This window comes from Streptomyces alanosinicus (genome assembly GCF_014650595.1).
GTDB classification, from domain to species: Bacteria; Actinomycetota; Actinomycetes; order Streptomycetales; family Streptomycetaceae; genus Streptomyces; species Streptomyces alanosinicus.
This window is the reverse complement of sequence record NZ_BMVG01000032.1, coordinates 1-82087: the sequence shown is the minus strand read 5'-3', so window position 1 is coordinate 82087 and position 82087 is coordinate 1. Positions and strand designations below refer to the sequence as shown.

General features: G+C 70.2%; 71 protein-coding genes, 4 pseudogenes and 1 riboswitch. Of the genes and pseudogenes, 34 read left to right on the top strand and 41 right to left on the bottom strand.

All coding sequences use genetic code 11. The features are described 5' to 3' along the window. Positions 1-565: pseudogene (locus IE277_RS36675) on the top strand (2-oxoacid:ferredoxin oxidoreductase subunit beta); the annotation flags it as partial. A gap of 52 nt (positions 566-617) precedes the next feature. Here IE277_RS36675 and IE277_RS36670 read toward each other — a convergent pair. Continuing rightward, positions 618-1031 (bottom strand): winged helix-turn-helix transcriptional regulator, encoded by a 414-nt coding sequence (locus IE277_RS36670; RefSeq protein ID WP_189958078.1) that lies wholly within the window; start codon positions 1029-1031, stop codon positions 618-620. 98 nt (positions 1032-1129) lie between these two features. Here IE277_RS36670 and IE277_RS36665 point away from each other — a divergent pair, with 98 nt between their 5' ends. From IE277_RS36665 to IE277_RS36635, 7 genes are all read left to right on the top strand, one after another. Then, on the top strand, positions 1130-1984 hold the full coding sequence (locus tag IE277_RS36665) for an SDR family oxidoreductase (protein ID WP_189958077.1): 855 nt from the start codon (positions 1130-1132) through the stop codon (positions 1982-1984). Positions 1985-2105: 121 nt separating this feature from the next. Next, positions 2106-3065 carry an EamA family transporter RarD gene (rarD, locus tag IE277_RS36660; RefSeq protein ID WP_189958076.1) on the top strand — a complete coding sequence of 320 codons (960 nt, stop codon included), beginning with the start codon at positions 2106-2108 and terminating at the stop codon, positions 3063-3065. A 123-nt stretch (positions 3066-3188) separates the two neighbouring features. Next, positions 3189-4115 (top strand): adhesin, encoded by a 927-nt coding sequence (locus IE277_RS49000; RefSeq protein ID WP_189958075.1) that lies wholly within the window; start codon positions 3189-3191, stop codon positions 4113-4115. Next, positions 4112-6916, top strand: a complete 2805-nt coding sequence (locus IE277_RS36650; protein ID WP_189958074.1) for a helicase HerA domain-containing protein — start codon at positions 4112-4114, stop codon at positions 6914-6916. Before IE277_RS49000 ends, IE277_RS36650 begins: the two co-directional genes overlap by 4 nt. After that, on the top strand, positions 6913-8244 hold the full coding sequence (locus IE277_RS36645; RefSeq protein ID WP_189958073.1) for a hypothetical protein: 1332 nt from the start codon (positions 6913-6915) through the stop codon (positions 8242-8244). The genes IE277_RS36650 and IE277_RS36645 overlap by 4 nt, the downstream gene beginning before the upstream one ends. A gap of 366 nt (positions 8245-8610) precedes the next feature. Beyond that, positions 8611-9213: a 3'-5' exonuclease family protein gene (locus tag IE277_RS36640; RefSeq protein WP_189958072.1), complete on the top strand. Its 603-nt coding sequence runs from the start codon at positions 8611-8613 to the stop codon at positions 9211-9213. A 69-nt stretch (positions 9214-9282) separates the two neighbouring features. Next, on the top strand, positions 9283-9762 hold the full coding sequence (locus tag IE277_RS36635; protein WP_189958071.1) for a VOC family protein: 480 nt from the start codon (positions 9283-9285) through the stop codon (positions 9760-9762). A gap of 24 nt (positions 9763-9786) precedes the next feature. On the opposite strand, the gene IE277_RS36630 is transcribed toward IE277_RS36635, so the two are convergent. Then, positions 9787-10989, bottom strand: coding sequence for a hypothetical protein (locus IE277_RS36630; RefSeq protein WP_189958070.1), 1203 nt, complete (start codon positions 10987-10989; stop codon positions 9787-9789). A gap of 193 nt (positions 10990-11182) precedes the next feature. Between IE277_RS36630 and IE277_RS36625 the strand changes: the two genes are divergently transcribed. Continuing rightward, positions 11183-11776 carry a flavodoxin family protein gene (locus IE277_RS36625; protein WP_189958069.1) on the top strand — a complete coding sequence of 198 codons (594 nt, stop codon included), beginning with the start codon at positions 11183-11185 and terminating at the stop codon, positions 11774-11776. A gap of 114 nt (positions 11777-11890) precedes the next feature. On the opposite strand, the gene IE277_RS36620 is transcribed toward IE277_RS36625, so the two are convergent. From IE277_RS36620 to IE277_RS36605, 4 genes are all read right to left on the bottom strand, one after another. Then, a complete protein-coding gene (locus IE277_RS36620; RefSeq protein ID WP_189958068.1) occupies positions 11891-12808 on the bottom strand; it encodes an ABC transporter permease in 918 nt (305 codons plus the stop codon). Beyond that, a complete protein-coding gene (locus IE277_RS36615; RefSeq protein ID WP_229882234.1) occupies positions 12795-13826 on the bottom strand; it encodes an ABC transporter ATP-binding protein in 1032 nt (343 codons plus the stop codon). Before IE277_RS36615 ends, IE277_RS36620 begins: the two co-directional genes overlap by 14 nt. Positions 13827-13897: 71 nt before the next feature. Further along, positions 13898-15094 (bottom strand): LolA family protein, encoded by a 1197-nt coding sequence (locus IE277_RS36610; protein ID WP_189958067.1) that lies wholly within the window; start codon positions 15092-15094, stop codon positions 13898-13900. 440 nt (positions 15095-15534) lie between these two features. After that, a complete protein-coding gene (locus IE277_RS36605) occupies positions 15535-16545 on the bottom strand; it encodes a polyprenyl synthetase family protein (RefSeq protein WP_189958066.1) in 1011 nt (336 codons plus the stop codon). 643 nt (positions 16546-17188) lie between these two features. Beyond that, positions 17189-17369: riboswitch (cyclic di-AMP (ydaO/yuaA leader) on the top strand. A gap of 4 nt (positions 17370-17373) precedes the next feature. Between IE277_RS36605 and IE277_RS36600 the strand changes: the two genes are divergently transcribed. Further along, positions 17374-17868, top strand: coding sequence for a transglycosylase SLT domain-containing protein (locus IE277_RS36600; RefSeq protein WP_189958065.1), 495 nt, complete (start codon positions 17374-17376; stop codon positions 17866-17868). Positions 17869-18025: 157 nt separating this feature from the next. On the opposite strand, the gene IE277_RS36595 is transcribed toward IE277_RS36600, so the two are convergent. From IE277_RS36595 to IE277_RS36585, 3 genes are all read right to left on the bottom strand, one after another. Further along, positions 18026-18838, bottom strand: a complete 813-nt coding sequence (locus tag IE277_RS36595) for an HAD family hydrolase (RefSeq protein ID WP_189958064.1) — start codon at positions 18836-18838, stop codon at positions 18026-18028. 159 nt (positions 18839-18997) lie between these two features. After that, positions 18998-20200, bottom strand: a complete 1203-nt coding sequence (locus IE277_RS36590; RefSeq protein WP_189958063.1) for an FAD-dependent oxidoreductase — start codon at positions 20198-20200, stop codon at positions 18998-19000. Between the two features lie 45 nt (positions 20201-20245). Next, on the bottom strand, positions 20246-21490 hold the full coding sequence (locus IE277_RS36585; RefSeq protein ID WP_189958082.1) for a carboxylate--amine ligase: 1245 nt from the start codon (positions 21488-21490) through the stop codon (positions 20246-20248). A gap of 307 nt (positions 21491-21797) precedes the next feature. Between IE277_RS36585 and fahA the strand changes: the two genes are divergently transcribed. The 8 genes and pseudogenes from fahA to IE277_RS36545 all read left to right on the top strand — a co-directional run bounded on the left by fahA (position 21798) and on the right by IE277_RS36545 (position 30250). Further along, positions 21798-23015, top strand: a complete 1218-nt coding sequence (gene fahA, locus IE277_RS36580) for a fumarylacetoacetase (protein ID WP_189958062.1) — start codon at positions 21798-21800, stop codon at positions 23013-23015. Positions 23016-23152: 137 nt separating this feature from the next. Continuing rightward, entirely contained in the window at positions 23153-23962 is an 810-nt protein-coding gene (locus IE277_RS36575; protein ID WP_229882233.1) for a hypothetical protein, read from the top strand. Beyond that, positions 23959-24345: a GntR family transcriptional regulator gene (locus IE277_RS36570; protein ID WP_189958061.1), complete on the top strand. Its 387-nt coding sequence runs from the start codon at positions 23959-23961 to the stop codon at positions 24343-24345. The genes IE277_RS36575 and IE277_RS36570 overlap by 4 nt, the downstream gene beginning before the upstream one ends. Positions 24346-24548: 203 nt before the next feature. Beyond that, complete coding sequence (locus tag IE277_RS36565) at positions 24549-25487, top strand: M56 family metallopeptidase (RefSeq protein ID WP_189958060.1); 939 nt, start codon at positions 24549-24551, stop codon at positions 25485-25487. 133 nt (positions 25488-25620) lie between these two features. Beyond that, complete coding sequence (locus tag IE277_RS36560; protein WP_189958059.1) at positions 25621-26409, top strand: GntR family transcriptional regulator; 789 nt, start codon at positions 25621-25623, stop codon at positions 26407-26409. A 47-nt stretch (positions 26410-26456) separates the two neighbouring features. After that, positions 26457-26684 carry a 4Fe-4S dicluster domain-containing protein gene (locus tag IE277_RS36555; RefSeq protein WP_031166915.1) on the top strand — a complete coding sequence of 76 codons (228 nt, stop codon included), beginning with the start codon at positions 26457-26459 and terminating at the stop codon, positions 26682-26684. A gap of 14 nt (positions 26685-26698) precedes the next feature. Further along, positions 26699-27379, top strand: a pseudogene (locus tag IE277_RS36550) (ABC transporter substrate-binding protein); the annotation flags it as partial. Positions 27380-27696: 317 nt separating this feature from the next. Next, positions 27697-30250, top strand: a pseudogene (locus IE277_RS36545) (FAD-binding protein). Between the two features lie 36 nt (positions 30251-30286). Here IE277_RS36545 and recQ read toward each other — a convergent pair. The 15 genes from recQ to IE277_RS36470 all read right to left on the bottom strand — a co-directional run bounded on the left by recQ (position 30287) and on the right by IE277_RS36470 (position 48388). Continuing rightward, entirely contained in the window at positions 30287-32278 is a 1992-nt protein-coding gene (recQ, locus tag IE277_RS36540) for a DNA helicase RecQ (protein WP_189958058.1), read from the bottom strand. Positions 32279-32499: 221 nt separating this feature from the next. Then, a complete protein-coding gene (nuoN, locus tag IE277_RS36535; protein WP_189958057.1) occupies positions 32500-34149 on the bottom strand; it encodes an NADH-quinone oxidoreductase subunit NuoN in 1650 nt (549 codons plus the stop codon). After that, complete coding sequence (locus IE277_RS36530) at positions 34146-35717, bottom strand: NADH-quinone oxidoreductase subunit M (protein ID WP_189958056.1); 1572 nt, start codon at positions 35715-35717, stop codon at positions 34146-34148. The genes nuoN and IE277_RS36530 overlap by 4 nt, the downstream gene beginning before the upstream one ends. A gap of 5 nt (positions 35718-35722) precedes the next feature. Continuing rightward, entirely contained in the window at positions 35723-37618 is a 1896-nt protein-coding gene (nuoL, locus tag IE277_RS36525; protein WP_189958055.1) for an NADH-quinone oxidoreductase subunit L, read from the bottom strand. Positions 37619-37633: 15 nt separating this feature from the next. Next, the gene (nuoK, locus tag IE277_RS36520) at positions 37634-37933 is read right to left on the bottom strand and encodes an NADH-quinone oxidoreductase subunit NuoK (RefSeq protein ID WP_023547474.1); all 300 of its coding nucleotides are present in this window, start codon (positions 37931-37933) and stop codon (positions 37634-37636) included. After that, positions 37930-38772: an NADH-quinone oxidoreductase subunit J gene (locus tag IE277_RS36515; RefSeq protein WP_189958054.1), complete on the bottom strand. Its 843-nt coding sequence runs from the start codon at positions 38770-38772 to the stop codon at positions 37930-37932. Before IE277_RS36515 ends, nuoK begins: the two co-directional genes overlap by 4 nt. Continuing rightward, positions 38769-39377, bottom strand: a complete 609-nt coding sequence (gene nuoI, locus IE277_RS36510) for an NADH-quinone oxidoreductase subunit NuoI (protein ID WP_189958053.1) — start codon at positions 39375-39377, stop codon at positions 38769-38771. Before nuoI ends, IE277_RS36515 begins: the two co-directional genes overlap by 4 nt. Beyond that, a complete protein-coding gene (nuoH, locus tag IE277_RS36505) occupies positions 39370-40734 on the bottom strand; it encodes an NADH-quinone oxidoreductase subunit NuoH (protein ID WP_189958052.1) in 1365 nt (454 codons plus the stop codon). The genes nuoI and nuoH overlap by 8 nt, the downstream gene beginning before the upstream one ends. Next, complete coding sequence (locus IE277_RS36500; protein ID WP_189958051.1) at positions 40731-43235, bottom strand: NADH-quinone oxidoreductase subunit G; 2505 nt, start codon at positions 43233-43235, stop codon at positions 40731-40733. Before IE277_RS36500 ends, nuoH begins: the two co-directional genes overlap by 4 nt. Continuing rightward, a complete protein-coding gene (gene nuoF, locus IE277_RS36495; protein WP_373310967.1) occupies positions 43232-44578 on the bottom strand; it encodes an NADH-quinone oxidoreductase subunit NuoF in 1347 nt (448 codons plus the stop codon). The genes IE277_RS36500 and nuoF overlap by 4 nt, the downstream gene beginning before the upstream one ends. Continuing rightward, complete coding sequence (gene nuoE, locus IE277_RS36490) at positions 44578-45360, bottom strand: NADH-quinone oxidoreductase subunit NuoE (protein WP_189958049.1); 783 nt, start codon at positions 45358-45360, stop codon at positions 44578-44580. The genes nuoF and nuoE overlap by 1 nt, the downstream gene beginning before the upstream one ends. After that, entirely contained in the window at positions 45357-46697 is a 1341-nt protein-coding gene (locus IE277_RS36485) for an NADH-quinone oxidoreductase subunit D (RefSeq protein ID WP_189958048.1), read from the bottom strand. Before IE277_RS36485 ends, nuoE begins: the two co-directional genes overlap by 4 nt. After that, entirely contained in the window at positions 46694-47464 is a 771-nt protein-coding gene (locus IE277_RS36480; RefSeq protein ID WP_189958047.1) for an NADH-quinone oxidoreductase subunit C, read from the bottom strand. The genes IE277_RS36485 and IE277_RS36480 overlap by 4 nt, the downstream gene beginning before the upstream one ends. Beyond that, positions 47461-48015, bottom strand: coding sequence for a NuoB/complex I 20 kDa subunit family protein (locus tag IE277_RS36475; protein WP_023547484.1), 555 nt, complete (start codon positions 48013-48015; stop codon positions 47461-47463). Before IE277_RS36475 ends, IE277_RS36480 begins: the two co-directional genes overlap by 4 nt. 13 nt (positions 48016-48028) lie before the next feature. Beyond that, positions 48029-48388: an NADH-quinone oxidoreductase subunit A gene (locus IE277_RS36470; RefSeq protein WP_003992243.1), complete on the bottom strand. Its 360-nt coding sequence runs from the start codon at positions 48386-48388 to the stop codon at positions 48029-48031. A 751-nt stretch (positions 48389-49139) separates the two neighbouring features. Between IE277_RS36470 and IE277_RS36465 the strand changes: the two genes are divergently transcribed. Together IE277_RS36465 and def are read left to right on the top strand one after the other, a co-directional pair. Continuing rightward, positions 49140-49952: a C40 family peptidase gene (locus tag IE277_RS36465; RefSeq protein WP_189958046.1), complete on the top strand. Its 813-nt coding sequence runs from the start codon at positions 49140-49142 to the stop codon at positions 49950-49952. Positions 49953-50106: 154 nt separating this feature from the next. Next, the gene (gene def / locus IE277_RS36460; protein WP_189958045.1) at positions 50107-50733 is read left to right on the top strand and encodes a peptide deformylase; all 627 of its coding nucleotides are present in this window, start codon (positions 50107-50109) and stop codon (positions 50731-50733) included. A gap of 40 nt (positions 50734-50773) precedes the next feature. On the opposite strand, the gene IE277_RS36455 is transcribed toward def, so the two are convergent. Next, entirely contained in the window at positions 50774-52066 is a 1293-nt protein-coding gene (locus IE277_RS36455; protein WP_189958044.1) for a geranylgeranyl reductase family protein, read from the bottom strand. Between the two features lie 97 nt (positions 52067-52163). Here IE277_RS36455 and IE277_RS36450 point away from each other — a divergent pair, with 97 nt between their 5' ends. Beyond that, positions 52164-52682 carry a GNAT family N-acetyltransferase gene (locus tag IE277_RS36450; RefSeq protein WP_189958043.1) on the top strand — a complete coding sequence of 173 codons (519 nt, stop codon included), beginning with the start codon at positions 52164-52166 and terminating at the stop codon, positions 52680-52682. A gap of 109 nt (positions 52683-52791) precedes the next feature. Beyond that, a complete protein-coding gene (locus IE277_RS36445; protein WP_189958042.1) occupies positions 52792-53100 on the top strand; it encodes a PASTA domain-containing protein in 309 nt (102 codons plus the stop codon). A gap of 13 nt (positions 53101-53113) precedes the next feature. Here IE277_RS36445 and IE277_RS36440 read toward each other — a convergent pair whose 3' ends face one another. From IE277_RS36440 to IE277_RS36415, 7 genes and pseudogenes are all read right to left on the bottom strand, one after another. Next, positions 53114-53809: a demethylmenaquinone methyltransferase gene (locus IE277_RS36440; RefSeq protein WP_189958041.1), complete on the bottom strand. Its 696-nt coding sequence runs from the start codon at positions 53807-53809 to the stop codon at positions 53114-53116. A gap of 52 nt (positions 53810-53861) precedes the next feature. After that, positions 53862-54134: pseudogene (locus IE277_RS47970) on the bottom strand (bi-functional transferase/deacetylase); the annotation flags it as partial. Then, the gene (locus IE277_RS36435; RefSeq protein WP_189958040.1) at positions 54131-54403 is read right to left on the bottom strand and encodes a hypothetical protein; all 273 of its coding nucleotides are present in this window, start codon (positions 54401-54403) and stop codon (positions 54131-54133) included. The pseudogene IE277_RS47970 and the gene IE277_RS36435, both read right to left, overlap by 4 nt. A 143-nt stretch (positions 54404-54546) precedes the next feature. Next, entirely contained in the window at positions 54547-55152 is a 606-nt protein-coding gene (locus IE277_RS36430; protein ID WP_189958039.1) for an imidazolonepropionase-like domain-containing protein, read from the bottom strand. 7 nt (positions 55153-55159) lie between these two features. Continuing rightward, positions 55160-56359 carry a cyclic dehypoxanthinyl futalosine synthase gene (gene mqnC, locus IE277_RS36425; protein WP_189958038.1) on the bottom strand — a complete coding sequence of 400 codons (1200 nt, stop codon included), beginning with the start codon at positions 56357-56359 and terminating at the stop codon, positions 55160-55162. Between the two features lie 112 nt (positions 56360-56471). After that, positions 56472-57281, bottom strand: a complete 810-nt coding sequence (locus IE277_RS36420; RefSeq protein ID WP_189958037.1) for a prepilin peptidase — start codon at positions 57279-57281, stop codon at positions 56472-56474. Further along, positions 57278-60220 carry a BTAD domain-containing putative transcriptional regulator gene (locus IE277_RS36415; protein WP_189958036.1) on the bottom strand — a complete coding sequence of 981 codons (2943 nt, stop codon included), beginning with the start codon at positions 60218-60220 and terminating at the stop codon, positions 57278-57280. The genes IE277_RS36420 and IE277_RS36415 overlap by 4 nt, the downstream gene beginning before the upstream one ends. 280 nt (positions 60221-60500) lie before the next feature. Between IE277_RS36415 and IE277_RS36410 the strand changes: the two genes are divergently transcribed. After that, positions 60501-61145 carry a hypothetical protein gene (locus IE277_RS36410; RefSeq protein ID WP_189958035.1) on the top strand — a complete coding sequence of 215 codons (645 nt, stop codon included), beginning with the start codon at positions 60501-60503 and terminating at the stop codon, positions 61143-61145. Next, complete coding sequence (locus IE277_RS36405) at positions 61142-62221, top strand: hypothetical protein (RefSeq protein WP_229882231.1); 1080 nt, start codon at positions 61142-61144, stop codon at positions 62219-62221. The genes IE277_RS36410 and IE277_RS36405 overlap by 4 nt, the downstream gene beginning before the upstream one ends. A 27-nt stretch (positions 62222-62248) precedes the next feature. Here the strand turns inward: IE277_RS36405 and IE277_RS36400 are convergent, their stop codons facing one another. From IE277_RS36400 to IE277_RS36360, 9 genes are all read right to left on the bottom strand, one after another. Continuing rightward, complete coding sequence (locus IE277_RS36400) at positions 62249-62710, bottom strand: TadE/TadG family type IV pilus assembly protein (RefSeq protein WP_189958034.1); 462 nt, start codon at positions 62708-62710, stop codon at positions 62249-62251. After that, positions 62707-63198, bottom strand: a complete 492-nt coding sequence (locus IE277_RS36395) for a TadE/TadG family type IV pilus assembly protein (protein ID WP_189958033.1) — start codon at positions 63196-63198, stop codon at positions 62707-62709. The genes IE277_RS36400 and IE277_RS36395 overlap by 4 nt, the downstream gene beginning before the upstream one ends. Next, positions 63198-63659, bottom strand: a complete 462-nt coding sequence (locus IE277_RS36390; RefSeq protein WP_189958032.1) for a TadE family protein — start codon at positions 63657-63659, stop codon at positions 63198-63200. Before IE277_RS36390 ends, IE277_RS36395 begins: the two co-directional genes overlap by 1 nt. A gap of 37 nt (positions 63660-63696) precedes the next feature. Beyond that, the gene (locus tag IE277_RS36385) at positions 63697-63948 is read right to left on the bottom strand and encodes a hypothetical protein (RefSeq protein ID WP_189958031.1); all 252 of its coding nucleotides are present in this window, start codon (positions 63946-63948) and stop codon (positions 63697-63699) included. Positions 63949-64030: 82 nt separating this feature from the next. Beyond that, entirely contained in the window at positions 64031-64957 is a 927-nt protein-coding gene (locus IE277_RS36380; protein WP_189958030.1) for a type II secretion system F family protein, read from the bottom strand. Further along, positions 64954-65898, bottom strand: coding sequence for a type II secretion system F family protein (locus IE277_RS36375; protein WP_189958079.1), 945 nt, complete (start codon positions 65896-65898; stop codon positions 64954-64956). The genes IE277_RS36380 and IE277_RS36375 overlap by 4 nt, the downstream gene beginning before the upstream one ends. Before the next feature lie 2 nt (positions 65899-65900). Then, entirely contained in the window at positions 65901-67208 is a 1308-nt protein-coding gene (locus tag IE277_RS36370) for a TadA family conjugal transfer-associated ATPase (RefSeq protein ID WP_189958029.1), read from the bottom strand. Then, on the bottom strand, positions 67205-68104 hold the full coding sequence (locus IE277_RS36365) for a hypothetical protein (protein ID WP_189958028.1): 900 nt from the start codon (positions 68102-68104) through the stop codon (positions 67205-67207). The genes IE277_RS36370 and IE277_RS36365 overlap by 4 nt, the downstream gene beginning before the upstream one ends. 18 nt (positions 68105-68122) lie before the next feature. Next, positions 68123-68866, bottom strand: coding sequence for a hypothetical protein (locus IE277_RS36360; RefSeq protein ID WP_189958027.1), 744 nt, complete (start codon positions 68864-68866; stop codon positions 68123-68125). 296 nt (positions 68867-69162) lie between these two features. Here IE277_RS36360 and IE277_RS36355 point away from each other — a divergent pair, with 296 nt between their 5' ends. The 10 genes from IE277_RS36355 to IE277_RS36310 all read left to right on the top strand — a co-directional run bounded on the left by IE277_RS36355 (position 69163) and on the right by IE277_RS36310 (position 81949). Further along, positions 69163-70221 (top strand): hypothetical protein, encoded by a 1059-nt coding sequence (locus tag IE277_RS36355; RefSeq protein WP_229882230.1) that lies wholly within the window; start codon positions 69163-69165, stop codon positions 70219-70221. Positions 70222-70257: 36 nt separating this feature from the next. After that, the gene (locus IE277_RS36350; RefSeq protein WP_189958025.1) at positions 70258-70737 is read left to right on the top strand and encodes an RDD family protein; all 480 of its coding nucleotides are present in this window, start codon (positions 70258-70260) and stop codon (positions 70735-70737) included. Positions 70738-70798: 61 nt separating this feature from the next. Continuing rightward, the gene (locus IE277_RS36345) at positions 70799-71638 is read left to right on the top strand and encodes a hypothetical protein (RefSeq protein WP_189958024.1); all 840 of its coding nucleotides are present in this window, start codon (positions 70799-70801) and stop codon (positions 71636-71638) included. 22 nt (positions 71639-71660) lie between these two features. Next, positions 71661-71927 (top strand): hypothetical protein, encoded by a 267-nt coding sequence (locus IE277_RS36340; protein ID WP_189958023.1) that lies wholly within the window; start codon positions 71661-71663, stop codon positions 71925-71927. A gap of 8 nt (positions 71928-71935) precedes the next feature. Further along, positions 71936-72391, top strand: a complete 456-nt coding sequence (locus tag IE277_RS36335; protein ID WP_189958022.1) for a hypothetical protein — start codon at positions 71936-71938, stop codon at positions 72389-72391. Between the two features lie 119 nt (positions 72392-72510). Further along, positions 72511-72789 (top strand): hypothetical protein, encoded by a 279-nt coding sequence (locus IE277_RS36330; protein ID WP_229882229.1) that lies wholly within the window; start codon positions 72511-72513, stop codon positions 72787-72789. A 4-nt stretch (positions 72790-72793) separates the two neighbouring features. Beyond that, complete coding sequence (locus tag IE277_RS36325; RefSeq protein ID WP_189958020.1) at positions 72794-74305, top strand: C2 family cysteine protease; 1512 nt, start codon at positions 72794-72796, stop codon at positions 74303-74305. Continuing rightward, positions 74302-75015, top strand: a complete 714-nt coding sequence (locus IE277_RS36320; protein ID WP_189958019.1) for a hypothetical protein — start codon at positions 74302-74304, stop codon at positions 75013-75015. The genes IE277_RS36325 and IE277_RS36320 overlap by 4 nt, the downstream gene beginning before the upstream one ends. Before the next feature lie 93 nt (positions 75016-75108). Continuing rightward, positions 75109-79551 (top strand): type VII secretion EssC family protein, encoded by a 4443-nt coding sequence (locus tag IE277_RS36315; RefSeq protein WP_189958018.1) that lies wholly within the window; start codon positions 75109-75111, stop codon positions 79549-79551. A gap of 223 nt (positions 79552-79774) precedes the next feature. After that, the gene (locus IE277_RS36310) at positions 79775-81949 is read left to right on the top strand and encodes a serine/threonine-protein kinase (RefSeq protein ID WP_229882228.1); all 2175 of its coding nucleotides are present in this window, start codon (positions 79775-79777) and stop codon (positions 81947-81949) included. Positions 81950-82087 lie beyond the last annotated feature (138 nt).

The following is an 82087-nucleotide window of genomic DNA, read 5'->3' as shown; positions in this document are numbered from 1 at the left end:
CGCCCCGTTCAACCCGGTGTCGCTGGCCATCGGCGCGGAGGCGTCCTTCGTCGCCCGCACGATCGACTCCGACCGCAAACACCTCACCGAGGTCCTGCGCCAGGCCGCCGACCACCCCGGCACGGCCCTGATCGAGATCTACCAGAACTGCAACATCTTCAACGACGGCGCCTTCGACGCCCTGAAGGACAAACAGCAGGCCCAGGAGACACTGATCCGCCTCGAACACGGGCAGCCGATCCGCTTCGGCGCCGACGGCACACGCGGCGTCGTACGCAACCGGACCACCGGCGACCTGGAGGTCGTCACCGTCACCACGCAGAACGAGGCGGACATCCTGGTCCACGACGCCCACGCCGCGTCCCCCACCACCGCCTTCGCCCTCTCCCGCCTCGCCGACCCCGACACCCTCCACCACACCCCCATCGGCGTCCTCCGCGACATCGAACGACCCGTCTACGACACGGCGATGGCCGAGCAGCTCGACACCGCGATCGAGCAGAAGGGCAAGGGCGACCTGGCCGCACTCCTGGCCGGCGGCGACACCTGGACGGTCGTCGGCTGAGACCCCCTTCGCTCTGCCACGAGGCCCGGGACCTGATGTCCCGGGCCTCGTTCTATGTCTGCCGGTTCGCGTCGTAGGCCTGGCGGTTCGCGTCGTAGGCCTGGCGTGCCCGCTCCACCTCGCCCATGCGGTCGTGGGTCCACCGGGCGAGGGAGCGCACCTGTTCCGCCGCCTCGCGGCCGAGGCCGGTGAGGGAGTAGTCGACGCGGGGCGGGATGACCGGCTTGGCGTCCCGGTGGACCAGGCCGTCGCGCTCCAGGGTCTGGAGGGTCTGGGTGAGCATCTTCTCGCTGACGCCACGCCCGCCGAGACCGCTGATCGCCCGGCGCAGCTCGCTGAACCGGTACGACCGCTCCAGCAGCTCGATCAGGACGAGGACACCCCAGCGGCTGGTGAGGTGCTCCAGGACGAGCCGGTGCGGACACATCGCCTCGGCGTCCACCTGCTGCTTGTGACTTACTGCCATACCAGTACCTTACTTCAAAGTGGGTACTTTCATATGGTTAGTGCATCTCCTAGGGTGAGTGACATACCCATCGCACGCCGCACAAGGAGTTCTGAACCATGAGCATCGTCGTCACCGGAGCCACCGGACACCTCGGCCGGCACGTCGTGGAGCAGCTGCTGGAGAAGGTTCCGGCGGAGCAGATCACCGCCGTCGTGCGCGACGAGCAGAAGGCCGCCGACTTCGCGGCCCGCGGAGTGAGGCCGGCCGTCGCCGACTACAACGCGCCCGAGACCTTCGACGGCCTGTTCACCGCCGGTGACAAGGTCCTGCTGATCTCCGGCAACGAGTTCGACAAGGGCCGGGTCGGCCAGCACCGGGTCGTCATCGACGCCGCGAAGGCGGCCGGCGTGGCGCTGCTCGCGTACACCAGCGCGCCGGGCGGCCTCACGGCCGCGCTGGCGGACGACCACCGGGCGACGGAGGAGGTACTGCTCGCCTCCGGCCTGCCGTACGCCCTGCTGCGCAACGGCTGGTACTTCGAGAACTACACCGAGAACCTGGCCCCGGTGCTGGAGCACAGCGCGGTCGTCCAGGCCGCCGGTGACGGCCGGATCTCCGCCGCCTCCCGCGCCGATTACGCCGCCGCCGCGGTCGCGGTGCTGACCGGCGAGGGTCACGAGAACAAGACCTACGAGCTGGGCGGCGACGAGGCGTTCGGCTTCGCCCAGTACGCGGCCGAGCTGAGCCGGCAGACCGGCAAGGAGATCGCCTACACCTCCGTCTCGGCGGAGGCCTACACCGGCATCCTGACCGGCGCCGGGCTGCCCGGGCCGCTGGCCGCGATCCTGGCCGGCGTGGACGCCTCGATCGAGAAGGGTGAGCTGGTGGTCTCCTCCGGCGACCTCTCGCGCCTGGCGGGCCGCCCGACCACGCCGCTGGCGGAGGCGGTCGCGGCCGCGCTCAAGGGCTGACGGCCGATCCGTCCGGCGCCCCCCGAGCTGTCATGACCGTATACCGATACACACATGACAGCCGGGGGCGCTCGACGCTACCTTCGTTCTCGCATGCCGGAATGGGAGAGGGAGGGGTCTGGTGGCCGGAAAGTCCAAGGGGGAGCACCGGATAGGCCTGCTGAACGGCTTCGCCGCGTACGGCATGTGGGGCCTCGTGCCCCTGTTCTGGCCCCTGCTGAAACCCGCGGGGGCGGTGGAGATCCTCGCCCACCGCATGGTGTGGTCCCTGGTCGTCGTCGCCGTCGCCCTGCTCTTCGTACGGCGCTGGGCCTGGGCCGGGGAACTGCTGCGCCAGCCGCGCCGGCTCGGGCTGATCACCGTGGCCGCCACCGTCATCACCGTGAACTGGGGCGTCTACATCTGGGCCGTGAACTCCGGCCATGTGGTCGAGTCCTCGCTCGGGTACTTCATCAACCCGCTGGTCACCATCGCGATGGGCGTGCTGCTGCTGAAGGAGCGGCTGCGGCCCGTGCAGTGGGTGGCGGTCGCGACCGGCCTCGCCGCCGTCATCGTCCTGACCGTGGGCTACGGCCGTCTGCCGTGGATCTCCCTCGTCCTCGCCTTCTCCTTCGCCACCTACGGCCTGGTGAAGAAGAAGGTCGGCCTCGGCGGCGTCGAGTCGCTGGCCGCCGAGACCGCGATCCAGTTCCTGCCCGCGCTCGGCTATCTGCTGTGGCTGGTCGCCCACGGTAAGGCGAGCTTCATGAACGACGGGGCCGGGCATGCCGCCCTGCTCGCCTCCACCGGCCTGGTCACCGCGCTGCCACTGGTCTGCTTCGGCGCGGCCGCGATCCGCGTGCCGCTGTCCACGCTGGGCCTGCTGCAGTACCTGGCGCCCGTCTTCCAGTTCCTGCTCGGCATCCTCTACTTCCACGAGGCCATGCCACCCGAACGCTGGGCCGGTTTCGCACTGGTCTGGCTGGCCCTGATCCTCCTGACGTGGAGCGCGATGCAGTCCGCGAGGCGGGCACGCGGCGCGAGCGGACCGCTTCCGGCACCTCATGAGGAAAGGCCGGATTCGGCCGCGGTGGAGGCCTGACCCGAAAGCGACGCGACTGCGCTGCGTTGTCAGACCCGTGCACTAGTGTGATCAACTGCCGTGGAGGCAAAGGGGCAAGAGAACTACGCAACGGGGAACCGGGGGGCCGTGACGATGGACGCCATGGGCACGGAAGGGACCGCCGTCGGCTGGGCGGCCTCCGGCGCGGTGGGCCCGAACGCGGCGTATCGCAACCAGACACTGCAATACGGCGACGTCGAGCTGGCCTTCGACGAGTCGGTCGACTTCCGCACCATCAAGCGGCTGTGGTTCACGGCCGCCGTCTCCGCGACGCTGGTCTTCGCCGTCGTCGGTGCGCTGCCCGCGCTCTTCGCGGAGGATGTGGACGCCCTCCGGCTCGGTGTGCTCATCTCGTTCGTCGTCTTCTGGCTGACGCTCTTGGCGAGCGGGCAGACCGAACCGATCTCCGAGTGGAAGACGCTCCTGGAGGAGAAGGCCGCTGCCTCCTCCTCCGCATACGCGGCGATCTACGGCGCCCTGAGCCGCCGCCGCATTCCGGTCTCCGCCGTACCCGCCCGCATCCGCAGCGACATCACGCCCGAGGTCGTGCACAACCGGCTGGTGATCAGAAGCGGCCGCTACGTGGCGTACGTGACCGTCTTCGCGTACGGCACCAGCCTCTACGTCGGCTGGACCATGTGGCGCAGCCGCTCCGGTGCCGTCGTCATCGGGCACTTCCTGAAGGACCTCGTCGGCTCGTTCATGAACCGTACGGGCAGCGTCAATCAGATGCTGCGCACCGACCGGCCGCGCGCCATGCGGGAGGCCGTGCACTCGGCCGCGCGTGAGGGCGTGGAGATCGCGATCCAGGGGATCGAGGTGCCGCTGGCCTCGACGTTCGGCCAGGAGGTCCCGATCCAGGACGCCCCGTCCGCACCGACCGCCCCGGTCCCGCCCACCCCACCGTCGCCGCCCGCCCCCGCGCCCTCCCCCGGCCGGATGCCCGGCATGCCCCCTGTGAGCCCGTCCGTTCCACCCATGACACCGCCGCCCCAGGCCCCCTACACGAGCGGCTGGAACGGAAGTTGACCACCGGTGCGGCACCGTCGGGGACCGGAGTGCTGACGGTCCGCGACGGTACGGCCGTGTGGGCCTGGACCGCCGTGCGGATCGACGCGGCCGCCGACCTCACCGAGACCAAGGAGTACGCGGACCTGGCGGAGCCGGAACGCCGGGTCAAGGCGGTCGCCGCCGAGGCGGCCTGGCTGGCCGGGCAGTGGGACACGACCCACGGCGAACGGCTCGAACTGCGCTATCTGACCGACCCGGCCGAGCGCCGCGTCTCGTGTGCGCTGCTGGGCCGCGTCCACGCGCCCACTCCGGCGGGGGCGGAGGCGGCCGCGCTGGCCCTGCGCGCGCGGCTGGCCACGCTGCCCCGCCATGTGAGCGCCGGCCCCGTCGAGGACCCGGCCGAGGTGGCACGCCTGCTCACGCCGTTCACGCCTGAACCGGTCGCCGGCCTGGCCGAGATCCGCAAGCGGTACCGCACGGGCCTGCCCAACCGTCCGGACGCGGGGGTGCGGTACTACCTCTCACCACAGCCGTTCACCGCGTCCGCCCCGACCTGGGACGCGCTGTGGCGGGCGCTGGCCGAGCACCCGTACCCGGTCATGCTCACCATCGGCCTGGAGCCTTACGTCGTACCCCACGACCTGGGGCCTCTGCTGCACCGCATCGCCACGCAGTACGGACGGCTCGGCACCCAGGGGCAGCTGCCGGGCGGCCTGTGGTCGCCGGGCGCACAACTCGCCCCGGACGCCTTCGCCGTCGACGCCTCGCGGGTCTACGCGGACGCCGCCCGCCGTTACACCGACCGCGCCTTCCGGGCCCGGATCGCGCTGGCTTCGCCCGCCCGGCTGCCCGAGTCCCTGGCCGAGCTGGTCGGCGCGACCGTCTCCCCGCAGGAACAGGCACGCGAGGGCGGCGTGCTCACCGAGACGTTCACCGGCCCGGCGCACTGCGTGGTCTGGCCCACGCCGGCCGAGCTGCCTGCGGCATGGCAGGGACTGACCACGCTGGAGCAGCCCCGCTGGGGCGGCGACCACGGCTGGCGGCTGCCCGAACCGCTCGCCCCGCCGCTGCGCCTCCTCGCCGACCTGGTCGACGCCCGGGAAGCGGGCGCCGCGTTCCGGCTGCCGCTGGCCGTGAGCGGCCACATGACCGGCTTTCCGGTACGCCGGCCGGGCTTGGCCACCGAGACGGTGTACCGGGCGGAGGGGCCGTCGATCACCCTGGGCCGCCAGCTCGTCGACGACTCCCCCGCCGGGCCGCTCGGCATCGCCCTGGGCGATCTGTCCCGGCACGCGCTGTTCGTGGGCACGACGGGCTCGGGCAAGACGAACACGACCTTGGCCTTCTGCGAACAGCTCTGGCGTGACCACCGGGTGCCCTTCCTGGTCCTCGAACCGGTCAACTCCGAACTCGACGACTACCGCTGGCTCGCCCATCGGCCCGGCTTCGAGGACCTCCTGGTCCTCACCGTGGGCGACGAGACCACGGCCCCGCTCCGGCTGAACCCCTTCGAGGTCCCGGCCGGGGTCCGGATCAGCACGCACATGGCCGGACTGATGGCCTGCTTCGACGCGGCGTTCGGCCTCTGGGACCCACTGCCGAACATCTACAACCGGGCGCTGCGTGCCACATACGCGCGCAAAGGCATCGTGCCGACGGACCTGGCTGGCCCGACGCACGAGTGGCCCACCCTGCGGGACTTCATCGCCGAGATGCGCCGGCAGTGTGAGGCGCTCGACTACTCCGGCGAGGTGCGGGACAACATCGTCGCCGCGTCCCTGCTGCGGGCCGAGGCACTGACCGAGGGCGCCTGCGGCAGCACACTGGACGTGGCCCGGTCGTATCCCGTGGCCGAGCTGCTCAACCGTCCGACCGTGGTGGAACTGGCGGCAGTCGGCGACAACGAGAAGGAACAGTCGCTCGTCACCGCGCTGATCCTGCAGTCGATGACCGAGTACTACAAGGCGAACCGCTCGGGCGGCTCCCTCGCCCACGTCACCGTCATCGAGGAGGCGCACCGCCTGCTCGGTCGCCCCGACGCGCGATCCGGTGACGCCAAGGAGGGAAACGCCCAGGCACGTGCCGCCCAGGCGTTCGCCAACACCCTCGCGGAGAACCGCAAGTACGGCGAGGGCGTCGTGATCGTCGAACAGGTGCCGGACAAGCTGGTGGAGGACGCTTACAAGAACACCAACCTGAAGGTGATGCACCGCCTGCCGGCCGCAGCCGACCGCGAACTCATCGGCGGCACCATGCGCTTCTCCCCCGACCAGGAGCGCTACGCCGCAACTCTCGAACCCTTCCAGGCCTTCGCCCACCACGACCGCCTGGACCGCCCGGCCCTGATCGCGGTCCCGGACGTACGCGCGGCGGCGGCCCGCGAGGCGGGAGTCCCGCGCGCCCCCCTGGCGACCTCCACCGAACTGGCCTCCCGCTTCCGCGACTTCGCCGACTCACACCCCCCGGTGGCGGACGCACTGGCTCCCTTCCCGGAGTGCGAGGGCTGCCGGCACCGTTGCGCGTTCCGCTCCCGGGCAGGCGCGGTGGTCTGGCCGGAGGACGGCAAGGAACTGCGGGAACGAGTGAAGACCTACCCGAAGACCAAGCCGGAACAGGCGACATGGTGGCAGTCGACGGCGACCTGGATCACCGACATCGCCGACCGCGCCCCACTTCCCGGCGAGGACGTGGCTCCGGCCCCCCTCTCGGACTACCGGGCCTGCGTCTTCACCCACGTGGCCCGCTCGGCCTGGCAACGCAAGACACTGCCGTGGGTGCGCCTCTACCGCACGCATCTGTCCTCTGGAGGTAACGCGTGAACGACCGCCCGGCCGAGCGGCCGACGCGGCCGGAGACTCCGGCTGCGGTGGAGCAGGCAGAGGCGCCGGATCCTGAATCGGCGCAGGCCACCGTCGAGCCGGCGGAGCCGACAGAACCGGCGAACCTCCAGGAGGCACCGGAGCCGGTCGAGGCGCCGGACCCTGAGTCGCTCCAAGTACCAGCCGAGCCGACAGAGCCAGCCGACACCGAAGAGGCACCTGCACCGGTTGAGACGCCCGAGTTTGGTGAGGCGGCAGCGGAACCCGGCGAGACAGCGCCGGAGCCTCTGGATACGTCCTCGCCCTCAGGCTCCCCTGACGATCCCGAGTCCCCGGATACAGCGCCGTCTCCAGACGTGCCAGAACAGCCGAACGCCACGCCTGTTCCTCCAGATGCGGAGTACGGGGATGCGTACACCCCCGTGGATGCGGGTTCGGGCCAGTTACATGAGTCTGTGGTTCCCAAGAACGAGAGCGAAGCGCCGGAACCCCTGGCCGCCTGGGATACGACCGTGTCAGCACCAGTGGGCGAGTACGACGCGCCCGATCCCGTGACTGCGGAAGGGAGCGATGCCGCCCCTGCGCCTCCTGCCGAGACGGAGGCCTTCGAGCCGGGACTGGAGGCTGTTGGGGACTCAGGAGACCCGGCCGGTGACGGCAGTGATGTGGGCGAAGACCCCGCCCGGCGCCTCCAAGAGGCCGAAAAGAGCGGCCGAGAGATCGCAGAGCCGCACGGCATTGCACTGGACTATACGACCGACCCAGTCTCTCCGGAATGCGCCGCCGAATTCAATGAGGCAATGAAGGAACTGTCGGCCGATTACCCAAAAGTCTTCGACGGCATGAATCACGTGCGAACCGAGCAGCCCACAGATCCGAACACCCTGGCGTACGCACTGCCGTACGCTGGACACCCGGATTCTGGGATCTTCGTCAATGCCGACGCATTCTCAGATGCGGAAGCGGCCGTTTCAAGAGGAGCCGAGGAGGAATCGAGCGGATTCACCGTTCCAGGCGGCGGCTCACCGAAGGGTGTATTTTATCACGAATTTGGACATCACTGCGCGCAACAGATTTTCGACTCACCAGTGGCGCGTGAGGAGCTGAATGAGGCAGTATCGCAGTCCATCGGGCGCCCGTACGACTATTCGACTCCGCACGACGGACCGACCGGCGACGCAATCAGCCAGCTACTCTCCGACTACGGGTCGACGACTCCGCACGAGATGATGGCGGAGGCATTCACCGAGCACAAGCTCGCCATCTCTCCCCGCCCCTTCGCTTCGGCGATCGGTGGAGTCATCGATAAGCACCTGAAAAGCAAATAGGAGGAGATGAGTCGTGCGCCGACTCCCCAACATCTGTGACGCATGCACCAGGTTGAAGCAGCGCCAGAACCCCGAAGCGAGGACTTCGATGGACCAGTGGATCCCTTACTGCGACGCCTTCCCCGACGGCATTCCGGACACCATTTACCGAGGCGGTTTCGACCATCGGCTCCCCTACCCGGGAGACCACGGTATTCACTTTGAACTCCGGGATGGAAAAGATCGGGTACTCGCGCTGTACGAGAGGCTGGTCCCAGAAGAACGTCGCAACGCCAGGCCGCCGGAGTCACTAGACGAAGCTACCGAACAGGACTAAGCGTATTACCTCCCAGTCCGCATCGTAGACGTCATAACGAGAAGAGAATAATGGCGAAAGCAGAATTTTACGTCTCCGCCGATATCGAGGCCGACGGCCCTGTTCCCGGTCCATTCTCCATGTCGAGTTTCGGTCTGGCGGTCGCCGGCGTCGACGACGGCGGCGCATTCCGGGCGTTGGACCCCGCTGAGCGCACGTTCTACGCCGAGCTCAAACCGATCAGCGACCGTTACGATCCGGAAGCCCTAGCGATCAGTGGTCTGGATCGCGAACAGTTGGCGCGGGCGGGGCAGGAGCCCGCCCAGGCCATGGACGCCACGGCTACCTGGCTGGCGGCCGTCTCCGAGGAACTCGCCGCCACTCCAGTGTTCGTCGCCTATCCGCTGGGCTATGACTGGATGTGGATGTACTGGTACTTCATGCAGTTCGCCAGTAACGGTTCGCCTTTCGGGCATTCCCGATGCCTGGACATCAAAACTCTTTACGCGACCAAAGCCGCTTCTCCGATCACTGGATCCACAAAGCGCTCGATGCCACAGCAACTGCTCCCCTCGCGACCTCACACGCACAACGCGTTGGACGACGCGATCGAACAGGCCGAGCTGTTCCAGAACCTGATGCGGTGGAACGGAGCCGAGCGACCAGTGACCTAAGCCGAGGAACCACTCTCAAGCAGGGCTGTTCGGGGCCCGGCCGGTCGCCAGCCGCTATACGTTGTCCGGATGTCGACGCAGACGCCCGCCGAGGCGCCCACTCCACTGCATTGGAAGCTCGTCATCGACGCGGCCGACCCGCACGCCCAGGCCGACTTCTGGGCCGCCGCGCTGCACTACACAGCCGAGGACAACAGCTCTCTCGTCGAGCGACTGCTGGCCGCCGGCGCACTGTCCGGCGAGGCCACGGTCGAGTACCACGGCCGTCCTGCCTTCCGTGACCTGATCGCCGTACGGCATCCCGACGACCCGTACGACCCGCAGACCGGCACGGGGATCGGACGGCGGCTGCTGTTCCAGCGTGTCCCGGAGGCGAAGACGGTGAAGAACCGGCTCCACCTGGACCTGCACGCCGGCCTGGACCGGCGCGCGGCCGAACTGGCCCGGCTTGAGGCGCTGGGCGCGCGGGTCGTGCGTGAGGTGAAGGAGCCCGGCGGGGAGTGGGTGGTACTGGCGGACCCGGAGGGCAACGAGTTCTGTCTGCAGTGAGCTTCGTGGAGGTTGTGGTCGCGGTTACGGCTGTGCGGCGCGAGCCGCCCGGTCGGTGAGGCGGACCATGCGGGCGCGGGCGGACTCCAGCGCATGCAGGTCGTCGGCGGCGGGACCCGGTTCGGTGCTGAGGTCCGTCCACAGCTCGATCAGATCGTGGCCCAGCCGCAGCCCCTGCTCAGGGTCACGCACCGCACGCCACGCCGTCGCCGCGCTCTGCACATTGCCGTAGGCCGCGTCCGTGTCCCGCTCCTGCCGGCGCAGCCGGGCGAGGTCCAGGGAAAGCTCGAAGGCGCGGACCGGCTCGCCTCCCAAGTAGGCGATGTAGGCGGACAGTTCGCGTAGGTGCAGCACCTCGGCGTGGCGGGCGCCCAGCACGGCGGCGGCCTCGGTGACCGTACGGTCGGCGAGTTCCGCCGCCGCCTCGATCCGGCCGGCCCGCACCGCCTCGTTGATCCGCCTCATCGGCTCGCCGAGCATCTCGGCCCCCTCCGCGGTCTCGGTCGTGGGCCCGTCCCCGAGTACCTCCTCGGCGACGGCGTCGAAGCCCCGGGCGGGGGTGTGCGTGGGAACGGGCTCGGGGTCGGCAGCCAAGGCCACGGGGTCACGCCGAAGCTCGGGATCCGAGGCGGGGGCCGTGGCCGCCGGAGCGGGAGTCGGGATGGGGACGGGGTCGGAGGGGAATGTGGCGGCCGGGGCAGTCAGGGCGCGAGCGAACGCGGGGGGCAGCGTCGGGGTGTCGGTGGTGGGCGCCGGCGTCTGCCTGGCCGGCATGACCGGTGCGGGGCCGAACTCTCCGGTCGGCGCCTGTACCGTCCCGGCCGGCACCGGCACCGGTTCCGGCACTGGCACTGGCACCGGTTCCGGCTTCTCGGCCGGGGGCACGGCCCGCGCGCCCACGGGCGACGGCGTGCTCGTCGCGCCCCTCGGTGTGGCCACCCGCGCCGGCTCCCCCGTCACCCGGCTGGAGCCGTCCGCCGAGACCTCCAGGGGAACCACGCAGCCCGCGCGGTCGTCGTGGATCGTGGCACGTATCGGGGCGCCCAGGCTGATGGCCAGGCGCTGGAGGTGGTTGAGGACGGCCTGCTGGATCTCCTCGCCCGGTGCGGCCACCACCGGTGTCCCGCCCACCGACGCGCTGCCCGCGCCGAACACCCGGACCGCCAGCACGGCCGGATGCGCCGCGGGCTGCTGCGCCCGCTTCTTCTCGAAGCTGAGTCGAGACATCGGTGTTTCCTCACTCCCCCGGCGCCGCGATCCGGTCGTACGCGTCCTGCCCACCAGTGTGTCGGCTCGCCTCGGTTTCCGCGTCACCGCAGCGTCACAGCCTCGCACCAGCCGCACTCTGGCCAAGACTGCTTGCGTATGCATAAAATGCATACGCCTCTATTCGTCGCACGCAGGTCACTCTGGGGGACCCATGAGCCGTCGTTTCCTGTTCGTCCTGGGCAGCGCCCGCACCGAGGGCAACACCGAGCTGCTGGCCCACGCGGCGGCCGAGCAGCTGCCCGCTGACGTCGAGCAGCGCTGGATCCGCCTGGCGGACCACCCGCTGCCCGACTTCGTGGACCTACGGCACGCCAGCGACCATGTACGACCGCCGGCGGACAGCGCCACCGGCCTGCTACTGGAGGCCACGCTCGCGGCCACGGACATCGTGATCGCCTCGCCGTTGTACTGGTACTCGGTGTCCGGCCTCACCAAGCGCTACCTGGACCACTGGTCCGGCTGGCTGCGCGTCCCCGGCATCGACTTCAGGGCGACCCTGGCCGGCCGCACGCTCTGGGGCATCGCCGCCCTCGCCGACAAGGAGCCCTCGGTCGCCGACCCCTATGCCGGCACGCTCAACAACTCCGCCGCCTACATGGGGATGCGCTTCGGCGGGGTGCTGCTGGGCAACGGCAGCGGTCCGGGCGACGTGCTGAAGGACACCGACGCGCTCACGCGCGCGAAGACGTTCTTCGCTCAGGACGCACCCCTCGCCCGCTTTCCGTACCAGGACCAGGCCGCCTGACACCGTCTCACGAATCAAGCGCCGGATCGGGTGGTCAGCACCTGTCTCAGGTGGTCAGACGCTGTCTCGGGGAGGCAGACGCTGTCTCGGGGAGGCAGGCGCCGTCACGGGGAGTCAGGCGCTGATGTCCTTCGTCGTGAACCGCGCCCAGGCCGCCGAGCCGAACACGGCCGCGTACAGCGCCTGGAGGCCGAGGTTCTTGACCAGGTCGTCCCAGTAGACGGGGTCGCGCATCAGATCGGCGAAGGACAGCCAGTAGTGCGAGAAGAAGTACGGCTGCAACGCGTGCAACTGGGGTATCTGGTCCAGGATCTGCACGGTGATGACCAGGCCGACGGTGGTTGCCATCGCCGCGATACCACTGCCCGTGAGCGTCGACACGAACAGGCCGAGCGCCGCCACGCCGACCAGTGAGGCGGCGACCACCAGGGCGATCAGCAGGGCTCTGACGAGGCCCTCGCCGAAGCCGATCCGGGTGCCGGAGATGGTCATGAGGTCGCCCAGCGGGAAGAGCAGTGCGCCGACGATCAGCGCCGAGAGGGTGACGACCAGGGTGGCCAGCAGGCAGAAGGCCAGCACGGTCGTGTACTTGGTGAGCAGCAGCCGGGTGCGGCCGGCCGGGGCGACCAGCAGATAGCGCAGGGTGCCCGAGCTCGCCTCGCCCGCGATCGCGTCGCCCGCGACGACCCCGACGGCCATCGGCAGGAAGAACGGCAGGGTCGCGGCCAGCGCCGTGAACACCAGGAACAGACCGTTGTTGGTGATCTGCGAGATGAACGCCGGGCCCTGGCCACCGTGGCCCGCGTCCCCGCCGCCCCGTGTCTCGATCTTCACGGCGATCCCGACCAGCACCGGCACCGCGGCGAGCACCCCGAGCAAGGCGAGCGTGCGCCAGCGCCGCACGGTCGTGACGAGTTCGCTGCGCAGCAGCCCGAATGTCCACAGGGGGCTCGGCCGGCGAACGGCGGATCCGGGGAGCGGCTCGGCTCCGGGGACCGGCTCGGACACAGGAGCCGTCTCAGCCCGCGACATCGAAGCCCTCCCCCGTCAGCGCCACGAACGCGTCCTCCAGCGAGGCCCGTTCGACCGTGAAGCCCCGCACCCGCACGCCCGCCGCGACCAGGGCCGCGTTCACCTCGGCGAGGTCCCGCGCGGGCGGTTCGCCGGCAACCCGGTCGCCGTCCGAGGTGACGTCGGCGACGCCCTGCTCCTTCAGCACCCGGGCCGCCTCCGCCGGATCCGGGGTGGTCACCACCAGCCGCCCGCGCGCCCCGGCCGCCAGGTCGGCCACCGCGCCCTGTGCGACGAGCCGGCCTCGCGCCATGACCGCCGCGTGCGTGCACACCTGCTCGATCTCGTCGAGGAGGTGGGAGGAGAGGAAGACAGTGGTGCCGTCGGCGGCCAGCTCCCGGATCAGGGTGCGGATCTCGCGCATGCCCTGCGGGTCGAGGCCGTTGGTGGGCTCGTCGAGGACGAGCAGCCGGCGTGGCTGGAGCAGCGCGGCGGCGAGTCCCAGGCGCTGTTTCATGCCGAGGGAGTACGCCTTCGCCTTCTTGCCCGCTGCCGCGTTCAGACCGACCCGGTCCAGGGCGGCGGCGACGCGGACACGCCGGGTGCGGGGGTCGGCGGTCGGGTCGGCGGTGTCGTAGCGCAGCAGATTGTCCCGGCCGGAGAGGAAGCCGTACAGGGCCGGGCCCTCGATGAGCGCGCCGACCTGCGGGAGGACCGCGCGGGCCGCCCGGGGCATCGGGCGGCCCAGCACACGGGCCGTGCCCGCCGTCGGCTCGATCAGGCCCATGAGCATGCGGATCGTGGTGGTTTTACCCGAGCCGTTCGGGCCGAGGAAACCGAAGACGCTGCGCGCAGGGACGATCAGGTCGAGGCCGTCGACGGCGAGCTGTCCGCCGCGGTAGCGCTTGGTGAGGCCACGGGCCTCGATGACGCTCTCCTGCACATCGGGGCCCGCCTCCGTCCGCCCCGGAGCCGGGGCACGCCGCTCGGCATCCCCCGCCTCCTGCGCGTCCCGCTCCGTGGCGGACGGTCCGTCCATCGGCTCCCCCTCGACTCGTCCTGCCCCGAAGGGTCAACGTACGGGACACGTCCCGGCGTGCCCGGAAGGGATCACTTCCCGGCGTCGGCCGCCTTCACCAGGGCGTCCTTGGTCACCGCGCCGGCGTACACCTTGCCGTCGTCGGTGATCAGGGCGTTGACCAGGCGGGTGGAGAAGACCGTGCCCTTGCCGAACTTGCCGGAGACCTTGTCGCCGAGCGAGCCGAGGAAGCCGCCGACGTCACTGCTCTTGGAGCCGGTCGGCAGGCCGCCCTTGGCGCCGGTGTCGAAGGTCGCGACGGACGTCCAGCCCTTGCCGAGGACCTTGGCGCCGTTCATGCCCTGGGCGAAGCCCTCGCGGGACTCGGTGTGCTTCCGGGCGGCGGAGTCCTGCTTGTCCTCGGTCACCTTCGCGCCCTTGGGCGGCGTGAAGGCGAAGGTGGCGCCGCTCGGCCTGGCGAAGGAGACCTGGGTGAAGCCCACGTCGAGGACGGCGGCGCCGCCGCTCTTCGGCGTCAGCGTGAACTTCAGCGGCATGCCCGTCTTCGCGTCGACGGCGATGCTGATCGCGCCGACCGTGGTGCCGGACTGACGGGGCTTGATCAGCAGTTTGTAGGCGTCGCGGCCGGCGACCTGCTCGGTGCCGTCGACGGTGACGGACGTGGTGTCGTCCACCGACTTCAGCGCCTGGTCGGCGAAGTCCTTCGGCGTGGCGGGCGGCTCGGCCCGGTGGTCCTTGCCGGAGTCGGCCGAGGTGGCGTGGTAGACCTCGTTGCTCTTGCTGTCGTAGCCCCAGACGTCCTTGCCGTTGTGGATCAGGCTGTACTCGGAGCCGCTCTCCAGCAGCGACAGCTTCTGCTTCTGCGGGCCGTCGGCGGCGACGCGCAGCGTGTGCGTGCCGGAGACCAGCGAGGTCAGCTGGGACTTCGGGTCGGCGGAGGAGCCGTCGCCGGAGCCCTTGGCGGCGCCGGAGGCCAGACTGCTCCCCAGGCCGCCGAGGTCGGGCAGGCCCAGGTCGGTGTTGATCTTCACGGTGCCGGACAGCTGCTGCACGTCCGACTTGGCGATCTTCTCGATGAGCTGCTGCGCGGTGATCTTGGGCAGGTCGGGGTCGCCGGAGGCGGCGAGCGCCGGGACCAGGCCGATCGTGGCCGCAGCCACCCCCACCACCGCGACCGGGACCGCGTAGCGGGCGGCCTTGCGGCGTCCGGCGTGCGGGTTCTCGTCCCGCACTGCGCCCACTGCGTCGTCGGATTCGTACGGTGCCATGTGTGCCTTACCTCCGTCGTCGGCGGCGGCTGTCCTCACGCTGGTCCACCTGAGCCGCCATTCTCACCCGAATCGGTGAGGAGTGGTGATTTCCGTGGTTCCCATCTCACCAAATCGGCCACGCGGAAGCGTCAGACCTCGGAGCCAACTACGTGTACGCCTGCGGTATGACACGTAGGGGCAGCGGCTCCCCCGACCCGTAGGGGTCTCACCGGAACGGACGGGGCCGTAAGGGGATGCACGGGGCCGTACGGCTGGTCGTGGCGGGAGACGTGACAACGCGGGCCGACCGGGCATCGGGGGCGGCCGGACGCCGGCCCGCGCCCCTCGGCGGGGGCGGCGAGGCCGGCGGAGGGCAACCTGCGGGGTGATCGAATCGGCGGCTAACAGTCGGCGTTCAGCCGGGGGCAGCCGACGATCAGCCGGCTCTCGGCCGAGGGTCAGCCGGCGCGGTGCACCACCGCGTCGCACAGCTCCATCAGCGCCGCCTTGGCGTCGCAGTCCCCGAGCGGCGCCAGCGCGGCGCGCGCCTCTTCCGCGTACCGGACGGCGTCCCGGCGGGCCTGCTCCAGCGCGGGGTGCGCGCGCAGCGCGGTCAGCGCCTCGGCGTGCCGGGTGTCGTCGCTGAGGTCGGAGTCGAGCAGCCGGCACAGCGTGATGTCCTCGGGCAGCCCCAGCCGGGCCGCCCGCTCGCGCAGCCGCAGCACGGGCAGCGTCGGGACGCCCTCGCGCAGGTCGGTGCCCGGGGTCTTGCCGGACTCGTGCGAGTCGGAGGCGATGTCCAGGACGTCGTCGGCGAGCTGGAAGGCGACGCCGAGCCGCTCGCCGTACTGGGTGAGCACGTCGACGACCGTCTCGTCGGCGCCCGACATCATCGCGCCGAAGCGGCACGAGACCGCCACCAGCGAGCCCGTCTTGCCTCCGAGCACGTCCAGGTAGTGCTCGACCGGGTCGCGGCCGTCCGAAGGGCCCGCGGTCTCCAGGATCTGGCCCGTGACCAGCCGCTCGAACGCGAGGGCCTGCACCCGGACCGCCTCGGGGCCGAGGTCGGCGAGGATCTGGGAGGCGCGGGCGAAGAGGAAGTCGCCGGTGAGGACCGCGACGGAGTTGCCCCAGCGGGTGTTGGCACTGTCCACACCGCGCCGCACGGCCGCCTCGTCCATGACGTCGTCGTGGTACAGCGTGGCCAGGTGGGTCAGCTCCACGACCACGGCGGACGGTACGACACCCGGCGCGTAGGGGTCGCCGAACTGGGCCGCGAGCATCACGAGCAGCGGCCGGAACCGCTTCCCGCCGGCTCGCACGAGGTGCTGCGCGGCCTCCGTGATGAAGGGGACCTCGCTCTTGGTGGCCTCGAGCAAGCCTTCCTCGACAGCCGCCAATCCAGCCTGGACATCGGCTTCCAGAGCCTGGTCCCGCACGCTCAGCCCGAACGGCCCGACGACGGTCACGGGGGGTCTCCTGTCTGCTGGTGTCTGCTCGTGATTACACGGTTTGTCGATAGGTCGCTGCCATCACTCAAGTCAGCGTATCCGGTCCTGTTTCGATCACCGATAGCGCCCACCGGTCCAGCCCGGGCGGTATCGGATCATGACCGGTATTTTTTTGATCAAGCGCTAAGAACGGACATTTATCGACTTAACAGGAACCCATCCACTTTGTCGCGAACCGACAGGCGGGCGGAGTAACGCGCGCGCCTCCACTCCGTGCGCCCTCCCCGCACGCCCCGCCTCCGCCCCCTCCGCGCGATCGCGATCACTACGACAACGACGAGAACAGAGAGAACGGCACCACGGGTTCCACCGCCCATCCGAGCCACCTGAATCCTTTATGTTCGATTTGTGCCACTTTGCTAGTTCGTGAGTTGGGTCACTGACACCCATCGGCACCCTTCGACCCTCGACCCCGCCCGGCCACCCCTCCCTCCCCTGCCCGTGGGCGAGTTGAGGATTGGCAACCGCAAAGGATCAAGCACCCCATAGGGTGCAGATCATGGTCAAACGGCGCGTTGTGTGAATCCAGTACTTGTTCCCGACATGTGCTCTCGCATACGTTCCGGGCCGTCGGGCGGACGCCGAATCCTGCCGCCGCCCGCGTAACCCATCGACGAACTCATTTCGTACGGCAGGAGCGGGGGAACCAGGTAAGTCGCCGGACCGGTCGGCACACGTCGCACCGGAACGGCTAGGGGTGAAGCCGTGCCTTTCCCGAGGCACGGCCGGGCACCTCCCCGCCCGAACCCGACAGCTCACCTCGCAGGCGCCGGAGAGGAATTCCCCATGCCTGCTTCCGCTCAGCACCGCCGTACCCGTGCCAACCGCCTCGTCCGCGCCCTCGCCGTCGTCGGCACCGGCGCCGCCGTCGTCGCCCTGCCGCTCTTCGGCGCCACCGGCGCCTCCGCGGCCACCGGCACGACGACGACCACCACGGCCTCCACCACTTCCGTCAAGTACCCGAACACCCTCGACGGCTGGATCCGCGAGTCCCTCGCGATCATGGCCCAGAAGGGCATCCCGGGCAGCTACAACGGCATTTACCGCAACATCATGCGGGAGTCCTCCGGCAACCCGCTGGCCATCAACAACTGGGACTCCAACGCCGCCGCGGGCACCCCGTCCAAGGGGCTGCTCCAGGTGATCGACCCGACCTTCAACGCCTACCACGTGGCCGGCACGGCGTTCAGCCCGTACGACCCGGTCGCCAACATCACCGCGGCCTGCAACTACGCCGCAGCTCGCTACGGCTCGATCGACAACGTCTACAGCGCGTACTGACCGTCCCCGCCGGCCCGGCGGACCGGAGTGACCCCGGCCGGCCGGCTCGCACCCGCACCTGACGGACGGGGGCGTGCCGGGCGGCCGCCGGGTATCCACCGGGCGGGTCGGGGCGGCCACCGGGCCGGTCACGGACGGCCGCGTACTGATGTGCCGGTCAGTCGGTCGGGAACAGTTTTTCGAGGACGGCGGCGATGCCGTCGTCCTCGTTCGACAGAGTGATCTCATCGGCCACCGCCTTGAGTTCAGGATGCGCGTTGGCCATGGCGACCCCATGTCCGGCCCACTCGAACATCGGGATGTCGTTGGGCATGTCACCGAACGCCAGGGCCTCGCGCGCATCGATGCCGAGCCGCTCGGCGGCCAGCGCGAGACCGGTCGCCTTGGTCACCCCGGACGGCTGGAGCTCCACGGTTCCTGGCCCCGACATGGTGACCGTCGCCAGCGAGCCCACCACCGCGCGCGCGATGGCCGCCAACTCGTCGTCGGACAGGTCGGCATGGCGCAGCAGCACCTTGCTGATAGGCCGGTCCCACAGGTCGTCGCGCCGGCCGACCCGCACCGCAGGCAGGGTCGGGTGCGGCATCAGATAGCCGGGCTCGATGAGCGTGAGCCCGTCCACGCCGTCCTGGTCGACGGCCGCGTAGACCTGCCCCACCTCCGCCTCGATCTTGCCGAGCGCGGTCTCGGCCAGCTCCCGGTCCAGCCGGACCGACCACGACAGGCGCCCGGATCCGGCGTCGTAGACCTGCGCGCCCTGCCCGCACACCGCGAGCCCCGTGCAGCCGAGGTGTGCCAGGAGCGGCCGCACCCGCGGCGCCGGGCGGCCCGTCACCACCAGGTGCCGGGCGCCGGCCCGCGCCACCCGCGCGAGCGCGGCGAGCGACCGTTCGGAGACGGTGTCGTCGCCGCGCAGCAGCGTTCCGTCCAGGTCGGTGGCGATCAGTGCGTACGCGGGGGAAGCTGCCATGATCAGAGAATACGGATACCGCGCCCTGCCGACTCATCTTGTCGTCCTGCGTACTTACGTACTGATCATCCCCAAGTGGCGTACGCAGGCGCCTTGATGACGTCCTCCAACGCTCGCGCCGGCTTTCCCGCGGATCAGCCGCGGGCCGTCGCACGGCCTTCAGGCGTGGGCCGCCGCCAGGTGTTTCGTCAGCCGCGGGGAGGCGAATTCCGTGCCGCAGACAAAGCGCATCACCGGGCCGTACGACGACGCCGCCGGCAGGCCCGTGAAGTACAGGCCGGGCACGGAGGAGACATAGCCGGGGCCGAGCTTGGGCGTGCCACGGCTCACCGCGAGCCGGGTGCGCAGTTCGGGGCCGAGGAAGTCCATCGCCGCGATGTCGACGCGGTAGCCGGTGGCGGCGATGACGTGGTCGGCGGTGAGCCGCTCGGTGTCCCCGCCGTGTGTGCGCACCGTGACGACGGGGCTGCCGTCCGGCGCCTCGGCGGCCACGACCCGCTCGACGTCCCGCACCAGTACGGCGCTCTGGAAGCGCTCGCGCAGCCACCAGGCGCCGAGCGGTCCGAGGACACGACGGACCAGGTAGTGGCGGGTGGCCTCGGGCAGATAGCGGTAGGGATGCGGGTAGTAGCTGAGCGCCCACAGCGACCAGGCGTTGCCGAAGGGGGACTCGGGGCGCAGCTTCGGCTGGTCCCAGGGCGGGGCGCCGAAGGCGACCCGGCCGTGGCCGCGCGCGACCACACGCACGCGTGCCCCCGCTTCGGCCGCGAGCGCCGCCGTCTCCAGCGCGGACTGACCGGCGCCGATCACGATCAGCTCCTTGCCGTCGAACCGGCCCAGATCGTGATGCTGAGAGCTGTGTGAGACCGGGCCCGTGGGCGCCGGTCCGTCGGCCGCGGCTCCCTTGAGCTCCGCCGGCAGGTGTGCGAGGCCCGACAGTCCGGTGGCGACGACGACCGCGCGCGCGGTGAACATCTCGCCCGAGTCCAGCTTCAGCTCGAAGCCGCCGTTCTCGGCGCGGTCCACGGCGACGACCCGCACCCGCTCCAGGCCGGGGACCAGCTTCTGCTGGAACCACTCGCCGTAGGCGATGAACGTCTCCGCCGGGATGATGTCCTCGTCGTTCACCAGGCGGCGGATCCCGGCCGCGTCGCAGTAGTCGGCGAGGGTGTGGCCGGGCTGTGGGCAGTCGAAGTTCGAGGCGGCGGGTGTCGACTTCAGGAGCATGCCCTCGGGCATGTGGTCACGCCAGCTGACCATGGGGTCGCCGAAGACGCGGACGGGGATGCCGCGCGCCCGCAGATGGGCGGCGGTGGACAGGCCGTACGGCCCGGCCCCGATGACTGCAACCGGTCGAGTCACGAAGTCCCTCCCCAGGACACGGTGCGCCACTCTTGGTGGCCTTGCCTACTTCGTGGAGGTGCTGCTGCCGCGGCGGTTGGTCCGCCACAGCTGGTAGAGGTGCTTCGCGCCCGGGCGCACGAAGCGGGCGAGCATCGTGAGGAAGGGCAGCGGGTCGTCACCCGCGAGCCAGGCCAGCTCCGTCCCGCTCGCCCTGGCCGGCGCGTGCGGCGTCGTATAGCCGCTGCGGCGGTAGGCGAGGAGGGCGGGGAGGTCGATGTTCTCCACGATGTAGCGGTGGCCGGCGCGCTGTTCCCCCTCCGGTACGGCGCGGCCGGTCAGATTCAGATGCATCGCGCGGACGACGTCAACACCCGACTCGCTCTCGAAGAGGCGGAACTGGGCGCCCGTGCGCGGGTTGAAATCCAGGAGTTTGTACTGTCCGTCGCGCCGGTCGAAGCGCAGGTCGAGGTCGATGATGCCGCTGTAGCCGATCTGTTTGATGAAACGTGCGGCGAGGTCGGTGAGTTCCGGGTTGTCGACGACGTAGGCGTTCGCCGTCATGCCGGCGTGCGGCGGCCATGAGCGGACCTTGACGCCGGTGAACAGCGCCAGGGGGCTGGAGTCCTGGTCGAAGCAGGCGTGCACGATCCAGTCCTCGGCCTCCTCTCGCGGCAGGTACTCCTGCAGGATCACGCCCGGCCGCGCGCCCCAGTCGCGGGCGAGGGTGAGCAGGCCCTCTCGGGTGGCGATCTTTGTGGTGCCGCCCACGGCGGGTCGTTCCCGCCGGACGAACGCCTCACGGTTCTTGGCCACCACCGGGAAGCGGGCCGTGTCGGCGAAGGCGACGATCTCGTCGTACGACTCCGGGAACGCCGACGTGGGAGTCGCGATGCCGTGCTCCACACACAGTTCGTGCAAGCCCTGTTTGCTGGCGAGCCGGCGCGGCAGCGCGGGATCGACACGCGGGAAGAGAAAAGGTCCGGCCAGATCGTCCTGGTGCTCGGCGATCAGTACGGCGGCCTCCTCGTCGGTTGGGACGAGGACGGTCGGACGGCCGATACGGCGGCCGATACGCAACAGGCCCTCGACCAGGTGGCCGGGGTCCTCCGCACCGGTCGTCGGCCACACGAAGGCCTTCTTCAGATAGCGCGAGGAGGCCGCGGGCGTGTACGCGTCCTCGGTGATGGCGTACATCGGCACGCCGAGCCGGCCCAGGCTGCGGATCGCTCCGACGCCGCCGTGGTGCAGCGGGTAGTCACCGAACTTGACGATCAGTCCGGGCACGTCACGGTCCGCCTCGAACGGCACACCGATGCCACTTTCGGCCACGGGTCCCCCCACGTGTCCCCCCATTGGAACGGACCCACCCCGTCCGTGTCCCCAAAGGACGCTAAGCCGGAATTGCCACCTCCGGCAAGGCCTATTCGGACATTGCGAACTCTTTAGACAGGGTGCGAGCAACCTTTCGAACCTTCTCCTACACACGCCTTTCGGACACCCAGGGAGCCGCCGATCAAGGCACTGCCCAAGACACGCGTCCCGGCCGTAACGTGTGGCGCGACCACATGGAACGCAACGCCGTGCACGGCCCGGATGAGAGTGAGGCAGTAACCCCATGCCCCCCTTCGACGTCCCCGAGGGCGACCCCTTCGGCACGCACAACCTTCCCTATGGCGTGTTCTCGCCCTCCGGAAGCACGGAACGGAGGGTCGGTGTCCGGCTCGGGGACCACGTCCTCGACGCGGCCGCCGCGGCCGCCGCCCTGGGCTCGCCGTACCACTCGCTGCTCACGGGGCCCACCCTCAACCAGTTCCTCGCCGCCGGCCGCGCGACCTGGTCTGACGTACGGCGCGCGATCACGTCCTGGATCACCAACCCCGCGCACCACGAGGCGATCGAGCCGCTCTTCCGCCACCTCTCCGAGGTGACCCTGCACCTGCCCTTCGAGGTCGCGGACTACGTCGACTTCTACGCCTCGGAGAACCACGCCCGAAACGTCGGCCAGATCTTCCGCCCGGACTCCGCGGACCCCCTCACCCCCAACTGGAAGCACCTGCCGATCGGCTACCACGGCCGCTCCGGCACGGTGGTGGTCTCGGGCACGGACGTCGTACGCCCCTCCGGACAGCGCAAAGCGCCCACCGACCCGGCCCCCGTCTTCGGCCCGTCGGTCCGGCTGGACATCGAGGCCGAGGTCGGCTTCGTCGTCGGCGTGCCGTCCCGGCTGGGCAGCCCGGTGGCCCTCGGCGACTTCCGTGAACACGTCTTCGGGCTCTGCCTCCTGAACGACTGGTCCGCGCGGGACATCCAGGCCTGGGAGTACGTCCCTCTCGGCCCCTTCCTCGGCAAGTCCTTCGCCACTTCGGTGTCGGCGTGGATCACCCCGCTCGAAGCGCTGGAGCACGCGCGCGTGGCGCCCCCGGAGCGCACGCACCCGCTGCTGCCGTATCTCGACGACTCGGCACCCGGCATCGAGCCCGGCGGCTACGACCTGCGGATCTCCGTCGCGATCAACGGCCATGTGGTCTCCGAGCCACCGTTTTCGACGATGTACTGGACCGCGGCCCAGCAGCTCGCCCAGATGACGGCGAACGGCGCCTCGCTGCGCACCGGCGACCTGTACGGCTCGGGCACGGTGAGCGGCCCCGAGGAGCGACAGCGCGGCTGCTTGCTGGAGCTGACCTGGAGCGGCCGCGACCCCCTCGAACTTCCCGACGGCAAGCGGGCCTTCCTGGAGGACGGGGACGTGGTGACCCTGTCCGCCTGGGCCCCCGGGGCGGACGGGCGCAGGGTCGGACTGGGTGAGGTCAGCGGCCGGGTCGTGGCGGGGTGAGCGGTACCGGACCCGGCGGCCTCGGAGCGAGCGCCATCTTGTAGCAACGAGTTGACACAAGTTCGCCGGAGAAAGCATCTTGTACTCACCGCTTGATACAAGCGGTGAGTACACGTCGTGCTTCCACGGGGACTTCCATGACCGATCTCGACATGACCGATCTCGCCAGGACCGATCTCGGTCCGACCGCCCCGTCGACCGCCTCCCGGGGGCCGGTCGACCGCCACGCCCGCTGGACGGGGGTCGCCACGGGCGGCCTGACGGCCTGCTGGCTGTCCACGCTCGGCCACGGCAACGGCGTGCTGTACGCCCTCCCGGCGTTCGGCCTGTGCGCGGTCGCCGGCGTCCTGGTCGGCGACGCGCTGACCGCGCCGGCCCGGGGCCCCGTCCGAACCGCCGGGCTCGCACCACGCCGGGTCCGGGACCACGTACCGCCCCGGCTGACCTTGCTGCTGACCGTCCTCGCGATCGCCCTGGTGGCGCTGCTGGCGACGGCGGGCGCGGTGGCCTCGCCGGACGACCTGGGACGCGCGGGCCGCCGAATCACCCTGACCTGCAACGGGATGACCGAGGCCCACAGCCCCTGGCCCGGCCTGTACTACGGCCTGCCCATGCTGGCCTGTCTCGCCGTCGCCACGGGCGCGTGCGGCTGGTCGCTGCGGCGGATCGCCACCCGGCCCGGCGACGAGCAGTCCCGCCGTGACCGCTCGCTGGCGATCGTGGCCGCATGGGGGATCGTCGTCTCCGTCTCGCTGCTGGGCGCGGCCGTGACGGCCTCGGCCTCCCTGCTGAGCCTGAGGTGCGACGGGACCACGGGGACCGTCGCGACCGTGTTCCTGGTGCCGATGGCTCTGGTCTCGCTGGTGACCGCTCCATGGCTGCTGTTCACCATCTGCTCGCCGCGGGCGGGACGGCTCCGCCGGACGGACCGGGGAGTACGCCGGTGAGCGGCGCCGTCGTCCAGGTCGACACGACCAGCCCCGTCCCGCCCTACGAGCAGATCCGCGCCCAGCTCGCCGCCCTGATCGGCAGCGGACGGCTGCCCGAGGGCGAGCGGCTGCCGACGGTACGGCAACTGGCCGCTGACCTCGGCCTGGCGGCGGGCACCGTGGCCCGCGCCTACCGCGAACTGGAGGCGGCCTCCCTGGTCCGGACCCGGCGCGGCGCGGGGACACGCGCGGCTCCCCCGCCACCGGGCGCCGAGCGCCGCGAGAGAGCGGAACTCGCCTCCGGGACCAGGGACTTCGTTGCCTGGGCCATGTCTTTGGGATTCGGCGACGAGGAGGTCCTGAAGGCGGTACGGCAGGCCCTGCGGGAACGGGAGGCGTAGGGCTTCCGCTCGCGGGTGCGGGCACGGCGGACGCGAAGGCGAGCGGTCAGCAGGAAGCACGGAACCGATCGCTGCCGAGACCTGACTCTCGCCGCCCCGCACCGTCATACTGAGCGGACACGCACCACGCGACGTGCCCTCGGCGCATCGCCCGCACCAACCGACTCCCGCACAACTCTCCGATCAGGAACCGGAGCCCCGGCATGACCGTCTGCCTGCTCCTGCTGAGCGTCGTCGCCCTGACGGCCGCGCTGCCGGCACCGCGCGCGCTGACCCGTGCCGCCTGGCCCGAGCGGGACCCCGTGGTCGCGCTGTGGGTGTGGCAGTGCCTGGTCGCCACCGTCCTGCTGTGCTGCCTGGCCGCGCTGATCCTGGGCACGGCGGCCGTCTTCCACGCCGTACGCGAGCGTGTGTTCGCCCCCGCGCCGCCCTCCGTCACCGCCGCCTACGACCTGTCCTCCGCGCCGGCATGGGCCGGGATCCTCACGGTGCTGCTGGCCTGCGGCGCGGCCTGGACGACGGCGATGCTGGCCCGGGAACTCGTCGAGGCCCGCCGCAGCCGCGGCCAGGCCCGTGCGCAGCTACGCGAGCGCGCCCCCGACCTGCCGGCCGGGCTGCCTGCGGCACGCGGCCCCATGCTGGTCCTGGAGGACGAGTACCCGGACGCCTGGTGGATGCCGGGACACCCGCCGCAGCTGGTCGTCACGACCGGGGCACTGCAGCGCCTCACCGACCACCAGCTGGACGCCGTCCTCACCCATGAACGCGGGCACGCGCGTGCCCACCACGACTGGCTGCTGCACCTGTCCACCGCGCTCGCCACTGGCTTCCCGCGCGTGCCCCTGTTCGCGCATTTCTGCGACCAGACGCACCGCCTGGTCGAACTGGCCGCGGACGACACGGCGTCCCGCCGCTGCGGGCACCTCACCACGGCCCTGGCGTTGATCGAACTGAACCAGCACCGAGGCGTGCTCTCCTGCGACTCCAGCCGACGCCTCCTCGGCGAGCGCGTGGACCGCCTGCTGCAGCCGCCACCACGGCTGCTGCGCCGCCACCGGGCCCTGACGACGACGGTGGCCGCCCTGGTGCCGCTGCTGCCGCTGCTGATCACGTTCGCTCCGGGGCTGAGGGCACTGTCCTGACCGGCCGTCCCGGGTGGCAGATCTTCCCGCCCGGAACGGAAAACCCCAGCTCAGCCGCGCATCCAACGGCCCCTCACCTGGCGCAGCACTGCGGCAACACGACTTTCCCTACCGCATCGGTATGGTTCAAGCCATGCCACCCACCGACCGCCTCCGCGACCACGCCGGTCAGGGCGCCGCGACCACCGTCGCCGCCCACCGCACACGTCGCCGGCTGCGCGCGGACCGGGCCAGGCAGCTCGCCGACCTGCTGCGCCACCAGATCCTCACCGGCGCCTTCCAGGACGGCCCTCTCCCCCACGAGTCGACCCTCGCCACCGACTACCGCACCTCCCGCAACACCGTCCGCCAGGCCTTGGAGCTGCTCCGGGCCGAGGGCCTGGTGGAGCGGCTGCCCGGCGTCGGCACCGTCGTCGTCGCCCGGAAGTACCCGCACGGGCTCGACCGTCTGATGGGCCTCGCGGAAACCCTCCGCGAACACGGCCGCGTCACCAACGAGGTCCGGACCATGGGCCCCGCCCCCGCACCCGCCCCGGTCGCCGACCGCCTCCGCGTCCCCGCCGGCGCCGACGTCCTCTACATCGAACGCCTGCGCCGCCTCAACGGCCTGCCTCTGTCCCTCGACCTCACCTACATCCCGCTCGACATCGGCACCGCCCTGCTCGGCGCCGACCTGGAGAACACCGATGTCTTCCGCCTCCTGGAAGGCATCACCGGCCAGCGCCTCGGCCACGCCGAGATCACCCTGGAGGCGGTGAACGCGGACACCCACTCCGCCGCCGTGCTCCAGGCCCCGCACGGCGCCGCCGTACTGATGCTGGAACGCCTCACCCACCTCGCCGACGGCCGCCCCGTCGACCTGGAGTTCATCCGCTTCCGCGGCGACCGGATCACCATGAGCGGCCTGCTCCACCGGTCGTAGCCACCCGCCGGCACCCCTTCCTGCCTGCGCTTCTCCTGGAGACCGTCATGCCCTTGGCGCCCCAGCGGGCCGACGTGCCCGTGACCATCGACGAGTCGAAGTGCATCGACGGCTGCACGCTCTGTGTGGACATGTGCCCGCTGGACTCCCTCGCCATCGACGAGACCAACGGCAAGGCGTACATGCACGTCGACGAGTGCTGGTACTGCGGCCCCTGCGCGGCCCGCTGCCCCACCGGGGCCGTCACGGTCAACATGCCCTACCTGCTGCGGTGAGAGGGACAACCATCATGAAACGAACAGCACTCACCGCATCCGCAGCCGTTCTCCTCCTCCCCCTGTCCGCCTGCGGCAGCAGCGCCGAAGCGGGCAGCGGCTCCACGATCACCGTGACCGTCGGCTACCAGTCCAAGACCATCAACACCGTCACCGCGGGCACCCTGCTCCGCTCCCTCGGCTCCTTCGAGAAGCAGCTCGACTCCCTGCACGACGGCCACACCTACAAGGTCGACTGGCAGGACTACGCCACCGGCGCCCCGATCACCGCGCAAATGACAGCCGGCAAGATCGACATCGGTTCGATGGGCGACTTCCCGCTGCTGCTCAACGCCGCCCGCGGCAAGCAGCTCGGCCGCTCCACGCGCCTGGTCTCGGTGACCGGCTACAACCTGCGCGGCGGCCTCAACACCGTCGTCACCGCCCCGGATTCGAAACTCAGCACCCTGAGGGACCTGAAGGGCAAGAAGGTCTCCACGAGCATCGGCTCCGCCGCCGACGGCACCCTCGTACGGGCCCTGCAGCGCGCCGGCATCGACCCGGACAAGGACATCTCCAAACTCAACCAGCAGCCCGCCGTGGGCGCCTCGGCGCTCACCTCCGGCAGCGTGGACGCCCTGTCGCAGTTCGTCGCCTGGCCGGGCCTGCTCGCCTACCAAGGCAAGGCGAAAGCCCTGTACGACGGTGCCCAGTTGGCCCGCGCGCTGGCCGACAGCCCGCGCGCCGTCCTCATGGACGAACCCTTCGGCGCCCTCGACGCCCAGACCCGCTCCGGCATGCAGGACCTGCTGGTGGAGGTGCTCCGCGGCACGGGCGCGACCGTCGTCTTCGTCACGCATGACGTGGACGAGGCCCTCTTCCTCGGCGACCGTGTGGCCCTGCTCGGCTCCGGCCGGGTGGCCGCCGTACGCGACGTACCCGGCCCCCGCGACCGTGGGGCCGTCGACGACCCCGCGCGCGTGGCCCTGCGCCGCGACGTCCTCACCTCGCTCGGCTCCTGAAAGGCAACCCGGTGACCATCCCCACCACCCCCGTGGACATCCCCGCCGTCGCCGACGCCGAGGAGCTGACCTGCGACGTCCTCGTGATCGGCGGCGGCACCGCCGGCACCATGGCCGCCCTCACCGCCGCCGAGCGCGGCGCGAGCGTGCTGCTGCTGGAGAAGGCCCATGTCCGCCACTCCGGCGCGCTCGCCATGGGCATGGACGGCGTCAACAACGCGGTCGTCCCCGGCCGCGCCGAACCCGACGACTACGTCGCCGAGATCACCCGCGCCAACGACGGCATCGTCGATCAGTCCACCGTCCGCCAGACCGCGACCCGCGGTTTCGCGATGGTACAGCGGCTGGAGTCGTACGGGGTCAAGTTCGAGAACGACGAGCACGGTGAGTACGCGGTCCGCCAGGTCCACCGCTCCGGCTCGTACGTACTGCCGATGCCAGAGGGCAAGGACGTCAAAAAGGTCCTGTACCGGCAGCTGCGGCGGCGCGAGATGCGGGAGCGGATCCGGATCGAGAACCGGGTGATGCCGGTCCGGGTGCTGACCGCCGGGGGGCGGGCCGTGGGTGCCGCCGGCTTTCACACCCGTACCGGCGCGTTCGTCACCGTCCGCGCGGGCGCGGTGATCCTCGCGACGGGCGCCTGCGGCCGGCTCGGCCTGCCCGCCTCCGGCTACCTCTACGGCACCTACGAGAATCCCACCAACGCCGGCGACGGGTACGCCATGGCCTACCACGCGGGCGCCGAGCTGACCGGCATCGAGTGTTTCCAGATCAATCCGCTGATCAAGGACTACAACGGGCCGGCCTGTGCCTACGTCGCCAACCCCTTCGGCGGCTACCAGGTCAACCGGCACGGCGAGCGATTCGTCGACTCCGACTACTGGTCGGGGCAGATGATGGCCGAGGTCGCCGGTGACCGCGGCCCTGTCTACCTCAAGCTCAGTCATCTCCCCGAGGAGTCGGTCTCCGCGCTGGAGTCGATCCTGCACTCCACCGAGCGGCCCACCCGGGGTACCTTCCACGCCGGGCGCGGACGCCGCCCAGTACACGGCTTACGAGGGCGAACTTCCCGCGGACCAGGTCCGCGAGGCGCGTGAGTTGATCTACCGCCCGCTGCGCCACCCGGACGGCCCGCCGCAAGCCCAGGTCGAGTACAAGCTGCGCCGTTTCGTGAACGACTATGTCGCACCGCCGAAGTCCGGTGCGCGGCTCTCCCTCGCCCTGGAGGCCTTCGAGCGGATGCGCGCCGACATCGCCGCCATGGGCGCCCGCACCCCGCACGAGCTCATGCGCTGCGCCGAGGTCACCTTCATCCGGGACTGCGCCGAGATGGCCGCCCGCGCCTCTCTCGCCCGCACCGAGTCCCGCTGGGGCCTCTACCACGACCGTCTCGACCACCCCGGCCGCGACGACGTCTCCTGGTTCCACCATCTCGATCTGCACAAGTCCCCCTCTGGTGCGATGGAGTTCACGGCCCGGCCCGTGGCTCCTTATCTGGTCCCGGTCGAGGAGTTCACGCCGGTCGGCGGTCCCTCCCGGCGGATCGGCGAGGTCCGTGCCGAGCACGTGGCCACGGCCGGGCCGCGCGAGGTGGCACCGGTCACCGCAGGACCGACGGCCGCGCGTGCCACTGCCCTCGCCGACCGGACCGGCGCGCCGGGCACCGCCTCGTCCCGGCTGCTGGAACTGCTGGCGCTCGCCGAGACGGAACCCGAACTCGGCCTGGTCGAGCCCTACTTGACCGACCCCGACCCCGCCGTCCGCCGTACGGCCGTCTCGGTCCTCACCGAGACCGTGCCACCCGGCACCGGGCGAGCCCTGGCCGGAGCCCTGGCCGATCCCGACGCCGGTGTCCGCGCGAGCGCCGCGGCCTCACTGCGCGAGCTGGTCGAGACCCTGCCGCCCGAACCGGCCCTGGGCCGCGCCCTCACCGGCGCCCTCACCGCGGACGACCCCGTGGTCCGTGCCGCGGCCCTCGATGTGCTGCGTGCGCTGCGGCTCGGCGAGGCCGGGGTGTTCGCGGCGGCCCTGGGCGACCCCGACATCGCCGTCCGTACCGAGGCCGTGCGGGCGCTCGTGTCGGTCGACGCGGTCCGGTCGCTGGCGGGTGCCGCGGACGATCCCTCCCGGGAGGTCCGGGTCGCCGTGGCCAAGGCGCTGGCCTCCGTCGGCTCGGCGCCCCCGGCCGAGGCCGATCGCGAGGTGGTCACGGCCGCGCTGGACCGGCTCAGCGGGGACACCGATCCGCTGGTGCGCGGTGCCGCGCTCGCCTCGCTGGCCGGCACCGGCTGCCCGGCACCGCTCGCCGCCCGTGCCGTAACCGCGCTGTCCGATCCGTCCTGGCAGGTCCGCTCGGGCGCCGCCACCGCGCTGTCGGCCGCGGCCGCCGAGACCGCCGTACCCGCCCTGGCCAAGGCCCTGGCCGACCCCAACGCGGACGTGCGCAAGGCGGCCGTACTGGCCCTGGCCCGGCACCAGGACACGGCGGAGGCCCGCGCGGCCCTCGCCACGGCGACGGCCGACTCGGACGCGGACGTCAGGGCCTACGCGACGCGGGGTCTGTGACGATCCCCCGTCGCCTTGGACGGCCCGCTCACCCCGCTACATCCAGTCGTCGGGCTCCGGCTCCTCGTCCGGCTCCGGCCAGTCGGCGTCCGCTGCGTCGCCGACAGCCGGGGCGGCCGCGGCCGGGGCGGCCAGGGAGGCCAGCACCGCCAGCACCCCCTCTCCGTATGTGGCCAGCTTCTTCTCACCGACGCCGCTCACCGTGCCCAGCTCGCGCACCGAGGTGGGTCTCAGGGTGACGATCCCGCGCAGGGTGGCGTCGTTGAAGACGATGTACGGCGGGACGCCCTGCTCGCGGGCCTGCTCGGTGCGCCAGGCGCGCAGCGCCTCGAAGGCGGGCAGCAGCTCGTCGGGCAGCTCGGCCGCGACGGCCTTGGCCTTGCTGCCGCCGCCGGACCCGCTGGTCGACCGCGACCGGGCCACGGCCGGCTTCTTCGGCTCCTTGCGCAGCGGCACCTCCCGATCGCTGCGCAGCACGGAGCCGCTCGTCTCGGTGAGCACCAGGGTGCCGTACTCCCCCTCCACCGCGAGCAGCCCCTGCGCCAGCAGCTGCCGAATGACGCCCCGCCACTCGATCTCGGTGAGGTCCGTGCCGATCCCGAAGACGGACAGCTGGTCGTGGTCGAACTGGATGACCTTGCCGGTCCGCTTGCCGAGCAGGATGTCGACGATCTGCACGGCGCCGAACTTCTGCCCGCGCTCCCGCTGCAGCCGCACCACCGTCGACAGCACCTTCTGCGCGGCGACCGTGCCGTCCCAGGTCTCCGGCGGGGTGAGGCACGTGTCACAGTTGCCGCAGCCCGCCGCATCGGGGTCCTGGCCGAAGTAGGCGAGCAGCTGTCCACGGCGGCACCGGGCCGTCTCGCACAGCGCGAGCATGGCGTCGAGGTGAGCGGCGGACCGGCGGCGGAACGCCTCGTCGCCCTCGCCGGACTGGATCAGCTTGCGCTGCTGTATGACGTCGTTCAGGCCGTACGCCATCCAGCCCGTGGCGGGGAGGCCGTCGCGGCCGGCGCGGCCGGTCTCCTGGTAGTAGCCCTCGATCGACTTGGGCAGGTCCAGGTGGGCGACGAAGCGTACGTCCGGCTTGTCGATGCCCATGCCGAAGGCGATGGTCGCCACGACGACCAGGCCGTCCTCACGCAGGAACCGGGACTGGTGCGCCGCGCGGGTGCCCGCGTCCAGACCCGCGTGGTACGGCACCGCCTCGATGCCGTTGGCGGTGAGGAATTCCGCTGTACGCTCCACCGAGTTGCGTGACAGGCAGTACACGATGCCGGCGTCGCCGGTGTGTTCCTCCCTGAGGAAGGCGAGCAGCTGCTTCTTGGGGTCGGCCTTGGGCACGATCCGGTACTGGATGTTGGGCCGGTCGAAGCTGGCGACGAAATGGCGGGCCGTCGGCAGGTTCAGCCGCTGGGTGATCTCCTCGTGCGTGGCGCGGGTGGCCGTGGCGGTCAGGGCGATCCGCGGGACGTCCGGCCAGCGCTCGCCGAGGAGGGACAGCGCGAGGTAGTCGGGGCGGAAGTCGTGGCCCCACTGGGAGACGCAGTGCGCCTCGTCGATCGCGAAGACGGAGATCTTGCCGCGCGAGAGCAGGTCGAGCGTGGTGTCCAGGCGCAGCCGCTCGGGTGCCAGGTACAGCAGGTCCAGCTCGCCGGCCTGGAATTCGGCCTCGACCAGGCGCCGCTCGTCGAAGTCCTGGGTGGAATTGATGAAGCCGGCTCGCACACCGAGGGCGCGCAGGGCGTCCACCTGGTCCTGCATCAGGGCGATCAGCGGGGAGATCACCACGCCTGTACCGGCTCTGACCAGGGCCGGGATCTGATAGCACAGCGACTTTCCGCCGCCGGTCGGCATGAGGACGAGGGCGTCCTTGCCCGCCACCACATGCTCGATGATCTCTGCCTGCTCGCCCCGGAAGGCCTCGTATCCGAAGACCCGGTGCAGCGTGGCCAGCGCCTCGCTGTCGGCCGCGCCCGGCCCCTCGGTCACCTGTGGCATCTCGCTGATCCCGCCCGTCGCGCCCATCGTCCTGTCCCCCGTCGGTCCCCCGTGTGTCGTCTCTCGACCGCTGCCTCCACGATAGGGGTCCGGACCGACAGCCTCAGAGTTATCCACAGGCCCGACCTGTTCTCGTGTGCCATCGGACGCGCCATCGGATGTGCCATCGGACACTGCCCCGATCCGATCACGCCGCTGCCCGGCACCCCTGAGCGAGGTGCCGGGCAGCGGCGTGGACGACGGGTGCGTCAGCGCACGAACACTCCCGCCTGGCTCGCCAGGTCCAGGAAGTACTGCGGGGCCACACCGAGGACCAGGGTCACGGCCACGCCCACGGCGATCGCGGCCATGGTCAGCGGGGACGGTACGGCCACGGTCGGCCCCTCGGGCTTCGGCTCGCTGAAGAACATCAGCACGATCACGCGGATGTAGAAGAACGCGGCGATCGCCGAGGAGATCACACCGACCACGACCAGCGGGGCCGCGCCGCCGTCCGCCGCCGCCTTGAACACGGCGAACTTCCCCGCGAAGCCGGAGGTCAGCGGGATACCGGCGAAGGCCAGCAGGAAGACGGCGAAGACCGCCGCCACCAGGGGGGAGCGGCGGCCGAGCCCCGCCCACTTCGACAGGTGCGTCGCCTCGCCGCCCGCGTCGCGCACCAGCGTGACCACCGCGAAGGCGCCGATCGTCACGAAGGAGTAGCCGGCCAGGTAGAAGAGGACCGACGAGACGCCGTCCTTCGACGTGGCGATGACACCCGCGAGGATGAATCCGGCGTGCGCGATGGACGAGTAGGCCAGCAGACGCTTGATGTCGGTCTGTGTGATCGCGACGATCGCACCGCCGAGCATGGTGATGATCGCCACCGCCCACATCACCGGCCGCCAGTCCCAGCGCATCCCGGGCAGGACGACGTACAGCAGACGCAGCAGCGCGCCGAACGCGGCCACTTTCGTGGCCGCCGCCATGAAGCCGGTCACGGGCGTCGGCGCGCCCTGGTAGACGTCGGGCGTCCACATGTGGAACGGCACCGCGCCCACCTTGAACAGCAGGCCCATCACGATCAGGGCGCTGCCGAGCAGCAGCAGCGCGTCGTTGCCCATGGTGTTGGCCAATGCCGGGTCGATGTTGGTGATCGTGCCGTCGACGACCTGGGCGATGCGCGCGTACGACACCGAGCCCGCGTAGCCGTACAGCAGGGCGATGCCGAACAGTGTGAAGGCCGAGGCGAAGGCGCCGAGCAGGAAGTACTTGACCGCGGCTTCCTGCGACATCAGCCGCTTGCGACGGGCCAGCGCGCACATCAGGTACAGCGGCAGGGAGAAGACCTCCAGGGCCACGAACAGTGTCAGCAGGTCGTTGGCCGAGGGGAACACCAGCATGCCTGCGATCGCGAAGAGGAGGAGCGGGAAGACCTCGGTGGTGGTGAAGCCGGCCTTGACCGCCGCCTTCTCGCTGTCGCTGCCCGGTACGGAGGCGGCCTGCGCCGCGAAGGAGTCGACGCGGTTGCCGTGCGCGGCCGGGTCCAGGCGTCGCTCGGCGAAGGTGAAGAGGCCGACCAGACCGGCCAGCAGGATCGTTCCCTGCAGGAACAGGGACGGTCCGTCGACGGCGATGGCGCCCATGGCCGCGATGTGTGCCTTCGTGGTGCCGTAGCCGTCGGACGCGAGCCCGACCACCGCGGCGAACGCGGCGCACAGGGCGACGACGGAGACGAACACCTGCGCGTAGTAGCGGGACTTGCGCGGGAGGAACGCCTCGATCAGCACCCCGACCAGCGCGGCGCCGAGGACGATCAGCGTCGGCGACAATTGTCCGTATTCGATCTTCGGCGCCGGGATCTTCGTGATCGGGTCGGCCGCGGTTGTCCACAGGCTGTGGACGGCTGCTGTGCTCACTTGGCCGCCTCCACCGAGGGCTTGGGGTCGGTCTTGTGTACGTCGGACATGGTCTGCTTGACCGCCGGGTTGACGATGTCCGTGACGGGCTTCGGGTAGACGCCGAGGAAGATCAACAGCACGATCAGCGGGGCGACGACCACGAGTTCACGCGCGCGGAGGTCAGGCATCGCGGACACCTCGGGCTTCACCGGGCCCGTCATCGTCCGCTGGTACAGGACGAGGGTGTAGAGCGCGGCGAGGACGATGCCGAAGGTGGCGATGACGCCGATCGCCGGATAGCGCGCGAACGTGCCGACCAGGACCAGGAACTCGCTCACGAACGGGGCGAGTCCGGGCAGGGAGAGAGTGGCGAGACCGCCGATCAGGAAGGTGCCGGCGAGGACCGGGGCGGCCTTCTGCACGCCTCCGTAGTCGGCGATGAGCCGGGAGCCGCGCCGGGAGATCAGGAAGCCGGCGACCAGCATCAGCGCGGCCGTGGAGATGCCGTGGTTGACCATGTAGAGCGTGGCCCCGGACTGGCCCTGGCTGGTCATCGCGAAGATGCCCATGATGATGAAGCCGAAGTGGGAGATCGACGCGTACGCCACCAGGCGCTTGATGTCCCGCTGGCCGACGGCGAGCAGCGCGCCGTAGACGATGCTGATCAGGGACAGGACGAGGATGGCGGGCGTCGCCCACTTGCTGGCCTCCGGGAACAGCTGGAGGCAGAAGCGGAGCATCGCGAACGTGCCCACCTTGTCCACGACCGCGGTGATCAGGACGGCGACCGGGGCGGTGGCCTCCTGCATGGCGTTGGGCAGCCAGGTGTGCAGCGGCCACAGCGGCGCCTTGACCGCGAAGGCGAAGAAGAAGCCGAGGAACAGCCAGCGTTCGGTGTTCGTCGCCATGTGCAGCGAACCGCTCGCGCGGGCCTGGGCGATCTCCTGGAGGCTGAAGTTTCCGGCGACCACGTAGAGGCCGATCACCGCGGCCAGCATGATCAGGCCGCCGACCAGGTTGTAGAGAAGGAACTTCACGGCCGCGTAGGACCGTTGCGTCGAGGCCGCCGCCTCGCCGTGTTCGTGGGCGCGGTCTCCGAAGCCGCCGATGAGGAAGTACATCGGGATGAGCATGGCTTCGAAGAAGATGTAGAAGACGAAGACGTCGGTGGCCTCGAAGGAGATGAGCACCATCGCCTCGACGGCGAGGATCAGCGCGAAGAAGCCCTGGGTGGGCCGCCAGCGCCGACTGCCGGTCTCCAGCGGGTCGGCGTCGTTCCAGCCGGCGAGGATGATGAACGGGATCAGCAGGGCGGTCAGCGCGATCAGTGCCACCGCGATGCCGTCGACGCCCAGTTCGTACCGCACCCCGAAGTCCTTGATCCAGGCGTGGGATTCGGTGAGCTGGTAGCGGGCGCCGTCCGGGTCGAAGCGGACCAGGACGGTGACCGCCAGGGCGAGGGTGGCGAGCGAGACGAGCAGCGCCAGCCACTTGGCCGCGGTGCGCCGCGCGGCCGGTACGGCGGCCGTGATGACGGCCCCTACGGCCGGGAGCGCCGCCGTCGCTGTCAGCAGAGGAAAGGACATCGGTATCAGACCGCCCTCATCAGCAGGGTCGCGGCGACCAGGAGTGCCGCGCCGCCGAACATCGAGACCGCGTAGGAGCGGGCGAAGCCGTTCTGGAGCCGGCGGAGCCGTCCGGACAGGCCGCCGAAGCCGGCCGCCGTGCCGTTGACGACACCGTCGACCAGGGTGTGGTCGACGTAGACCAGGGAGCGCGTCAGGTGTTCGCCGCCGCGCACCAGGACCACGTGGTTGAAGTCGTCCTGGAGCAGGTCGCGGCGGGCCGCGCGGGTGAGCAGCGAGCCGCGCGGGGCGACGGCGGGTACGGGCTTGCGGCCGTACTGGGCCCAGGCGATGCCCACGCCGACGAGCAGGCACACCATGGTCGCGCCGGTGACCGTCCAGGCGCTGACCGGGGAGTGGCCCTCGCTGTGTCCGGTGACCGGCTCCAGCCAGTGCAGGAAGCGGTCGCCGATGCTGAAGAGGCCACCGGCGAAGACCGATCCGACGGCCAGCACGATCATCGGGATCCTCATGACCCTCGGGGACTCGTGCGGGTGCGGCTCGTTGCCGTTCTCGTCCGGCTGCCAGCGCTTCTCGCCGAAGAACGTCATCAGCATCACGCGCGTCATGTAGAAGGCGGTGATGGCCGCGCCGAGCAGGGCCGCGCCGCCGAGGATCCAGCCCTCGGTGCCGCCCTTCGCGAAGGCCGCCTCGATGATCTTGTCCTTGGAGAAGAAGCCGGACAGGCCCGGGAAGCCGATGATGGCGAGGTAACCGAGGCCGAAGGTGATGAACGTGACCGGCATGTACGTCCGCAGGCCACCGTACTTGCGCATGTCGACCTCGTCGTTCATGCCGTGCATCACGGAGCCGGCGCCGAGGAACAGCCCGGCCTTGAAGAAGCCGTGTGTCACCAGGTGCATGATCGCGAAGACGTAGCCGATGGGGCCGAGGCCCGCCGCCAGCACCATGTAGCCGATCTGCGACATCGTCGAGCCGGCCAGCGCCTTCTTGATGTCGTCCTTGGCGCAACCGACGATCGCACCGAAGAGGAGCGTGACCGCGCCGACGACGGTGACGGCGAGCTGTGCGTCCGGGGCGGCATTGAAGACGGCTCCGGAGCGGACGATGAGGTACACGCCCGCGGTCACCATCGTCGCCGCGTGGATCAGGGCCGAGACCGGGGTCGGGCCCTCCATGGCGTCACCGAGCCAGGACTGCAGCGGCACCTGGGCGGACTTGCCGCAGGCGGCGAGCAGCAGCATGAGGCCGATGGCGGTGAGCTTGCCCTCGGAGGCCTGGGTCGCGTGGCTGAGGACCGGGCCGAAGGCGAAGCTGCCGAACGTCGTGAACATCAGCATGATCGCGATGGACAGGCCCATGTCGCCGACCCGGTTGACCAGGAAGGCCTTCTTCGCGGCCGTCGCGGCGCTGGGCTTGTGCTGCCAGAAGCCGATCAGCAGGTACGAGGCGAGGCCCACGCCCTCCCAGCCGACGTACAGCAGCAGGTAGTTGTCAGCGAGGACGAGCAGCAGCATCGCCGCGAGGAACAGGTTCAGATAGCCGAAGAAGCGGCGGCGCCGCTCGTCGTGCTCCATGTACCCGACCGAGTACAGGTGGATCAGTGAGCCGACGCCCGTGATGAGCAGGACGAACGTCATCGACAACTGGTCCAGGCGGAAGGTGGCGTCCGCCTGGAAGCCGGCCACCGGCACCCAGCTGAACAAGTGCTTGATCAGCGTGCGGTGTTCGGCGTTCTTGCCGAGCAGGTCGACGAAAAGGATCAGGCCGAACACGAAGGAGGCGGCCGACAGGAGCGTGCCGATCCAGTGGCCGACGCGGTCCAGGCGCCGACCGCCGGTGAGCAGGACGGCCGCTCCGAGCAGGGGCGCCGCGATGAGCAGCGCGATCAGGTTCTCCACGATTCTTCCGACCCCTTACAGCTTCATCAGGCTGGCGTCGTCGACCGAGGCCGAGTGGCGGGTGCGGAACAGCGACACGATGATCGCGAGGCCCACCACGACCTCCGCGGCGGCGACGACCATCGTGAAGAAGGCGATGATCTGGCCGTCGAGGTTGCCGTGCATCCGGGAGAAGGTGACGAACGCGAGATTGCAGGCGTTCAGCATCAGCTCGATGCACATGAAGACCACGATGGCGTTGCGCCGGATCAGGACGCCGGTCGCACCGATCGTGAACAACAGGGCGGCGAGGTAGAGGTAGTTGACCGGGTTCACTTCGACGCCTCCTCGGGCCGCTTGAACGTCGCCGGTTCGATCTCCGTACGCTCCAGGCGTTCCTCCGCTCGCTGCTCCAGCGCCCGCAGGTCGCCCAGTGCCTCCGCGGACACGTCACGGATCTGGCCGCGCTCACGCAGCGTCTTGTTGACGGTCAGCTCGGACGGGGTGCCGTCGGGGAGCAGGCCCGCGATGTCCACGGCGTTGTGCCGGGCGTAGACGCCGGGGGCGGGCAGCGGCGGGAGGTGCTTGCCTTCGCGGACGCGCTGTTCGGCCAGCTCGCGCTGGGTCTTGGCGCGCTCGGTGCGCTCGCGGTGGGTGAGCACCATGGCGCCGACGGCGGCCGTGATCAGCAGAGCGCCGGTGATTTCGAAGGCGAAGACGTACTTGGTGAAGATGAGGGAGGCGAGGCCTTCCACATTGCCGTTCGCGTTCGCCTGGCCGATGCCGTCGAACTCCTTGAGGGAGGCGTTCCCGATGCCCGCGAACAGCAGGACACCGAAGCCGGCCCCACACAGAAGGGCCAGCCAGCGCTGACCCTTGATGGTCTCCTTCAGGGAGTCTGCGGCCGTGACGCCGACGAGCATCACCACGAACAGGAACAGCATCATGATCGCGCCGGTGTAGACGACGATCTGCACGACGCCCAGGAAGTAGGCGCCGTTCGCGAGGTAGAAGACCGCCAAGATGATCATGGTGCCGGCGAGGCAGAGCGCGCTGTGCACGGCCTTCTTCATCAGGACGGTGCACAGGGCGCCGATCACCGCGACGGTGCCGAGCACCCAGAACTGGAAGGCCTCACCGGTGGAGGTGGTGTAGGCGGCGAGCTGCGGGCTCATGCGTCCACCTCCCGGTCCTCGGCCTCGGGGGTCTCCCCCTTGGAGACGGCGACCTGGCGGACCGTGCCGGGTGCGGCCTGGGTCACCAGGCCCCGGTAGTAGTCCTGCTCGTCCGCCCCGGGGAAGATCGCGTGGGGCGTCTCGACCATGCCGTCCTCAAGGCCGGCCAGAAGCTGTTCCTTGGTGTAGATGAGGTTGGCGCGGCTGGAGTCGGCCAGTTCGAACTCGTTGGTCATCGTCAGCGCGCGCGTGGGGCACGCCTCGATGCACAGTCCGCACAGGATGCAGCGGGCGTAGTTGATCTGGTAGACGCGGCCGTACCGCTCGCCCGGCGAGTAGCGTTCCTCGTCGGTGTTGTCGGCGCCCTCCACGTAGATGGCGTCGGCGGGGCAGGCCCAGGCGCACAGCTCGCAGCCGACGCACTTCTCCAGGCCGTCCGGATGGCGGTTGAGCTGGTGCCGTCCGTGGAACCGCGGAGCCGTGGTCTTCTTCTGCTCCGGGTACTGCTCGGTCAGCCGCTTCTTGAACATGGCCTTGAAGGTCACGCCGAAGCCGGCGACGGGGTTCTGGAAACCGGGCTTGGTCTCCTTGGGCTCCTCAGCCATCGGACGCCTCCTTTCCATCCGAAGATCCGTCACTGACAGTGTCCGCCCCGCCACTGACAATCAGCTCCCGCTCGCGGCGGGGGCGGCGCCTCGGCACCGGCAGCGGCTCCTGTCCCGGCAGCGGCGGTACCGGGAACCCGCCGGCCATCGGGTCGAATCCGGCCTGCTCGGCGGCGGACTGCTCGGCCGTCCTGGCCTTCTCCCGGAACATGTCGGCGATGAAGGAGATCAGCAGCAGGGCCAGGACTCCGCCGCCCACGTAGAGAGCGATGTCGGCGAAGTCGTAGTGCTCGTTGCGCAGGGCCCGTACGGTCGCCACCAGCATCAGCCAGGTCACGGAGACCGGGATGAGGACCTTCCAGCCGAGCTTCATCAGCTGGTCGTAGCGGACCCGCGGGAGCGTGCCGCGCAGCCAGATGAAGAAGAACAGCAGCAACTGGACCTTGATCACGAACCAGAGCAGTGGCCACCAGCCGTGGTTCGCACCCTCCCAGAAGGTGCTGATCGGCCAGGGGGCGCGCCAGCCGCCGAGGAACAGGGTGGTCGACACGGCCGAGACCGTCACCATGTTCACGTACTCGGCGAGCATGAACATCGCGAACTTGATGGACGAGTACTCGGTGTTGAAGCCGCCGACCAGGTCGCCCTCGGACTCCGGCATGTCGAAGGGGGCGCGGTTGGTCTCACCGACCATCGTGACGATGTAGAGGATGAAGGAGACCGGCAGCAGCAGGATGTACCAGCGGTCGTGCTGCTGCGCCACGATCGTGGACGTCGACATCGACCCCGAGTACAGGAACACGGAGGCGAACGCCGCGCCCATGGCGATCTCGTAGGAGATCATCTGCGCACAGGAGCGCAAGCCGCCGAGGAGCGGGTAGGTGGATCCGGAACTCCAGCCCGCGAGGACGATGCCGTAGATGCCGACGGAGGCGACCGCGAGGATGTAGAGCATTGCGATCGGCAGGTCGGTGAGCTGCATCGTGGTGCGGTGGCCGAAGATCGAGATCTCGTTGTCGGCCGGGCCGAAGGGGATCACCGCGATCGCCATGAAGGCCGGGATGGCCGCGACGATCGGCGCGAGGACGTAGACGGCCTTGTCCGCGCGCTTGACGATCAGGTCTTCCTTGAGCATCAGCTTCACGCCGTCGGCGAGCGACTGGAGCATGCCCCAGGGGCCGTGCCGGTTGGGGCCGATGCGCAACTGCATCCAGGCGACGACCTTGCGCTCCCAGACGATGGAGAACAGCACGGTCACCATCAGGAAGGCGAAGCAGAACACGGCCTTGATGACGACCAGCCACCAGGGGTCGCGGCCGAACATCGAGAGGTCTTCAGCTGCGAGGTACGGGCTCATGCCTCCACCTCCTTGGGGGCCACTTCGGCGGGTGCCGCCGGGCCGATACGGACGAGAGAGCCGGGCCGGGCGCCGGTGTCGGAGGCGACGCCCGCGCCGACGGAGTTCAGCGGAAGCCAGACCACCCGGTCGGGCATCTCGGTGATCCGGAGCGGGAGTTCGACGGTGCCGGCGGGGCCGCTGACGGTGAGGACGTCGCCGTCCTTGACGCCCGCCTCGGCGGCCGTCGCGGCGGACACGCGCGCGTGAGCGGCGTGCCGGGTGCCGGCGAGCGCCTCGTCGCCCTGCTGCAGGACACCCTGGTCGAGCAGCAGCCGGTGTCCGGCGAGTACGGCCTCGCCCGCGGCCGGGCGGGGCAGGACGCCCGGGGACTCCTGGGGTTCGGTGGCGCGCGGACCCTCCCAGGAACCGAGCCGGTCGATCTCCGCGCGCGTGGTGCGCAGATCCGGCAGGCCCAAGTGGACGTCCATGGCGTCGGCGAGCATCTCCAGCACGCGCGCGTCGGTGGGGGCCAGCCGGCGGGTCATCTGGTCGGGCTTGAGCGCGGCGTCGAAGAAACGCACCCTGCCTTCCCAGTTGAGGAAGGTGCCCGCCTTCTCGGCGACCGCGGCGACCGGCAGGACGACGTCGGCGTGTTCGGTGACCTCGCTGGGCCGCAGTTCCAGCGACACCAGGAAGCCGACGCTGTCGAGCGCTTCACGCGCGCGTGCCGGGTCCGGCAGGTCGGCGACCTCGACTCCGGCGACGACCAGTGCCGACAGTTCGCCGGTGGCGGCGGCCTCGACGATGTGGTGGGTGTCGCGGCCGTAGCGCAGCGGGAGTTCGGCGAGCCCCCAGGCGGCGGCGACCTCCTCCCGCGCGCGCGGGTCGGTCGCCGGGCGGCCGCCCGGCAGCAGCGACGGCAGCGCGCCGACCTCGACGGCGCCGCGTTCGCCGGCCCGGCGTGGGATCCACACCAGGTGGGCGCCGGTCGCGGTGGCGGCGCGTACGGCGGCGGTGAGGCCGCCGGCGATCGAGGCGAGCCGTTCGCCGACGACGATGACAGCGCCCTCGGCGCGCAGCGCCTGGGCTGCGCGTGCGCCGAGTTCCTCCAGGTCGGCGCCGCTCGCGAGGGCGTCGAGCCACTCGGTCTCGGTGCCCGGCGCGGCCGGCAGCAGGGTGCCGCCCGTCTTCTGCAGGCCCCGGCTGGCGTGCGTGGCCAGCCCGAACACCTGCTGCTTGTGCTTGCGCCAGGCCTTGCGCAGCCGCAGGAAGACGCCGGGTGCCTCCTCCTCCGACTCGATGCCGGCGAGCAGGACGGCGGGCGCCTTCTCCAGGGAGGTGTACGTGACGCCCGTACCGTCGAGGTCACGGCCGCGGCCGGCCACCTGGGACGCCAGGAAGTCGGCTTCCTCGCCGCTGTGCACGCGCGCGCGGAAGTCGATGTCGTTCGTGTCGAGCGCCACGCGCGCGAACTTGCTGTACGCGTACGCGTCCTCGACGGTCAGCCGGCCGCCGATCAGGACACCGGCCCGGGAGCGTGCCGCGTTCAGTCCGCGCGCGGCCGCCTCCAGGGCCTCCGGCCAGGAGGCGGGCTCCAGGACGCCGTCGGCGTTGCGGACCAGCGGGGTGTCGAGGCGGTCCTTGAGCTGCGCGTAGCGGAACGCGAAGCGGCCCTTGTCGCAGATCCACTCCTCGTTGACCTCGGGGTCGTTGGCGGCGAGCCGCCGCATGACCTTGCCGCGCCGGTGGTCGGTGCGGGTGGCGCAGCCGCCGGAGCAGTGCTCGCAGACCGAGGGCGAGGAGACCAGGTCGAAGGGCCGGGAGCGGAACCGGTAGGCCGCCGAGGTCAGCGCGCCGACCGGGCAGATCTGGATGGTGTTCCCGGAGAAGTACGACTCGAACGGGTCGCCCTCGCCGGTGCCGACCTGCTGGAGCGCGCCGCGCTCGATCAGCTCGATCATCGGGTCGCCCGCGATCTGGTTGGAGAAGCGGGTGCAGCGGGCGCACAGCACGCACCGCTCGCGGTCGAGCAGTACCTGGGCGGAGATCGGTACGGGCTTTTCGTAGGTGCGCTTCTTGCCGTCGAAGCGGGAGTCGGCGTTGCCGTGCGACATGGCCTGGTTCTGCAGCGGGCACTCGCCGCCCTTGTCGCAGACCGGGCAGTCCAGCGGGTGGTTGATGAGCAGCAGCTCCATCACGCCGTGCTGGGCCTTCTCGGCGACCGGCGAGGTGAGCTGGGTCTTCACCACCATGCCGTCGGTGCAGGTGATGGTGCAGGACGCCATGGGCTTGCGCTGGCCCTCGACCTCGACGATGCACTGCCGGCAGGCGCCGGCCGGGTCGAGCAGGGGGTGGTCGCAGAACCGGGGGACCTCGATGCCGAGCTGCTCGGCGGCCCGGATGACCAGGGTGCCCTTGGGCACGCTGATCTCCACGCCGTCGATCGTCAGCGAGACGAGGTCCTCCGGCGGGACCGCCGCCTCTCCCCCGCCCGAGGGAGCACTGGTGGTCACGGTCATGCGTTCACCTCCGGGCGGTCCGCCCAGGCCGTCGACTTGGCCGGGTCGAAGGGGCAGCCCCGGCCCGTGATGTGCTGCTCGTACTCCCCGCGGAAGTACTTCAGCGAGGAGAAGATCGGGGACGCGGCGCCGTCGCCGAGGGCGCAGAAGGACTTGCCGTTGATGTTGTCGGCGATGTCCGCGAGCTTGTCGAGGTCGGACATGGTGCCCTTGCCGGCCTCGATGTCCCGCAGCAACTGCACGAGCCAGTACGTTCCTTCGCGGCAGGGCGTGCACTTGCCGCAGGACTCATGGGCGTAGAACTCGGTCCAGCGGGTCACCGCCCGCACCACGCAGGTCGTCTCGTCGAAGCACTGCAGGGCCTTCGTGCCGAGCATCGAACCCGCGGCGCCCACGCCTTCGTAATCCAGCGGGACGTCGAGGTGCTCATCGGTGAACATCGGCGTCGAGGAGCCGCCGGGCGTCCAGAACTTCAGCCGGTGGCCGGAGCGCATCCCGCCGCTCATGTCGAGGAGCTGGCGCAGCGTGATGCCGAGCGGGGCCTCGTACTGGCCGGGGGTCGCCACGTGGCCACTGAGCGAGTAGAGCGTGAAGCCCGGGGACTTCTCGCTGCCCATCGACCTGAACCAGTCTTTCCCGTTTTTCAGGATGGCGGGAACCGACGCGATCGACTCGACGTTGTTCACAACAGTCGGGCAGGCATAGAGCCCTTCGACGGCAGGGAAAGGGGGACGCAGCCGCGGTTGACCACGGCGGCCTTCGAGCGAGTCGAGCAGTGCGGTCTCCTCACCGCAGATGTACGCGCCGGCGCCCGCGTGCACGGTGAGGTGGAGGTTGAGCCCGCTGCCCAGGATGTTCTCGCCGAGGTAGCCCGCCGCATAGGCCTCGCGCACGGCCTCGTGCAACCGCCGCAGAACGGGGACGACTTCACCACGCAGATAGATGAAGGCATGCGACGACCTGATGGCATAGCACGCGATCACCATGCCCTCGATGAGGCTATGCGGGTTCGCGAAGAGGAGCGGGATGTCCTTGCAGGTCCCGGGCTCCGATTCGTCGGCGTTGACAACTAGATAGTGCGGTTTTCCATCTCCCTGCGGAATGAACTGCCATTTCATTCCGGTCGGGAATCCCGCCCCGCCGCGGCCGCGCAGCCCGGAGTCCTTGACGTACGCGATCACGTCGTCGGGCGACATGGCGAGCGCCTTGCGGAGCCCCTCGTACCCCTCGTGCCTCCGGTAGACGTCCATGGACCAGGACCGGTCCTCGTCCCAGAAGGCCGACAGCACGGGTGCGAGCAGCTTCTCGGGACTGGTGTCCTTGAGTTCCGGCGTCACGGTCATCACTCCCCCTCCTCTTCGGCCTGGCCCGCGGAGGGCGTGTCCTGGGGTTCCTGCGCACGCGGATGGACCACGCGCGCGGGTGCGGCCTCTCCCCTTGCCAGGCGAAGGCCCACCAGCGACGCCGGTCCCGCACTGCCGCCCTCCTCGACGGCCCCGGGCCGCTCGTCGGGGAAGCCGGCCAGCATCCGCGCGGTCTCCTTGAATGTGCACAGCCGCGCCCCGCGCGTGGGCTGTACGGGCCGCCCCGCGCGCAGATCGTCGACCAGGTGCTTGGCGCTGCCCGGCGTCTGGTTGTCGAAGAACTCCCAGTTGACCATCACGACCGGCGCGAAGTCGCAGGCCGCGTTGCACTCGATGTGCTCCAGGGTGACCTTGCCGTCGTCGGTGGTCTCCCCATTGCCGACGCCGAGGTGCTCCTGGAGCGTCTCGAAGATCGCGTCTCCGCCCATCACCGCGCACAGGGTGTTGGTGCACACGCCGACCTGGTAGTCACCGGACGGCCGGCGCCGGTACATGGTGTAGAAGGTGGCGACGGCGGTGACCTCGGCCGTGGTCAGGTCCAGCATGTCCGCACAGAACCGCATTCCGGTGCGCGTGACATGGCCCTCCTCCGACTGCACGAGGTGGAGCAGCGGGAGCAGGGCGGACCGGGAGTCCGGGTAGCGCGCGATGACGTCGCGCGCGTCCGCCTCCAGCCGGGCCCGGACGTCGTCCGGGTATGCGGGCGCGGGCAGTTCGGGCATGCCCAGGCTGACGCCCCGCTCCGAAGAAGAGGTGGTCACCGGTCGACGCCTCCCATCACGGGGTCGATGGACGCGACGGCGACGATGACGTCGGCGACCTGGCCGCCTTCGCACATCGCCGCCATGGCCTGCAGGTTGGTGAAGGACGGGTCGCGGAAGTGGACCCGGTAGGGGCGGGTGCCGCCGTCGGAGACGGCGTGCACGCCGAGTTCGCCCTTCGGGGACTCGACGGCCGCGTACGCCTGTCCCGGCGGGACGCGGAAGCCCTCGGTGACGAGTTTGAAGTGGTGGATCAGGGCCTCCATGGAGGTGCCCATGATCTTCTTGATGTGGTCGAGGGAGTTGCCGAGTCCGTCCGGTCCCAGGGCGAGCTGGGCGGGCCAGGCGATCTTCTTGTCGGCGACCATCACCGGGCCGGGCTGGAGCCGGTCCAGGCACTGCTCGACGATCCTGAGCGACTGGCGCATCTCCTCCAGGCGGACGAGGAACCGGCCGTATGCGTCGCAGGTGTCGGCGGTCGGGATGTCGAAGTCGTACGTCTCGTAGTCGCAGTACGGCTGGGCCTTGCGCAGGTCGTGCGGGAGGCCGGTGGAGCGCAGGATCGGGCCGGTGGCGCCGAGGGCCATGCAGCCGGCCAGGTCGAGGTAGCCGATGTCCTGCATGCGGGCCTTGAAGATGGGGTTCCCGGTGGCGAGCTTGTCGTACTCCGGGAGGTTCTTCTTCATCTTCTTCACGAACTCGCGGATCTGGTCGACCGCGCCGGGCGGCAGATCCTGGGCGAGTCCGCCGGGGCGGATGTACGCGTGGTTCATCCTCAGGCCCGTGATGAGCTCATAGAGGTCGAGAATCATTTCACGATCACGGAATCCGTAGATCATGATCGTGGTGGCGCCCAGTTCCATGCCGCCGGTGGCGATGCACACCAGGTGGGAGGACATCCGGTTCAGCTCCATCAGGAGCACCCGGATGATCTTGGCGCGTTCGGTGATCTCGTCCTCGATGCCGAGGAGCTTCTCGACGGCGAGGCAGTAGGCGGTCTCGTTGAAGAAGGACGTCAGGTAGTCCATGCGCGTGACGAAGGTGGTGCCCTGCGTCCACGTGCGGAACTCGAGGTTCTTCTCGATGCCGGTGTGCAGATAGCCGATGCCGCAGCGGGCCTCGGTGACCGTCTCGCCCTCGATCTCCAGGATCAGGCGGAGCACTCCGTGGGTGGACGGGTGCTGGGGACCCATGTTGACGACGATGCGTTCGTCGTCGGCGCGGGTCGCGGACTGGACGACCTCGTCCCAGTCGCCGCCGGTGACCGTATATACGGTGCCCTCGGTGGTCTCGCGCGCCGAGGCGGCGTCGGCCGCGGATGCTGACTGCGTGCTCACGAGTACGACCTCCGCTGGTCCGGAGCCGGGATCTGGGCGCCCTTGTACTCGACGGGGATGCCGCCGAGGGGGTAGTCCTTGCGCTGCGGGTGGCCCTGCCAGTCGTCCGGCATCATGATCCGCGTCAGGGCCGGGTGATCGTCGAAGACGATCCCGAAGAAGTCGTAGGTCTCGCGCTCGTGCCAGTCGTTGGTCGGATAGACCGGGACCAGGGACGGGATGTGCGGGTCGGCGTCCGGGGCGCTGACTTCGAGGCGGATCAGCCGGTTGTGGGTGATCGAGCGCAGGTGGTAGACGGCGTGCAGCTCACGGCCCTTGTCGTGCAGGTAGTGGACGCCGCTGACGCCGGTGCACAGCTCGAAGCGCAGGGCCGGGTCGTCGCGCAGGGTGCGGGCGACGCGGAGCAGATGCTCGCGCTCGATGTGGAAGGTCAGCTCGCCGCGGTCGACGACCGTCTTCTCGATGGCGTTGTCGGGGAGGAGTCCCTGTTCCTCCAGGGCGCCTTCCAGCTCGTCGGCGACCTCGTCGAACCAGCCGCCGTAGGGCCTGCTCGCCGGCCCCGGAAGCCGGACCGAGCGGACCAGGCCGCCGTAGCCGGAGGTGTCGCCGCCATTGGCGGCACCGAACATGCCGCGCTGGACGCGGATCTCCTCGCCGCCCTGGCCGCGCTGGCCGGGGAGATTGGAGGCGGAGAGGTCCTTCTCGGGGTTCACCCCGTTCGCGGACCCGTTCGCTCCGCCCGTGCCGTTGCCGTTCGCGTCGCTCACCGCAGCAGCCCCTTCATCTCGATCGTGGGCAGTGCCTTGAGCGCCGCCTCCTCGGCCTCGCGGGCGGCTTCCTCGGCGTTGACGCCGAGTTTGGAGGTCTGGATCTTGTGGTGGAGCTTGAGGATCGCGTCCATCAGCATCTCGGGGCGCGGCGGGCAGCCCGGGAGGTAGATGTCGACCGGGACGATGTGGTCGACGCCCTGGACGATCGCGTAGTTGTTGAACATGCCGCCCGAGGAGGCGCAGACGCCCATGGAGATCACCCACTTCGGGTTGGGCATCTGGTCGTAGACCTGCCTCAGCACCGGAGCCATCTTCTGGCTGACCCGGCCGGCCACGATCATCAGGTCCGCCTGGCGCGGCGAGCCGCGGAAGACCTCCATGCCGAAGCGCGCCAGGTCGTAACGGCCGGCGCCGGTGGTCATCATCTCGATGGCGCAGCAGGCGAGGCCGAAGGTGGCGGGGAAGACGGACGCCTTGCGCACCCAGCCCGCGGCCTGCTCGACGGTGGTCAGCAGGAAGCCGCTCGGCAGCTTTTCTTCGAGTCCCATGTCCAAAGGCTCCTCAGTCCCATTCCAGGCCGCCGCGCCGCCATACGTACGCGTACGCCACGAAGACGGTGAGCACGAAGAGCAGCATCTCCACGAGCCCGAAGATCCCCAGGGCGTCAAAGGTGACGGCCCAGGGGTAGAGGAAGACGATCTCGATGTCGAAGACGATGAAGAGCATCGCCGTCAGGTAGTACTTGATGGGGAAGCGCCCGCCGCCGGCCGGCGTGGGGGTCGGCTCGATGCCGCACTCGTAGGCCTCGAGCTTGGCGCGGTTGTAGCGCTTCGGACCGATCAGCGTGGCCATGACCACGGAGAAGATCGCAAAGCCTGCCCCGAGGGCTCCCAGTACGAGGATGGGCGCATAGGCGTTCACCGCTCCTCGCTCCTCTCAGTCGGCGCTGACTGCTGGCGGTTGCACTGGTGCACCGGGCTCACATCCGCCTCACCGGTTCCACGAGCCCCGCTCGTCCCGGCGAAGATCGAGAACATGTGAAGCAGGTCACAAGCCCAGTTGCCACGCATCTTATGCCCGCCGCTCTGTGATCTGCGACACGGCGTATTCCACAAGCTTTGTGATCTCCACCACCTGACGAAGGATCATGAAGTCGGATGATGGGTGATCTTCATACGCGAAGCGTTCAGTTGATCACCAGAAGTGACATTCTCACTCGTCACCGCAGGCCACGGGGGGCGTCTCAATATCAAGAGACTTCCACTGCATGCAAATTGGTGCTGAACACTGCTGCCTGATAGAGAGCCCCGTTCACACATCAGGGGGAGGTGCGCGGTGCGGTGTGGACGTGATGCGGACGCGTGCACGCGTTCACGAGCTCCGCGCACGCGGGACGCGATGATTCCGGTGACCGTTCCGTGACCTCCGCCACATCGATGAGAGATCTCTGAGAACCGGGCTTGGCCAACCATCTCAACCAGTGGTAGGCGGGGGGCAATTCGGGCGTAATGATCAAAGGGCGTGATCAGCGGCTTGATCATCGACGTCCGCTATGTCCGTTACGGCGTCAATAAAGAGCGACACACCCGGGATTCATGGTCTCGATTGAGCAACTGTGGCGCAGCACACGTTTCTTGTAGATATGAAGGAGCCCCTGGTACCGGTTATTCCCATGTCCCACACCGCTCACATACGCAGCCACCGGAAGCCCCGCCGCAGCGCGTCGACCCTCGCGATGCGGGCCGGAGTTGCCGGTGGCGTCCTCAGCACCCTGGCAGTCGCCGGGGCGTCCGGCTCGGCGAACGCGGCCGAGCCGGTGACGCAGACCCTCGAACTGCCCACCCTCACGGCCGACCTGGCCGCTCAGGCCGCCCAGTCCGCGGACGCCACGCAGCAGGCCGCCGCGAACTACCAGCTGCAGGCCGAGCGCGACACGGCCGCCGCAAACGCCGCGAAGCAGGCCAAGGCGGACCTCGCGGACGCCAAGCAGAAGGCCGCCGAGGCCAAGAAGAAGGCCGAGGAGGCCGCCCGCAAGGCGGCCGCCGCCCGCGCCTCGCGCAGCACGGCGCGCACGACCCTCTCCACCTCGTCGGACTCCGGCAGCACCTCCACGAGCACGTCCACGGCGACCGGTTCGGTCGCGTCCGTCATCTCCTTCGTGAAGGCGCAGATCGGCAAGTCCTACGTCCTGGGCGCCTCCGGCCCGAGCGCCTACGACTGCTCCGGCCTGGTGCAGTCCGCCTTCAAGCAGATCGGCGTCAGCCTGCCGCGCGTCTCCCAGGACCAGTCGACCGCCGGCACGCAGGTCTCGCTGAGCAACCTGCAGCCGGGCGACGTCCTCTACTGGGGCAGCGCGGGCAGCGCGTATCACGTGGCGGTGTACGTCGGCGACGGTATGTTCGTCGGCGCGCAGAACCCGTCGACCGGCATCGTCGAGAAGCCGCTGTCGTACGACCCGCCGACCGGCGCCGTGCGAGTGCTCTGAGCACTCCGCACGCCGTACAACGCGCGTAAGGGCCGCAGCCGCTCGGGGGCAGCGGCCCTTACGTCGTCCCCCGCACACCGTGGCGCTCTCCCCCTGGCAGGATCTGCACGGGCCGCCGCTCGGCGGTCCGTCCACGAGCGAAGGAGACCGCGCGATGCCACGCGTGTTCGTGCAGGGAAAGCCCGCCGACCACTACCCCCGCCACGCCCCCGAGGCCCGACGTGGTGCGGTGCGCCGCGTCACCCAGGTCGGCGAGGAGGTCCTGCACAGGCCGTGCCGGGACGTCACGGAGTTCGGACCCGACCTCGCCGCGCTCATCGACGACATGTTCCGCACGCTGTATGTCGCCGAAGGGGCGGGACTGGCGGCGAATCAGGTCGGGGTCGATCTGCGACTGTTCGTGTATGACTGCCCCGATGACGAGGGTGTCCGACATGTCGGACACATTGCCAATCCGGTACTCGAAACGCCCGCACGCGGGCGGCGGTTGCTGGACGAGGGCGAGGGCTGTCTGTCGGTGCCGGGTGCCGTCATGGCCGTACCGCGGCCGGACCGGGCCGTCGTGCGCGGGCAGGACAGGGACGGCCGGCCGGTCGTCATCGAGGGCACGGGGTACTTCGCGCGCTGCCTCGCGCACGAGACCGATCACACCAATGGGCACATCTACCTGGATCGGCTCTCCAAGCGGGAGAAAAAGGACGCGCTGCGGCAGATGGCGGCCCGGCAGGACGAGGTGTTCGCCCGCCGGGCCGCCAGGGCCGAGGAGCCGAGCCAGGGCTAGAAGAGGCCTGGAAGGGGCCTGGAAGGGGCCTGGAAGGGGCTCACGCCTTCGGGGCCACCTTGCTCAGGCCGTTGATGATGCGGTCCATCGCGTCGCCGCCCGTGGGGTCGGTGAGGTTCGCGAGGAGCTTGAGGGTGAACTTCATCAGCAGCGGGTGGGTGAGGCCGCGCTGGGCGGCGATCTGCATGACCTTCGGGTTGCCGATGAGCTTCACGAAGGCGCGGCCGAGGGTGTAGTAGCCGCCGTAGGTGTCCTTCAGGACGCGCGGGTAGCGTTGCAGGGCGATCTCACGCTGGGCGGGCGTGGCCCGCGCGTGGGCCTGGACGATGACGTCGGCGGCGATCTGGCCGGACTCCATGGCGTAGGCGATGCCCTCGCCGTTGAAGGGGTTCACCAGGCCGCCGGCGTCGCCGACGAGCAGCAGTCCGCGCGTGTAGTGCGGCTGGCGGTTGAAGGCCATGGGCAGGGCGGCGCCGCGGATCGGACCGGTCATGTTCTCGGGGGTGTAGCCCCAGTCCTCGGGCATGGAGGCGCACCAGGCCTTCAGCACCTCCCGCCAGTCCAGTTCTTTGAAGGACTCGGAGGTGTTCAGCACGCCCAGGCCGACATTGCTCGTGCCGTCGCCCATGCCGAAGATCCAGCCGTAGCCGGGCAGCAGACGGTCCTGGGCGCCGCGCCGGTCCCACAGTTCCAGCCAGGACTCCAGGTAGTCGTCGTCATGGCGGGGCGAGGTGAAGTACGTGCGCACCGCGACGCCCATCGGGCGGTCCTCGCGGCGGTGCAGGCCCATCGCGAGGGACAGGCGGGTGGAGTTGCCGTCGGCGGCGACGACGAGCGGCGCGCGGAAGGTGACCTCGCGCTTCTCCTCGCCGAGCTTGGCGGTGACGCCGGTGATGCGACCGGTGCGGTCGTCGATGACGGGCCCGGAGACATTGCAGCGCTCATAGAGGCGGGCGCCGGCCTTCTGGGCGTTGCGGGCGAGCTGCTCGTCGAAGTCGTCGCGCTTGCGGACGAGGCCGTAGTTCGGGTAGGCGGCGAGATCCGGCCAGTCCAGCTGGAGGCGGGAGCCGCCGCCGATGATGCGCAGGCCCTTGTTGCGCAGCCAGCCGGCCTCTTCGGAGATGTCGATGCCCATGGCCACGAGCTGCTTCACCGCGCGCGGGGTGAGGCCGTCACCGCAGACCTTCTCGCGCGGGAACTCGGTCTTCTCCAGAAGCAGGACGTCGAGACCGGCCTTTGCGAGGTGGTAGGCGGTCGTGGAGCCGGCCGGCCCCGCGCCGACGACGATCACGTCGGCGGTGTTCTCGGAGAGGGGCTCCTTCACGACGGTCACGGCGGGATCTCCCCAAGTTCGAAATCTGCGTGCCGACCGGCACTGGACATGGGCAGTCTATTCAGCAGAATTGATCACCCGGCTGAAGGGCTGCCCTGTGAACCGACCCCTCCCCTCGGTACGGCTGCGCGTCCCCACCCATGAGGACGCGATCGCCTGGCACCGGGTCTTCGACGACCCCGAGGTCATGGAGTTCTACGGCGGCAGGCCGGCCGCCCTGTCGGTCTACGAGGAACTCACCGCGCGGCAGCGGCGGCACGACGCGGAGCTCGGCTTCTGTCTGTGGACCATGCTGGACGAGTCCGGCGAGGTGATCGGTTTCACCGGGGCTCAGCCCTGGCGGCCCGGCTGGGGTCCGGTCGGCGAGACAGAGATCGGCTGGCGGCTCGGTCGGGCGCACTGGGGCCAGGGCTATGTCACCGCGGCCGCGCGCGAGACGCTCCAGCGGGTGCGGGCGGCCGGGGTGCGACAGGTGGTGGCGGTGGTCCGGCCGGGCAACGAGCGATCGATCGCGGTGACCCGGCGGCTCGGCATGGAGCCCGCGGAGAGCTATCCGCATCCGACGCTGGACGAGCCGACCCTCAGTTTTCGACTCACCCTCAGTAACGGACAGTAGTCGTCTGTCACAGAAAGACACCAGCGCCTTCCGACGGGCACGCGAGGGAGTTACCCTTCCAGTACCGCTGGGGGTGACATCTGTGCGCATAACACCCAAAACACCCGAAGTGCGCGTGCCGCGGCTGGTAGGGCTGATGGCCGTGGACGCGCGCGAAACGGCCCGGTCACAGGGGCTGTTCCTCAACGCGCCCGACCGCCCGGACTTCCACCTCGCGGTCGTCGACTACGTCGTACGCCAGTACCCGCAGCCCGGCGCCGAGGTGCCACGGGAGTCGATGGTGTACGTGTGGTTCGACTTCGGCGAGGGAGAGGGCGGCGGAGGCGTCCGTGAGCCACGCATCCCGCGGCCGCCGACGGGCGGGCTGCAACGCGAACTCGGAGAGCCGGGGGACGCCTTCGAGATGATCAACCGCTAGGCCCGGTAAGGGCTCAGCTCTCCTTGAAACCCCGGTGCAGGGCGACCACGCCGCCGGTGAGATTGCGCCAGGCCACCTTCGACCAGCCCGCCTTGCGCAGCCGCTGAGCGAGAGCGGGCTGGTCGGGCCAGGCGCGGATGGACTCGGCGAGATAGACGTAGGCGTCCGGGTTCGAGGACACCGCGCGGGCGACCGGGGGCAGCGCCCGCATCAGGTACTCGGTGTAGACCGTACGGAACGGCGCCCAGGTCGGGGTCGAGAACTCGCAGATCACCACACGGCCGCCGGGGCGGGTCACCCGGTACATCTCCCGCAGGGCCGTGTCGATGTCCTGGACGTTGCGCAGCCCGAAGGAGATCGTCACGGCGTCGAAGGTGTCGTCCTTGAACGGCAGCTTCGTCGCGTCCCCGGCCGTCAACGGCAGCCAGGCGTGCTTCTTCTTGCCGACCTGGAGCATCCCGACCGAGAAGTCGCAGGGGACGACGTACGCGCCCGTGCGCGCGAAGGGCAGCGAGGAGGTCGCCGTACCGGCGGCCAGGTCGAGGATCTTCTGCGCGGGGCGCGCGTCGACCGCCTTCGCCACCTCCTTGCGCCAGCGCCGGTCCTGGCCGAGCGACAGGACGTCGTTCGTCAGGTCGTACCGTTCCGCCACGTCGTCGAACATCGAGGCGACTTCGTGCGGCTGCTTGTTCAGGGAAGCGCGGGTCACCCGCCCATTCTTGCAGCACGGTCTCACGGCAGGAGCCTCGGCTTCCTGTGTGCCGCGACGTCCTCCACCCAGCCGCACGACCGCCGTTCAGGATCTCGTCGGAGACCTCGCTGGAGGTGGCGCCGGTCCGTACGCGCTGGTCGACGCCGACCTCGGCGCGCAGACAGCCGGCGAGCAGCATCACGCAGGTCAGGGGCAGCAGGAGCAGCAGAAGCAGGAGGGCGAGGAGGACACGGGGCCGCTGGAGGGCCGCGGCCCGGCCTGCGGCGCGTTCGATGCGGGTGGGGGCACGTCTGCGGCCGCGCGGGGGCGTCGGAGTGGTCAGGGGGCGGGAGTGGTGGCCGAGCGCCGTGGTGACGGGGTGCCGTGGGGCAGGTCCGGCCGGCGGCCGATGCCGCCCTGAGGGCGGGTGCCGCCGGGGCCGTGGCCGCCGTCGGCGCTGTCGGAGGGAAGCAGGGAGGACGGGCCCAGGGAGGTGCCCCAGCCCATGAAGGCGGCGGCGAGCACGCCGGCGTAGGTGAGGCAGACGGCGCCGACGAGCAGACCGACGCGGCGCAGCACCTTCGAACGGCGTCCGGTGGTGTCAACGAACACGGGCCCGTCGACGAGCCCTTGCCATGTTTGCTGCGGCGACCGTGCCGTGCGGCGCGACTTTCGATGACGGGCGGGGTGGAGCAGGCGGACGGGGCGTTGGCAGGGCGCTCGCCGGGTGAGGGCGCGGCAGTTCGCCCGGGGAGTCAGCGGCGGCGGAACACCAGGCGGCCCGCCACCACCGTAGCCACGCAGGTGCCCGCTCCCCGCTCGGCCAGTTCGCTCTCGTCGCGGACGTCGAAGACCGTGAAACAGGCCTCGGAGCCGGGTGCGCGCGGGGATGCGAACACCGGCGGAACGCCGGAGGCGAGCGGGTCGAGGCAGGGGACACCGCCGGGGTGGCCCTCGCGGGCCACGATCGCGAGACCGGTGCGCCGTACGGCGTCACGGACCGCGCGGTTGCCGAGCGTCGCGCAGGCCGCGGCGACCGTGCCGTGCGCCAGCATCCGCTGCACTCCGCGCCGGGCGCTCGCGCCCCAGCGGCCGTCGTCCAGGGCCAGTGCGATCAGCGCGTCGCCGGTCAGCGGCTCACTGCCCAGTGTGTCGGCCTCCCGGGGATCCGGGTGATAGGCCTGCTCCAGCAGTTCCGTGCCGTGCGGGTTGACCAAGCCGGGGGTGAGGACGCCGGGCCAGGTGCGCAGGCGCGCCCGCGGGTACGCGACGACCAGTTCCGCCAGGGACCCGGTGGCCGCGATCCGCTCGCCCTGGACGACGAGGGCGTGTTCCCGGGAGTCCGCGTGGATCGTCAGCACGGCGGGGTCAGTTGGAGGTGAGCAGCTTCAGCTCCGGGTGGGCCGTGCCGCCCTCGATGGCCGTGGAGGAGATGTGGGAGGCCACGCGGTCGTCGACGGGGTCGTTCGCCGGGTCGTCGTGGACCAGCAGGTGCTCGTACGTCGTCGCGCGCTGGGCCGGGACCCGGCCCGCCTTGCGGATCAGGTCGATGATCTCCAGCCGGTTGGAACGGTGCCTGGCACCGGCCGAGGAGACCACGTTCTCCTCCAGCATGATCGAGCCGAGGTCGTCCGCGCCGTAGTGCAGGGACAGCTGGCCGACCTCCTTGCCGGTGGTCAGCCACGAACCCTGGATGTGCTGGATGTTGTCCATGAACAGGCGGGCGATCGCGATCATCCGCAGGTACTCGAAGAGCGTGGCCTGGGTGCGGCCCTTCAGGTGGTTGTTCTCCGGCTGGTAGGTGTACGGGATGAAGGCGCGGAAGCCGCCCGTGCGGTCCTGGACGTCCCGGATCATCCGCAGGTGTTCGATGCGCTCGGCGTTGGTCTCGCCGGTGCCCATCAGCATCGTGGAGGTGGACTCCACGCCCAGCTTGTGCGCGGTCTCCATGATCTCCAGCCAGCGCTCGCCGGACTCCTTCAGCGGCGCGATGGCCTTGCGGGGGCGCTCGGGGAGGAGCTCCGCGCCGGCGCCGGCGAAGGAGTCGAGGCCCGCCTCGTGGATCCGGGTGATGGCCTCCTCGACGGACACGCCGGAGATCCGGGCCATGTGCTCGACCTCGGAGGCGCCCAGGGAGTGGATCACCAGCTGCGGGAACGCGTCCTTGATCGCCTTGAAGTGCTTCTCGTAGTACTCGACGCCGTAGTCCGGGTGGTGGCCGCCCTGGAACATGATCTGGGTGCCGCCCAGCTCGACGGTCTCCGCGCAGCGGCGCAGGATGTCGTCGAGGTCACGGGTCCAGCCCTTGTCCTTGTCCTTGGGGGCCGCGTAGAAGGCGCAGAACTTGCACGCGGTGACGCACACGTTGGTGTAGTTGATGTTGCGCTCGATGATGTACGTCGCGATGTGCTCGATACCCGCGTACCTGCGGCGGCGTACGGCGTCGGCGGCGGCGCCCAGTGCGTGCAACGGGGCGTCGCGGTAGAGGTCGAGGGCCTCTTCCGGGGTGATCCGCCCACCGGCAGCGGCACGGTCGAGAACAGACTGGAGGTCGGCCTTCTCGGTCACCGGGGCGTCCCTTTCGTCAACGGCGTGGACGGACCGAACCAGCCTACGCCAGCCGCTACGGCAGGTCGGCGCCGGTGCGCCCGAGGACGATCCGGTCGAGGAGAGCGCCGCCCTACGCGCCGTACGCCCCCGCCAGAAGCCCCAGGAACGCGCCCGCGATCAGGAACGGCCCGAACGCGATCGCCGTCTTGCGCCCGGCCCGCCGTACGACGACGAGCGCGCCGCCGTACAGCGCGCCCAGCAGGAAGCCGGCGAAGGTGCCGAGGAGCAGGGTGGGCCAGCCGTACCAGCCGAGTACGGCGCCCATGCCGACGGCCAGCTTCACATCGCCGAAGCCCATGCCGGCGGGGTTGATGAGAAACAGCACGAGATAGCTGGCGCCCAGGGCGAGGGCGCCGTACACCGCGGTGAGCCAGTGGCCGGCGTGCTCGGGCAGCAGCGCGGCGAGGCCCAGCAGGGCGAGGGCGGTCGCGGCCAGCGGCAGGGTCAGCGGGTCGGGCAGCCGCCGCACCTGGAGGTCGATCACGGCCAGCAGCACCCCGACGGGCGCGAGCAGCAGCCAGACCACCAGCTCCGGCCGGGCGCCGGTGGCCGCGGCGAGCACGCCGCACAGGAGGGCGGTGGTGGTGGCGAGGAGCACGGCGGAGGGAGGCTGTGGCGAGATGAGGGCGGGGGTGGAGGCAGGGGCGGGGGTGAGGGCAGCTGGAGGCGCCTGCGGCGGCTCGGGGAGAGGTGCGCCGGCGCGGGCGCACTCGCCGCAGCGCGCCGGTCCCAGCCAGCCCTGCAGCGCATGTCCCCGCGGGCACCGGTCCCGCCAGGGCTCCCCCGCCGGGACGGTGAAGCGGTACGCGGCCCTCGGGAGCATCCCGCCGGCCGCCGCGCCCCACAGCGCGGCGACGGCCCACAGCAGTGCGCCGCTCATCCGGCCGCGGCGACGGCCTCGCGCCAGGTCGGCAGGAGTTCGTCGAGCAGAGCCTCGGTGCGCGGCGGCAGGCCGCGGGCGCCGCTGCGGGACAAGAAGTCGGCGGCGCGGGCGCGCAGGCGGTCCGGGTCGCCGGTGGCGTGGACGGCACGCAGCAGCTCATTCCACAGGCGCTCGTCCGAATCGGCCGTCTTCAGGGCCGCTTCAAGTGCCTCGATCGCCTTCTGCGCCCGGTCCTTCTCCAAGTGGAACGCCGAGAGCGCGAGACCGATGTCCGCGACCAGCAGCGGAAGCTGGGCGTCGACGATCTCGTGGCCGAGCCAGCCGTACCGGCCCTCGGGGCGGTCTTCGAGGAGCGGGCCGCGCACGAGCCCCAGCGCGTCGGTGAGCAGACGTCCGCGCACCGCGCGACTGCCGGCACCCTTGCCCTGGGTGGCCTCGTGGTAGAGGGAGCGCAGTACGTCCAGGTCGGAGACGACGGACTCGGCGAGGATGAGCCGGCCTGTCGCGTCGGCCCGCATCCGTGAGCTGCCGTCGGGATCGGTGCCCAGCCAGTCGCGCAGCCGCTCCACGAGGGCGTCACGGACGTCCTCCGTCACACCGCGCGGCCACAGCGCGGCCGCGAGCACACGCGGGTGGACGCCCTCCCGGTGCAGGAGCAGCAGCGCCAGCGCCTCCTGGAGCAGGGTGCTGCGCTCGTCCTCCGGGGTGTCGAGGCCGATGATCTCGTACGGACCGACGAGGCGGGCGTACACCGCGGGCCGGCCCTGTTCGGTGATGTCGACGAGGAAGGGCGGGGTGGTGGCCGGGCCGTCCGGGTCGCGCTCGGGGTCGGCCTGGGCGAACAGCTCCACGACCGCGCGCTGCAGCGCGGCCGGCAGCAACTGGGCTTCCAGTTGCAGCCCGAGGAGCGGTGCGAGCAGCTTGCCTTCGCGCGTGATCTCCATCTCCCAGGCGGCGCCGGGCAGATCGCCGGTCTCGGCGCCGACGACGTAGCCGATGCCGAGACGGCTGGCGTCGGCGGCGAGTTCGGCGAGCTTGAGCGCGTCCTCGGCGGACGGCTGAGCGGCCAGCAGCACCAGGTGAGGGGCCCAACGGGTGTGCTGGGCGGGGCCGGTGCGTCCGGTGAGGACGGAGTCGTGGCCGGCGGCGCCGAGCGCGCCGCGCCGCTGCCGGGTCTCGGCCTCCATGGTCTCGATCAGCGCCTCGACGCCGTCGAGGTGGCGCAGGCGGTTGGGGGCGAGCGCGGTGAGGTCCGTGCCGAAGCCGACCAGGGTGATGGTCATGCGGTCCGACCAGCCGTTGGTGGCGAGTTCGGCGGCGACCGAGGCGAACACGGCGGCTCGGTCGGACTCGCTGCCGCTCAGCGAGACGATGCCCGGCACCGCTTCGAGGTTCAGCAGCAGCCGGGAGTCGTCCATGGTGCCGAGGCTGACCAGACCGGGGTAGGGGGCGGCGGTGTCGGTGTCGTCGTAGCGCTCGGCGTCCGCGCGGGACAGCATCCAGAAGGTCTGCTCCTGTCCCGGCCGCCAGGGCGCCGGCGGCTTTCCGGCGGGCTGGGCGAGCTGCAGGTGCAGGGCGCCGCTGCTGAGCCAGACGGCGTAGACGACGGGAAGCGGGCGGGACTCGGCGGCGAGGGCGGCGGCGAGCCCGCGCAGGGACCGGTCAAGCAGCCGTACGCCGTCGGGGTCGGCGCCGACGAGCAGCGCGTCCTGGGCGTTCTGGGCGTCGCCGGTCGGTGTGGGCGGCTCCATGCCGCGTCGGCCGCCGACGGCGTCGAGCGCGGACTGCCACAGCGCCTGCCGGCGTCGGCGGCCGAGGGCGGCGAGCAGACCGGCGGCGAGCAGCGGGGCGCCGACAAGGGCTTCGGGCAGGCCGGAGGAGTCGCCGTGCGAGGCGGTGGCGTGCTGCTGGGCGTGCTGTCCGGCACCGTCACCATCCGTGGCCGTGCCGGTGGCCGGCTGCCGCTGTGCGGGCACGGACGCGTGGTCACCGTTCTCGGCGTGCTGTCCTTGCTGATGGAAGTGGTGGCCGGACCTGTCGTACCGCTGGATCTGCTTCTGCGCGGCCGGGGAGATGTGCGTGTCGGGCATCTCGACAAGTTCGCCGCCGTGGGCGTCGCCGGGCATCTCCATGATCCAACCGGGACGGATCAGGCTGGCCTCGGTGAGGCGGGAACCGTCGGCCTGGAGACGGTCCTTGTTGAGTTCGTAGATCTCCTTGTACCGGCGGCCGTCGCCGAGGTGGCGTTGGGCTATCTCCCACAGGGAGTCGTGGTGGCGGCCCTCGGGAGGCTGGATCCGGTAGAACTTGGTGGCTCCGTGCTTGCCCCCGTCGGACCGGGCCTGCGCCGCGACATGGTCCGCCTGTTCGGCCACGTTCGCCGCGGTGGCCTTGGCCTGTTGCGGGGAGAGCAGCCCGGGGGTCTGCTGTGCGGCGGCGACGGTGCCCTTGTGGTTGCCTTCCAGGCCGGAGTTGTGCCCGAGCTGGGAGAGGCCGGGCGTGAGGCTGGCGGCGGTGGCGCCGACGAGGAGCAGCGCAGTGACGAGCTGGCGCGCGAGCAGCTGGCTGGGGCCGGCGCCCGGGACACGGCCGGGCAGGCCGACGCCGGAGGCGGCGGCCCTGACCTCCACGAGCACGCAGGCGGTGAACTGGGCCCAGGCGAGCCAGACGACGACGGTGAGGACGTGCAGGAAGGTCTGCACGGTGATCTCCTGCGTCAGCCAGTCCTGCGACGGCATCCCGTGCGGCAGCGGCCAGCCGACGAAGACGGCCAGCGCACCGGGTACACCGACGACGAGTACGAGCAGGGCGACGAACGCGAGGAACGCCATGACGAAGTCCCCGAACGTGCGCCGACGCACGCGCACCGGCTGAGGTGTCCGGTTCCGCGGGCCCGTCGGGCTTCCCGTCGAGCCTGATGTACTGCGTCGCGCCATGGCGGATGTCCTGGGTCGTCTGGGTCGTCTGGTGTCGTACGGGCGGGAAATACGGTGGGAATCGGAGCCTACAGAGATCCTATGGACTCGGACTGACAGCGTCGAAGGGGTGGCAGGGCCTCCGGCGCGAACTCACGTCCGTACAGGCAGCCTTCACCGTCTCCCCCGCTGCCCCTGCACACGTTCCACACAACTCCCCGCCGTTCCCCGAGAGGCCGTCGTACCCCCCTGATATTTTCGTCTCTTGCTGCACACGCCAACCTCCGGGGGAGACTCAACCGTGGCTCGCCGCACTCTGATCCTCACCACCGTGACCGCGACCGCGGCCCTGCTGCTCACCGCCTGCGGCGGGGGCGGGAGCGGCAAGACGGACGACATCAAGGGCGCGGACAAGGGGGCGCAAAGCCCTTCGCCGTCCGCGACGACGGCCACGGGAGGCCCTGATGTCAGCGTTCCGAAGGACCTGAATCTGGTCTTCGACTTCGCCCAGCCGTCCGACGCGAAGCAGGCGGCGGCGCTCGCCGACGCGGAGAACTATGTCCGGGCACTGAAGCACGGCATCGCCAAGCAGGACCCGAACGACCCCGCGTACCAGTACTACTCGGGCGGCCAGGCCGCGCAGTACGCCAAGTCCCAGATCCAGGCGTGGGTGAAGGGTGGGTGGGCGCCCACGGGGACGGACAAGTACTACGACTCGAAAGTCACGACGATGACTGGCGGCAAGCGCGTCCTTGTCTCCTTCTGCAGGAACCAGGCGAAGTTCTACGGCAAGGAGATCAAGACCGGAAAGGTCCTCTACACCAAGGAGAGCCTGAGCAGCTACGAGAAGTTCAGTCTGCTCATGTTCCCGCCATCGGGTTCCTCCCATGCCTGGAAGGCCCAGGTCGCCGAGGTCGCAGGCAAGGCGAAGGAGTGCCAGTCATGAAGTCCTCGCTCCTCACAAAGCGATTGACCCTGACGGTAGTTGTCACGCTCATGACGTGGAGCGGCGGCACCGCATATGCCGACGGCCCCACGGGCGACACTACGGGGCACAAGCCTTCCAGCCCCACCGGCGGAGCCAACGGCCAGGACGTCTACGCCTCCGCCGGTTACTCCCACATCCAGGTCCGCCAGGTGAGCGGTCCCACCGGTGGCAAGCGGGGTGCTCTCGCCTCCGTGGACGTCAACTGGAAGCCGCCGGCCTGCTGGTACGAACCCGTCTTCACCGGCCAGGAGCTCAAGGACTTCGTGGACAAGACGAACGGCGCGGGTGACGTCGGAATCCATCAGTCGTGGTTCGGCAAGGGGCTGTGGACCGACCACTACCGGGACGGCAAGCCCGAGGCGAACTTCGATGACACCTGGTCGCAGGCCCCGGGGTACAAGGACTACAACATAGGCAAGAAGGGCTACTTCTGGCGCAGCGTCGCTCCCGACGACCAGGACCCCGCGTCCTGGGACTGCGGAAGGATCATGTTCTGGCAGGACGCCGGCGTGGTACCCAAGGTCCCGCACGCCCCCACGCCCAAGATGCTCGCCGACTACGCCTACAACCAGATCAAGGTCCCCGACACCGAGATCGAGCTCAAGCCCACCGCCAAGTCCACGGTCAACGTGCCCACTTGGGTCTGGCAGAACAAGGGCAGGTTCCAGGAGATCAAGGTCCGTGCGGAACTCCCCCGGACCGACCTCTGGGCCGAGACGACCGCCAAGCCGGTCGCCCTCCACCTGGACCCCGGTACGGAGGACGCCACGACGCTGCCCGCCTCGGGCGACTGCGCGATCAACGACGACGGCTCGGTCGGCACGCCCTGGGCCGAGGGAGACGGCGACAAGACCCCGCCGTGCGGCATCACGTACCTGCGCACCACGGACGGCACCCCTTACCACCTCAAGGCCAGCATCACCTGGCAGATCTCCTGGAAGGGCACCGGTGACAGCCGTGGCAACCTTCCCGACGGCACCTTCGAGACCACTCAGGACATGAACGTCCAGGAGATCCAGTCGGTCAACCGGTGAACCCGTCGGTCGACCGGTGAACCCGGCTCAGCCGACCTCGTTCTTCGCCACCGAGCGACCGTGCACGACCACGTCACCGCCGTAGAAGAGGCCCGTGAACACCGGCTGGTAGGTCAGCTGGACCTCGACCTCCACATGCCCGGCGTCGGCCGCGACGCAGTGCGTCGCGCCGACGTCCGCGGCGCTCATGCCCATCTCCCGGGCGAACGCCTTCACCCGGGCGTCGCAGTCCTCGTACTTGATCGGCGCCGCGCCGCCCTCGTTCTCGTACAGGGCGTTCTTGTCGATGTCCTGGGCGGCGTACCGGGCGGCCTGTTCCGCGATGTCGGCGGCGCGTTCCCGTTTGGAGATGGACAGGCCGCCGTCGATCACGAAGGCCGCCAGTGAGAGGAAGACGAGGGCGAAGACGATGACGGCGCCCGCGCCCGAACCCCGGTCGTCCAGGCGGCTTCGGCGGGCGGCCCACCAGGTGGGTACGACGTCGCTCACGCCGACCTCCGGTACGGGTCCAGCGGGGAGGAGAACCGGGCGGACAGGTGGGTCGGCACATCGAGGCCCAGCGTGGCGAGGCCCCTGACCTGGCAGCTGACCTCCACCGTGAAGAACGGGTCGACGTCCGGGTTGAAACCACTGCTCGTCTGGACCACCGAGACCGGTCCGGAGCAGACATCCGCCAGATCCGACTCCGCGGCCCTGCGTGCCTCGGACATCGCGAGGGCGTGGTCCTTCTGGATGGAACCGGCACGTGCCGCGTCCCGGGCCGCGCCGTCGATCGCGCCCCGCCCGTCGACGAGTTGCCCGAAGGCCACCAGCACCAGGATGAAGAGGATGATGACCGGGGCGAGGATGACCACCTCGACGGTGGACAGGCCCCGGTCGCCGGCCGGCCCGCGGCAGGAGGCGCGTCGTCCTCCCCACCAGGAGCGCACCGGCTCGGGCAGCCAGGAGCGCACCGGTTCCGTCAGCCCGCGGAGCATCAGTTCCCGCCCTCCTTCACGAACCGCTCCACCGGCCCCACCGACCGCGCGTGGACCGTGAGGTCCAGGCCCGGGAACACCGTCGGGATCCGCGCCGAGATCTCCACCCCGACCGTGTGCTGCTCCGGCTGGACGGTCTGTACGTCCGGTGAGAGCACCAGCTGCGGACCGAGCTGGCGGATGTAGGAGTCGACCGCGTCCCGTGCCTCGCCGCGCCATGCGCCGGGCTGCTCGTCGGCCGTGGCACGCGCCTTGCGCGCCCCGGCCTGGGCCGCGGCCTGGGCCACGTGGTCCGCGAAGAAGTACAGGGCGAACTGGACGGTCGCGAAAATCATGAAGAAGAGGACCGGCGTGAGCAGCACGAACTCGATCGCCGTCATGCCGGAGTCGGCGGTGCGACCACGCGCGGCCTCCGCCCGGCGGCGTACCCAGCTGCCGAGGCTCACCACTACCCCCGTCATCCCCGTGCTGTCCTGAGACTCCCCGTCCTACGACCGTTCAGCAGGTCTTGTCCGCGCTGGCGCCCTTGATGCAGTCACCGACCTTGGTGGCACCGCCCTTCAGGGCTCCGTTGATGATCGCGGCCACGACGCCCACGATCGCCACGACGACCGCGGAGATGATGACCCACTCCACCGCCGAGGCGCCGCGGTCCAGCTCACCGGAGCGGGCGCGCTCGACGCGGCCGCGCAGGAAGGTGACCAGGAAGTCCACCGCAGGAATCCCGGTATGGAAGTTCCGTGTGTTCATTGTGGGTTGTCCCCCTTTTGTTCTCTCGTTACAGCGGTTGGCAATGGATTCGCGCGCCCAAGGAGCGCCCAGGGAAGCCGGCTCACACCTGGAACACCCGCATCGCCGCCGGGTAGATCAGGAACACCAGGAAGCCGGCGCACAGCAGCAACTGTGCGACGAGCATCGACTGGGACTTCTCGCCCGCGCTGCCCTCGATCTCGGCGAGCTCGCGGTGCCGCATGGTCTCGGCGCGGGAGGCGAGCGACTCCCGCACCTTGGCACCGTCGTCCTGGACCAGGGCCAGGGAGGCGGAGAGGTCCTTCAGCTCCTCCACGCCCAGCGCCTCACCCAGCATCCCCAGGGCGTGCCACTGGCTGTGTCCGGTGATCCGCGCGTCGGCCAGGGCGTTGCGGATGCGCTGGTTGGCCCAGCCGTCGGAGATCTCGGCCGCCGCCATCAGCGCCTCGGGCAGACCGCGTCCACCGGCCAGGCTCATCGACACCAGGTCCAGATAGGCCCCGATGACCCGGCGCAGGTCCCGGCGCTTGTCGGCCGCGTCCCGCCGTACCTCCAGATCGGGCAGGAAGAAGAACAGCGCCGCGCAGAGCAGGGCGAGCCAGACCGGAATGACCGGGCTGGAGCCGAAGCCCATCGTCCAGACCACGGCGAAGAGAAACGGCCCGAAGAACAGACCGGTCACCGCCAGCAGCATCTTGGTCGCGAGGAAGTTCTCCCAACTGCGTTCCAGCACGGCCAGGTCGGCGCGGAGCGAGCGCTGTTCCCAGCCCTGCTGGAGGTAGAACTCCGAGACACGGGCTCCGGTCCGGGCGCGAAGCGCGCCGAACCGGCCCCGCGGGGCGTCCTTCGTCCGGCGCGCGGACTCGTACGCCGTGCCGCGTGCCCGCAGCGCGTCGATCCGCGCGACCTGGGCCACCGCGCTGCGTCTGGTCGGTGTCACGGCACGGATCAGGGCGTAGACGCCCAGACCGAAGACGACACCGACGACGATCGGCAGTGTGAGACTCATCCCCCTACCCCCTCTTCCTGGGCCACCGGGGTGCGTGGCCGCACGAACCGGACCGCCGATTCGTCCCGGACCAGGAACCGTTCGGGTGTCTCGATGGTGGACAGCTTGCGCAGCCACCAGAAGCCCAGCGCGAACAGTGCGCAGACCAGGCAGAGGACGAACTGTCCTACGGGGGTGCCGTACGGTGCGACGAAGTCCCGGTTGAAGACCGCGAGTCCGAGGACGAACGCGACCGACACGGCCACGACGATCTGTACCGAGCGCCGGGTGGAGGCGCGCTGGGCCATCACGCGCTGGCGCATGTCGACCTCCTCGCGCGCGGACTTGGCGAGCGCACCCAGCACCTGCCGCAGACCGGGGCCGCGCAACCGGGCGTTGAGGATCAGCGCGGCGACGATGATGTCGGCGGAGGCGTCGTCGATCTCGTCGGCGAGCACCTGCAGCGCATCGGGCAGCGGAGTGCGGGCGCGCAGCCGGTCGACGAGCGCGTCGAGGTGGGGCCGCAGGATGGGGGCGGCCGCCCGCGCGGAGGCGGGGATGGCCTGCTCCAGGCCGACGGCGCCGGCGATGGTGTCGCGCAGGGACTCGGTCCAGGAGGCGAGGGCCTCGACGCGTCGCATCGCGGCGCGTTCCTCGGCGGCACCGCCGAAGAGCCTGTCCCAGAAGAAGACGAGGACGCCCGCGGCGATGCCCGCCACCGCCCAGCGGGTCAGCAGCAGCACGACGAGCCCGATGATGACGGCGAGGGAGCCGCGCTGCCCGGCGAACCGGAGGAGTTCGGCGACGCGCTCATTGGCGCGTTGCCTCTCGTGCTCGGGCTTCGCGGGCAGGCCGCGGATCGCGATCAGCAGCAGCGCGATGCCGCCGCCGACGGCGATGCCACTGCCGATGGAGTACAGGACCGTGGTCGAGAACAGGGCACCGAGCGCACCGAAGTCCATGCTCACCCCCAGTTTCCGTGGGGCCGGTAGCCATGGGCCATCAGGTCCTCCAGGCAGGCGACGGGCGCGTGCGGCACGACCCGTCCGTCGGGGGCCTCGGCGAAGATCTCGCTGGACAGCACACGGCCGTCGACGCCGTTGACCTCGCGGACGGAGGTGACCATGCGCTGGAGTCTGCCGCCGGTCTCGTAGTTGTTGCGCCGCTGGATGAAGACGACGAAGTTGACCGCGCCGGCGATCAGCATCTGACTGGCCTCGATGGGCAGCCGCTCGGACGCCTGCAACGCGTAGGTCGAGATCCGGTTGAAGACCTCGCTGGAGCTGTTGGCGTGGATCGTGGACAGCGAGCCGTCGTTGCCCTGCGACATCGCGTTCAGCATGGTGACGATCTCGTCGCCCAGCACCTCGCCGACGATGACACGGGACGGGTTCATACGCAGCGACCGGCGCACCAGCTCCGCCATGGGGATGGCGCCCTGCCCCTCGGAGTTGGGCAGCCGCTCCTCGAAGGCGACGACGTTCGGGTGCAGGTCGGGAAAGGTGTCGAGGCCCAGCTCCAGGGCGCGTTCGACGGTGATGAGCCGCTCGTACGGCGGGATCTCGTTGGCGAGTCCCCGCAGCAGGGTGGTCTTACCGGCGTTGGTGGCACCGGCGATCATGATGTTCTTGCGGGCCCGGACCGCGCAGGCCAGGAAATGGGCGACCTCCGGCGTCAGCGTGCCGTTGCCGACGAGGTCGGATATGAACACCTTGCCCATGCGGGCGCGTCGGATGGACAGCGCGGGCCGTCGTGCGACGTCCATGACGGCGGAGAGCCGGGAGCCGTCGGGCAGCCGCAGGTCCAGCTGCGGGTTGGCGGAGTCGAAGGGCCGCGAGGAAAGACCGGAGTAGGCGCCGAGCACCTGTATCAGCTCGATCAGTTCCTCGTCGGAGTCGGCCACGGGCTCGCCCTTGGCCTCGCGCCCGTCGGCGTAACCGACGAAGACCTGGTCGCAGCCGTTGATGTCGATGTTCTCGACCTCGGGGTCGTCCAGCAGCGGCTGGAGCCGTCCCACACCGAACAGCGCCGCGTGCACGGCGGCGGCGTACTGCTCCTCGGTCTCGGCGTCCAGCGGCGCACGGCCCGCGTTGATCTCGGCGCGGGCGTACTCCTCCAGGATCTGCGCGATCACCGCGCGGGCGTACTGCCGCTCGTCCTCCGTGGACATCGGCGCGACGCCGCTGACCTGGTCCAGCCGCCGCTGCTCGGCGATACGGTCACCGGCGTCCTGCCGGAACCGCTTGACCAGCTGGTGGTCGACAGCGGTCATCGGCCGGCCCCCGCGTGACCCTGCTGGGGCTGGTAGGGAGCCTGCGGGTGGCCTTGCTGAGGCTGCTGGGCCTGGGGGGCCCGCTGGGCCGGGACGGCCCAGGCGGCGCCGTACTGCTGGTTCACATCGGCGGCGATCTTGCGGGCCGAGCGGACCAGCAGCGACTTGTCGAGGCGGCCGCGCTTCCGGCCGGCCAGCATGTCGGCGCCGGCCACGTCGTCCGCGAGGGTGCCGACGACGCGGGCGCCGGTCTGGGCGTGCACCAGCATGTCGTTGACCTGGTTGACGAGCTTGCCGGAGCCGGCCGGGTCGGCGATCAGCACGACGCCGATGAGCGGGGTGGCGAGGGGTGCGGCACCGCGCGCCCCGCCGTGCAGCCGCGTGGACAGCTGGGCGGCCCGGTCCCGGACCCGGGCCAGCGCCTCCGGCTCGGTACGGGAGAGGAGCAGCACGAGCGCCGCGTGCGGGAACAGCTCTACGGCCGGGGTGTCGCCGCTGATGCGTCCGCAGTCGGCGATGACGTCGGCGGGCGCATGGGGCGAGTCGGCGAGGGAGGCGAACGCGTGCCCGAGGGTCGGCCACAGGCTGGCGAGCCCGGCGGCCTGTTCGGCGATGCCGAGCCCCACGAGCACCTCCAGTCCACCGCTCAACGGCTGGACGTGGTCCCACAGTTGATCGGGCACGAGTCCCCGCCGCGCGGTCGCGGCGATCGACAGCAGACCGGTATTGGGGTTGAGCGGGCCGCCGTGCGCGGCGGTGCTGCGGTACACGAGGTCGCCGCCCGCCGGGTCGGTCTCGGCCAGCAGGACACGACGCGGCCAGACCGCGGCGAGAGCGACGGCCGCCGTGGTGACACCGGGGGAACCCTTGTCGGCGGCGAGAGCGATGAGCGCCATGGGGAAGGAGGCCGCCTTCTAGTTGCCGGAGCCGGAGACGTGCACGACGGCGACCGAACCGTCGGAGGCGGCGCGGGCCACGGCGGCGGCTTCGGACTGGTCGACGATCAGGGTCAGCGAGAGATTGCCGGTGCTGATGGTGGCGTCGCCGTCGTCCTTCTTGTCCCCCACCTTGGCGGTGGTGATGGGGTCACCGGAGGAACCGGTGGTGCCGGACCCGGTATCGGTGCGACTGCTGCCCGTCTTGCCCGAACCGGAGCTGCCGCTGCCGCTGCCGACGTTGTAGACGGCGACCGTGTCGCCGCCCTGGATGTCCAGCGGGTACTGGCCCTCCTTGAGGGACACACCGACGACGGCCTTGCCGGCCGGCAGCACATTGCCCTTGGTGAACATCTGCCCCACGACGATCGTGCCCGGGTAGATGGCGGTCCGCGCCTTGTAGTCCTTCAGGGCGGCCAGCTGGTCCCACCGGACGTAGTCGATGCTGCTGTCGTCGGCGACCATCACGGACGTGGAGTTGCCGCTGTTCACGGACTGCCCGACCTGGATCGGCTGCGTCACCTTGACGACCTCGATACGGTTCCCGGCACGCAGCACGAGCGTGGTCGCGCCCAGCGCACCGAGCAGGATCAGCAGCACCGCGAGCGCGGCCAGCGCGGGCTTGCGCTCCCGCGGCGGCGTGGGAAGCCGGTCCCCGACCGGTGGCTGAGCCGGACCGGCGGAACGACCGGCGCCCGCCCCCGCACGCTCTTGGATCTTCACGCAACCGCTCCCCGTACGCCCAAAAAGTCTGGACTGTCATATGTCGTTCGCCATCGGGCCGTTCACGACATCCATGACACCTGGCCGACCCGGCACGTCCGAATACCCAGCACCGGGGCGGGTGTCAAGCCATGGCACCGTATCAGTCACACATAAGCCCCTCAAGGCGCGTCCTCTCTCCTGACGTGGGCAACAGCCGTCCCAGCCAAGGGAAGTACTAAGCTCGCCCAGGGGCAGGCATGCCGTGACCGGGGCGCGTGCCTTCAACAGGGGGGGTTTGCGTGGCGTACAGAGGCATGTCCAAGGACAACGCGCGCAAGCTGGCCGCCGCACTGGACGTCGCCGATGGCGCACTCTCCATCCAGGGCCCGCTGGTGTCCGGAATTCTCGCCAAATGGGAAGGCGACCAGGGAACGCTCCAGCGCATTCGGCAGGACGCTTCCTGGTCCCGCGATCAGGCCAAGGACGTGCGCCGTCGGCTCGGAATCCTGGAAGCGGACCCGAGCGCCGAGCTCATGTTCATCGGGCTCACCGGAGTACTCAGCACCTGGCAGGACTACCAGGCGCACAAGGGTCAAATCGGTGAGTACATGGACGAGTTCAAGGAAGCCAAGAAAAATGTGACGACGCCGCTGCGGCTCACCAAGATCGCCTCGGGCATCGAGGCCTCCCTCCAGCTGTATCAGCGCTGGTCCCAGGGGCAGAACGTCACCGGGGCCAAGGCGGTTCTTGAACTGAACAAGTACTTCGGTATCACGGGTGACCGGCTGAAGCTGAAGAACATCGACTACATGCGCGAGCTCCTGAAGCTCCAGAACGTCGAAGGGCTTTACCAGCAGCCGTGGAAATGGCAGCAAGGTCTCCGCGCCTTCCTCACCACCAAGCTGAGGATCCCCCTGCCGGCCAAGCTGCTCGCCCAGGGGCCCGGGCTCAGCATCCTTGACCGCGTCGGCCTGCCGCTGGCCGTCCTCCACGGGGTCAAGGAGATGGCCGTGCCCGACCACAAGGGCGCGTTGGGCGGGGTCGACCGAGGCATGGGATTCGTGGAGGCGGGTGGCGCCGGAGCGGTTCTGGGGGGAGCGGCCACGGCAGAGGCCCTCGGCGCCGGCGCGACGGTCGCGGCGGCGGTCCCCGTGGTCGGCTGGGCGGCTCTCGGTGTGGCCGGCGCCTACTTCATCGGCACGTGGGCGTGGGACAACAGAGAATCGATCAAAAACGCGGCCAAGAGCGCATGGCACGCGACGACCAAGTGGGCCGGGGACGTGGCGGACAAGGGCGAGGAGATCGTCAACGGCGCCAAGAGCGTGGTCACGAATCTGGTCCCCGACAGCATCAAGAAGTACAAGTTCTGGTAGGAGACGGCCCCGATGGAATCAAAGGACCTGTTCGGTGTGCCGTGGGAGCAGCGCCTGAACCGGAATGCCCCTCCGGCACCAGTTCCTGCGTCCACGGGACGCCGCTACGGGGCGGCAGTCATCGACGGCACACTGGCGATTGTCTGCGCCGGCATTTCCGGGCTGCACCATGTGCTCGGCCTCCCGGCGTCGAAGGTGCTCCCGCTCACCGACGGGACCCTGTGGCTTCGGATCTTCTCCGTCGGAATCGGCGTCTCCCTGATCAACCACGTCCTGCTGGTCCTGCTGTTCCGCTGCAGCCTGGGCAAGCTGCTCGTCGGTACCCGTGTGGTCCGGCTTTCGGACGGGGGCCGGCCGCGGCCGTGGCAGCTCTTCGGCCGATGGATCGGTGGCATTGCCTACGGCCTCACCATCCTGCCCATCGGATTCATTCTGGGCGGCAGCGATGCGCCTCCACTCGATTTCGCCGGGGTACGCATCGTGACGACCGTGGGCACCCGTACCGGACAGGCCTGACGGAAGCTCGCGTGCGGCTTCCGAAACGGCCGCATGACCTCCAACGACTCAAGGACTCGGCATGGCACACCCCGAACTCGACATCGAGCTGGAGAAGTTCCGCGAACTCGTCGGCAAGGCACTCGCAGAGGGCGGAACCCAGCCGCTCATCAGGCTGACCGACGAGGAACTCGCCGTACTGGATCCCAGCGGGCTCGACGACGTCGTAGCCCCGGCACCGCACCTGGCCACGCTCTCGGCAGAGCAGCGCGAGTGGGTACTCGCGACAGCGCTTCGCTCCCTGGTCTCCCGGGGCGCGGTGGAGGTCGCCAACATCGCCGAACTCGACGCGGTCCTGCGGTCCGAGGGCACCGAATCGCCTCTCACCGCAGATGTGGACATGCGGGTCACGCCGGAGGTCAGCATGGCGCTCACCCTGCGGCGCACGGCCGCGCGGGCGCTCGCCGTCGAACAGCAGACGTCCGGTGGCAGCGTGACGGCCTTCGTTTTCGTGCATTCCCCTGAGCTGATGCTGATCGAGCAGGTCACCGGTGGCGGAATGCACATCTTCACGCTGACCGGCACAGCGCGTGACGCGGCGAGGATCGTCCAGGCCCTGGTGGACCCGTTCGGTACGGCCGGCCGGGACGGAGACGCCCTGCGGCTCGACCCGTCGGCGCTGACGACCGACACGGTGGACGGCAGACTGGCCTCGGTGATCGACCGTGCTCTGGTGGTGAGCCAGCTGATCGTGCTCGCCGACGCACCGGGCCCGCTCCTCACGGCCTACGCGACCGACCGCGAGGTGTGGACGGTCAGTGTGGACTCCCCGCACGCCCCGACCGGCATCACGGCGCAGGCGGTCAGCGAGCGCACCCTGGAGCAGCGCATCATCGATCTGATCGGACAGCCGACCGCGTGAGAAAGCGTCCTTGGAGAGAGCCATGAGCGACCGCGTCGAAGAGTGCAGAAAAGATCTCAACAACATGAAGAGGTTCGCGAACGAGATCGACAAGGTACTGGACGCGGTGGACGCGGCGTCCGGTACCGATACCTGGCAAGGCCCTGCCGCCGACAGCTTCCGCTCGGAATGGAACGGCAGAAGGAAAGCGATCCACGATGCCCTGGACGCGGCACGGGGGCAGTACAACACGATCCTGCAGCGCGTACAGGACGAAGAGAACAAGAAGAAGACCGGTTCCACGAAGTAGGGGGCCTGATGGCTGATGTGAACTCACTCGTCTACGAAGCGTACTTCGTACGAACCCCCTTCCAGTTGCTCAGCGGCATGAAGTGGAAGAAGCTGGTCGCCCTGCGCGTCGACGGGGAAGGAGTGCTGCTCGGCGGTGCTCCGGCGCGCTATGAGCGCCAACTCGCCTTTGTGCCGTGGCACGACATCACAGCCATCGTGGTGTGGCGTCAACTCACCGCTGGGAACGGGATCAACTACATCGGGGTGCAGCGAAAGCCCGGAGCACCTGCTCTGCCGGGGATGAACAGCGGCGTCAGCCAGGAGACGGCTGCACAGCTGGTTCCGCATGTCGACTACGAGTTGTTCCTGGCGAGCCGTCCCATCAATTTCTGGCGGCTCGACCCGGAAAGGCTCCAGGCCGCGGTGGACGCGTTCGCCCCGCAGGTCCCCGTACTTGTCTATTCCCAGCCGCACGCGTCATGAATACGTGGACGGCCGACCTCCCCGTTCGTTTGTTAGCATCTGGCCGCAGTGCCTGCCGGCCGATCGACTACGGGGTTGACATGGGAAGACCGGACGAACAAGGCGAAACACCAGCGCAGTTGACGAAGCGGGCAGAGGACCTGCGCGAGTGCGCCCGCAAGGCGCGGACCCTCGCCGGGTCGCTGGGGCCGTATCTCGACAACGTGGTGACGCAGGCGACACCCACCATATGGAAGGGCCCGTTCGCGGAGGCATCCACCACCGCACTCGGTGCCCGCAAGGGCTCACTGCACTCGATGGCCAGTGATCTGATGGCCGACGCCCGGCGCTGGGAGACCGAGGCACGCAACCTCGACGAGGAAGCGGCCAAGGCCAAGAACGACAAGCCGGGCGGGTGAGCTGATGCCGTTCGCCGGGTTCGACATCCCGAAGATCCGCAGCCTCGGGGGCGATCTGAAGACACTGGGCGACAACGCGGGCAAGCTGCACAGCGACATCTCCGTGGTGCTGACCCAGGCCCAGAGCCTGCTCGGCGGGAAACCCGCCACCACGAGCCCGGCCCTCGAACCGCTGGTCGGCAACCCCTTCTCCTTCTGGCCTTTCGGCGGCAGCACCCTACCGGGGTCACTCGGCCGCGAGCTGCACGACATGTCCGACTCGATCACGCGCCGCTGCAACCAGCTGGAGAAGTGCAACGAACTCCTCGCCAAGGGGTACGCCATCGACCCCGCGGTCGCCTTCGCCGACGAGAACGCCCCGGACGAGAAGAAGATCACCACCGCGCTGGCGGACATCGCCGCACTGGACGGCAAGGACTTCGGCGACGACGGCAACCGTGACGATCTGGACAAGGTCAAGGACGAACTCAATGCCCTGACCCCCGCCGAACTCGACGCCTTCCTCGACAAGGTCCCCGCCGAGGACCTCCGCCGCTACGGCGACCTGGCGAAGAAGACCGACGACAGCGGCATGTGGTGGTGGGAGTCCCACGACGGGATACCCGACGACCAGTTCCGCGATCACTTGAGCACGCTGCTGAAGGAGGCCGGGCCCTCGCACTGGCCCAAGTTGGAGGCGGCCTTCCCGGGAATCCAGCCGGGATTCGACACCACCGACGCATGGCTCCAGGGATACAACTCCCAGCTGAACCAAGGCGTGAACGGCATGCACTACGGCATGCCCACCGACCCGTTGTTCGCCACCCCTGGCAAGGTCGACCCGTCGAGCATCTCTCAGGGCCAGTTCGCGGACTGCTGGTACATCGCGTCCATCACCGCCACAGCCCAGGCGAACCCGAAGTTCATCGCCGAGGGAATCAAACAGAACCCCAACGGCACGGTGGACGTGCGGATCTGGGACAAGGGCGGCAATCAGCACTGGGTCACGGTGACGCCGGACCTTCCCATGGACGCCAACGGCAACCTGGTCTCCGCACACGGCCAGGGCGAGACCTGGCCCGCGTACTACGAGAAGGCGTTCGCCTTGATGTACGCCGGTGACAAGGGCGGAACCCCGGACAACCATGTGGGGGACAAGCTCTACGACCGTGCCGAGAAGGGCGATTACGGTGCCACCGAGTGGGACCAGACCGACAAGGCCCCGCCGTACGTGACCGGTCACGACTCCAAGTCGCTCGACAACAACTTCGACGACATCAAGCGATCCTTCGAGTCGCACCATCCGGTGATCCTCGCCACGCCGTCCAGCGACGAGCTGAAGAGCAGCGGCCTCGACCCGAACTGGCAGCAGGGGTACGTCACCCGGCATGTCTTCTACGTCAAAGGCTTCGACAGTGACGGGACAATGATCCTGGGCAACCCGTGGGGGCCACCGAGCGGCCAGGACATCCGTGTCTCACCCGCGGACTACCAGAAGTACTTCAACAGCCCGCAGGAACTCCAGGGGACCGGATGAGCAGAGCACGAATCGCCGCAGTCGTTCCGTGTCTGCTGCTGGCCGCCTGCGGCACATCGGGAAGCCCGACGGCCGACCCGACGCCGTCGTCCACGACGCGGTACACGCCGCCGCCGGCCGACAAGGGTCCCGAGTGCGAGGGCGACAAGGCCGCCAGAGGTCTTCATGTGCTGCGCGGCGCGTCGGCCTCTCTGCCCGGCGGCACGCGGGTGCAGTACGCGAACGCGACCGCGGACGGCAAGCATCGCACGGCCGAGCTCGCCGTGGGCACGGCGCGGCAGACCGTGCGCCCGGCCCAGAAGGCCACGCTCGGCGGGCGCGCGTACACCGTCTCGCAGATCTGCACGTACCGCGTGGTCCTCACCGCGCCGGGACTGCCTGCTCCGACGCACAAGGGGAAACATATGCCCGTCTGGCCGACCACGTACGAAGGTCACTGGCGCCTGCGCTGGCACGTTCCGGACAACGGACCACAGGGCATGGGTGCCGTGGTCACGGACATCGAGAGCGACCCGCTGAGGGCCACGATCAGTGCCGCAGGCTCCGGGTCCCACGCTTTCTACGACAACCTCCGCCCCGGTGCCACGGTCGAGATCGCCGGCAAGCTCTGGAAGGTCGCGACCATCGACGCCGGACATATGAACGTCGAGACGAACTCGCCGGACTTCAGGGCGGGATACGTGGACTTGCAGCAGCTCGGAGACGCCTAGCAGGTCTTGGCGGAACGGGCCGGCCGGTCCGGGTAGCCTCAGCGGGCATGTCAACGTGGCGGTGCCACGCGTCCCAGGGAAGGAACACGGTCCATGCGCGTGTCCGTGACGGTGATCCGGCAAGGCACGGATCCACAGGACGTCATCCTCGACTTCGGCGAGGACGCGACCGTCGCGGAGGTGGCCAAGGCGCTGGCCCCCACGGACGCCCCCGTCCCCACCACCGTCACCGCGCTGCCGCACCATCCGTACGACCGCCGGTCCGGCGGTGCGGCGCAGCCCACCGCACCGGGTCTGTGGGCCGACGGGCGGTACTGCGAACTCGACGTCCGGGCGGGCGACGTACTCCGCGACGGCATGCGGATATCCGTCGACGACGCGATCGGACCCTTTCTGCGGTCGGGTGAACCCTCCGGGCGGTACGAGTTGCGGGTCACCGCAGGGCCCGGCGCCGGCCGGGTCGCCCGGCTGGCCGCGGGTGTGACCACCATCGGATCGGCGCCTGGTTGCACGGTCACCGTCCCCGATCCCCGCCTCCCCCACGAGGCGCTGCGCGTGAGCGTCGCCGTCGACGGCCGGGTCACGCTGACGCCGGGAGCGGCGGGCACGGAGGTACGTCTCGACGGGGAAGCCGTCGCCGGTGAGCGCGAGTGGCCGCGGGGCGCGCTCGTCGCCTGCGGCAGCTCCCTGCTGGTGCTCGACCATCCGGTGGAGCCCGACGCGCATCTGGCGCCGATGGGAGAGGGCGGACTGGCCTACAACCGCCCGCCGCGGCTGACTTCGTTGCCGCCGCGGGCGCGGCTGGTGGTTCCGGATCCGCCCGGCAGGGCCGAGCGCCACCGCTTCCAACTGATCGCCTCCCTCACCCCGTTGCTCTTCGGGGTGGTCATGTACCTCATGACCAAGCAGACGTACACGCTGCTGTTCTGCCTGATGAGCCCGGTGATGATGGCCGGCGAATGGGTCAGCCAGAACCGCGAGGGCAAGAAGAAGCACCGCACCACGATGAAGGAGTACAAGGCCCAGAAGGCCACGTACGACGAGGACCTGGCCCGCCTGTGCGTCGCGGATCAGCGGGCCCGGCGGGACGCCTTCCCGGACGCGGCCTCCCTTCTGCTGTTCGCGACCGGACCACGGCGCCGCCTGTGGGAGCGCAGGCTCACCGATCCCGACGCCCTGGAACTGCGCGTCGGCGTCGCCGACCTCCCGGCGAACATCGAGCTCGCCGGCTCTCGGACGTACAGCGACGAGGGGCCGCCCGCACCGCCGCTCGTCCACGATGTACCGGTCCCGCTGCCGTTCACCGAACTGGGTGTGGTGGGTCTGGCCGGAGCGCGCTCCCAGGCGCTGGCCGGCGCGCGCTGGCTGACGGTCCAGTCAGCCGTCCTGCACAGCCCGCGGGATCTGTCGGTCGTGGTGTTCTCCTCCGCCCCGGACGCCGGGGACGCCTGGAGCTGGGCACACTGGCTGCCCCACACCGCGCCGCGCGACGGACAGGACTGTGTCTCCCTCGTGGGCACGGACTCCGAGACCATCGGGCGACGCGTCACGGAACTGCTCAACGAGCTGAATCGCCGCAAGGAGGCCGCCACCCCGGCCGCCGCGATGAGTCAGCTGCGGCCCGACCCGCACGTCCTGATCGTGCTGGACGGGGCCCGGCTGCTCCGCCGGGTGCCGGGCGTCCCCCAACTGCTGCAGGAGGGGCCGCTGTACGGCATGTTCGCGCTGTGCGTGGACGAGGACGAGCGGCTGCTGCCCGAGGAGTGCCGCGTCGCGATCGGCTGGCCGATGGGCTCCGCCGACCGTGTGGTGCTGCGCGGTGCGGGGCTCGACGCGCTGGGTGAGGTGCTGGCCGACCAGGTGTCCCGCGAGTGGTGCGAGCTGGTGGCCCGCTCGCTGGCCCCGGTGCGGGACGTCAGCCGCGACGACGCGGACAGTGCGCTGCCGTCGGCGGCGCGCCTGCTGAACCTGCTGCAGATGCCCGATCCGACGGGCGCCGCCATCGAGCTGATGTGGCGGTCCGGTGGTGCCTCCACCCGCTTTCCGGTCGGCGTCGGGGCCGAGGGCACGTTCTTCCTCGACCTTCGGATGGACGGCCCGCACGGGCTCGTCGCCGGCACCACGGGTGCCGGTAAGTCCGAGCTGCTGCAGTCCCTCATCACCTCACTGGCCGTCCACAACCGGCCCGACGCCCTGAACTTCGTCCTGATCGACTACAAGGGCGGTGCCGCGTTCCAGGACTGCGCTCGGCTTCCGCACACCGTCGGCATGGTCAGTGACCTCGACGCGCATCTGACGCAGCGCGCGCTGGCCTCGCTCGCCGCCGAGCTGAGGCGGCGCGAGGAACTCCTGCTCCGCGCCGCGCCCGCGAAGGACATCGAGGACTACACCGACGCGCGGCGGCTGCGGCCCGAACTGGAGCCCATGCCACGCCTGGTCATCATCATCGACGAGTTCGCCGCGCTGGTCGCCGAGCTGCCCGACTTCGTCACCGGTCTGGTCGACATCGCACGCCGAGGGCGTTCTCTCGGTGTCCACCTCATTCTCGCCACGCAGCGTCCCGCGGGCGTCGTCAGCCAGGACATCCGCGCCAACACGAACCTGCGCATCGCCCTGCGCGTGACCAACCGGGACGAGTCCGCGGACGTCATCGAAGCCCCGGACGCCGGGAGCATCGCGAAGTCCACCCCGGGCCGGATGTACGTACGCTCGGGAGCGAACGCGCTGGTGGCGGTCCAGTCCGCACGCATCGGCGGCCGGCGGCCCGGGCAGTCGTCACGGCCGGCCGTCGGCCTCGTCCCACTGCCGTGGAACGCGGTCGGCCGTCCCCTGCCGAAGGCAGCCGACGACGGCGACGACGGCACCCTGGTGACGGACCTCGCGGTGCTGGTGGACGCCATCGCGGACGGTTCACGCCGGATGGGCTTCGGCGAACCGCACAGGCCGTGGCTGCCTCCGCTGCCCGAGCACATCACGGTCGCCGACCTGAGCGTGCAGGCCGGTCCCGCACACGGTGACCTGCCGCCCGCCGTCTTCGGCGTCATCGACGTCCCGACCCGCCAGGCCCGTTCTCCGCTCACCCTCGACCTGGTGAACGGCGATCACCTGCTGATCGTCGGCGGTCCCCGCTCCGGCCGCTCCACCGCGCTGCGTACGCTCGCCGCCTCCGTGGCGACGACCACGTCCCCGTCCGACGTGCACGTCTACGGCATCGACTGCGGCGCCAACGCCCTCCTGCCGCTGACCCGGCTGCCGCACTGTGGCGGCGTCGTCACCCGTGACGAGTCCGAACGCCTGGTACGACTGCTGGGCCGCCTCCAGGGCGAGGTGACCCGGCGCCAGCAACTCCTCGCCCACCTCGGTGTCTCCAGCGTCGCCGAACAGCGGGCATCGGCCCAGGGCGAGGACAGGCTGCCGTACATGGTGCTGCTCCTCGACAGCTGGGAGGGCTACATCTCGACCTTCGAGAACTACGACTACGGCAAGCTGATCGAAGCCGCCACCCGGCTCTTCCGCGAGGGCCCCGCCGTCGGCCTCCGCGTGGTGATGACCACGGACCGCAGCGGCACGACCGGCTCCGTGACCAGCTCTTTCGGCGAGCGGCTGATCCTGCGGCTCACCGACCCCGACGACTACGGCATGGTCGGCATCAACCCACGTTCCGTGCCCAAGGACATGCCGCCCGGCCGCGCTCTGCGTCTCACGGACGACGGCGTCCAGGAATGCCAACTGGCCCTGCTGGCCGCCGACCCGGCCGGCAAGGCCCAGGTGGAGGTACTGCAGCAGATCGCCGCCGAGGCCACCCGCAGCCACCCGCGGCCGCCGCGACGGCTCCGCCCGATGCGGGTGGACGCCCTGCCCATCCGGTGCGGCACCGGGGAAGCCCTCGCCCTCGACCCAGAGTTCGCCCCCGCCTCGGACCTGTGGGCCCTGGTGGGCGTCGGCGGCGACGAACTGGCACCGCTGGGCGCCGATCTGTCGGAGGCCGGCCCTGGCTTCGTCGTCGCGGGTCCGCCGAAGTCGGGCCGGTCGAGCACACTGATCACGATGGCCCGGTCGCTGACCCGCCGCGGCCTGCCCGTCGTCCTGGTCACCCCGAAGCGCTCACCGCTGAAGAACCTGGAAGGCGAACCCGGCGTCCTCGGCGTCCTGGCCGGCGACGCCTCCCGGCAGGACCTCACCGACCTTCTGTCGCAGGTACCGAACAAGCGGTACGCGGTCCTCGTGGACGACGCGGAGCTGCTCTACGACTCCGCGCTGGCCGAGGGGCTGGAGGAGGTCGTCCGCAGCGGACTGGACGGCGACCACGCCGTCATCGCGGCCGGTTCGGCCGAGTCCCTGGGGTCCCAGTACCGCGGCTTCGTGGTCGAGGCACGACGCAACCGCCTCGGCCTGCTGCTCGCCCCCACCCCGGACGCCGGCGAACAGCTCTTCGGCGTCCGTCTGCCCCGCACGACCGCGGCGGGCCCCGCGGGCCGGGGCATCCTGGTCCAGGGCGGCTCGGTGACTCAGGTACAGGCGGTCATCGATGACTGAGAAGGCCTGACACTCCCACTGGTGCGGGCCCGGCCCGGAGCGGCCGTCCGGCTGAACTCGGCGAGGGTTCCGGGGCGGCGGTGCCGGTACGCGAAGACTGCCGAAGGCTCGGGCGAACGCATTGGCTAAGCTGCGGCATCCGTGGTCATCCGGGCGTATGACGAACGCTCGATGGTGGAGACAGGGGGCGGTTGTGGAGCCGTTGCGGCCGGAGGATCCGCGCGTGCTCGGGGCGTACCGGATGATCGGACGGCTCGGGGCAGGCGGGATGGGCCGTGTCTATCTCGCGCGCAGCGGAGGTGGGCGTACCGTCGCGGTGAAGGTCGTACGGGCCGACCTGGCCGAGGACGGCGAGTTTCGGCGGCGCTTCCGGCATGAGGTGGCGGTTGCCCGGGCCGTCTCCGGGCCGTACACCGCTCCGTTGGTGGACGCGGACACCGAAGGACCGCTGCCCTGGTTGGCCACGACGTACGTGCTCGGCCCCTCCCTGGAGGACGTGGTCGACCAGCATGGTCCGTTGCCGGAGACAAGCGTGTGGGCGCTGGCCGGCGGGTTGGCCGAGGCACTGCGGGGCATCCACGGAGCGGGGTTGGTGCACCGGGATCTCAAGCCGTCCAACATTCTCCTGACCGCGGACGGGCCGCGCGTGATCGACTTCGGTATCGCCCGGGCCATCGACGGCGAACGCCTCACCAGCACCGGAATCGTGGTGGGTTCACCCGGCTTCATGTCGCCGGAGCAGGCCATGGGGAAGGTGGTGGGGCCCGAGGGCGACGTCTTCTCGCTCGGCGTCGTCCTCGCGTTCTCCGCCTGCGGACTGATGCCGTTCGGGGTGGGCGCCGCAGCGTCGCAGCTGTACCAAGTGGTGCATGAGCAGCCGGATCTGAGCGGAGTGCCGGAGGCGCTGCGGGCACTGGTCGCCGCATGTCTCATCAAGGATCCGGCGCGGCGCCCGACGCCCGGGCAGATCGCCGACGGCGTTGCGCGCCTGGGGTTCTCGGTCGTGCCCGGCGCCTGGCTGCCGACGCAGGTGACCTCGACGATCGCCCAGCACGCTGCTCGGATCCTCGACCTCGACACGCCGGCGGAGGGCTCCGCCCCTGTTCCGACGGCCGGACCGTCGTACACGCCGACGCAGTTCGTTGCGCCGTCGGGCGGCCTGGCGGGCGCCGAGTCCGCCGGCGGAACTCCTTCGCGACGGCGGTTCCTGACGGTCGCGGCCACCGTCGGGTCGGTGGGTCTCGTAGGCGGCGGAGCCGCCTACGCGCTGATACCCGACGGCAGACGGACGCCGAAGCCCGGCCCGACGGGCAGCGGCTCACCGACTCCGCGGCGTACCCAGTGGCCGGGTGGTGTGGCGCCGGCGATGTGGGCGTACACCGACGGCGACCCGAAGAACTCACTCGTGGCCGTCTCCGGAAGCACGGTGATCCTGCCGCAGGTCCCGCCGGTCGGTCTTGCCGTGGGCACGGGCCGACGCACGTGGTCGGGCTCGGGCACCTTCGGTTGGCCGACAGGCCTGATCCCCATGCTGGTGACCGCGCGTGCCTTTGTCGCCCTGGACCAGAAGTCACATGTCACCCAGGTGGACCCGGCCACCGGCAGGCCGACGTGGCAGTGGCCCAAGCCGTCGAACCTGGCCGGCATCGCCACGTTCATCGCCGCGGATGACAAGGCCGTCTACGTCTTCGGTTCGGGCAGTCCGACCACGGACGGCCCCGACCCGGGTCCCGGCAAGCGCCGTACGGTGCTGCTGAGCATCGACATCGGTGCCAAGCGCGAACGCTGGCGCGTACCGCTCGACGGGAAGAAGCCAGTCACCGTCTCCTTGGGCACCTTGTCAGGCGGCCATCTCGTCTATACCGACGACGCCACCAACACGTTGAGCGTCCGCGACACGGCCGATGGCCGCCTGGCCTGGTCCGCCGCCATCGAGGAGGGGGCCACCCTTCCCACAGTGGACAACGGCACCGTGTTCGCCTCCGGCTGGCACGTCGTCGCCTACGCCCTGGCCACGGGCAAGAAGAAATGGTCGGCACTCAGCCACACTTCGGACGGGACTTTCAGCGCCCCACGGGTCAGGGACGGTGTGCTGTACGTCAGTGACGGCCGAGCCGTACACGCTCTCGATGCCTCCGACGGGCGGCAGATCTGGTCGCGGAACATAGACGGAGGCACCAACGGCACCGATCTGGTGGTGACCGACACCGGTGTGTACGTCACCAGCGACGATCAGACCAATGGCGTGTACGCACTGGACCGTCGAACGGGGAAGGTCGTCTGGAACTTCCGCACCAGCCAGATCTCGACGACCGAGGGCCTCTGGGAACTGGCCGACGGCGGCAGGTGCATCGTCGCCTGCATCGCCGGGCATGTCTTCGGTCTTCCCGGTATCTGAATATCGGCCGCGGAATCAGACACCGCCGTGAACGCGCCGCACGTTCAGATATCGCCCAGGGAAACGGCCCGGGGGGGATGGATGTTCTGGTGGTTGGTGTGCGCGGCCTGGTGAGCCTCGTGCAGCAGGTCCACGATC

Coding starts and splice junctions, on each gene's coding strand:
- IE277_RS36635 (WP_189958071.1), top strand. CDS start 9,283: ATGTCGACGCAGACGCCCGCCGAGGCGCCCACTCCACTGCATTGGAAG.
- nuoH (WP_189958052.1), bottom strand. CDS start 40,734: ATGAGCCCGTACCTCGCAGCTGAAGACCTCTCGATGTTCGGCCGCGAC.
- IE277_RS36595 (WP_189958064.1), bottom strand. CDS start 18,838: ATGGCAGCTTCCCCCGCGTACGCACTGATCGCCACCGACCTGGACGGA.
- IE277_RS36355 (WP_229882230.1), top strand. CDS start 69,163: ATGTCCAAGGACAACGCGCGCAAGCTGGCCGCCGCACTGGACGTCGCC.
- recQ (WP_189958058.1), bottom strand. CDS start 32,278: ATGGGCGCGACGGGCGGGATCAGCGAGATGCCACAGGTGACCGAGGGG.
- IE277_RS36335 (WP_189958022.1), top strand. CDS start 71,936: ATGGCTGATGTGAACTCACTCGTCTACGAAGCGTACTTCGTACGAACC.
- IE277_RS36615 (WP_229882234.1), bottom strand. CDS start 13,826: ATGGACGGACCGTCCGCCACGGAGCGGGACGCGCAGGAGGCGGGGGAT.
- IE277_RS36575 (WP_229882233.1), top strand. CDS start 23,153: ATGACCGATCTCGACATGACCGATCTCGCCAGGACCGATCTCGGTCCG.
- IE277_RS36555 (WP_031166915.1), top strand. CDS start 26,457: ATGCCCTTGGCGCCCCAGCGGGCCGACGTGCCCGTGACCATCGACGAG.
- IE277_RS36670 (WP_189958078.1), bottom strand. CDS start 1,031: ATGGCAGTAAGTCACAAGCAGCAGGTGGACGCCGAGGCGATGTGTCCG.
- IE277_RS36465 (WP_189958046.1), top strand. CDS start 49,140: ATGTCCCACACCGCTCACATACGCAGCCACCGGAAGCCCCGCCGCAGC.
- IE277_RS36420 (WP_189958037.1), bottom strand. CDS start 57,281: ATGAGCGGCGCACTGCTGTGGGCCGTCGCCGCGCTGTGGGGCGCGGCG.
- IE277_RS36620 (WP_189958068.1), bottom strand. CDS start 12,808: ATGTCGCGGGCTGAGACGGCTCCTGTGTCCGAGCCGGTCCCCGGAGCC.
- IE277_RS36640 (WP_189958072.1), top strand. CDS start 8,611: ATGGCGAAAGCAGAATTTTACGTCTCCGCCGATATCGAGGCCGACGGC.
- IE277_RS36365 (WP_189958028.1), bottom strand. CDS start 68,104: ATGGCGCTCATCGCTCTCGCCGCCGACAAGGGTTCCCCCGGTGTCACC.
- IE277_RS36390 (WP_189958032.1), bottom strand. CDS start 63,659: ATGACGGGGGTAGTGGTGAGCCTCGGCAGCTGGGTACGCCGCCGGGCG.
- IE277_RS36370 (WP_189958029.1), bottom strand. CDS start 67,208: ATGACCGCTGTCGACCACCAGCTGGTCAAGCGGTTCCGGCAGGACGCC.
- IE277_RS36515 (WP_189958054.1), bottom strand. CDS start 38,772: ATGAGCCCGCAGCTCGCCGCCTACACCACCTCCACCGGTGAGGCCTTC.
- IE277_RS36375 (WP_189958079.1), bottom strand. CDS start 65,898: ATGGACTTCGGTGCGCTCGGTGCCCTGTTCTCGACCACGGTCCTGTAC.
- IE277_RS36415 (WP_189958036.1), bottom strand. CDS start 60,220: ATGGCGCGACGCAGTACATCAGGCTCGACGGGAAGCCCGACGGGCCCG.
- IE277_RS36395 (WP_189958033.1), bottom strand. CDS start 63,198: ATGCTCCGCGGGCTGACGGAACCGGTGCGCTCCTGGCTGCCCGAGCCG.
- IE277_RS36315 (WP_189958018.1), top strand. CDS start 75,109: ATGCGCGTGTCCGTGACGGTGATCCGGCAAGGCACGGATCCACAGGAC.
- IE277_RS36560 (WP_189958059.1), top strand. CDS start 25,621: ATGCCACCCACCGACCGCCTCCGCGACCACGCCGGTCAGGGCGCCGCG.
- IE277_RS36610 (WP_189958067.1), bottom strand. CDS start 15,094: ATGGCACCGTACGAATCCGACGACGCAGTGGGCGCAGTGCGGGACGAG.
- IE277_RS36325 (WP_189958020.1), top strand. CDS start 72,794: ATGCCGTTCGCCGGGTTCGACATCCCGAAGATCCGCAGCCTCGGGGGC.
- IE277_RS36630 (WP_189958070.1), bottom strand. CDS start 10,989: ATGTCTCGACTCAGCTTCGAGAAGAAGCGGGCGCAGCAGCCCGCGGCG.
- fahA (WP_189958062.1), top strand. CDS start 21,798: ATGCCCCCCTTCGACGTCCCCGAGGGCGACCCCTTCGGCACGCACAAC.
- IE277_RS36340 (WP_189958023.1), top strand. CDS start 71,661: ATGAGCGACCGCGTCGAAGAGTGCAGAAAAGATCTCAACAACATGAAG.
- IE277_RS36475 (WP_023547484.1), bottom strand. CDS start 48,015: ATGGGACTCGAAGAAAAGCTGCCGAGCGGCTTCCTGCTGACCACCGTC.
- IE277_RS36600 (WP_189958065.1), top strand. CDS start 17,374: ATGCCTGCTTCCGCTCAGCACCGCCGTACCCGTGCCAACCGCCTCGTC.
- IE277_RS36500 (WP_189958051.1), bottom strand. CDS start 43,235: ATGACCGTGACCACCAGTGCTCCCTCGGGCGGGGGAGAGGCGGCGGTC.
- IE277_RS36345 (WP_189958024.1), top strand. CDS start 70,799: ATGGCACACCCCGAACTCGACATCGAGCTGGAGAAGTTCCGCGAACTC.
- IE277_RS36405 (WP_229882231.1), top strand. CDS start 61,142: ATGAAGTCCTCGCTCCTCACAAAGCGATTGACCCTGACGGTAGTTGTC.
- IE277_RS36380 (WP_189958030.1), bottom strand. CDS start 64,957: ATGAGTCTCACACTGCCGATCGTCGTCGGTGTCGTCTTCGGTCTGGGC.
- IE277_RS36625 (WP_189958069.1), top strand. CDS start 11,183: ATGAGCCGTCGTTTCCTGTTCGTCCTGGGCAGCGCCCGCACCGAGGGC.
- IE277_RS49000 (WP_189958075.1), top strand. CDS start 3,189: ATGGGCACGGAAGGGACCGCCGTCGGCTGGGCGGCCTCCGGCGCGGTG.
- nuoI (WP_189958053.1), bottom strand. CDS start 39,377: ATGGCTGAGGAGCCCAAGGAGACCAAGCCCGGTTTCCAGAACCCCGTC.
- nuoF (WP_373310967.1), bottom strand. CDS start 44,578: ATGACCGTGACGCCGGAACTCAAGGACACCAGTCCCGAGAAGCTGCTC.
- IE277_RS36530 (WP_189958056.1), bottom strand. CDS start 35,717: ATGTCCTTTCCTCTGCTGACAGCGACGGCGGCGCTCCCGGCCGTAGGG.
- IE277_RS36565 (WP_189958060.1), top strand. CDS start 24,549: ATGACCGTCTGCCTGCTCCTGCTGAGCGTCGTCGCCCTGACGGCCGCG.
- IE277_RS36665 (WP_189958077.1), top strand. CDS start 1,130: ATGAGCATCGTCGTCACCGGAGCCACCGGACACCTCGGCCGGCACGTC.
- IE277_RS36320 (WP_189958019.1), top strand. CDS start 74,302: ATGAGCAGAGCACGAATCGCCGCAGTCGTTCCGTGTCTGCTGCTGGCC.
- IE277_RS36385 (WP_189958031.1), bottom strand. CDS start 63,948: ATGAACACACGGAACTTCCATACCGGGATTCCTGCGGTGGACTTCCTG.
- def (WP_189958045.1), top strand. CDS start 50,107: ATGCCACGCGTGTTCGTGCAGGGAAAGCCCGCCGACCACTACCCCCGC.